The sequence below is a fragment of the Hymenobacter gelipurpurascens genome, from assembly GCF_900187375.1.
Classification (GTDB): Bacteria; Bacteroidota; Bacteroidia; order Cytophagales; family Hymenobacteraceae; genus Hymenobacter; species Hymenobacter gelipurpurascens.
On record NZ_FYEW01000001.1, the window covers coordinates 862077 to 976986 of the forward strand.

Consider the following 114910-nt stretch of genomic DNA (forward strand, 5'->3'; position numbering starts at 1 on the left):
GCCACCACATCGTGCCCTCAGCTCCCATTGTGGTGAAGGACGACCCCACGCTGCTGTTCATCAACTCAGGCATGGCCCCGTTCAAGGACTACTTCCTTGGCAACAAGCCCGCCCCGTTTAAGCGCATTGCCGACACACAGAAGTGCCTGCGCGTATCGGGCAAGCACAACGACCTGGAAGAGGTAGGCTACGATACCTACCACCACACCATGTTCGAGATGCTCGGCAACTGGTCGTTTGGTGATTATTTCAAGAAAGACGCCATTGCCTGGGCCTGGGAGCTGCTCACGGAAGTATATAAGCTGCCGAAAGACCGTCTCTACGTTACCTATTTTGAGGGAGACGCCGGCGACAAACTAGCCGCTGATACCGAGACCCAGGACCTGTGGCGTCAGTACACCACCGACGACCGGATTCTGCCCGGCAACAAGAAGGACAACTTCTGGGAAATGGGCGACACCGGCCCCTGCGGCCCCTGCACCGAAATCCACATCGATCTGCGCGACGAGGCGGAAGTAGCCCAGAAATCGGGCCGCGAGCTAGTCAACGCCGACCATCCGCAGGTGGTGGAAGTATGGAACAACGTGTTCATGGAGTTCCAGCGCCTGGCCGACAAGAGCCTCGTGAAGCTGCCCGCTCAGCACGTAGACACCGGCATGGGCTTCGAGCGCCTGATGATGGCCGTGTCGGGTGTGAAGTCAAACTACGACACCGATGTATTCCAGCCGCTCATTCAGTTCATTGCCAAGGAGGTAGGCCTGGAGTACCACGGCACGGCCCCGGCCACCGTGAACGACCAGCCCGCCACGGAGAACGAGAAGACGGATATTGCCATCCGCGTCATTGCCGACCACATCCGCACCATCAGCTTCACCATTGCCGATGGTCAGCTGCCCAGCAACGTGAAAGCCGGGTACGTGATTCGCCGGATTCTGCGCCGTGCCGTGCGCTACGCATTTTCGTCGCTAGGCCAGAAGCAGCCCTTCCTGTATAAGATTGTGCCGATTCTGGCTGATCAGATGCGTAACATATTCCCCGAGTTGAAGGCCCAGCAGCAGTTTGTGCAGCGCGTGATTGAGGAGGAAGAAATTGCCTTCCTGAAAACCCTGGAAAACGGCCTGCGCCGCCTCGAAACGCTGGAAGAAGGCTTCCGCCAGAATGGCAACCGCATCGATGGCAAAACCGCCTTCGAGCTATCGGATACGTTCGGCTTCCCGCTTGACCTCACCGCCCTTATCGCCCGCGAAAAAGGCCTGACGGTGGACGAGGAAGGCTTCAAGAAAGAGCTGGATGCCCAGAAAAACCGCTCCCGCAATGCCCAGGAGGCCGAGCAGAGCGACTGGACCATTGTGCGCGAGTCGGAAGAGCAGCCCGCGTTCGTGGGCTACGACCAGGAGGAGGCCCCGGCCCGCATCCTGCGCTACCGCCGCACCGATCGCAAAGGCAAAACTGAGTACCAGGTGGTGCTTGATCAGACGCCTTTCTACGCCGAATCGGGCGGACAGATAGGGGACACGGGCTACCTGGAGTCACCGCTGAGCAAAGTGCGCGTGCTGGACACCAAGAAGGAAAACGACCTCATTGTGCACACGGTTCTGGAACTACCGGAAGATGTAAATGGCGAGTTCCTGGCTCGCTACGACCACGCCCGCCGTGCCCAGATTCAGCGCAACCACACCGCTACGCACTTGCTGCAGGCCGCTTTGCGCGAAGTAGTGGGTTCGCACGTAGCTCAGAAAGGCTCGTTGGTGAATGAGAAGCTGCTGCGCTTCGACTTCAGCCACTTCACCAAAGTAACCGACGACCAGCTACGCCAGGTGGAAACCCTGGTGAATGCCCGCATCCGCCAGCAAATCCCGCTGGACGAGCGCCGCAACGTGCCCATTGATGACGCCAAAAACCTGGGCGCTACAGCCTTGTTCGGCGAGAAGTATGGCGAGTTTGTGCGCGTCATTACCTTCGACCGCGACTTCTCCGTGGAGCTGTGCGGCGGCACCCACGTGCGCACCACCGGCGACATTGGCTTCTTCAAAATCACCTCGGAAAGTGCCGTAGGCGCCGGTGTGCGTCGTATCGAGGCCGTAACCGCTGAGGCCGCCGAAGCCTTCGTGAATCAGCAACTGGACCTGCTAGGCCAGGTGCGCGAGGCCCTGGGCAACCCCCAGCATCTCATCCCGAGCATCGAGAAGCAAAACGAGGAAATTGCCAACCTGCGCAAGCAGATTGAGCAGTTCGCCCAACAGAGCATCAATCAGCAGAAAGACCAGCTTGTAGGCCAGGTGAAGCCTCTCAACGGCGTAAACTTCCTCGCCGCTCAGGTGCAAGCTTCCTCAGCTGATGGTCTTAAAACCCTGGCCTTCAACCTGCGCCAGTCGGTTCCGAATTTGGTGGCCGTGCTGGGTGCTGAAATTGATGGCAAGCCCCAACTGGCCGTGATGCTGGATGACGAGCTGGCCAAAAGCGGCAAACTGAACGCCAGCACGCTGGTACGCGAGCTGGCCAAGGAAATCCAGGGCGGTGGCGGCGGTCAGCCGTTCTTCGCTACGGCCGGCGGCAAGAACGTAAGTGGCCTAGCGGCGGCCATTGGTAAAGCTGAGGAGCTGATCAGCAAGGATATGGCCTAGATTTGTATTTTAAGCGGAAGACGGTATTTTTGGCCGTTCATCCGACCAATGTCAACGGGCGTTGTGCGGTAGTGACTCCACTACTGCGCAACGCCCGTTTTTTTGTTCTTTACTATTCACCAATTTTCCGTGAAGTATTCCATTATTGCGCTAGGCCTCTGCTTGGGTGCATATTCTAGTCACGCGCAAGTTCTGCCGGTTAAGACCAGTTTCTATACAGTATTCCCAGATTCTGCAATTGTTGCAGAAGAAGCAGTTTATCAAGTGAAACGGACGGAAATGCCAGGCCAGTCGCAGCTTGATAGCATTTTCTATGTGGCCTCTAAGCGCCTAATGAGAGTGCGGGCAACTACCTGGCAACCCGCTGGCGATACCCTAATTACAACTACTGACTGGCGCGCCAACGGCAAAAGATCGGGCCTAAATATCAGTTCAGGCGTCAAAAAGCACCAAGAGCATCTGGCCTTCGATACCGAAGGAAGGACCAGAAGAAAAACAGTGTCGGAGAGAGGAAAGGAAATAAGTGCCGAGTGCTACTCCGAAACGGGTGCGTCGGTGCCGTGTGCGGAGTATCAATATGTGGAGAAGATGCCCGTTTACCCGGGTGGCCATCAAGCTTTGTTAGCATACATTGGGAGCTCGGTTCGGTACCCAAAAGAAGCGTTGAAAAAAAGGAATTATGGGGTTGTCCATCTAACTTTCGTGGTAGATGAAACTGGCCATGTGAGCTATGCCCGTGTTAAAAAAGGTGTTTCTCCGGAGCTTGACGCTGAAGCTTTGCGTGTGATAAGTGGGCTAGCCCGTTTCGAGCCGGGCCAGCAGAACGGCGAGGCGGTTCCGGTTTTTTTCACGGTGCCCGTCACGTTTGCCATTCGTTAATTTTCTTCACCCATCCCCATATTTAATGCGCATTTCTACTTTCCTGATTACCGCTGGCCTGCTCACTGGCCTAGCCACCACCGCTTCGGCACAAACTTTCACGGACCCCGGCGCCTACAATAACTTTATCGTGAGTGAGCAGCGGGCTATGCTCAAGAAAAACCTGCGCTACATCAGCAAATCGGCGCACTCAGATAATGAGAAGAAGATTGATGCCAAGCGCCAGGACCTGATCAAGCAAACGGAAGCTTCTCTGAACAAAGTGGCCAAAATGCCGGCTTTCCAGGACGACAAAGGCTTCAAGGAGCAGACGACAGAAGCGTTTTACCGGCTGCTGAAAGTGTACTCCGAAGACTACAAGGCCGTGGATATGCTGGCGGCTACCCGCACGGCTACCATCGAGAACATGGAGCAGTACTTCAAGCTGCAGGAAATTGCTGAAGCCAAGATGCAGGTCGTTAATGACTCCGTGGATGCAGCGCAGAAGCGATTTGCCAAGCGCCACAACATGACTATTTCGGAGGATCCGGAGGGCAAACGCTTGGCCAACTACATGCGCCAGGTATCGGAAGTGAATACTTATCAGCACAAGGTATATCTGGCACAATTTCGCATTGAGAAAGCCAATGCCCGACTTACGGATGCGCTAAATGCCCAGGACGCCGCCGCGTTTGAGCAGGCCCGTTTACAGCTGGTGCAGGATGCCCAAACCGCCACCACCGAGTTAAGCGCCATTGCGCCCTTCCGGGGCAAAGATGCCCAGTACCGGGATGCAGCCCGGAATCTGGTGAAGTTCCACGCCGCTTTCTCTGCCAATCAGGCTCCCCAGATGAAGGACCTGATGGAGCGTAAAGACCGCCTCACCAAGGCCGATGCCGATAAATTCAACGGCTTCATCAATACCTATAACTCGCAGAACCAGAAGCTGATTGCGGCCTACAACCAAGCCGGCAATACCTTCCAGGCCACCTACATTCCGGTTTTCAACGATTAGTCTATAATTTGACTTCTAACAACACCTTAGCGCCCCATCTGTGAAAAAGCTTCTCCGCTACTTTATGCCAATTATTGTCGCAGCTACGCTGCTGAGGTTTTTGGCTTATGCTCCCATTGTCTTGGGTGAATTGACCGGGCCTACCTCCATCTTCAACGGACACTTTACGGCCTATAACCTTGGCCATACCTTGGGTGTAGTGATGCGCTGGATGGCCTTTATCGGTCTGGCTAAGCTTATGTGGGGCTATAACCGGCAGTGGGCGCAATCAGCAGGGCCCCGGTTGAGCTAACCTGACCGGAAGGCGGTTGTGGCCTAGTATTATGGGGTTTAACAACTATGCTCAGGCCGCCTGGTCTAGTGTAGGGCAGGAGCGGACCTTTTCATTCCGGCGTACTTGGTGCGCGTGGCTGTGAAAAGGTCCGTTGCTATGCATGGCAGCAGACTTTTTCTCGGGTAGATAGTTTTATCTTGCAGCCCCGGCGGCCAACCCGCCTACATTTCTATGGACGACAGCATCAAATCGAAATACCAGCCCGTAATTGGCCTCGAAGTACACGCTCAGCTGCTCACGCGCAGCAAAATGTACTCCTCTGATGAGAATGAGTACGGCGCGCTTCCTAATAACAACCTGAGCGTTATCACGCTAGGCCACCCCGGCACGCTACCGCGCGTGAACTACTCGGCGGTAGAGTTTGCCATGAAAATGGGCCTGGCCACCAACTGCCAGATTCGGCGCGACAACCTGTTTGCGCGCAAAAACTACTTCTATCCCGACCTTCCCAAGGGCTACCAGATTACCCAGGATAAAACCCCGATCTGCACTGCCGGCCACGTAGATATCCGCCTTTCGGATGGCTCAACGAAGAAAATCGGCATCACCCGCATCCATATGGAAGAGGACGCGGGCAAGTCGATGCACCTGGCGGGCGAAGTGGAAACGCTGGTAGATCTGAACCGCGCCGGCGTGCCCCTTATTGAAATTGTATCGGAGCCCGACATCCGCAACGCGGAAGAGGCCTACGCCTACCTGGCTGAAATCAAGAAGCTGGTGGAGTACCTGGGCATCTGCGACGGCAACATGGAGGAAGGCTCTCTGCGTTGCGACGCCAACATCTCGGTGATGCTGAAGGGCGCCGATAAGTTCGGGGTGAAGGTGGAGGTGAAGAACATGAACTCCTTCCGCAACGTGCAGCGTGCCATTGAGTACGAGATTGAGCGGCAGATTCAGATGGTAGAAGCCGGTGAGGTTATCGACAGCGAAACCCGCGGCTTCGATGCCACCACCGGCACCACCAACGGCCAGCGCTCCAAGGAGACCATGAACGACTACCGGTATTTCCCGGAGCCGGACCTGCCGCCGGTGGTTATTGATGATGAGTGGCTGCACCGCGTGCAGGCCGAGCTGCCAGCCCTGCCACAGCAGCTGTACGCGCGTTTCACCGGCGAGCTAGGCCTATCCGACTACGATGCCACCGTGCTGACGGCCGAGAAGGATGTAGCGCTCTACTTTGATGAGTTGACCCGCCTCACGCCAAACGCCAAGGCCGCCGCCAACTGGGTAACGGGCCCGGTGAAAGCGTTTCTGAATGAGCGCGCCCTCACGCTGGACCAGTTCCCGCTCACGCCCCAGCACCTAGCCGACATTATTGGGCTCATCGACGAGAACAAGGTAGGCCACTCGGTAGCCAGCAAGCAGCTGTTCCCGCATCTTCTGGAAAACCCCACGCAAACTGCCGCCGCCGCGGCCGAAGCGCAGGGCCTGTTGCAGCAGCCCCAGGATGCCGGCGCGCTGGAAGCCATGATTCAGCAAGTGCTGGATGCCAACCCCGCCAAAGTAGCCGAATACCGCGCCGGCAAAAAGTCGCTGACTGGAATGTTTATGGGTGAGCTGATGAAGCTCACCGGTGGCAAAGCTGACCCCAAGATGGCCAATCAGCTGCTGCGGCAAAAATTAGAGGCCTAGGCCACTAGCGTAGGATAGTTTACCTGAAACCACTGGCCCACGGCCGGTGGTTTTGTTGTTGTAGGCCAGTCGGGTTGAGGCAGTTCTGCAACTCCACGTGTTTGTTATCTATTTCTGTTTTACCGCAAACTGGCCTACACCCAGCTCACTTTCTGCCATGGGCTATCTGTTACTTTATCTCTTGCCTTTGCTAGTGGCCGGCTGCCAGCGCCCAACCACTTCCGTAACGGCAGCTCCGGGTGCGCCCGCTGATTCTGTTACCACCGTCAATGCTGGCCTTCGAACGCCGGCAGGAAAGCACTTGCCGCTGAGTAGCCTGCGTGGAAAATATGTAGTGGTAGTGTTCTGGGCTTCCTGGAATGAGGCCAGCCGGCAGGAAAGCCCCAACCTGCGGAAAATATATCAGCAGTTTGGTAGCCGTGGCCTCGAAATCTATGGAGTATCGTTGGATACTGACCGTCGGGAGTGGGTGCGGGCAATACGGGCCGATGCGCTGGTTTGGCCCCAGGTAGCGGCCCTGAACTCCCTGAAAAACACCAGCTTAGAGGCCTACGGCATACCATCAGTGCCCTATACTATGTTGCTGGATCCTGAGGGCCGCATCCTGGCCCGCAATCTGTATGGGCGCGCACTGGGGCAGAAAATCTCGGAATATATTCCCTTGGACTAACCCTGGGCCAGGGCAGGAACCCAAGCGTGTAATGAAGTTGTAGTAAGTGTACACAAAGCAGGCGGTCAGGTACAGAATCTGGTCAGTTTCCGCTGAATACGCGGGAAAATGGCAACTTGCAACCTCAACCTCTGTCTATTGCCAAACGGTACGTCGGCCCGCAGCCGACGCGCACTCCGAAGATGCTAAAAATGAAGAGTTTCCTGTTTATGGGCGCCCTGCTGGGCATGGCTAACGCCTGCAATAAGAACACGACTCCTACCACCAGTGCCGCAGGTGCTACCGCCAGCAGCTACCAGATAAATGGCCAGTTGCAGAACGCACCCGCTGGTACCAAAGTGTACCTGGCCGAACTAGGCGAAACCCAGTTTGTATCGCGCGATACGGCTACGGTAGATGACAAAGGCCAGTTTACGTTTGTGGGCACTGTGCCCGAAGATGGCCTCTACCAGGTGAAAACCACCGACCAAAACCAGGTACTGATTGCCCTGAAGAACGGTGCCCGCGTAGCGCTGACCGGCGACGCGCAGAAGCTCAGCGACACTTACGCGGTGAAAGGCTCGCCTGACTCGGAGCTACTGCAGCAGATCAGCCGCCGGATGCAGCAAACCAAAATCCAGACCTCGCGCCTGGAACAGCGCTACAACCAAGCTGGCCAAAGTGGGCGCGCCGACTCTATGAAGCTGATTGAAAAGCAGTTTTACGCCGTGCAGGCCGCCAATACGGCTCAGCTAAAAGTGGCTGTTCGGCAGAATCCCGGCTCGGTTGTGTCGTCGTTTGTGGTGGCCAGCATGATTGATCCGGATGCGGATTTTGCCTTTGCTGACTCGATGACGACGCAATTCAAGAAAACACAGCCGGAGTCCCGCTACACCAAGTCGTTGGTGGCCCGGCTGGAGCCGCTTCGCGCTACGGCCATCGGTACGGTAGCGCCCGAAATCAACCTTTCTGCCCCGGATGGTAAGCCCGTAACCCTGACCAGCCTACGGGGCAAATACGTCATGATTGATTTCTGGGCCTCGTGGTGCGGCCCATGCCGGCGTGAAAACCCGAACGTGGTGAAGGCCTATAACAAGTACAAAGGCAAGGGCTTCGAGATTTACGGCGTAAGCTTCGACCAGGACCGCGACAAATGGTTGAAAGCCATCAAGTCTGATGGCCTGGCCTGGACGCAGGTATCGGACCTGAAGGGCTGGGAAAGCGCCGCCGGACAGACCTACGGCATCAAGTCCATTCCGGCTTCCATTCTGCTGGACCCCCAGGGCCGCATTATTGGTAAGAACCTGCGTGGTGACGCACTGGAAGAAAAGCTGGCGTCTTTGATGAAGTAGTGGCCTAGGTGGCTACCTAAGTAAAAAGGAAAGAGCGGCCCGTCATCATGACGGGCCGCTCTTTCCTTTTTTAATCGAAACTGAGCTTTACATAAACATGCGCTGCATTGCTTGCCAAAGCTGTTTCTTTCGTCCGGCATCGTATTCCAGCATACTGATTTCTCCGGCCCCCAGGAAGGCTGTGTCGCCGAAGAGTAGCACAGGCTCGTAGGGCTGGGTGGTGTACACGGCAACATCGAGCAGGTTTTTACCAAAAGCCAGAAACTGCTTGGCCGCCAGCGTCTGGCGGAGCGTGCAAAGGGCCACCGGATAAGAGGCGTGCTCTATATTCACCAACACTACATCTTCCACAATCAGCCGAATGGCTTTCAGGATGTTATTCAGAAAGACGTTGCGCGGCAGCTTCCGGAAGTCGTTTTCGGGCAGACGCACCAGAATAATTAGGCCGTTGGGGTTGCTGCCGAGCGTGGAAAAGGGGATATGTGCTACCGGCGACTGGGTTGGGGTGGGCTGCACGCGTCCGGCCGGCGCAGTTGCCGCGGCGGGTAGTTCCGCCAGCGTCAGCACCACAGGTTGCCGCTCGGGCACTGCCGCCGCAGGAGGTGGCGCAGTTGGTTGGAGAGGCATATTTGCCAACGAAGGCAGTTTGGCAGGCGCTACGGGGGGCTGAGGTATTGGCTCCGGTTTGGGCGTCGGCGCACTTGCACTTGCAGGGACTGAAGCTGCAATGGGAGCCGGCTGCACGGGCGGTGCTGGCACAACAGGAGCCGGCACCGCTGCTTGATTTGGTTCTGCGGCTGCCTCTGGCTGCATGGCCGGCGTAGCGCCCGCATTGGCCGGCTCGGGCACTACATAGAGCGAGACTCCATCGTAGAGGTTCTGAAAAAAGGCGAGGTCAGCGGCAGGATTCATAGCGCAGGCACAAAACAGCTAAGCAATACAGGAGGAAATAAGCCACCGTAGTGGCCTAGGCCTCTAGGCCAGATCGAAGAGGGCTTTCAGCTCGGTAGCTTCGTCGGGCTTCAAACGGCCAGCCAGCACCAGGCGCAGCTGCCGGCGGCGAAGAGCACCATCGTAAAGCTCCTGCTCAACGGGCGTCTCCGCTAAGGCATCCGGCACATCAATCGGGCGGCCCGACTGATCGACGGCCACAAAAGTGAAGAAGGCTTCGTTGGATTTCACCTTCGTGCCGCTAGGAATATCCTCGGCCCACACGTTGATGTGCACTTCCATGGAGGAGCTAAAGGCCCGCGTTACCTGCGCTTCCAGCGTCACGACACTGCCCAGCTTGATGCCTTCCCGGAACGATACGTTATCGACAGAGGCCGTGACCACGATGCGGTTGCTGTGGCGCTGCGCCGATACGGCGGCCGCAATATCCATCAGGTGCATCATGCGGCCGCCCATCAGGTTGTTGAGCGTATTGGTATCGTTGGGCAGCACCAGCTCGGTCATGCTCACGAAGGATTCTCTAACGGGCTTTTGTTTGCGCATTGGGCGGCGGAGTAGGGAGTAACAGTTGAAGCCGCAAAGATACAGACGAGTCGCCGTGTGCCGCAGGTTTTCCGCACAATGGCTATTACTGGGTTTTAATCAAGCTTTTGAGCTTTTCTTCAATTGGGCTTACCTCTGAAGCTGCATTCTTGGTATTCTCGGCCCAGAGCAGTTATTCCCTCCAGCCAGCCTGGCCTAGCAGAGGCACAAAACGGAATTCCTCGAATACTTCGCGGGAAAACTCCTCTTCGCTCTCCCGCACCACGCGCATCATGCGTTGGGTGTTTGCGTCGCCGACGGGAATGACCAGGGCGCCGCCAATACGGAGCTGGCGCAGCAAGGGGCGGGGCAGGGAAGGAGAGCCGGCCGTCACCAGAATTTTATCAAAGGGAGCGTGCTGGGGCAGGCCTAGCGAGCCGTCGCCGCAGAACAGGTGCGCTGAACGGTGCATTGCCGCAAGCCGCTTGCGGGTTCGCTCAAATAATACCGGCTGGTACTCAATGCTATATACGTGGGGCGTGAGCTCCAGCAGCACGCAGCATTGGTAGCCAGAGCCCGTCCCGATTTCCAAAACCTTTTCCTGAGGCGTCAGCTTCAGCAGCTCAGTCTGGTAGGCCACGGTGTACGGCTGCGAAATGGTCTGGCCTTCTCCAATCGGGAAGGCTTTATCCTGGTAGGCGTGCGCCTGGAAAGCAGGGTCGAAAAACAGATGGCGCGGCACGGTGCCAATAGCCGTCAGCACCCGCTCGTCGCGGATGCCTTTGCGCCGAAGCTCTTCTACAAGAGTGCGGCGGAGGCCACGGTGCCGATAGGTATCAGAGTGCATGAGCGTACGAAAGGTGGTAGGGGCCTTCTGCGCAAACTAGACCTGTCCGCGAAATGCGGCTAATCCCTACCTTTGCCAGGCTTTGAAACCGGCCCTTGTGGGCTTTCAAAGCCAGAATAAAGCACGAAACTACTGTTTCGCTTCCACAAAACCACCCTTTTTACCGGTCTGGCCGGTCTGCTCGTACCCCCTTGATTCGCACCTACCAAAAACTGAAGCTGATAGCCGCCGACTTTATAGCGGCCTTACTGGCATGGGTTTGTTTTTTTCTGGTGCGGAAGTTTCTGCTGCGCGAAATCACGGAAGGCTACCACTTCACCGAAGGCGCCTTGTTTTTCCTCTCCGGCTCGGCCCTGATGATTGCAACCTTTTGGACGATGCTGTATACGCTGATTGGCGAGTATCGGGACATCTTTCGCAAGTCGCGTTTGGGAGAAATCATCCGGCTGGGGCGAGTATCCTTCCTGGGAGCCGTCGTTATTTTCTTTGCGCTGCTGCTCGATGATGAAGGCGTGCAGAACTACCAGGCCTACTACAAAACGTTTCCGGCCTATTTCCTGATTCACTTTACCATTACGGCGGTTCTGCGCACTTGGGCCGTTTCCAGTATCCAACACCTCGTGCGCGGTGGCGTCATTACCTTCGATACGCTGCTGGTAGGCTCCAACGCCCTGGCCCGCGATACCTATCAGGAACTGCGCCGCACCGGGCGGCACCTGGGATTAAAGATTGTGGGCTTTGTACCCACGAACGACACCGTGGATGCTGAGCTGGCGGCCGAGCTACCGGCCCGCGGCACCTACCGGCGCCTGCCCGCCCTGATTCGGGCTATGCATATCGAACAGGTCATTATTGCCATCGAGCCCGCTGAGCATCGGCTTACGGAGGAAATTCTGGCGCTGTTGGAAGGCTCTCCAGCCCGGATTAGTATTCTGCCCGATTTGTACCAGATGCTGCTGGGCTCCGTGAAGGTAAGCCACGTGTTCGGGACGCCGCTTATTGAAATCAAGCAGGATCTGCTGCCCGTGTGGCAGCTCGTGCTGAAGCGTACCGTAGATGTAGTGGCCTCGGTGCTGTTTCTGCTGCTGGCCTGGCCCGGGTATGCCTTTACGGCCGTAATGGTGAAGCTCTCCTCGCCGGGGCCGGTGTTTTACTCGCAGGAGCGCATTGGGCGGCACGGGCACCCCTTCCGCATCTATAAGTTTCGCTCTATGTATGTAGACGCTGAGAAGCAGGGACCGGCCCTCAGCTCCGACCACGACCCGCGTATTACACCGTGGGGCCGCTTCATGCGCAAGGTCCGGTTGGATGAGCTGCCGCAGTTCTGGAACGTCATCAAGGGCGATATGAGCATAGTGGGCCCGCGGCCGGAGCGGCAGTTCTTCATCGACCAGATTATGCGCGTGGCGCCCCATTACCGCCACTTGCACCGTGTGCGGCCCGGCCTCACGAGCCTAGGCCAGGTAAAGTATGGCTACGCCGAAACGGTTGCGCAAATGGTAGAGCGCCTGAAATTCGACATCCTCTACATTGAAAACATGAGCCTGGCCATGGACTTTCGGGTGCTGCTCTACACGCTCAAAATCATTATTGAAGGACGTGGCAAGTAAGGCAGCCAGGTTCTAGGCCACTCCTCAATCATTTTCTTTCCTGAGTTGTTTAAAGCGGCTAAGCATCTCTTCACGCTCGGCCTCAGCACCTCAAAAAATCAACCGCATGTTTACCGGAATCATAGAAACCCTCGGCACTATTCAGGATGTGCGCCGCGAGGGCACTAATATCCATTTTACAGTGGAATCAGGCTTCGCGCAGGAGCTGAAGATTGACCAGAGCGTAGCCCATGATGGCGTGTGTCTAACAGTAGTAGCCGTGGATGGCCTAGCCAATACGCACGTAGTGACGGCCATTGATGAGACGCTGCAAAAGACCAACCTAAGCCAGTGGGTGCCGGGCCGGCGCGTGAACTTAGAGCGGTGCCTGGCTGCCAACGGCCGCTTCGATGGGCACATTGTGCAGGGCCACGTAGACCTGACGGCCATTTGCGAGTCAGTGGAGGACCAGAACGGCTCCTGGCTGTACCGCTTCCGCCACGAAGCTGGCCCCGGCCGCGTCACGGTGGAGAAGGGCTCCATCTGCATCAATGGCACCAGCCTGACCTGCTTCAATAGTACGGATGATGGTTTTTCGGTGGCCATCATTCCCTATACCTACGAACATACTACCTTCCAGGACCTGCGCCCCGGCGACCGGGTAAACCTGGAGTTTGACATCGTGGGGAAGTACGTAGCGAAGCTCCTCGGTAAATAATAGCAGAAGAATTAAGCCATGTTGCAATGGCAACATGCTGACTGGTAGCTGCGTAGCAGGGGGAGTAACCAATTCTCCCACGCCATGTCGAAACGCGAATTGATAGAGCCTACCGAAGGGGATAAGCGCTACGTGCGCCGCAATGCTGCCGGCCAGTTCACCAAGTCTGATGATTTGCACCTGTCACTGTCTCGTGATGATCGGAAAAACTCCAAGGTAACCAGCAAGCCCGGCCAAGGTGACCGGGGCGACGGCCATACCGGAAGCCGGTCCACAGCAGCCAAGAAATAACGAGTACTCGTTGGACGAGATAAAAAAAGGCCCTGGCATTTGCCAGGGCCTTTTTCGGGTATGAACAGTGAGCCGGGTAGGCCTACCGAAAAGCGTTAGACAATTGGCTCAACTGCTGCAGGTAGCGTAGGCCACCAATGTTCCGCCCCACGCCGATATAGCGCGGCGCAGCCCCAGGCAAGGGTGCTTCCTAGCAAGGCCCCGGCCAATACATCAGACGGGAAATGGGCGGCCAGGTACATGCGGCTGTAGCTTACTATAGCGGCCCAAATGAACAGCAGGACCTTCGCTACACGATATCGGCGCGGCAAGATCAGGCCTAGAAATACGGCCAGGGCAAACGCATTGGCCGCATGAGATGAAATAAACCCAAACTGCCCGCCGCAGCCATGCACTAAGTTAAGCGTCGCGGAGAGGTCGGGGTCGTGGCAGGGGCGGAGGCGGGCAAAGTACGGCTTGAAGAAACGGCTCGATACGCTGTCGGCCAGCGCTACGCTGAGGCCCAACAAAGGCAGCAGCAGGAAAGTGCGGCGCCGGTACAGGTAGCCCAGCGCCACAATGATGACGAAGTACGCCGGAAACCACACAAACCGCTCCGAGAAAAACACCATCCAGGTGTCGAGGGAGCGGGTGTGGAAGGAATTGGCGGCAACGAGTAGGCTGCGGTCGAGAGATTGGAGGTGTTCGATCAAGAGGAAACAGGCGGAGCAACAACCCAGTCGACGCCCTTGCGCAGCCACTGTTGGGTGCTGGCTTCGGGCGAGCCGGGCTCGGGTTGTAGGTTATAGTGCCACTCGCACTGCGGCGGCAGGCTCATCAGAATGCTTTCGGTGCGGCCTCCGGTTTCCAGCCCGAAGCGCGTGCCCCGGTCGATGGCCAGATTGAACTCGGCGTACCGGCCTCGGCGCACCAGTTGCCACTGCTTCTCGCGCTCGGTGTAGGCCTGTTCGGCGTTCAGGCGCATCAGGTGCGTGTAGGTGCGGCCATATACTTCTCCCACGGCGCGCACAAAGGCAAACAGGCTGTCGGCGTCGCCATCTTTACCAACCGTAAGGCGGTCGAAGAAAATGCCGCCCACACCACGGGTTTCTTGGCGGTGAGGAATGTAGAAGTACTCATCGGCCCACTGCTTAAAGCGCGGATAGTAGGCGTCGTCGAACTGGGCGCAGACTTCGGCAATTTGCTCATGAAACCAACGGGCCTGCTCTTCGTCCACATAAATCGGGGTAAGGTCTAGGCCACCTCCGAACCATGCTTCGCCGTTGCCGGCTTCGAAGTAGCGCACGTTCATATGCGAAATGGGGACGCGCGGGCTACGCGGGTGCTGCACCACCGATACGCCGGTAGCGAAATACGTAGGGTTGGGCATGAGCAGCACGCGGGCCGCCTGCTCGCTCATGGTGCCTTCTACGGCGGAGAAATTCACGCCGCCTTTCTCAATAACAGTACCGCCCGTAAGTACGCGGCTGCGGCCCCCGCCGCCACCGTGGTGCTGCCAGGCATCTTCCTGGAACTGGCCTAGGCCATCGGCCGCCTCAATCTGCTGGCAGAGCCAATCCTGAAATTGGCGCATCCAGGCCTCTACGCTGGCGCGGAACGTAGGCGCGGCCGGAGCAGCTGTAGGGAATGTGGTAAGGTTGGGAGCGGACATAGTGAGCATAACAGCAGGAGGTAAGTTTCGGGGCAAACTTCCGCCGGGAAATCCACCTATAACCTGACGAAAATCAGTTCCGACGCTGTTTTTAATCTTGCAAAGGTAAGGGTTTGGTGAGGTTTGGGAGAGAGTGGCCTAGAGTGGGGTAGTTGCTTTTAACCGCTAAACTCAATTATTCGTTTTTACCCAATAGATAAGAAACAGATAGTTGCATGCCACGGTTAGCATAAGACTTGGGACTACTGGGGCCATAAACCAGGGTTCCGGTAAATGAGGTAGGAGCCAGATTGACAAACCCCAAACTGTAAGTCCCCTGGAGAAGAATATGGGAATAGCAGTAGCCTAGGCCTGCTTGCACTCCTGCATCAACCCGACGAGAGTAGATGTAGTTGTCGAGCCCAGTTGCCACGACCGGAGGTTGCTTCTGGCTTGGCCGCACCTCTTTCTCATGGCTTAGAGATACGGCGCCATATACATCTCCATTAGGTTGCGGTTCTAATAATCTGTCATCATATTCCCATTTACCGTTCAGCAATAGGCACATATAGCCTCCGGCAAACACCTGAAATCCCTGGCCGGTGGCGTGTTGCGTGTAGACCACGTTTACCGGCAGGGTAAGGTAGTTGAGCCGGTAGGTTTCCTTGATCTGGTAGGAAGTACCGGTGGGTCGGCCCGCTGGCTGGTAGATTTCCTGCAGCTGAAAGCCTTTTTGCGCGTATAGTGCAGAAATCTGCAGGGCCCAATGCGCACGTTGGGCCTGCATTAGGCCACCCAGCTCAGCACCGAAAACGTAGCCGGGCACAAATTTATGTGTGTCGTAAGAAGTGTATGCCGAGGTGGTAGCCATGCCTCCTATGCGAGGACCAAATTTGAGAGTAGTTTGAGCGTGAGCCAAGCCACATGCTGCCCAGGCAATAGCTAGAGTAAAAGGATAACGCATGCTGCGAAACTACAGAACCTAAACTGATAGGCCACTCAATACTGATTAAACCACCAGCTCCTTCCGCAACAGCAGTAGCTCCAACTCCTGCTTCGGAATACCAAAGCGTGTATCCCGCGGAAACTCCACAGTTTCGCCAGTGCGCCGGAAGCCGTGGCGCTCATACCAGGCCAGTAGTTCGTGGCGGACGGAAATGACGGTAATAAGTAAACCGGAGTGGCCTAGGCCTCTGGCATGGGATTCGGCAGCGGCCATCAGCTGCTTACCGATGCCGTAGGCTTGGTGGGCCGGCGAAACTGAGAGCATGCCCAAGTATAAATCCGGCGCTTGGGCTTTCAGATACGCGCTGCCCAGCAGCTGGCCTTCCGTAGTGCGGGCGAGCAGAAACGTGGCTCCGGAGGCCGTGAGCAGGTCATGGAGGTCGTCGGCATCGGTGCGCTGGCCGTCGAGCAGGTGGGCTTCGGTGGTCCAGCCCTGGCGGGACGAGTCGCCGCGGTAGGCGCTATTGATGAGGGCCACCATTTCCGGAATATCGGCTTCGGTGGCAGCAGTTATAGTGAGCGAAGAAAGCATGGCGCGAAGGTAAGCGGCGCACCGATGCGGCAGAAAAATTATGTGCTTCCGGCTAATCCGCTGCCGTAGCGCATAGGGCCTTGCAGCGCGAGAACAAGTGGCCTAGCGCCTCCTGCTGACGTGGGCAGAACGGTTGGGCTGCTGCAGATGCCGGGCTGATGGCAACTCTTGTTCTTTGTCGCGCCCACATTCCCTGCGGAACCCGTAATTTCGCCCCATCACCCATCCACCCCGCATGTCAACCCAAACCACCCCGACGACGCTGGAAACTGAGTTTACTGCCCCGCTGCCCGCCCGCGCCATGCTGCAACGTGCTTACCGCCTCATGCGCACGGCCGCCGAGCTGGCTCGCTTATACGAAGAAAACAAGGCCGTAACGGCCAAATACGTGCACGCCACGGCCCGCGGCCACGAAGCCATTCAGCTGGCCGCCGCCTTCCACCTGCGCCCCACGGACTACGCCGCGCCTTACTACCGCGACGATGCCATGCTGCTGGGCTTCGGCCTGGAGCCCTATGAGCTGATGCTCCAGCTCATGGCCAAGCGCGACGACCCATTTTCGGGTGGCCGCACGTACTACAGCCATCCGTCGTTGCGGCGGGCTGGCTTCCCCGTCATTCCGCACCAAAGCTCCGCCACCGGCATGCAGGCCATTCCGGCTACCGGTATGGCCCACGGCATCAAGTATCTGGAAGGCCAGGGAATATTGCCATCGGCGGATGAACAGCCGGTGGTGTTGTGCTCTATCGGCGACGGCGCCATGACGGAGGGCGAAGTGGCCGAGGCCCTGCAAATGGCTGTGCTGCATCAGCTGCCTATTATCTATCTGGTGCAGGACAACGACTGGGGTATCTCGGCTACGGGCCGCGAAATGCGCGCCATGGATGCCTACGAGTTTGCCGCCGGCTTTAAAGGCCTGCACCGGCTCCAGTTTGATGGGGCCGATTTTCTGGCCAGCCACGCCGGCATGGAAGAAGCTTTCGACTACGCCCGCCGCACGCGCGGCCCGGTGCTGGTGCATGCCAAATGCCCGCTGCTAGGCCACCATACCAGCGGGGTGCGCCGCGAGTGGTACCGCGGCGACAACCTCGCCGAACATACCCTCAACGACCCGCTGCCGCGCTTTCATCAGCAACTGCTGGAGCTGGGCTACTCCGAAGAGGAACTGGAACAGCTAGGCCAGGAAGCCCGCGCTACCGTGGAGGCCGACTACCAGCGTGCCCTGGCTGCCCCCGCACCCGACCCGGCGACTTTCGCCGACCATGAGTTTGCTCCGCCTGCAGTTACAGCTGAAGCCGGAGAGCGTAGCCCCGCCGGTGCCGACAAGGCCCTGATGGTGGATGCCGCTCTGCACGCCGTAGACGATATTCTGCGAGAGTTTCCGGAGGCTCTGTTCTATGGCCAGGATGTGGGCGGCGAGCTGGGCGGCGTGTTCCGCGAGGCGGCGCTGCTGGCCAAAAAGTACGGCGACGCCCGCGTGTTCAATACCCCCATTCAGGAGGCCTACATTGTGGGCAGCACGGCCGGAATGAGTGCCGTGGGTGCCAAGGCCATCGTGGAGATTCAGTTTGCCGATTACATCTGGCCCGGCCTCAACCAGCTGGTGGAGGAACTGAGCAAATCCTGCTACCTCTCCAACGGCAAGTTTCCGGTGCAAAGCCTGATTCGGGTGCCGGTAGGGGCCTACGGGGGCGGTGGGCCGTATCATTCGGGCTCCATTGAAAGCACGCTGCTGACCATTCGGGGCATTAAGGTGGTATACCCCAGCAATGCCGCCGACATGAAAGGCCTGCTGCGCGCCGCCTTCCTCGACCCCAACCCGGTGGTGCTCCTGGAGCACAAAGGCCTATACTGGAGCAAAGTACCCGGCACCGAAGACGCTAAAACCACCGAACCGGCGGCGGGCTACGTCATTCCGCTCGGTAAAGCGGCTATTGCGCAAGAAGCCGACCCCGAAAAGCTGCGCAACGGCGAAACGTGCGTGGTCATCACCTACGGCATGGGGGTGCACTGGGCCAAAACCGCCAGCAAGCAGTTCCTAGGCCAGGTAGAAGTGCTTGACCTGCGCACCCTCAACCCCCTAGACTACGACTCGGTAGAAGCTGCCGTGCGCCGCCACGGCAAGGCCTTAGTGCTCACCGAAGAGCCGCTGATGAACTCCTTCGCCGAAAGCCTGGCCGGCCGCATTCAGCGCACCTGCTTCCGCCAGCTTGATGCGCCTGTGTTCACACTCGGCGCCGCTAACCTACCCGCTATTGCACTGAATGTGGAGCTGGAAAAGCAAATGCTTCCCAGCGCCGAGAAGGTAGGCGTGGTCCTGGCCGAGCTACTGGCCTACTAGAGGAAAGAGCAATGCATAAAAAAGTCCCCGACATGTTACATGTCGGGGACTTTTTTATGCATTGCTCTTTTTCATTAAAACGGGTACCCGATGCCTAGATTGAAAGCCGTCTGGTTTTCATTTAAGCTGATTTTTCGGATGGCCCACTTGTTACCCGGAGCGGTGGGATCATAGACTTTCGTGGCGACATCGAGGCGCAGAATCAGGAAGGTAAAATCGAATCGGAAACCAATGCCAGAACCCACCGCGAACTGCTTGTAAAACTGATTGAATTGGAACTGCGCTCCTGGCCTAGGATCATTTCGGATGCTCCAAACGTTGCCAAAATCAGTGAAAATAGCTCCTTTGATGAAGCTGTAAACAGGAAAGCGATACTCCACGTTGCCTTCCAGAATCAGCTCGCCCGGCTGTTCCAGGTCATAGTCGCGGATAGGCTGGCCGGTTTTCTCATCCAACCGCCGCGAACCATCACGGTTGAGCTTGTACTGCGTGTAAGAGCCCGTGCCCAGGCGGCGTGGCTTCCAGGCCCGGACACTGGAACTGCCGCCTGCAAACAAGTATTTATCGTACGGAATCAGGGAAGAAGTTGCGTCACTGATGACGTTCCCGCCTTCGCGATTATCCTTTGTTACAATGCGTGTAGTGCTGAGGGCTGTTGCTGCCCCGCCCGAAAGGCGGTACACGAAGTAGGAATCTGAAGTCAGCTTATGATACCGCCGGTAATCGACCGTGAACTTTGCAAAATCATAGATTTTGAGGCGGTTAGCCTTGGGTTCGTCGCGGTAGTTGGTTAATGGTTCTTTCTGAAATAACCCGCGCGTTATTCCCCCAACTTCTGCAAAAAGGCGCAGATATTTGGCGTCACGCGTTTCGTTGAAATCATTGGAGTTATATAGGGATGTGGCGTTGAAGCTCGGGACATAGAGATTATCGAAACTCCGATAGAGCGGAGAGCCCTGGTTGATCAGCAGCCGCTGCAAATAGTTGGAGAAGGCCGTGTCAATCGTAGCCGTCCGGATAATACTGATGTCAATAGGCGTAAGAACGTATTGATGGTAGGGGGTGCGCTGCCAGATGTAGTCGAAAGTGCCCTCCGCGTTTGTGCGTGAATATTCGGGCCGATTTACATAGGTGTAGGTGGCGTTGAAGCGGGTGCGCGGGTTGTATTGGGATAAGAACCGATTGGGGCGCCATGGCACTAAAAACTGAGGTAGCACGAGGTTGACGTTGCCACCCAACTGCGTGGTAAGAACGCTTTTCGGTACACCATCTACCTGGCCTACGGCGCTAAACTGCCCCTCAATACCAGCCCGTACACCAAATTCCAGCACCTCTGCGCCGCCAAACACATTGCGCACTTTGAGCCTTACATTACCAAAAGGCCCCACTTGCTGCGCTACCACCGTTCCCCCAAATTCGACTGTCTCCTGGTATTTCTTGGCTGGTGATGCATTGATGGTAGCATCCAGTAGGCCACTGGTGGAGTCGGTAGGGGCCTCTTCGCCGCGCACCCGCCGGTACGTGACGGTGCTGAAGCGGAACATATCCAGGTTGGAGAGCTGGCGCTGGGTGAGCTGGGTGTTCTGGAGGCTATAGGGCTCACCGGGCCGCACGGCCAGCTTATTATCGAGGGTGCGGGTACTGAACTTGTGCTGGTAGGCCAGGTAGTTTACCCCATTGCGCACCAGCGTATCGCGCTGCTGCCCGAAGCGCACCAGGCCCGCGTCGGTCAGGAAATTTACCCGCCGAACGGTGTAGAGGCGGTGGTGCTCGCCGCGCGTTGGTTTGCTGACGATGGTGCGCAGCCGCACCGTGGTAGGGGCAAAGCTGGTATCGGCCTCCAGGGTGATATACTGTGACCTGAAATCATAGAAACCTTGGTTTTTGAGCAGGTCTTCAATCCGACCGCGCTCATTGCCGATGGTTTCCTCATCATATTGGTCGCCGACGTGCAGCAGGCTTTGGGGCAAGCTCAGCAGCACCCGCCGGGCCACGGCGGTGTCCTGAATATCGTAGTCGAGCTGGCTGTAGTGGAAGGGCTCGTTTTCCTGTACGCGGTACACCACCGTGACGCGGCGCGGCTCCGTGTGGAAAGGACTGCGCAGCGTGAATATCCGGAAGGGCGAAAACAGCTTGGTAGGTACTATATCCGTAGCGGAAACGCCACTACGGAAAAACCCCTTCGACTTGAGAAAGGTCTCCATCTGGCCTACACTGGCCCTGGTAAGAGCCGAGTCGTAGATGACGGGCGCCTCCCCGAGGCGCATAATGGCGTTGCCCTTGTCCAGCGCCAGCTGGTGCCGCCGCACGTGCCGGTCGCGCTTGGTCAGCAGCTTGCCCACTTTAACGGAGTCGGTGCCGGCGGCCTGAATGAGCTGGGTGTAGTGGGTGCGGTCTTCCTCGAGTTTGCGCTGCAGCTTTTCTGGGTTATAGAATTTACGGCCTAGCTGATAGATTGCTAGCTTTGGCAGCGGAAACGTGCTGTTGGGCTTTTGCTGCGTGAGAGCCTGCAGGCGTTCCGGGTCGGCTTTATCAAGGCCTTCCACCTTCACGCGGCTGAGCAGGCGCTGGCCTGGCTGAAGCAGGCGCAGCGGCGAACAGCCCGCTAGGCCACTCAGCAGCAGCAGTCCACCCAAGGCAGACCGCGTTTTCTTTCCCGAAAAAAGCCCCGTAGTGGGGGCCTCGTTAAGCAGTGAATATGGTTTCAAAAGCAGTAGCGAAATACGTGCACGCGCTGCACCTGAAGAAGTATCGACTTCGGCACGACGCTTTCCTGGTGGAAGGCGGCAAAAGCGTACGAGAGTTGCTAAGTTCCGGACTTCTAACGGAACGGTTGATTGTTACGTCTGAATTTGCCGAGAAAATCCGGGAGGAGCTTCCCCAAGGAGTGCCCGTGGATATTGTCTCGGAAGACGAACTTACGAAACTCGGTACGCTAGCCAATAATAATACGGCGCTAGCCATTGCCCGTTTGCCCCAGGAAACGCCCCTGCAACCCGAGCCCGGAAGCTTACTGCTGGCCCTGGACCAGGTGCGCGACCCCGGCAACGTAGGCACCCTCATTCGGCTGGCCGACTGGTACGGCCTGGCCGGCGTCATCTGCTCCGACACCTGCGCTGACCCCTGGGCGCCCAAAACCGTAGCGGCTACCATGGGCTCCTTTACTAGAGTATCCATCTGGCAACGCGAACTGCCTACCTGGCTCCAAAGCCTTCCAGCAGAGCTGCCCATCTACGGCGCGGACTTGCACGGCGACAACGTACACCGCCTCACGCTACGCCCCACCGGCGTACTCATCATGGGTAGCGAATCGCACGGACTCACGCCGGAAGTGGAGGCTTGCCTCACGCAGCGTCTGCACATCCCCGGCCGCGGCCAGGCGGAGAGCCTGAATGTGGCCGTCTCGGCCGCTATTCTGCTGGATAATTTCTACCGCCATGAGTAAAGCAGTGGCCTAGAGATGGTACAGGCTGCCAGTAACACAACCGCCGGAAAAGAAACAGGCCTAGCAATCGTGCTAGGCCTGTTTCTTTTATTCGAACGCGCTGGGAAATTTAGTGTAGCAGCGTGATGCCAAAGCTCAGGGCCTGGGCCTGAGGGCCGCGGTTGTCCTTGAAGACATCGTTGAGGTTATACTTCATGAACAGATCCAGACCCCGGATGCCGATGTTGCCCTGCAGGCCATACTGGAAGTCGGAGAGGTTGTAGCTGCCGCGGTCTTTGTCTTTCCGGGTGCGGCCTTCTTCCTCATATTTCAGCTTGGTGTGAGAACCGAGGCGGTAGCCAGCAAACCCACCAGCGCCGATATGAAACCCATCGTGGTCGTTTTTACCTTTGAATTGCAGCGAGGCCATCAGGGGGATATTTAGAGTCGTCATGGTCAGCTTGCTCTTCTCCAGATTGCGAGCGTCGGCTACTATGGTGGTGACGTCATTATCGTCCACGAACCGGTAGTTTTTGTCGAGCATGAAGTTGTTGAAGGCCAGTTCCGGACCCGTGATGATATGGAAGGGCGACTCTTTGCTGCCTACCCGAATGTTGTAGTGGTAGTTCAGGCTCAGGTAGCGGGAGCCAACGGGGCGCAGGTCGGGGGCGTTTTCACCCACTCCCACTGATTTGTTCACCAGCGTATTCAGGCCCAAATCCACATCGAAGCTGGTGTGTACGGCGCGGTTGGCGCGCTCTTCCTGCTTGGCTTTGCGCTGCGCCTGCTTCACGGAGTCTGGCGTGGAGCTGATGCGCACCGATACGTGGTCGTCGTCCTTGCCATCCGCCTTGTCATATACTGTCACGCCAAACACGCGGCCCATTACCACATCGGTGCGGCTCATGGTTTTGGTGTTGGTTTTGCCGTCTTCGGAGCGCACCGTGATGCGGATTTGCTCGGGCACGTTCTTGCCAGGCTGGTCTTTGGCGGGGTAGAACTCCATCGTCACCTGATCGGACTTGGAGGTTTTGCCGGCGGCTTCGGCCTGCGTGATGTAGCCATCGAGCAGCAGGATCAGCGAGTCGAGCTTGTAGTTGCGCATCTCGCGCAGCTGGGCTTTGTTTTTCACGAACAGCGTCATGGTGGACTGGTTGGGCAGTTTCACGATGATGGTGTCGTCGAGGTGAGTGGCAGGCCTAGCGGAGGCCTGCAGGCGGCCGGGCAAGAGAAGTACCAGGGCCAGCAGAGCGAGGAGAGAGGATATACGTTTCATGACGTAAGGGAGAAAAAAGGCAGCGTTAGAGTTGGATAACTTTGGTAAGCGTGCGGTTGCCTAGGCGGGCCTCCACCGTTACCACTTCCGGCAGGCCGGCATCCGTCAGGCTCACTTTGTCGCCGCGCACCGCGTTGCGGGCCTGCTGCAGCAAGGCTCCCAGTCGTGGGCGGCGGCCATAGTCTGAAGCATCAGAAGTAGCCAACGCGGTAGCAACCGTGGAGGGGCGTACTTCTACTTCAATCGGGCCCATGGGTACTGACTTAGCCGCAGTTGCCAGGGCTAAGGTGTTGGTGGCGGGATCCACTTCTGCGGGCAGAGCTACTGCCACCGCACGCTGCTCCGGAGCAGTTGGGGCGGGCGTGGCAGGCGCTACAGCCTGGCGAGAAGGGGCGGCGGCCAGCATAGCTTTTTGAGGTTGAGCAGGCGTAGAGCGAGGGGCCTGGGAGTGGCCTAGGCCAGTGCGGCGGGTTTCTGCAGCGGGGGCCGGTTGTACACCCTCGGGCCGGGCGGCAGAAGCTTCTGAGATGGCCACCTCAGTGGGCGCCGCTTCATTCTGGGCTTCTGAGGTGGTAGATGGAGAAGGTGAAGCGGGGGTTGCCTGGGTTGCAGCAGATTTTTTTGCGGGGCTTTTCTTCGTTACCGAAGCTACCGCACCGGCTCCTAGGCCACTGGTAGGGCCTTGCTGCACCAGCAGCATCCAGGCGCCACCAAGCAGCGTGAGCAGGGCCACGGCTGCGGCGGCCAGCCACATGACGGGGCGCTTGCGCTTGGGCTGAATCTCGGCCTCTAGCTGGTTCCAGAGGTAAGCGGGCGGTGTGGGCGCGTGGCCCTCCAACCGGTCCCGAAACAGCTTATCAATATCTTCCGGTTGCATATACTTCTTTCGTTGAGGAGGTGGAGGAAGGGCGGGCTTCGGCGGCGGCCACCAAGAGGCGGCGTTGGAGCATGGCCCGGGCCTTACTAAGCTGCGACTTGCTGGTGCCTTCCGAAATACCGAGCAGTTCGCCGATTTCGGGGTGGGTAAAGCCTTCCAGCGCGTACAGGTTGAAAACCGTGCGGTAACCGGCGGGCAATTCGGCCAATACGGCCAGCATGTCATCGGCGTTGAGCTGGCTTTCGGCGGTGGCGGCGGTAGCCGGCACATCGTAGGTCAAATCGTCGATGGCCATGTGCAGCGGCTCTTTGCGGCGCAACAGGCCTAGCGCCTCGTTCACCATAATCCGCCGGATCCAGCCTTCAAACGAGCCTTCGTGGCGGTACTGGTCCAGGGCCCGGAATACTTTGGTGAAGCCCACAATCAGGGCTTCCTCAGCGTCTTCTCGGCGCCGCAGGTAGCGCATGCACACCGACAGCATCAGGCCCGCGAACCGCTCATAGAGCAGCTTCTGGGCGCGGCTGCTGCCTTGACGGCAGGCGGCTATGAGGTCAGCATCAGTCACGGAAGCAGGAGTAAAGTTCGCGTCAGGAGCAAGTCGTTTGGTGGGCTAGATGCAACCTGTTGGGGTGTGGTTGCCTCGGTCCAGGAAAAAAGTATTCGCTATTCAAACATTTCCTGGTGCAATGAAAGAAAGTAGCTGAAAATCTAACAGATAGCTTTCTGAATCAATCAATAAAAAATGGTCAGCCACCAGCTCAACATAGTTGGACTGATGGCTGACCAGTAGGTTGTAACCATCCTGAAAAGCGGAAGCGCGGCGGGCTACAGTGTGGTAGAGATGGTAGCCGTGCGCAAACCGGCGCTGTTGGGAGCCGTGATGCCGGAAATGACCACGTTGTTTTTCACCACGCCGTCTACCTTAATAGTGGCCTCGATAGAGCCAGATAGGGTAGTGCCGGGCCGGGCAACTACCGGATAGAACTGTACCTGAGCCGTAAAGGTGGTGCCGGCGGGTACTGGCCTTTCATCATGGACAAAGGAATCGGAACCCGTCCGGATACTCTTTGAATAGACGGTGGTGAGACTCTGGTTGGTTTGCTTTTGCACCAGCATATGGGCTTCGTAGTCGCTAGAAGCATTTTTAGTCTGAATCGAGACAGATACTTTATGCTTGGGCACTACCTCTCCGGTTTTCTTTTCGCAGCCGGCCAGCGCTAATAACCCCACCAATAGCAGTAGAAGATTTTTCATGAGTACACGGAGTAGTTGTAGATTAATAGGAGGCTGAGTGGTGGGCTGAGCGCCCGCGAGTATGCCTTGATAGAGCTGTAATTATAGCGAAAAGGATATGCATAAAAAAGCCGCCAAAGACTAGAAACAGTGGTGCGTTTCTAACCTCTGGCGGCTGTAATTGGCGGCCGTTCTTAGTACTGGCCTACGCTCAGCATCACCAGGGTGCAGGCTTCTTCCGTTTGAATGCCGCGTTGCTGGGCCAATTCCTCCAGTTCCGGGTTTTCGGTGCCGGGGTTGAAGATGATGCGCTTGGGGTTTAAGTCTAGAATGTAGTCGTACCAGCCCGGTTGGTTTTGCGGGCCTACGTACAGCGTCACGGTATCCACGCCCTCTGATTGCGGGCGGTCGGTATGGATATCCAGGCCGGCCACTTGGCCCTTCCTGATGCCCACGGGCACTACTTCGTGGCCGTTTCTTTTAAGCTGATGGACAGCGCGGTAGGCGTACCGGTTAGGATTGTCGCTGGCGCCGAGAACGAGAGTCTTTTTCATAACTAAGGAAAGTAGCCGTCATCTGTCGTCAATGTTCAGACAACGGGTGGTGTACTCCTTTAACGATTATTTCGAGCTGATGGCTGCCAATACTGCCTCAGCGCACCGTTCCCCATCCATGGCCGCCGAAACAATGCCGCCGGCATAGCCCGCCCCTTCACCGCAGGGAAACAGCCCACGCACCTCGGGGTGCTGCAGCGTATCCCGGTCGCGCGGAATACGGACGGGAGAGGAGGTGCGGCTTTCCACGCCCACAATCTGGGCGGCATTGGTGGCGTAGCCCGGAATCTTCTGCCCGAAATTCTTGAATCCTTGTCGCAGCCGCTCCGCTAGGCCACTGCCAAGCACGTCTTCCATCTGCACCGATACCAGGCCCGGCTGATAGCTGGTTTCCAGCAGCTCCGAGGAGACTTTGCCTTTCAGGAAGTCGCCGAGGCGCTGGGCGGGCGCAAGCTGGGTATTGCCGGCCAGCTGGCAGGCGCGCTGCTCAATTTCCTGCTGCAGCCGCAGGCCCGCCAGGGCGCCGTGCTGGCGCACGTCCATGTCCTCCAGCTCAATGGCCGTCACGATACCGGAGTTGGCGAAACGGGAGTCGCGGCGGCTGGGGCTCATGCCGTTCACTACTACTTCGCCGGGCGCCGTGGCCGAGGGCACAATGAAGCCACCGGGGCACATGCAGAACGAAAACACGCCCCGCTGCTTGTTCTGCCACTGGGTTTGGTGCACCAGCGCATACGACGCCGCGGGCAGCGCCCCGCGTTCCTGGCGGCGGTACTGGGCTTGGTCAATAAGCTGCTGCTGATGCTCAACGCGCACACCCAAGGCAAAGGGTTTGGCCTCAATCAGTACGCCGCGGCGGTGCAGCAGCTCATATATATCGCGGGCGGAGTGGCCAGTGGCCAGAATCACGGCATCGGCCTCTAGGGCTTCACCGCTGGCCGTAACTACGCCACGCAGGTGGTTTTGCTCCAGAATGAGGTCCGTGACGCGGGTTTCAAACCGCACTTCGCCGCCCGCCTCCCGGATGGTTTCGCGCAGGGCCTGCACCACGGAGGGCAACTTGTTGGTGCCGATGTGGGGGTGGGCATCGACGAGAATATCTGGGGTAGCGCCGTGCTGCACCAGAATCCGCAGAATGCGGCCCACGTCGCCGCGCTTGGTGGCGCGGGTGTAGAGCTTGCCGTCGGAGTAGGTGCCGGCGCCGCCTTCGCCAAAGCAGTAATTCGAGTCAGAATCCACTACGTGGTCCTTGTTGAGCGCGGCCAGGTCGCGGCGGCGGGTGCGCACATCTTTGCCGCGCTCCAGCACAATGGGTTTTATGCCCAGCTCAATGGCACGCAGAGCTGCAAACAGGCCCGCCGAACCGGCTCCTACAATGATGACGGAGCGCTTCGACTGGCCTACGCCGGGGTACTTGAACCACGGCCCAAACAGGTCAGTTGGCGGCGCCGTTTCATAAATATCGGCGCGCAGGCGAACCAGGGGCTGCCGGCCGCGCGCATCAATGGAACGCTTGCGCAGGTGCACAAAATCGGCCTGGCCGGGCACCAACCCAGCGGCGTCGAGTAGGGCGCGGTAGCGCGCCATTTCATCGTAGGCCACTTCCGGCGGAAGCAGGACCTCGATTTCTTGAGGAGTAGGCATAAGAAAGGTGAAAGGGAGTTAGCCTTTGAACCAAAGGAAAAAAGCAGCTGCAAAAATACGAAAAAGGTGGCCTAGAGTGTGTGATCGGCCGGGGTTTATGCCGGAAACAAGGCCAGTAATTAGAATGCTCCGGGGCGTCGTCCTGCTGAGTTGGTCGGGGCATCACGCTCGAATCATCGATAAGCGCTACAACATTAGCACGCCAGATGCTTCGGCAAGCTTCGCAGGACGCGCTGATGGTAGTGGTGCCAGACCACTTTGTTCATAATCAGCAAACTGCCCTGCCACTCGCCAGAAGCATTGCCAGATAGGCAACACAGGGGGCGGGCGGCAGGGCAGGAGCCTAACCAAACTGGCCTAGCGGCCGATTCAGTCTTGACTGGTAGTGGTTTTCCGGGGCCAGAACTTCTCCATCGACTGATTGAAATGCTCCAACACTTGGCTGCGTACTTCGCCGGAAGGGTTGCGCAGCAGCCGTCCTAGCAAGTGACGGTACATTTCGGTGGTGACTTCCAGGCCCTTGGCGCTGACCAATCCGTGATGTAGCAGGTCGCAGTTGGCGGCGACAGAGTTGGATATGGAGTCGGTAAGCTCTTCACGAGCTTTGTCGGCCTCTTGAAAGGATTGTTCCAAACGGGCTTTCTGATTAGCAATGGGCTGCTCCATTTTCAACTGAGAGGAGAAATCAGGTGATTAATAGTGGCTCTAACCCGTCTGTAGTCCAGAAAGGTTCAGTTTATCTTAAGATTCCAATATAGTTTTGGATAAGAAAGCTGGCGCCGCGCCATAAGCTCCTGACTACTCAGAAGATACCATCTTCCCAAAAATGAAGCATCAACTCTGGCCCAGGATGGAAACCGGACGTTTCTGATCATCAATGGCCACGAAGGTGAACAGGCCCGAAACGGCCTTGATTCGCTCTTCAGAGTACATCTGCTCCACAAATAGCTCTACGCGGACTTGCAGGCTGGTGTTACCTACGCGGGCCACACGCCCAATCAGTTCCACCAGAGTGCCGCCCGGAATGGGATGCGTAAAATCGACTTTATCGGAGGATACCGTCACCATTTTGAGGCGGCTGAACCGGGTAGCCGTAATAAAGGCTACCTCATCCATCATATGGAGCGTGGTGCCGCCAAACAGCGTATCGTAGTGGTTGGTGGTATTTGGGAAAACGGCTTTGAAAATGCGGGTTTCCGCGCGGCTGATTTTTTCGTCGAGAGCTGACATGAAGTTGGGAAATATATAGGGGGAATACCCTTTGCCGGCGGTTTCCGCGGCTCCCAACGCCTCCTAATCATTGCCGGAATGCCCGCAGCCGTACGCGCTCACCTGCCCGCGCTTGCCCGTAGGCCAGAACAGTGGAGGAGGGCAGAAGCCCGCAGCAGCACCCAACAAGGACCCGATTCGCGCAGGAGCCTCATCATAAAGAGCGGCGGGCAGGTCTCCTGACTTGTAACATGCTTTCCGCCCTTCTCACCCGCGTTGGCAGGCAATGGGCTGTGGCTGGAAAGCACTGACGATTGGTTACTTACAGTAGCGCGTCTGTCCGGGAGTTGCACCCGGTTCCCTTTTCATTCCGGCCGAAGCCATAAACCTGCCGCTCGTCTGACTGGAAAAACAGACAAAGAACTGGCCCAAAGGTAGCAGAACCCGCCAATTGGACGCGGGCCGGATGACCTAGGGCAAGTTTCCGATGGCTTCCGCTATTTTGCGGCCGTTCCTTTTTCTTCCGCTACTGGCCTATGGCTCTTCCTGCTGCTTCTCTTGCGCCGCGAACAATGGCCTCCCGCATCCGCTCCATCTTCAGCGGCTCGGTGGGCAACCTGGTAGAGTGGTACGATTGGTACGTGTACTCGGCATTTGCGCTGTATTTCGCGCCAGCGTTCTTCCCCAAAGGCGACCTGACGGCTCAGCTGCTCAACTCGGCCGCCATCTTTGCGGTGGGCTTTCTGATGCGGCCTCTGGGCGGCTGGCTGATGGGTATTTACGCCGACCGCCACGGCCGCAAAGCCGCGCTGCTGCTCTCGGTGCTGCTGATGTGCGGTGGCTCTCTGCTCATCGCCCTTACGCCCGGTTATAGCCAGATTGGGGTGGCGGCCCCCATACTGCTGGTGCTGGCGCGGCTGCTGCAGGGCCTGAGCGTAGGCGGCGAGTACGGCACCTCGGCCACGTACCTGAGCGAAATGGCCGACCAGCGCAACCGCGGCTTCTTCTCCAGTTTTCAGTACGTCACGCTTATTGCCGGGCAGCTGCTGGCGCTGCTGGTGCAGCTTGGTCTCCAGAAAGTGCTTAGCCCGGGAGAGCTGTATGCCTGGGGCTGGCGCGTACCGTTTGCCCTCGGGGCCGTGGCGGCGCTGGTGGCGCTGTACCTGCGCCGCACCATGGAAGAAACCGACGCTTTCACCCACCAGACCACCACGGCCACTGACCCGGAAGCCGCCGCGCAACCCAGTAAGCTGAAGGTGCTGCTGCGCTACCCGCGCGAGGTCTTGACGGTGGTGGGCCTTACGCTGGGCGGTACGGTGGTATTCTACACGTTTACTACCTATGTGCAGAAGTTTCTGGTGAACACAGCCGGTTTCAGCAAGGCCGATGCCACGTTGGTTTCCTTTGGGGCGCTGGGCGTGGCCATGCTGCTTCAGCCCGTGCTGGGCGCCATTTCCGACCGGGTGGGCCGGCGGCCGGTGCTGCTTTTTTTTGGGGTGGGCTCTACGCTGGGCACCTACCCGCTGCTCACGGCGCTAGGCCACTCCAGCGGGCCTGGCGCGGCCTTCTGGCTGCTGGTGCTGGCCTTGTGTATCGTGAGTGGCTACACCTCCATTAATGCCGTGGTGAAGGCCGAGCTGTTCCCGACGGAAATCAGGGCGCTGGGCGTAGGCCTGCCGTATGCTCTCACGGTGGCCATCTTCGGAGGAACCGCCGAATACGTGGCCTTGCTGGCCAAAGACAACGGCGTGGAAACCTGGTTTTACTGGTACGTAACGGCCTGCGCCGCCATCTCCCTGCTGGTGTACCTGCGCATGGGCGACACCCGCGACACCTCCCGCATGCGCGATGACCAGTAACCGGCAAGTGGCCTAGCGTAGCTCAGCAGGAAACAGAAGCAACTAGTTGACTTCTAGATATGTCCATGAGAAACTGGAAGAGCTTTTTTTGAGGACGTGCTTTTGCCCCGAAAACAAAGTTCGTACGTTGTGCTTACTGTTCTATCTCACTCTCCTTAACCCCATCAACGCCATGCGCACTTTCAAATTCCTGACCCTATTCATTGGGGCCTCCCTGCTAACCGGTGCGGCCTTCGCCCAGGGCACCACTACAACTACCACCAAGACCACTACAACCAAAGCGCCCGAAGACAAATCGAAGCGGCCCAGCCCGCCCGCTACCGTAATGGGCACCGCGCCCGGCGGAGTGGCCTACACCATCGACTACAGCCGGCCCTCCGTCAAAGGCCGCAAAATATTCGGCGGACTAGAGCAGTACGGTAAAGTATGGCGCACCGGCGCCAATGAGGCTACCACCTTCGAGGTGAAGCAGCCCGTGAAAATCAACGGCCAGGCCTTGCCCGCCGGTAAGTACGGGCTGTTTACCATTCCCGGCGAGCAGGAATGGACCATCATCTTCAACAAGACCGCTGATCAGTGGGGCGCCTACGAGTATAAAGCCGACCAGGATGCTCTCCGCGTGAAGGTGAAGCCCACCAAACTGCCTGCTCTGGTAGAGCAGTTCACCATCACCTCTGATAACGCTGGTGTAGTAAAAATGGCCTGGGAAAATACGCAAGCCAGCTTCACGGTAAGCAAGTAATTGGCCTAGAAGCCTTTTTTTATCAGATCGGCCACCGTTCTTACTCAGATGAGTAGGAGCGGTGGCCGATCTGATTTCTGGCAGCACTAGGCCAGGTAGAAAGCGGATTCGGAACTCTACCCTTGCTTGGCCATTTCCTCGCCCAGAACGCTTTCTACCCAGGCTTTGCCCCAGTCTTCCAGCTCCTGGGGGCTCCAGATTTGCGGATAGAAAATACGGCGCTGGAACTTGGGAGGCAGGTACTTGCGCCAGTTAGTGCCGCCGGTAGCGGCAATGGCGTCGGGGTGGCGCTCCAGGTAGCGCACCGCCGATTTGTAGTGCATCAGGGGCCAGTTCACATTCACGTTCACGTCCAGCTGGCGCAGCTGGCGGAGCAGGCGCGGGTGCTGGCGGTCCTCTTCGGGCAGGCGCTGCACCACGGCCCACAGGTTGCGCTCCTGGAAATGGCGGGCGTGCTCGATGAGCTGAGCCGTATATTTTTCCTCAAACTGCACAAGCGTGAGGGCCTTGGCGCCGGTGTCTTCCACGGTGGCGCCGGCTTTCCAATAGATGCAGCCCAGCAGCTCGTCGTGGGCGGCGGCTTCGCCGAGTAGGCGGCGCTGCTCTTCAGGCACGAGGTTGGTGAGGCTGGTGCTGGCCAACTCAATCATGCGGTACTGCACGCTCTGGAACCCCGAGGCGGGCATCAGGCTCATGCGGAACTGCAGAAACTGCTGCTTATCCATACCGTCCACCATCACATCAAACGAGTCGATCAGGTTCTCGAAGTAGCGGTTTACGCGGCCTACGCGCAGCACCACTTCCTGGAGCGTGGGCGTCTGCAAGTCGCCGAGCTGCTCGTACTCGCAGAGGCAGAGCTTGAAGTACAGCTCCGTAATCTGGTGGTACATGATGAAAATGCGCTCATCGGGAATCTTCGTGAGCGGCTGCTGCAGGGAGAGAAGCGTGTCTAGCTTGATGTAGTCCCAGTAATTGACGTAGTCGGCGTAGTACAGGCCTTCCAGGTAGCCGGCCAGATCCTGGCCATCGGCAGCGTATTTGGTTTGGAGTAGGCGCAGCTGTTGCCAGACGGCCGGCGAGAATTCTTCCTCGGGAGAGCTCATGCGTAGGGTGGAGGTAAACGGCGGGAGAAAGGAAAAGAAAGGAGTGGGTGGCCTACAAAGAACGAAAAAGCCCTCGAAACCACCACGCAGGCAACGGCCAGGCTGCCCCAGACATCTTACTGGCTGAATATGTCGGGACATGGATTGCGGGAGTGGCCTAGGCCTGTTGCTTTCCCCAATGAATCCGATACCTTTACCCTGTTTATGGCCGAGAAAAGCAGTATTTTCGATATGATCGGACCCGTGATGATTGGGCCGAGTTCCTCGCACACAGCGGGCGTAGTCCGCATTGCCGGGGCCGCTATCCGCATTTTGGGCTCGATTCCGACCCACGCGACTATCACGTTCTACAACTCTTTCGCCCGCACCTACGAGGGCCACGGCTCCGACCGAGCTATTGTGGCCGGTCTGCTGGGCATGGCCACCGACGACGTGCGTATCCGCGAAGCCTTCGACCACGCTAAGCATGCCGGGCTGCAGTACACGTTCCAGAGCGTGGGCAATGCCTCGACCATGCATCCCAATACCATTAAGCTGCAGCTGCGCGATGAGCGCACCGGCAACTCAGTGGAAGTGATCGGGCAGAGCCGGGGCGGCGGCGTCATTCGCATTGTGGAGGTGGATGGGTTTCCCTCGGACTTCTCCGCCTCGCTGCACACGCTCATCATTGATGCCGACGACGTGCCCGGCTCCATTGCCTTCATCGCCTCCGTTATAGCCCACGACGATTGCAACATTGCTACCATGTTCGTGTCGCGCAAGGGCAAGAACGATGCGGCCCGGCAGTTCATCGAAATAGACTCGGGGCTTCGTGAAATCACGCTGGAATATCTGCGCCAATTGCGCTGGGTTCACCGCGTTACCTACATTCCTACTATCGAGTAAATTACTAGACTAACGGTGTAAAACGGCTTTTTCACGGCTGATTTTCCCCGATTGGTTGATTTTGACAGGGGAGTGGCCTACCGTTCCGATACCTTTAGTGGCCTAGGCCACTTGGCTTTCGCTCCCGGCTAACTTCTTCTTTTCTTTCAGGCAAGTAAGTATCCTCTTATGAAGCGTTTTTACTGGTTGTTGAGTATGTCGGCCGGGCTGCTGGCGGCCCCGGCTGTGGCCCAGACCACGCAGCCCACTCAGCCGCCGGCCGGGTCGTTGGCGGGCACTACACCCAGCGGACCTTTCTCTCTGCAGCAGGCCATTGATTACGCCCTGAAAAATAACCTGGGGGTACGTCAGCAGCAGCTAACTTCGGAGCTTCAGAACGCTACGCTGCGCCAAAGCCGGGCCGCCCTGCTGCCCACGGCCAACCTTTCGGGTACGCAGGCCTGGAACTACGGTACCAGCCTCGACCCACTGACCAACGACTTCGTAAGCCAGACCATCCGCTCAAACAACTTCTCGGCTAATACCCAGGTTACGCTGTTCGCAGGTTTTCAGCTGCGCAACACAGTGAAGCGTAATGCCCTCGACACGGAGGCTAGCAACCTGGATATTGAAAAGTCCCGCAACGATTTGTCTTTGAACGTGGCCTCCGCCTTCCTCCAGCTGGTGCTGGCCGAAGAGCTGGTGCGCACCAACGAGGTACGCGTGAACAGCACCCGGCAGCAGGTAGAGCGTACGCAAAAGCTCCTGAAGGCCGGCGCCATTCCGGAAAGCAACCTGCTCGATATTCAGGCCCAGCAGGCTTCCGATGAGCTGAACGTCATCACGGCCCAGAACCAGCGCGACCTGGCTCGCCTCACGCTTGCCCAGCTGCTGAACTTGCCTACGCCGACAGGCCTACAGATTGAAGTTCCGGCCCTGGCTGACCCCGACGACCAGCCACTGCTGGAAGCCGACCCCGATGGGACGTTCCAGACGGCGCAAAGCCTGCTACCCGAAATAAAAGCGGCCGATTTGCGCGTGCGCTCCGCCCAGCGCAGCCTCGATATTGCCCGCGGTGGATATTATCCGAGGTTGGCGTTTGGCGCCGGTGTGTTCACGGGTTTCTCCTCGTCGCGGTTGGCTCGGGTGTTCAATGGCGACTCGACCGATGCAGTGCAGCTGCCGGTGTTTCAGCCCGGCTTGGGTGGGCAGCCCATTCCGTCGCAGTATTTTCTGTTGCAGCCCAAGCAGGCTGTGGCCGAATTCCTGCCTTCCGGCTTCTCCAGCCAGATCAAAGATAACTTGGGTAAAAACCTGCAATTCTCGCTGCAAATCCCGATTCTGAATGGTCTGCAAACCCGCACCAGCGTGCAGCGGGCCCAGATCAATATCCAGCAGCAGGAATTGCGCGCCGAGCAGGCTCGCCTCACGGTTCGCCAGAACATCCAGCAGGCCTACGCCGACGCCATTGCGGCCCAGCGCCGCTACCTATCGGCGCGCCGCCAGGTAGAAGCCCTGACTACGGCTTACCGCAACGCCGAAATTCGCTTCAACAACGGGCTGCTCAACGGCACTGAGTTCAACATTGCCAAAAACAACCTCACGGCGGCAGAGTCCACCATGATTCAGGCCAAGTACGAGTTTATCTTCCGCCGCAAAGTCCTCGACTTCTACCAGGGCCGCCCCATTGCGCTGTAGGCCAGTGCAGCGGCTGCCTGCCTCCACACGGTTTGTACTGTGCCTGAGGACTATTCTGTATCTGCTTCCCAAGACCCCAAATACCAAGACCCTAAGTTGCTAAGATGAAAAACAACCGCGTACTGTATATTCTGCTGGCTGTAGTAGTGCTGCTACTAGGTGGCTTCTGGGTGGCGAAGAAGAAGGGTTGGGTCGGCAAACCCGCTGGCACCGAGGTGCTGGCCGTGAAAGCCGGCATGAACACGATTGTGGAAACGGTGAGTGCCTCGGGTAAGGTGCAGCCGGAAACGGAAGTGAAAATTTCGCCCGACGTATCCGGCGAAATCATTGAGCTGTACGTGGAAGAAGGCGACTCCGTGAAGAAAGGCCAGCTCCTGTTGCGCATCCGGCCAGATAACTACCAGGCCATGGTAAACATGCAGTCGGCTTCGGTAGGTACGCAGCGCGCCAATGTGGCCCAGACCCAGGCGCGCCTGCAGCAGCTGATTGCCAGCGCCCGCCAAACCGAGCTGACGTACCGGCGCAATGCGTCGCTCTTCAAACAGAAGGTGATTTCGCAGTCGGATTACGAAGCCAGCAAAGCGGCCTATGATGCGTCGCAGGAAGAAATTAACTCGGCCCGCCAAAGCATCCGGGGTGCGCAAAGCAATGTGCGCAGCGCCCAGGCCTCTCTGGACGAAGCCCGCAAGAACCTGGACAAAACGACCATCTACGCGCCAGTAAATGGCACCGTGAGCAAGCTCAATGTAAAAAAGGGCGAGCGGGTAGTGGGTACTTCGCAGATGGCCGGTACGGAGATTATGCGGGTGGCCAACCTCAACAATATGGAGGTGCGGGTGAGCGTAAATGAAAACGACATCATCAACGTGACCCTCGGCGACTCAGCCAACGTGGAAGTGGACAGCTATGCCAGCAAGAACCAGAAGTTCCGGGGCATTGTAACCAGCATCGCCAACACGGCCAAGGACGCCCTTACGGCCGAGGCCGTGACGGAATTTGAAGTGCGCATCCGGCTGCTGCCCGAGTCGTACCAGCAGTTGCTGCGCACGGAAAAAGGCCGCGCCGTAGTACCGTTCCGTCCCGGTATGACGGCGTCGGTGGATATCATCACGGAGCGTAAAGCCAATGTACTGAGCGTCCCGCTGATGGCCGTAACCACGCGCGCCGACAGCACGAATACGGAAGATGCCAATCAGAAAGGCACGCCAGCGGTGCGCGTGAGCCGTGGCGCTGCTGCAACCCCAGAAACGGCTAAGGCTACCAGCAAGCCCGAAGTAGAGCAGGTGGTATTCCTAATTAGAAACGGCAAAGCCGTAATGACGCCCGTGAAAACCGGCATCAGCGACCGAAACAACATGGAGATTCTGAGCGGTATTCAGGCCGGCGACGAACTGGTGAGCGGTCCGTACCGGGTAGTTTCCAAAACCCTGAAGGATGGCGCTACGGTCGTCATCAAGGATCCTAAATCCCTGGATAAGTCGGCGCTGAAAGAAGACGACAAAGAAAGTGAATAGCCATCTGGCCTAGCACATCTGCCTGAGCGCTTGTGGCCTAGGCCACTCAGGGAGGCCGCCGTTGCACTTGGCAACGGCGGCCTCTCATTTTTTTTGGCTAAGATTGACGGACGGTGATTTCGTGAACTGATGAAATAGGGAGTTTTTCGTGCGGTAGGCGCGGATTGCGCTACTGGTGCAGTCTAGGCCAGTCGGATGTTAAACTCCCTAAATTACCACTTCACTAAATCACCATTTCACCACCTCATCCTCATCCAGCTTGGAAAAAATTGCCATGCTCGGCGGTGGCTCCTGGGCCACTGCTCTCACCAAAATTCTATCAGAAAACGGGGCCCGCGTAGCCTGGTGGATGCGCAGTAAAGACGACGTGCAGCACCTGTTGCGCACGCGCCATAATCCGCGCTACTTGTCCTCCGTTGCCCTGGACCTGAACCGTGTGCACCCGACCACGGATTTGGAAGATGCCGTGCGCGACGCCGACTGGCTGGTGCTGGCCGTGCCTGCCGCCTTCGTGCAAAGCACCCTAGATAAGCTGGACCGTGACTCGCTCAAGCATAAGCGGGTTATTTCGGCCATTAAAGGTATGATACCCGGCAAAAACGTGCTCGTGACGGATTACGTGGCCGAGCGTTTCCGGCTGCCGCACACGCGCATTGGGGTAGTAGCCGGCCCGTGCCACGCCGAGGAAGTGGCCCTGGAAAAGCAAAGCTACCTGACCATTGGCTCGCCCGATATGGAGCTGGCTGAGGAGTTCAGCATCCTGCTGCGCAACCGCTTCGTGAAAGCCAACCCGGCTCAGGATCTGGACGGCATTGAGTATTGCGCCGTCATGAAGAACATCATCGCCCTGACCTGCGGTATTGCGCACGGCCTGGGCTACGGCGACAACTTTCAGGCAGTAATGGTGGCAAACGCGGTGCAGGAAATGCGGCGCTTTGTGCACGCGCTCAACCCGCAGCCCCGCGACCTATCCGCCTCTGCCTACCTCGGCGACTTGCTGGTGACGGCCTACTCGCAGTTTTCCCGCAACCGCACCTTCGGCAACATGGTGGGCCGCGGCTATAGCGTAAAATCCGCGCAGATGGAAATGAATATGGTAGCCGAGGGCTACTATGCCGTGAAGAGCATTTACGAGCTGAACAAGAAGCTGCAAGTGTCAATGCCCATCACGTCGGCAGCTTACCACATTCTGTACGAGAAGATTTCGCCGGCTGTAGAAATTGAACTGCTAAAGGAGAAATTCAAGTGATGCCTGCTGACTCCACCGAAGGGCGGTGGCGCCTGGCCTGGTTTTTTGCATTAGGAACTGGCTGGGTATCAGTGCTGATCTTAGTCGTGGACTACTGGATGCTGGGAAAACCGGAGTGGTTGGGCATACTTGATGGCAGTAAGGGCTGGACTGTCTATCCCCCTTTGATGGCGCTTCCGCAGGCTATACCGGGCGTTCAGACGTACAACGCCGTTTTGCTCAGCGCTACCATTGCCGGATTGATATTATTTGTGACTTGGTTTCTGGCTCTGAAGCAGTGGCCTAGAGGGAGTAAAAGGCCCAGTCGGTGGTTTTGGCTTTCCCTGTTACTACTAGCGCCAGTAAGTGTTTCTGTAGGAGGTACATTGTATAGTATCAAATTGAAGCGCGTTATGGAGATGCATATGCTGCAGGAGTTTTCTGAGCGCCCCGAGCAAGAGTCTTCTAACGGTTCGGCTCATATAAATTCTCAGGAAGATGTGCTGGACAAGGAGAAGTAACCTTCATTCCGACTGGCCTAGGCCGAACAAATCAGCGGGTTTCTCGTCTGTTAAGTAATATTTCCACTCACTTAACCGCTACTGCATGAGCACCTGGGGCTACTACAACTTCGATAATGACTTGGCAGCAGATTTGGCGGCTAAGTTCCGGGATACGCACAGCCTAGGCCTGCTTTCGGAGGCGCTGGCCGACATTCCATCGGCTGAAACTATCGGGAACGATGCGGCGCAGGAAGCGCTGGCCGCGGCTGAACTGGTTGCCGCTCTCCTTGGTAAGCCCGGTGAAGACCTTCCGGCTGATTTGCTGCCCATTACCGTGCAGCTCAACCCCGCGGAAAGCACCACCTTGCAGGGCCTGGCCCGTGAAGCCGTGCAAGCAGTTTCTAAACGCTCCGATCTGCAGGCGCACTGGACCAAAGGCGACAACAAAAAAGAGTGGCAGCAGCGCCAGCAGGACCTTCTGCACCGGCTGCAATAAGTCAGTACTCGCGGTATGCATTGGCTCTTACTTGCCTTACTCACAGCTCTTTGCCTGGCTCTGTATAATTTCTTTATTAAGCTGGCTTCCGGGCACATTTCAGCGGCAGCCGGCGCCGTTATTTTGCAGCTGGTAGCCGCTGGCCTAGGCGGTATCTGGCTGGTCTGGCTGAGGCTGAAAGGCCAGCCACTTGATATCAGCAGCAAAGGGGTAGGGTTGGCCATGCTGGCCGGGGCGGGCGTAGGCCTGGCCGAAATCCTCACGTTTGTGGTATTTGGCCGAGGCTTACCCTCTTCAGTAGGCACGCCCGTAATTGTGGGAGGCTCCGTTCTGCTGACGGCTGTGCTAGGCCTAGTGGTGCTGCGCGAAACGCTTTCCTGGTCTCAGGCTGCCGGCTTGCTCAGCATTGTAATAGGCATTGCCCTGCTGGCCCGGGGGCATTGACAAGCGCATACCCCTGCGTATGCTTACGACAGCTTTCAACATGCGTCAGCCGGAGAAATAATTCTCCGGCTGACGCATTTGGTTGTGGAAAGGGGACGGTCGAGGCTAGCGGGCAGTAGCTGCCGACTAGCGAGAGGGTGACACAAAGGTGCCGTCATTCTGTCCCGTAACCAAGGCAAATACCGCGTTATTTGTGACTCATAATGCGCACCCTGCCGCACACCGGATAAATGAAAAACGGGTTATACGCCAGTTGTAGCGCAGTTTCGCTGTGAAATAAGCGTTAACTACTGGTGAAATTGTGACACGGCCTGCTGGTCGGCTTATTCGCTTTTTATGGTTCCTCACACGAAGTCGGAAAGCCACAACTATTACGGGACAGGCCTGACTTCCAAATGGCTTCCCACACCTGAGTGCTCTGTGATTAGAGCGCCTGTAGAGGGAGAAAAATCTGATATTCAGTGTATTCATCTTTCTGAGGCAACACCTTTAGGGTGCCCATCAGCCGCTTGGTAATTAGATCATAGCTCAGGGCCAGGCCAAGGCTGTTATCGTTGGGGGTTTCTCCAGTCGGAAAGCGCTGGAAAAGATTCTTCAGCGCTGCTTCGGAGAAGCCAACACCATTATCCCGAAAGCGGATTTCAACTCCCTGCCGGGTGCGGGTAGTGGTAAGCGAGACCTGTGGCACATAGTCTTCCTCGCCCATCGTCTGCCGTTGCTGCACGGCGTAGAGCGCGGTCGTGAACACGCCCACCAGCGCCCGGCCGACTTCCTGACGGGTGACCTCTACCCAACCAACGGCCGGATCGGGGTAGAGTAGCAAAGCACAGTTGAACATATGATGCTTGGCCCGCAAATCATGGTAGGTGAGACGCAGATATTCTTCGGCCAGCATGTTGAGGTTGGTGGGCTGGCGCGGGCTGTTGCCGTCCTGGGAGTATTCCTGCATCCCCCGCACAATGGACTCGGCCCGTTGGCTGTAGTGCATGATTTTCTCCTGGTTCTGGCCCAGGTTCTGCAGCATCTCATCCATCACCTCCTGGTCATAGGTGGAGATTTTGCCTTTCCCCAGCTCCCCCCGGACTTCCTTACAAAGCTCCACACTGATAGCGGCGAACTTGCGCACATTATTTACCGGATGCTGTATCTCGTAGGCCACTCCGGCCATCAATTCGCCTAAGGAGGCCATCTTTTCGCGGAGCATCAGCTGTCCCTGCGTTATTTTGAGCTCCTTGAGGGTGCGCACTAAACTGTCGCGCTGCACCTTCAGCTCGTCGGCCTGCTGAGTCACGCGCCCGTTCAGCGTCAGCAGCCGTTGGTTGGTGCGCTGCTGTTGCCGGTTGTGCCGCAACATCAGCGTCAGCAGAATCAGCAGTACGCTCACACCCACCAGCAGGCCTACCGTGCGCGCGCTGGCCCGGTACTGTATTTGCTCATCCTCCAATTGGCGCAGGCGTTGCTGTTCCGCAAATCCAATAGCATCCAACTGCTTTATACGATGAGGGTTGTAGAGGCTGTCCTGGGCCATGAGCATAATGCTCATGTATTTCAGGGTGCTATCGGGCTGGTTGCGGCTACGGAAAATATCAGTAAGCAGTGAGCTGGTCCTAACCACCCCGATAATGAACGGCAATGACTGGCCTAGCTGCAAGGCTTTGCGGGCATAATAGGTGCAGGAATCGGGCTCCTGACGGGTCTGATAAAGATCAGCCATGTATTGATAAGCCCGGCAGGCACTCCGTAGGTCGTTTTCCGGCCCAGCTGCCTGGGCGCTCCGCCGGTAGTAGGCCAATGCCGCATCGGGGTGGCCTAGCGCCACCTGAAGCAAGCCTAGTTCGCGCAATACATACGGGGCCGGGTTCCCCCAGCAGCTCTGATGCACGGAAGTCGAGCGGCGGGTAAGCTGCCAGGCCTGATTTAGAAACAGCGACGCCGAATCCAGCTGGCCCTGCCCTTCATAGCTCGCGCCAATATTGGTCAGAACGCTGATTAACTGAGAGGTGTCCTTTACCTGGGCCTGCTCGTACAGCCTGCGGGCCCGGAAGTAGTACCGTAAAGAAGGGACGAAGTCTTCCAATGCATAATACAGCAGCCCTGTTTGGTTGAGCGTCCGGGCTGTTCCCTCAGTATCGTGGCTGGCCTCATTCAATCGAAGCGCCTGCAGATCTATGCGCAACGCCTGCGGAAGATTGCCCCGCTCACTCAGCAGGATGCCAATGCGCGAGAGGCAGCGGCCCTGGCCTTTTGTGTACCCCAGTTGTTGAGCCAGCAATAACCCTTTTCGGGCATACTGCTGCACAGAATCGAAGTGGGAGTAGCGATAAGTGGCACTTAAATCGGCTAGTAGCAGTACCCGAGCTGTGTCGGAGGTAGCGGCAGCCAGTGCTTGTCGTAGGTATTTGGTTTGAGGACTTTGAGCCCAGACAGTACTGCTACTTACCCAAAGCAGGGCCAGTAGAAGCAGGCTCTTAAGTTCGCGTCGGATCATGGATGCGAAGATAGATAACCTCTTCGCCGATATTTACACGCTTTCCACAAATCGTCATAAAAAATATATAAAATATAAAATTAACTGCACGCTGCAGCAAGGGCCAACAGTCTAAGCAGCTTGTAACCTAGTTTGCTAAACGAGTCGGCAGGAAAAGTACATGTGCGCACCCGCAGTACACTTGCAGGGAGAGCGGATGATGAAAAGGCTATGCCAGCCGAGGTGCTGCAGGAAGTGTTTCTCCCGCCAAGAGCAGTACAGCCAACACCGAAAGCATAGGGAGCTGAGAGGAGGTTTGGGTTACAGGCATTGAGGCGCTAGTGCAAGTGATATTTCACAAAGCTCAACCATCAACTGGTTAGTGGAAAGGCTAAAAACAGGTTGATTGTGACTGTAAACAAAAGTATATAATATAGGATAAAGCTAAATTAAAAGTAAAATCCCGCCGTTATACTGGCCTAGGCTACACTTTGCGCGATTAGGTGAGCCACTTTTGTGACATTCTCGACTTCACCCTGTAGTGGATTTTTTAAGAACAGACAGGCCTGGACGCAAAAAAGCCCTTGCAAATCATGGATTTACAAGGGCTTTTGCAGGCTAAGAGCCTCCTGCCGGGATCGAACCAGCGACCTACTGATTACAAGTCAGTTGCTCTACCAGCTGAGCTAAGGAGGCGTTAACTGGGTGCAAAACTAAGTATAGGATCGGTATTCCCAAACACCCGGAGCGAAATAACTTGATTTTTTTCACGTCAATTTTCGGAATAAATTCCTTGTTCACGTCAATCGCTTGATATACTGGTAACTGCATTGCAAGGTCGCCTAGGCATTATTTAGTGAATTTCATAAAGACCAAGGTGCAGACCGCACACAAAACGCAAAAAGGCGAGACAGATGTCTCGCCTTTTTGCGTTTTGTGTGCGGTCTGCACCTAACTGCGGACCACTTTCAGCTGCTTTTTCAGCGCGTCAATCCGAGCCTGGGCTTCGTCTATGCGGCCTTGATACTCCTCCCGCAGCTGGCCAGCGTTCTTGGAGCGTGCGAAAAACTCCAGATTGGTTCGCAGGGTGGAGATGTCGTTTTCCAGCTCGTTAATTTCCCGCCGCAACAGCTGTTCCTTTTTGTAAAGCTGCTGCTGGGCATCGGGCGAGGACTTTAGTCGCTCTATTTGCAGGCTAAACAGTAGATCTGTGCGCTCCGCGTAGGAAAGCCCTGGCACTGTATCCAGGTATTTGCTCATCAGGGTTTGAAACTTCTCTTCGGCTCGTTCATTTCCCCGAGCAGCACCGGTGTCAAAGGCCCGCCAGGCACTCACGTGCTGCTGGAATCCTTCTATACTTCCCGGAGTATCAGGAGTGAGGGCGCCTATTGTTTCACCAAGCTGGTCTAGGTGCTGAACCTGTTCGCGACTTAGTTGTTGGGCGTGGTGCTCACGCTGGCGTACTTCTTCTTTCTTCCGATCAAAAAAGGAGTCGCAGGCGGTGCGGAAGCGGTTCCAAACTTTGTCCGACTGCTTCTCTGGAACACGGCCAATGAGTTTCCATTCCTTCTGAAGCCGGATAATGGTTTCGCGGGCTTCTTCCCAATCGGTGTTTTGGAGGGCTGCTTCGGCCTGCTCACACAACTCAAGCTTGCGCTTCAGGTTGGTGTTTTTCTCTTCGTCGAGTGCCTTGAAGAACTGGTTTTTGCGCTGGAAGAACCCTTTATAGGCTCCCCAGAACTGCTTGTTCATCTGCTCGGCCTTTTCGCGGGGTACTAGGCCAGCGGCGTCCCACTCTTCCTTGAGCTTTTGCAGCTCATCGGTTTTGGAGCGCCACTCGTTTACACGCTCCGTCTGGAATTCACCGAAAGGCTGCAACTGCGCCAGAAGTGCTGTTTTACGCTCTAGGTTGGCATTCTCCTGAGTGGAGCGCGAGGTGAGAAACTCCTTCTTGCGGTCATGGACCTTCTCGGAGGCTTGCAGGAAGCGTTGCCATAGAGTTTCGCGCTGCTCATTGGGCACCGGGCCAATGTGCTTCCATTCTTCGTGGAGCTGGCGCAAGTCCTGCAGCGCTTTGTTGATACTGGATTGCTGCTGCAAGGCTTCTGCCCGCACTACAAGTGCTTCTTTGGCTTCCTGGTTGCGGCGACGGTCCAGTTCCTTCATTTCGAAGAACAGACCGCGGTTGTTGTAGTAGATATCCAGTAGCGCGTGGTAGTTGTTCCAGAGCTCCTGCGTTTCTTTTTGCGGCACCGGACCGGTGGCCTTCCAATCGTTTTGGAGCGCTTTGATACGGGCGGAACTGTCTTTGGTTTCTGCCGATTCTACCAGTTGCCGCAACTGCGACAGCAAGTACTGTTTGTGCGCCAGGTTTTTGGCCCGTTGCTCGTCTTCGGCTTTGGTATCGCGCACGCGGCTGTCGCGAAACTCCTGGAATGCTTTCGTCAGATCCTGATATCCTTCGGGGCCGGTGTAGTTGAAATCGTTGGCCTCGTTGCCAGCATCCACGAACTGCTGCCGGGTGGCTGTGCGGTCGGCCTGAATTTGGGTGTCGTAATGCCGGTAGAAGTCGAATATCTGCTTGCGGTTCTGCCGGGCATCGGGTTTCTGCAGCAGGGCTTGCAGATGAACTGTTTGCGCCGTAAGGTCCAGCGTGTTGAAGTCGGGACCGTGCGTTTCCGCTACATAGTCCTCCTCTTCGGAAGTCGCGGCGGCATCGGAGGAAGTATGCAGCGACGCAACAGAAGGCGCTTCTTCCAGGGCCTCTTCCAGGCTTTCGCCGGGCTCTAGATCTACTACGGGTTTCACATGCGGGTCTTCCTGCTCCATGGCATCGGAAGGAGCAGCGCTTTCAGTGTGAGCTGCTTCGGCCACTTGAGGATGCTGAGGCGCCTCAGCAGAATTTTCAGGCTCTGTGGTGCCATAGTGCGCCAGTGAGCGGGCCTCGCCGGCAGAGTGCGGGGCCTCGTTCACGCTCGAAGGCAGATGGGTGGCAGATTCCAAGGCGGCGGTTTCTTCCGGAGAGCCTTCCTCGGGCTGCAATGGCTCCGCAGTGCCCGCTCCGGCAGGCTGAGATGATGTGGAAGCGGGACCCTGCGCGGGGCGCTCCGTGATATCCTCCGGCGCCACTGGGGTCGGAACAGGGGTATCGGCCGGCACGGGGACTTCCGTTGGTGGATCCGTGGGGGTATTAGCAGGATCCTGTTGCGACTTGATTTCAGCCAAGCGGCGCTCCAGAATGCTCATCGGCGACTCCGATGCATCGTCGGAGGGAGTGGGGGCGGTGGTATCGTTGTCGGGTAGCATAAGGTTCAGAGGAGAAAGGCCCAAATGGGCGGTGGGGGCGCGGTTAATTCAGACGGGGGTCTGTAGGATAATTGGATAGCATGCGGTAGCGGCCTCCTTTTTCGCGCAAAATCGACCGCCAAAAGGCATCGTTATCCAAAGTAAATACTTTCCCGGCAGCATTGGGGTGCACAATCCAAACATTTTCACGCACTTCCTCGGCTAATTGCCCGGCCGTCCAGCCGGAATAGCCTACGTAGAGGCGCACATCATCGGCGGGTTGCGCATCGGTTTGCAGCTCTTGCAGAAGTTCGCGAAAATCGCCGCCCCAATACACTTCCTGGCCTAGCGCTACGGCATTAGGCAGCTCTGCGCGCCGGTGAAGATAATGAAGGGTATCCGGTTGTACGGGGCCTCCCATACCCAGCGGCAGGCGGGCAGCGGGCAGCGCGTCGCCGCCCGGAAACTCGAGCACGTCGCCGAGCTGCAGCGATGCCGGCCGGTTCAGGACCAGTCCAAAAGAGCCTTCTTCCTCGGAGTGGCTGCACAAGAGTACCACCGTCCGCTCAAAGTTAGGGTCACCGAGAAACGGCTGTGAAATCAGCAAACTACCAGGGCGTAGGCGCGGCATGGGAGGAAGTGGTTGGAAGTGAGCAAGGGAGTAACAGAGCAGGATGTACGTGGAAGTACCAACAAAAACGGCCGTGATTTGTCGGCGCCGAGCGGGCCGAAGCCCTGAGAGAAGTACGTTGGGCAGGGGGGCGTGGGTTCCGTTAGCTGCTGCATTGTGCTACCTTTCGAGCATTTACTGGCTTTCGGTGGTTACTAGTTTTCGTAGGCCTTTCTACAAAGGCTGGAGTGGCCTACAAAGCACAGGGGTCGAACGGGCTTTCCCGCTAGTCCCTAATTTAGCATTTGATAGCGGGGTAGCTGGCCTTAGGCTATCTTTTTTCGTGGTTTACTATTCCCTTTCTTCTCCCATGATTGATCCGCACCTTGCCGACCTGCGCAAGACGTATGCCCAGCGTACGCTCACTGAAGCCGATGTGCAACCCGATGCCGTGCGCCAGTTCCGGGCCTGGCTGGATGAGGCCATCAGCGCTCAGGTAGAAGAGCCCACTGCCATGACGCTGGCCACCGTGAATGAAGCCGGGCAGCCCTCCGCCCGTATTGTTCTGCTCAAAGGCTTGCCCGACGACGCGGGCTTTTTGTTTTTCACCAATTACGATTCGCGCAAGGGGCAGGAACTGGCTACTGGGCCACTGGCGGCCCTTACCTTCTTCTGGCCCGCCCTGGAACGGCAGGTGCGCGTGGAGGGCCGGGTAGAGAAAGCACCCGAAACTTTATCGACGGAATATTTCCAGAGCCGGCCGCGCAGCAGCCAGATCGGTGCCTGGGCCTCGCCGCAGAGCCAGCCCATTCAGAGCCGGGAGGAGCTGGAGCAGCGCGAGCGGGAAGTGGAAGCGCGCTTTGCCGGCCAGGAGCCGTTGCCGCGTCCGGAGCATTGGGGAGGCTATATTCTACGGCCTCAGCGGGTGGAATTCTGGCAGGGGCGGCCCAGCCGCCTGCACGACCGGATTGTGTACGAATTCCACGGCGAGGGGTGGAGGCTGACCAGGCTGGCTCCCTAGGCCACTCGGCGGCGGCAGATTCTGGCGGTCGTCCCTTCTTTATTATGACTTTACTTTTCCACAACGCAATTTTTCTGAGTGGCCGAAATTCAACCCGTACGCGGCTGGCGCTATAATTCGGAGCTAAGCCAACAAATTGATGATTATGTGTCGCCGCTCTTTGATGTAGTATCGGCGAAGCAGCGGGAGGCGCTGTACCGTAATCCATTGAACAGCATTCATCTTTCGGTGCCGCGGGGCGAAGATGCTGCTGGTTTGGCGCGGAAGCGGCTGCAGGAATGGCAGCAGCAGGGCGTGCTGCTGCAGGATCAGCTGCCCGGCATCTATGTGTATTACCAGTATTTCCGGCTGCCGGGCAGCTCGCGGGAGTACTGCCGCAAGGGGTTTATGTGCCACATCAGGGCTTACGACTGGGCCGAGAATGTGGTGCTGCGCCACGAAAACACACTGCCCACCGCCGTCAACGACCGGGCCGAGCTGCTGAGCCGCACCGAGTTTCAGACCAGTGCTACCCACGGGCTGTACCGCGACGAGGAGTTCGAACTGGAACGCTACATGGATGAGGCCATGCGCAACCCGCTCTATCAAACGGAGGAGGACTACCAAGGCGCCCGCGACGTGCTGGCCGTGATTCAGGATGCGGCCATTATCCACCGGTTTCAGCGGGTGCTGGCGGCCCGGGAGGTGATTCTGGCTGATGGCCACCACCGCTACGAAGGCTCCCTGGCCTACCGGCAGGCCCGGCGCCTGGCCGCCGGAGAGGCCTACACGGGCCAGGAAGCCTGGAACTTCCACCTCATGTACCTCACCAACGCCGCCGCCGACGACCTGCGCATTCTGCCCACGCACCGCCTGGTACTGGAGCTGCCCGTAGGCCTATCGGGGGAGGAAATGCTCGCGCGGCTGGCGCCCTACTTTACGCTTCTCACTCTAGATGACCCCTATGATTTGCCGGAGCGTATTGCGGGCAAGCAGTGGGCGTTTGGGCTGTATCTGGGGGAAGGACAGGTGTATAAGCTTCGGCTGCGCCCCGAAGTGCATGCCCAGCTCGACTGGCCTACGACGCCCGAAGTGAAAGCGCTGGACCTGACGGTGCTACATTTCTTTGTATTGGAGAAAGTGCTCGGCATTGTGGGGCCCGAGGCCCAGCGCCAATGGACGGGAGTGGCCTACGTGCGCAATTTCCCGGAGTGCCTCACCCGCGTAGACCGCGGCGAGGCCCGCGCCGCTTTCATCACCAACGAAGTGACCATGGAGGAAGTGGAGCGCGTGTGCCATTCCGGCGCCGTGATGCCGCCCAAGTCCACGTTTTTTTTCCCAAAAACCATCGGCGGCTTCCTGTTTACCAGTATCCGCGATGCCGAAACCGACCACCCATTTTATGCCGCTTTCCGTTCCTGATTCCGCTCCTGTTCGTCCGCGCCTGGTATTGGCGTCCAATTCTCCCCGGCGCCGGCAGCTGCTTACGGAGTTGGGAGTGGCCTACGAGGTGCGTTTGCGCGAGGTAGACGAGTCGTTTCCGCCGCATCTGGTGCGGGCCGAAGTAGCTGAGTACCTGGCCGCCCACAAGGCCTCGGCTTATGCCTCAGACCTAGCGCCTGATGAGCTGGTGCTCACCGCTGATACCATTGTGTGCCTAGATGATGACGTGCTGAATAAGCCTGCTGGTGCGGCCGAAGCCGTGCAGATGCTGCAGCGCCTGCAGGGGCGTTTCCATGATGTGTACACGGGTGTGTGCCTGCTGGCTGGCGACGGGCGCAAAGTGGTGTTCTCGGACCAGACGCGGGTGCATTTTCGTGCGCTTACGCTCTCTGAAATTGAGCATTATGTGGCGCACTACAAACCCTTCGATAAGGCCGGGGCTTATGGTGCTCAGGACTGGATTGGGATGGTGGCCGTGACGCACCTGGAAGGCTCCTACTTCAACGTAATGGGCCTACCCGTTCACCGCGTGTGGGAAGAGCTGGAAAAGCTGGGTGCCGTAAGCATCTGATGTTTTGAAGCTGTTGAGGTCGTTCTTCTAACTTCCAAAACAGTTTCAATTTGATAAAAAAAGGGCGTCAGGCAGAATGCGGTTCTGCCTGACGCCCTTTTTACTTCTTCGGAGCTAGATTGGCTACTCCAGCCGCTTCAGCAAGTCCTGTTGGGCGGCTTGCCACTGCGGGAGTTCCTTGGAGTCCTGCCACAAATCCAGCAGCTCGGAGTTGCGGAGAACGGCTTGTACTGCGCGGCGTGCCAGCTCCGTCAACTCGTCTTCGTCGCTGACGTCGAGCTCATCGGCCAGCTCGCGCAGGTCTTCGGGAAAGTCGGGGGCTGGCTGGCCCTGCCAGGCGGCTACAATTTCGGCGGCGGCCAGCGCGTGGGCGGCTACGTCGGCTTCGAGGTAGCCTTCGTCTTCGGCAGCCGTTACCAGAGTTTCGAGCAGTACCAGCTCACTTGGGTCATCGGCAAAATCGGCCAGGAAGTCTGCTGCGTCGTCGTTGTCAAAATTCCGAAAGCCAAAAGCGCCCATAAGAACAAGTCAGGTAAGTGAAGCCGCAAAGATAGAAGAGCCTGCGAAGCGGCCTAGGCCAGCGGTAATTCCGGCAGCGGTTGGTGGGGGCGGGCGTAGCCATAGCGCGCTTGGGCCGTGGCTGTGTGGTAGGTATCCAGGCCCGAAAGGCAGACGCTATCGGCGGCAGGTAAATCCAGAGAGCCATCGGGACGCAGAATTTCCTCCCCCAGGTACAGTTGCTCTACCCGGCCGATCAGGAGAATGGTGCCGTTTACCTCAATGGGCACTTCCTGCACCAGCTCTAGGCCCATCTGCACCCGACTGCCCTGCACATAGGGAGCCGCAAAATTGTCGCGGTATTCCGGCGTCAGGCCGCAGGCATCAAACTCCGATTCCTCGCGCGAAAAGTTGGCGGAGGTAGCATGCGCCTCTCGCATAATGCCGCTGTGCACATGATTGATGGTGTAGCGCCCGGTGGCCTGAATATTCTCGTAGGTATGGCGCGGCACACTGGCCGGGCGCATCACAAAGCCAATCAGGGCCGGGTTAGACCCCAGATGCACCACGGAACTGATGACGGCAACATTGGTGGCGCCGTCGGGGGCGGCCGTCCCCACCAGGTTGGCGGGTTTGTAGCCCGTCACAGAGTTGATCAGATTCAGGCGGAATACTTTTTCCAGGCCAGCAAGGTCAGCGGCGGTAAAGTGAGGCATAAAGGCAAGCAAAAGAAGTCGGAGATAGAAGGCAAGTCCCGACCTTTACCAGATGTTTCGTTTTTTGTTCAGCAAGCGTGCCTGGTTGGAGCCGGTTGTATATCTACTGATAGGCCTAGGTCTGTACCTGAGCGGCTGGCACACCGAGGTATTGGGCCGCCTGCAGCAGGGCTTGCTCAGCACGGGTTTGTGGCAGCCTAAGCTAACTACGCAGGCGGCGCAGCCGGGCGCTCAGTATCCTACTGCCGATTATTCGCTGGTCTTGCTGCCCCTGAACCAGCCTGGGCCGGCGGTGCCGTTTTCTGAGTTGCGGGGCAAGGTGGTGTTTCTGAATATCTGGGCCAGCTGGTGCCCGCCCTGTGTGGCGGAGCTGCCGGATATTGCCCGACTTGCCCGCCGAACCAACCCCGACAGTGTGGCCTTTGTTCTGCTTTCTCTCGACCAAAACCCGGAAAAGGCCCGCCGCTTCCTAGCCCGCCGCGGCATCACGGTGCCGGCCTATTCGCCGGGCTCTCCCTTGCCGGCGGCCTACCAAACCAGTGGTATTCCGGCCACGTTTATCCTCTCGCCCGCCGGACAAATTATCGGGTCGCAGGAAGGGATGGCCGAATACGACTCCCCCGAAATACTAGGCCTCTTGCGCCGCTGGCAGAAGCGGTAACGCTTTAAGCGCGGGTGTGGTACCAAATGGCAAACCCCAGGGCCACAATGGCCACCACTACCATCAAGGTATAGATGGCCCGGTTTTGCCGGGGCTCAATTTCATTCTCTTTCATGACCGATGGTTGAAAACGGCCAGGTAGCAGGCCGTTGCCCCATTCAACGGCCAAGGGCAAAGGGGGTTAGGGGCCGAGGTAGAAAAATAATTCCATAATTTATCGAATAAATAATCTGTTATTTATTCGAAGTTATTTAAACAAAAAAATAAATACACCTGGTGCACCGATAAATATTTACCGGTGCGCCAGGTGTATTTATTTTTTTGTTTAAATGCCAGACCCCGATTAGGGCATCAGCACTTTGTCGATTACGTGAATCACGCCGTTGCTTTGCGTTACGTCGTAGGTTGAAATAGTGGATACACCTCCTTTTTCATCTACCAATACAATGTTCTTCGGGCCGTTCATCATGGCTTTCAGGGTGCCGCCGCTTACCGTCTTCAGCGAAGCGGTGCCTTTGCCAGCCTTGATGGCCGCCATGATTTTATCCGACGTCATGTTGCCGGCTACCACGTGGTAGGTCAGGATTTTGGTAAGGGTGGCCTTGCTCTCCGGCTTCACCAGGGTTTCTACCGTGCCAGCGGGCAGGGCATTGAAAGCCGCATTAGTAGGTGCAAATACCGTGAATGGGCCTTTGCTCTGCAGGGTTTCTACCAGACCGGCTGCTTTTACAGCAGCTACCAGCGTGGTGTGGTCTTTTGAGTTGACCGCGTTTTCTACGATGTTCTTGTTGGGGTACATAGCCTCACCGCCTACTGAAACGGTGCCGGCTACCATCTTGGCTTGAGCCGATACTGAAGTAACTGAAGCAGCGCCCATCAGGGCTACAAAGGCGAAAGAAAGCAGATGCTTTTTCATGTGGGTTTGTGAGTAAGGGGAAAGTAGATTGGTTTATTTGAGGGCATCTACGCCACCTTGCTCACAACCGGATTTCGTTTCCTGTAAATATTTTTAATTAATTATATAAGTTGCGTTGTAAGGACTTGTATAGTAATGCTATTGCTGTGCTTATTATTGCAGATAAAATGTCTGTGCGGTGAATAATGAATTTTAGTTTGCTGGAAAAATAGTCAAGATGCTTTTAGCTATCTGCCAAAAAAAGCGCTTAGCAAAGCAGCATCTTGCTGATATATATCTGGTAGAAAGCGTAGCTGGCCGTTATCCGTCTCGCAGGTGTAGTACCGTAGATAGATGGGCAGGCCTACGGTAAGGTCGAAGCGGTGCTTGTCGCGGGCTTCCACACTGTCATACATTTCCCTGATCACCTTAGCCTTTCCTTCGCGGCGGAGCAGATACTCGGCCAGCTTCAGCGGTTTCTCCACCCGCACACACCCGTGGCTGATGGCCCGCTCGGTGCGCGTGAAGGCGGTTCGGGCCGGGGTATCATGCAGGAACACTTTCTCCTGATTGGGGAAATAGAAGACCACGTTCCCCAGGGCATTGGTAGCGCCGGCCCGTTGCCGGATGGCATACGAGAAGGTTTCTGGCGTGACGCGCGCCCAGTTTACGTGCCAGGGATTGATCAGGCGCCCCCGGCCATCGTAGAGGCGGTAGCGGTTGTCGTATAGGTAGCCCGGGTCTTTTTGGAGCTCGGGCAGAAACTCGCGCACCGCAATGCTATAAGGTACCCGCCACTCCGGGGCCGTCACGAACACGATAATCTTGCTGCTGAGTATGGGCGTCGGTAAATCGGGCTTGCCTACCACTACGCGGTGGGTTTGCAGTACTTTTCCTTTCTTAATTATTTGGAGCCGGTAGGCGGGAATATTTACCACGGCGTATTCCGAGTCGGTGGCGGCTTCCCAGCGCATACGCTCCAAGTTGATAGCCACCCGCTGGAAGCCGGCCACGGTATCCTGCATCAGGCACAAGGAGTCTTCGGCGGAAGCGCGTAAGGCCCGGCTCCAGCTGGTTTGCAGTAAGCGGTAGGCCAGATGCTTGGGCTGTTGTTGCAAAAAGGCAGCAGTCAGGTCAGAATTATTGAGCGCCTGGTGGAGCAAATCGGCCGTTTGGAGGCTTCGCAGACTATCGGGCTGGGCAGGCTCCAGGGTGCCCGGTTGGAGACGGCCCTGCCGCAGGTGGTATAGGTAGCGCACCAGTGCATCGGTCAGGTGTAGCTCACAGGTGGCCAGTTGTTGCCCCCGGGCAGCGGGCCGCTGCATGGAGTCCGGCATGGCCAACAGGCGTTGCCAGGCGTAGGCCTCTCGTACCAGCCCGAACTCAGCCGCTCTGCCCAAAAGCTGCAGGGCTTCTTTGGCCTGCGGGTTCCAGCCGGAGTCCTGGGTCCAGCGGGCCGCATACGCATTGGTGCTGTAGAAGCTTCGGACCGCCGGGCCCATCTGCAGGCCCAGGCGCTCATACGTAGCCGTTGGCCCCAGGGGCCTGGTATCGAGCAGGCGCTCTAGAGAAGAGCGCACGGCCGTCATCGGCGAAGCTGCCGGACGAGTAGGTAGACCTTCGCTTTTGTCCGGGGAGGAAGCCTCCACGGAAAATGCGCAGCCAGCGAGGGTCAGTAGAAAAATGGCAGACCGCACGGTGCTTCTTAACCAGTCCATAGGTACAGGGGTAAGAAGTGACGGGAAATGCTGGGCAGAGGAAACGTGGAACTATAGGCGCTGATGCAACAGGTGAGGAGTGTAGGCCAGGTAGGAGCAAGGGTAGTAGATATAATTTCCGGAATTTCTCCGGGGTATCCTACAAAAAGCCCGAATCCTGTAAGTTTTTACGTGCAAAGCCCCAATTGGGGCTTGTGCTATAAAGCGGGTGGCCTAGGGCTTGAGGCGTGGGTCGAAGGGGTGGGGCTCCAGGGCCACGGTGCGCAGCTGCTGGTGGTCGGGGTGAAGCGGGTTGAGCAGATAGTTCCACTCGTGCGGGGCATGGGCCGAGGGCACCCGCATCAGCCACTCCTTGCCTTCGTCAATCCAGACGCGTGCGAGCTGGGCTAGCTCTAATGGGTACGGCATCTGCTGCCAGTTGGCGGGTAGCTCTTCCAGCGTTACGTGTCGCACGGATGCCGTGTCTGGAACCTCCAGCGTAAGCGCGAAATAGTTGCGGGGTAGGGAGGGAGAGTTGGCCAGCACTTCCAGCTTTGCCAAGGATAAATGCTCGGACGTATATATAATCAGGGTCCCGATTTCGTGCCAGCGCCCTCCGTAGTAGAGGCCGCCCTGGCCCGAGGTATCGGAAATGTACGGGGCCTTACCCAGGCGGTAGAGCAGCATAAAGTGGCCTAGGAGTAGTGCCCGTACTGAATCCGGCCCAGAATGTCGCAGATCTGCTCGCGCCCAATAGCCGATGACAGCAGTTCCTTCGGCCGGATGCCGCCCAGCGCCGGATTAGGCGTAGCCAGCCAGTGCTGAAAATCGTCCTGGTCCTCGAACACCTCCAGGCCTTTGGCCAGTACGCCGGAAAGCTGAATCGTTTTCTCCCCTTCATCCAGCGTGAGGGCCTTGTGGCTTTGCTCCCGGCGCGCCAGCGTGCTTTCTGAAATGCCCAGCACCGCACTGATTTCCTTGTTGGAGAACTGTAGCCGCTGTTGCAGGGCCCGCACCGCCTGCACCGAAATGCCTTTAATAGCCACACCCAGCAAGTCCAGCTCATTGCGCACGAGCTGCGGAATTACGGCCGGCCCGCCCATCAGGTCCACCATGCTGGCCACGGAAGTTTTACGAACGACTGTCATTTGCGTGTTTTTAAACCGTCATTTGATGGCAATATACGCAGGAACGGAAAACATCTGCTAAAAGATTCCATCAGGGTGTTTCAATAGCTGAGCCCGGCTACAGTTGATACCTTTGCCCGCTTCCAGTACCTGGCCTAGGCCACTGCTTTATAATGTATGTCTGACGCATCCCAACTGATTACCCAAACGGCCGACTTTGTTCGGGATAAATTTCTACATGAAGGCTCCGGCCACGACTGGGCCCACATCCGGCGGGTGTGGCACGTAGCCCGAGCGCTGGCCCAGCAAACGCCCCATGCCGATGTGCTCGTGACGGAGCTCGGTGCTTTGCTGCACGATGTAGCCGACTGGAAGTTTCACGACGGAGACGAAGAGGCCGGCCCTCGGGCGGCGCGCACCTGGCTGGAAAGCCAAGGGGCCAATGAAGCCGTGATTCAGCGTGTAGAAGCCATCATTCGCGAAATCAGTTTTAAAGGGCTAGGGGTAGCCACGCCCATGAGCACTGTAGAAGGAGAACTGGTGCAGGACGCCGACCGCCTCGATGCCATTGGCGCCATTGGCGTAGCGCGGGCCTTTGCCTACGGTGGCCACAAAGGGCGCCCCTTGCACGACCCTGAAGTAGCGCCCATCGAGCACGCATCCTTTGAGAGCTATAAGCAAAACACGGCGCCCACCATCAACCACTTCTACGAGAAGCTGCTGCATCTGCGGGAGCGGCTGAATACGCCCGCCGCCCGCCGGGTGGCCGAGGAGCGTCACCAGTTTATGGAGCAGTTTCTGGAACAGTTCCTGCGGGAGTGGGACAGCCAGGATGTGGCCTAGGCCACTTCGAGTATTCCCCAACTCCTGTAGGCCACTTCCCAGACTTCAACCTGAGGCTGTTCAATGGTGGGTCAGCTTCGCAGAACTCAATATCTTAGCCGCATGAATTTTCGCGTACTCACAACTCGTCTGCTGCTACCGGTAGTAGGCCTATTGCTGGTGGCTTCCTGCCGCACGTGCCCCATGGAAGCCTGCCACACCCGCAAGGTGCATTTACACAACGGTACCAAGTACCATGGGCAACCCTGGTTTAAAAAACAGAACCCCGCCATTGGCGAAAAAATCAAGATTCATAACCAGAATCAGAGCAAGCATAATAACGACCGCCGGAAGACCCTGTAAAGGGTGGAAAGATGGCGCTCAATTAGGTAAAACGGGCTTTTTTGCCTATCTTGCTGGCTTAAAGAAGTACACTCTCACGGGCTGAAAATCTCCGTTTTACACGGGGCTCTAGGCCACTTAGTTCTCCCTATGGCGGAAGGCGAAAAGATCATTCCGATAAACATTGAAGATGAGATGCGCGGAGCCTACATCGACTACTCGATGTCGGTCATCATCTCCCGGGCTCTGCCGGATGTGCGCGACGGTCTGAAACCCGTGCACCGGCGCGTGCTGTATGGCATGAGCGAGCTAGGCGTTTCCTACAACAAATCCTATAAAAAGAGCGCCCGTATTGTGGGGGAGGTGCTCGGTAAATATCACCCCCACGGCGACTCCTCCGTGTACGACACGATGGTGCGCATGGCCCAGGACTGGAGCCTACGCTACCCGCTCGTAGACGGCCAAGGTAACTTCGGTAGCATCGACGGCGACTCGCCGGCTGCTATGCGCTACACCGAAGCCCGCCTCAAGCGCCTCGCCGACGAAATGCTCGGCGACCTGGACAAAGACACGGTTGACTTCCAGCCTAACTTCGACGACTCCCTGGAGGAGCCATCTGTTATGCCGGCCAAGTTTCCGAACCTGTTGGTAAACGGCACCACCGGTATTGCCGTGGGTATGGCCACCAACATGGCGCCCCACAACCTAACGGAAGTGGTAAACGGCATCATTGCCTACCTCGGCAACGAGGACATTACCGTGGCGGAGTTGATGGAGCACGTAACAGCTCCCGACTTCCCAACGGGCGGTATCATCTACGGTTACGATGGTGTAAAGCAGGCCTTCGAAACCGGCCGTGGCCGCGTGGTGATGAGGGCGAAAGCCCACTTCGAAACGTTGCCTTCCGGTAAAGAGCAGATCATCGTGACCGAGATTCCCTACATGGTGAACAAGGCCTCCATGATCGAGAAGACGGCTGCCCTCATCAACGAGAAGAAGATTGAAGGCATTGCGGACTTGCGCGACGAGTCGGACCGCGACGGTATGCGCGTGGTCTATGACCTGAAGCGTGATGCCATGCCGACGGTGGTACTCAACAACCTGTATAAGTACACCCAACTGCAATCCTCTTTCGGTGTCAACAATGTGTGCCTGGTGAAAGGCCGCCCGATGACGCTGAACTTGAAGGAGCTGATTGTCTACTTCGTGGAGCACCGCGCCGATGTTATCGTGCGTCGGACCCGCTACGAATTAGCCGAAGCCCAGAAGCGTGCCCACATCCTGGAAGGCCTTCTGATTGCCCTCGACCACCTGGATGAGGTAATTGCTCTGATCCGTGGTTCCCGTGACCCCGAGGTGGCGCGCGGCCAGCTGATCGAGCGATTCTCCCTGAGCGAAGTGCAGGCCCGGGCTATCCTGGACATGCGTCTGCAGCGTCTGACTGGCCTAGAGCGCGACAAAATTGTGGCGGAGTATGATGAGCTGATGAAGCTGATCGACCACCTGAAGGCGGTACTGGCGTCGGATGAGTTGCAGCGGCAGATTATCCGCGACGAGCTACAAGAAATCAAGGACCGCTACGGCGATGAACGTCGGACGTCTATTGAGTACGCCGGTGGCGACTTCTCGATGGAGGATATGATTGCCGATGAGAGCATGGTAATTACCATCTCCAGCGAAGGCTATATCAAGCGCACTGCCCTGGACGAGTACCGGGCCCAAGGCCGCGGTGGTGTGGGGGCCCGGGGGGCTACCTCAAAGCAGGATGACTTCACGGAGCACCTGTTTGTGGCCACTACCCACGAATACCTGCTGTTCTTCACCGAAGCCGGCCGCGTGTTCTGGCTGAAAGTATACGAAGTGCCAGAAGGAGGGAAGGCTACCAAAGGCCGCCCCATTCAGAACCTGATTGAGATTCCTCGCGAGGATAATGTACGCTCCGTGCTCAACGTACGTGGCCTACGCGACCCCGATTACCTGGAGAATACCTTCCTGATGTTCTGCACCGAGCAAGGCACCGTGAAGAAGACTCCGCTGGAGGCTTACTCACGCCCACGCACGGCTGGCATCAACGCCATTACCATCAACGAAGGCGACCGTCTGCTCGATGTGCAGTTGACTACTGGTTCTTCGGAAGTGGTAGTAGCCTTGCGTTCGGGTCGGGCAGTTCGCTTCCCCGAGGAGAAGGTTCGCTCCATGGGCCGCACGGCCGCTGGTGTTCGTGGCATCACGCTCACCGACGAAACCGACCGTGTGGTTGGTATGGTGTGCATTGATAACGACAGCCAGCAGGAACTGCTTGTGGTATCCGAGAATGGTTACGGCAAGCGCAGCCCGCTGGATGAGTACCGCATCACCAACCGCGGCGGTAAAGGGGTTCGGGCCATGAAGATCACCGATAAGACGGGGCAGCTGGTAACCATCAAGGCGGTTACTGACTCCGACGATCTGATGATCATCAACAAGTCTGGTATCACGATTCGCCTCCGGATGGCTGACCTCCGCAGCATTGGCCGCGCCACGCAAGGTGTGCGCCTGCTGAAAATCAGCCAGGGTGATGAAATTTCCTCCGTAGCAAAAGTGGCGGCGGAAGAAGAGAAAGAGGCTGAACTGGTAGAGGAAAACGGTCTGACTCTGGGCGGGGACCCGAACGGAGAAGGCGGTGTGCCTACGCCAGACGCTGACCTAACGTCGCTCACTGATCCTGATTCGCTCAGCGCTAATTAACTTGCAACGGCAGAACTCAACCCTGGGTTCTGCCGTTTGCTTTGCAATTCCTTTCATACATCCCGATAATTCTTCGACAAACTCCCATGAAGAAGACTATTTTAACGCTCGTAGCAGCAGCGGCTCTGCATACTGCATCTGCCCAAAACTCGGCCGTAACCAATGCCGTTCTGTTTCAGCGCCAAGGCACTCTGGACAAAGCCCGCACTGAAATTGACAAAGCAATAACTAACGAGAAGACCTCGAACAAAGCCAAGACCTGGTACACGCGCGGCGAGATCTACGACGCAATGGTATCGAGCCCGATTTATGGTAAAGGGCTCGCCGCTGGTGAAGGCGCGAAAATAGCGTTCGAATCTTATCAGAAGGCTATACAGCTGGACGGTAAAGACGGCGAATTTGGCAAACAAGCCACGCAGAAGCTCGATGGCCTATATGGCTTGGCTCTGAACGCCGGCGTAGAAAACTACAACGGCAAGAAGTACGACGACGCGCTGAAAGCGTACTCGATGGCCCAGCAAATTCGTCCGCAGGATACGACGGCGTATCTGTATGCCGCCTACGCAGCAGCTGCCAAAGAAGACTTCTTAGCTGCCAAGGAGCAGTACACTAAGCTACAGGGCATTGGCTACAAATCGCCCCAGATGTATACGGCGTTGCTGCAGATGGCTCGTCAGGAGAAGAATGAGGCAGAAGCTTCCAAAGTACTGCAGCAGGCTCTTCAGGCATTCCCCAATAACAAAACGTTTATGCTCGAGGATCTGAATACCGATCTGAGCGCAGGACGCAGCAAGGAAGCATTGGCCAAGATTGATAAGGCTATTGCTGCTGATCCAAAGAATGCCAACCTGTATGCTGTAAAAGGATCCCTGCTGGACCAGGCCAAGCAGCCGGCCCAAGCCCTGGAAGCATACAAGAAAGCCGTTGAAATTGAGCCCGAGAACTTCGATGCCAATTTCAACCTGGGCGTATACAACTATAACAAAGCAGCTGATTTGTATACCAAAGCCAGTAAGATGAGCTTGGCAGAATATCAGAAGTCAGGTAAGAAGTTTGAAGCCGATGGCAAGAAGTACTTCCAGGATTCGCTGCCGTATTTTGAGAAGGCTTTAGCTGTTCAGCCCAACGACCGTTCTACCATATCGTCTCTGCAGAAAGCGTATCTACGTGTAGGTCGTACTGCTGATTCAGAGAAGATGGCGGCCAAAATGGATGCCCTCAATAAAAAGTAAACGATATAACCTGCTCTGGTAGCAGGGGAGAAAGAAATAGCCCAGATCTGCATATAGCCAGGTCTGGGCTATATTTTCAAAACATTACTTAACATAATATAAATTATAAGACAAATGGAATTGGGTTAATATAGGTATAGATCTAGCCTTTATAGGTAATGTATCAATGCCGTAATTATCCTTTGGCATCAGTAGTTCACAATACGATTAAAGGACTCGCAGTAATGGATGTTTAAAGAGGTTTGCTGGGCTCTGCATCACCCGTTAATCGCATACTCTGAATCCACTACAGGTAGCCTGCACACGCCGTGTTAGAAATAACTCGTGGCCCGCGGCATCAGTGTGGTTGCGCTCTGGCGCCGAGGGTATCTACGCGCTTACTACGTTGCCCCCGTACAACGCCATTCGGTGCAGCGAGTGTTTTTAGCTGCATCAAGCAGTTTTGGTGCGTGATTAAGTACCTATGGCATGTTGAATATTTTTTTTTTGCCGTTGCCTTAATTTAGTTGGCGGTAGCTGTCTATCATACTAGGCCTAGCCCGCCAGCACGTGTTATAATGATGAGCTTCTGAAGTTGCAACATATAGCAAAGTGCTTCAGAGAATTCATAGGTAGTTTTCATTAGTCACAGCTGTAGCGAGTTGAACGATGTAGCAAGCGTCTGACTGGCCTAGAGCGCGACAAAATTGTGGCGGAGTATGATGAGCTGATGAAGCTGATCGACCATCTGAAGGCGGTACTGGCGTCGGATGAACTGCAGCGGCAGATCATCCGCGACGAGCTCCAGGAAATCAAGGACCGCTACGGCGATAAACGTTGGACGTCGATTGAGTATGCCGGTGGCGACTTCTCGATGATAGTACTTAAACTCTGCTGTAAATAACTAGGGTGAGTTAAAAGCTTGTACTATAATAGAGTCAAGCTCTACTCCTACTGAGCTTATTCACTTAATGAAGCTACTAGTAGAATTTCATAAGAAATAAGGTAAAATGAATTAGGTGCTGTATTAACGCACTAGCCTGTTTGTAAGCCAATAGGTTAATTATTGAACTCTTGACGTCTGTAGAAACAGATCGTTCAAATAAGGGATCCAAATAGGGCCAGAACCGCTCCTCTCCCGCTGACCGTGCCAGCGGCCAGATGTATAAAGAGGGTATTAAAATTATATTGTTAATGGTAAGGTCAGTTAAGATGATAGAGATAATATATTAAGGTAAAAAAAAGTACAAAAAGGTAAGAAAATAGGGCTTTTTTATGCTTTGCACTACTACTTTATACTAAAAAATTTTAATTTACTTCATTATCTTTAGTGCTGAATCCCCCTTTATTACTCTCTCAATTTTCATCAACCATACATATGCCTAAAACCATTGACTATCCACGCACTAGTTATACCAGTGCGTGGGAAGTGGCTGAAGTCGTAGATGATACGGGTGGCAAGTGCGCTATTGAAACGGCAGCACGGAAGCTGAATCGTAAAGTCAGTGGCTCCTTTAAAGCCATCATAGGATCTGCTGTAAAGTTCGGGCTACTTACCAGTAAGCGAGAGTTCCTGACTACAACGAACCTATTCCGACGCATAAAGCATGCGTATGACAAACAGGAAGAGCGCATCTATCATCGGGAAGCATTTCTGCATCCTCCTCTGTTTACCCAGATATGCCGGAAATTCCGTAACCGTGAACTCCCAGTGCACATGCTGGATGTCATGCTGCTTCGGGAATTTGGTGTAGAAGAAATAAATGCTCAGGGAGTTGCCAAAGCATTTATTGATGGAGCACGAATGGTAGCCATCCTCGACGAGCAGAACATCATAGCTGACATAGATCAGTTAGATGCACAACAGGGGCCTAGAAAAGAGCTTAGTAATTCTGAGATGCCCCTTAATCTATTTAAGGGTGTGCCACCAACAAATGCATCTGCAGCTATTACGCCTCCTGAGCAGCGCCTACCACTAGCACAAGCTGACTCAGGTACCAATGGTATATCTACAAGCCAGGACTTTGTGCCTCCTCATCGTACCTCAGATCCAGTGTCCAACCTCTTTGGGCTAGACACTGATGATCTAGAGGATGATAAGGAAGATACTAATGACTTCCAGAGCACAAGACCAACTTCTAATGCAAGGTTTGTACCTCCGGTATTCGCAGCTACACCTACAGCACCTGAAGAAGCTCCAGTAGCTAGCCAACAACCTGTGGCTACCCAACAGCCAGTAAGTACTCCCGTGACTAAGGCATCTGCACCCGAAATGCTGCAGAAGCCATCATCTAGGCCTATTACAGGAGGAGCAACAACACCTAATCTGTCATATAGCATTCATATAAGCGGACCAGGGTTAGACACTCGGCTTGAAATTCAGGATCCTGAGGACTTACTGCTGGCAAGTGCCTTGTTGGATAAGATAAGGCGACAACTAACACGCTAACCTTAAAAGGCCCTAAGAATAGCTATTCTTAGGGCCTTTTAAGGGTTTCACCCCTCCTATTCCAGTCTAAGCAATCTTATGACTTGCCTGACCTGTTTTAACATTATGTTAATCTATCTAATCTTTACTCAACTTGCCGATAATCCAGTATCCTCCATCCTTTTTGGCTTCCAGGTAAAAGCTATCAAGAACAGTTACTCTTACCCCCTGATCCAGCCAGGAAGCTGGAATTCGGGGCGCAATGGGTGATGCTGAAAAGACCACAGCCGGCAACTTCAGGTTTCTGGCGGCGGAGGAAGCGGGCAAATGCCAGATTGGAATAGCGCGCCCAGCTGACCATACCTGTTTCACATGCAGCGTATCCAGGCTATACCAAGGCATCCCCTGCAGCGCCTGGTTATACCGAACGTCACGCATCAGGCGTAGGCCAGGCGTATCTCGCCGACGCTCCCACGTTGGGTAAAAGGGCAATAGCAAAACCAGCAGGCCCGCCATTCCCGTCAGGGAGGCCCCCATCAGAGAAGTAGGCCGAAGAGGCCGTATCCCCTGCTGCAGAACGAATACTGCTAGGCCACCAAAGAGAACCACCGCAGCCACCAGACGCGCCCCCTTCGTTCCTGGGAGTGTAACCACTGCCATGGCAACAGGCACGGCCAGACACACCAGTAGCAGAATGACACCCCAGCTACGCAGGGCCCATTTATCGGAGTTGGTGCTAGAATGGGTAGCACCGGCAAATTCCCAGTAGCGAATCAGCCCGGCTACCAATAAGGCCAGGGGCGGCATGAGGGGCAACATGTAGCGCTCTTTCTTCTCCGGCACTAAGCTCAACAATACCAACCCTCCCAGGGCCCACCCCAGTGCCAGCATATATGGGATATAGCGCTGTACCCGCGGACGAGCATATGGCCAGACCAAGGATAGCAGGGTTACAAGAGCCCAAATGCCAGTAAACACAGCAAAAGGCGCATAAAACCAAAAGGGCTTAACATGACGGTCGCCCCAAGACGATATTTCCGTGCGGGCCACTACCAAAGCAGCGGGCGCTACTTCCTGATAGATGTACCATGGCCAGCTGAGCCCAACCAACAACAATAGGCCTACTGCAAGGACGGTGCCTGCCATATGTGCGCGCAGCTGCTTACGATGCGCTGGATTGCTGGTCAGATAAGCTACAAGGAAAGGCAGAAGCACCGTGTAAAGCGCCACCGGCCCTTTACTCAGCAACGACATCCCTCCCAGTAGCCCGGCCCCGGCAAGCCACCCTAGCGCCGGGCCTGATTTTCGCCAGCCTTTCACCAACAGCCACAACGCTCCTACCATCAGGCTCACGGCGAATATATCCCATTGCCCCTCCCGACCCGTGGTAATCACTAATAAGGAACTGGCAACTACCAGCGCCGCATACCAGGCCGTGCGCCCCGGGTCTTCCGTATCGCCGGGGAGCTCCTGGGTTAGCTCACGCGCCAGTCCCCATAGGAAAAACACGAGTAGCGTTGCGACCAAGGCAGCAGGCAGGCGCAAGAGGCCTAAATCTTCGGTTGGGCCTAATATTTTCTGGAGGCCTGCCACTGCCCAGGTAGGTAGCGGCGGCTTGGCCAATCGAAGGTCTCCGTTCATGGTAGGAATAAGCCAGGAGCCTCCCGCCACCATTTCGCGGGCCGCCACAAAATTACGGGCCTCCATAAGGCTTACCCCGGGAGCTCCACCGTGAATAAAGAAATTGGTGATGCACACGACCACCACCGCTCCTATTCTACCCCACAGTTGAGCACGCTTTGGCTGGGTACCGATTTGTTCCATGTAATCAGTGCTTATAAAAATTGACTATTCCCTTGGCTTCCGGAACGCGAGTCCAGCATCAGGGGCTTGTGGCATGCACACTAGACAAGGTCTCCTGGTGGTTGGTTTGCACGCGGCGCAGGACGGCTTGCAACCGACGGACATTATCTACCTCGTAGGCATCAGGCTGGCAGCTGACAACTCGCCGCAGGGCTTTGGTAGAGCGGCCTCCAAACACCACTACCTGCCGGCCAAGAGCGTGAATCTGGGTAACCCGCGCTGCCGTAACAGCATTTTTTGGCAACACTACCGCCTGTACATCCAGCGAAGAAAGCGCCAGCATACCCTCATCGAACTCGTCCGTAATTTCCAGACCCAGTGGCATAGCCGGCAGCAGGTGGTGCAGGTAGGCCAGGGTACTAGGCCGGTTGGTCAGGATCAAAACCTTCTCCGGGGGTACGTGATAGTGCGTAAGCAAACGCACCAGCCTTCGGGCCAGGGCCTGACTTCGGACAACATCGGCGTTGGAACAGGCATCATCTTCGTGCAGATCCAGATGCAGGTAGGGAAAAGTGGGCCGTTGGGCCAGCAGGCTCAGCAGCGTTTCAAAGGTGCTGATCTTTTCCTGCTGAAACCAATCATAGGGCCAGCCGCCCCGGTAGTGGAGCAGCTGCAGGGCGGCGGCCGTAGTCTGACTTACGCAGCCTTGCCCATCCGACATGGAGTTGAGAGTATGATCGTGATAGAGCACCGGAATACTGTCCTGGCTTAAGCGAATATCGACCTCCACTCCATCAGCATTGCGGCGAAGTGCTTTCTCGATGCTGCGCAAGCTACTGGGCGGCAACGGATTAAACGGCAAAAAAGGCGTAAAGAAACCAGACCCGGCATGGCCTATTACCAAGGGCGGACCTGGAACAAGGGCTGAGGCCGGCATAAGCGGTGGAGGCGCCGGGGCAGCTAGGCCAGCGGCCAGCGGAGCACTACTCACAGCAAGGGACAGCACAGCCCATCGGAGGCTGGCTCCTAAAACAGTAGACATACAGGTAACTGACACTAGCAGGAAAAGTAGGAAAACTGCTCGGTGGGCATGCTATACGCTAAAAACTGCTAGGTGGGCAATTCCGTTACCTTTGCGCGCCGCGGTATGCCGCGGCTTTCACCTTCACTCCTCCCCGCTTCTGCGCATGGCATCCATTCTGGTTACCGGCTGCGCGGGCTTCATTGGCTCGCACCTTGCCGAACGGCTGCTCCACGAGGGGCACCGCGTGGTAGGCCTGGATAATTTTGATCCGTTCTACAACCGTACCCTCAAGCAAACCAACCTGGCTCAGTGCCTGGCCCACCCGCACTTCAGCTTCCACGAAGCCGACCTGCGCCACGGCCTCGATGCGCTAGTAGACGCATTGCCCGCCGACCACATCGATCTGGTGGTGCATCTGGCCGCAAAGGCGGGCGTGGGCCCCTCCGTGCGCCAACCAGTGGCCTACCTGGAAAACAACGTCATTGGGACCACCTATCTGCTGGAGTGGATGCGCCAGCGCGATATTCAGAAGCTGTTTTTTGCCTCTTCCTCTTCCGTGTACGGCAATACCAAAGAGCAGCCCTTCCGCGAAGACCTCAATCTGCAGGCGACGTGCATTTCTCCCTATGCGGCCTCTAAGCTGGCCGGGGAGCAGCTCACCTACACCTACCACCACCTATACGGCCTTGATGTTCTCAATGCCCGGTTTTTCACGGTGTATGGCCCCCGGCAGCGCCCCGACCTGGCCATTCATAAGTTTGTGCGCCTGCTCCGGGCTGGCCAGCCAATTCCGGTCTTTGGCGACGGCAGCACCGCCCGCGACTACACTTTTGTGCTGGATACGGTAGAGGGCATCACCCGCGGAGTACAGTACCTGCTGCACAATACAGGGGTATATGAAACCCTGAACCTGGGTAACAACCGCCCGGTGCCGCTGCTAGAGCTGATTGCAGCTATAGGCGACGCCGTAGGCCACTCTCCTGAGCTGCAGTTTCAGCCGATGCAGGCCGGCGATGTAGACATCACCTTTGCCGATATTCAGAAGGCCCAGCACCTGCTCGGGTACGCCCCCCAAACGTCGCTACAGGATGGCCTAGGCCAGTTTGTGGAATGGCTGGATAAGCAGGAGCCCGAATAGAACCAGTGTATAAACAGGGCAATGGGTGGTTCGGGAGGCTTCACCCCTCGGCTTTCCGCTTTCCCCGGATACCTTTTTTCAGGTGCTGAATCCACTGACCCACCTTAGAACGCGGCCGGGTGCTGGCTCGCACGCTTGACGAGTTGCGGGTTCGGGAACGGGAACGGCGAGCTGTGCTGCCCAGGGCCGATGACACTGTACGAGGCCGCTCGGCAGACCGCGCTTGCACTGCAGATTCGGGCAAATGGGCAGGCCCCGTCTTACGGATGACCTGCAGGCTCAGCCGTCGGTTGAGGGCCCGGCCCACGGGCGCGGCATTGGAGGCCACCAGGGCCTGAGCTCCATATCCCTGGGCCAGCAGCCGGCGGCTGGCTACCCCCAGGTTTATGAGGGCACGCCTGGCCGCCATAGCTCGTTCCCGACTCAGGAGCTGATTGGCACGGGCATCTCCGGAATCATCGGTGTAGCCGCCCAGCTTAACTATTGCCTGAGGAAAAGCTTTCAGAATGCCGGCTAAATTCCGGAGTTGTTCCTGCGATTCCTCGGTGAGCGTAGCGTTGCCGGAAGTGAAGGTAACCCGATCCAGGTTCAGGAGGCTGCCGGCCGAATCCAGGGTATCTACCTGCTGCGCAGGATCGGTCAGGAGGCTATACAGGCGGTATTCCGTGGAGTTGGAGCCTACCCGTTGGCGGCTGCCATCGGGTAGCGTTATAATCAGGGGTTCCCCCGTGGTATAGATATAAGTATCGGAAATGGGGTCATAGTGCCCCGCGGGCAAAACAGCGGCGGGTTTTGGCTTGGTTACCGTTTCCTGGGCAGGCTCGACCGGCGCATGGAGTCGTTGTGGTACCGCGGACCGATTGGCCACCGTAGCCACCCGCATTTCCGGTTTGCTTGTAGGCAAGGAACTAGCCGGATTCCCGGGATTGGGAAGTAAAAAATACCCACCCCCGTAGCCCATCAAATAAACCAGACCTACTGCGGGCAGCGCCAGAAGCCATTTTGAGCGCGGCAAACGGGGCAACCGAAGCATCCTGGCCCTGCCCAACCAACTACTAGCCCTGTCTGGGGTAAACGTGATGCCGCCGCCTACTTTCTCCCAGGTACCAGCTCCGGCCACTGTAAAGCGGTGAAACGTTTCTTTTTCGGGCGAATCAGTGGCAGTAGCCACAGGCGCTGCTGAAGCAACAGGCGGTGGCAGCGGCCCCGCACCAGCAGTAGGCTGGGCTACGCGCACCGTGGGGGCAACTGGTTTCGTGACTGGCTTGGGGGCAGCCTGCTTCTGTAGAGTCGAGGCAGGCTGTGCTACGGGGGCCCGAGGTGTAACAGGGGCCGCAACCTTAGCCAGCGCCTCCTGATGCTGCAACCACTGGCCAAGACCGGCGGCATCAAGGGCTGCGCTGGCCGCCAGCTGGCCTAGGGTTCCTAATACGGTCCCCACAACCACTTCAATTAGCACCGGGAATCCGGCCAGCGGAAGGCCAGTAGCGGTGGCTATCCGTTGGATGGTGAACTCGTAGTTACCGGCCAAAAGCCCCTCCATCAACCTTTGGCCGCGCCCGCCAAACGATTCAGGAGAGCCCAAGTGCTGCAAAGCCGCCGCCTGATACGCCTGTTCTGAGAGCGTCCAGATGGCTTCTTCCCCATTCGGCCGAACAAGCCGGTCCTGCAGAGTAATGATGACTAATTCCGTCAGCTGATCTACCGCATGCTTAACAACTGTTGAGCTTTGCCCAAGCGTCGTGCTGAGTTGGAGAAGAATATCCTCCGTAAAACTCATCTCGACGGCTGCCCCTATAGTTTCCTGCTGCTGCATGGGTCGACATAAAAATATTACGTCACACTAAGCCATTATTTGTATAAAAATCACAAATAGTTGCATATAAACAAACAGACGAGCTACTTTACTTCAGAATTTTCTACCGTTTGTAACAAACACAAGGTGTTGTAAATGAATGAAATCCGTCTCACAACTGGACTAGGCCAGTCTAATCGACACCAAGGCCTGCCTTCAAAACCGACAGCACCCCGGCAGAAGTTGTCTACCGGGCCGCTGTTAACTGGTTTAATTTAGAAAAGCTGAAGGAACTTACGCCACAGGCACTTGGCCCGTGTGCTGGCGGGCCTGCTCGCGGCGCAGCAGCACAATATTGCGGGTGTACACCACCATACCGGGCACGTTGCCCAGAATCAGCACTTCATCGCGGCGCAGAATGGCGTAAATCAACACCAGAAAGGAACCCACCAGGCTCACTACCCAGAAGCCCAGCGGCAGCACCGACTCGCCCTTGCGCTCCGAATACAGCCACTGGTACACAAAGCGCAGCAGGAACACTACCTGGCCTAGGGCGCCCAGCACCAGCCAGCCCCCCGGAATGGGCGTGTGCAGCATGCGCTGGAAGCTAAAGTTGGGCGTGCCCACAAAAAACAGCACCAGTGTAGCCAGCGGAAACGCATACGCCGCGGCCCGAAACCAGGCATTAAGCTTGTTCCACTCACCCAGCAGCTGCAGGTTCCGGATGTAGATACCGTAGCTGATGAGTTGGGCGCCCAGAATAACGGGGTCGTGGCGCAGGATGCCGTAGATGATCATCAGGAAGGATGATATCAGGCTGATCTGCCAGAACAGCGCCGGCACCAGCACCTGCTTGGCCCGCTCGCTTTTGATCCATTGTAGGATGATACGGCTGCTAAACAGGCCCTGCGACAACAGGCCAATAAACCGGGCAACGAGTTCGGTGCTCATACTGCAGGTGGCCTAGCCGTGCGCAGCCGCGCCGCGCTGCTGCTCTCCGATTTCGTAGTTCTTCCAGCGGCTCCGGATCCAGCGGAAACCGAAGGTATCGACCAGGGGCTTCCAGGCCCGGTTCCAGAGGTTGTATTTGGCCGTGCCGGCAAAGCGTGGGAAGTGCTGCACGGGCATTTGGTGCACTTTACCGCCCTGCAGCTGCACCAGCGCCCCCAGGAAGCGGTGCATGCCATGAAACAGCGGAATCCGGCGCGCATACTCGATCTTCATGATCTTCAGCGGGCAGCCCGTATCCTGAATACCGTCGTTGATGAGGGTGCGGCGCACCGTATTGGCAATCTTGGAAGAAAGCTTCTTCACAATAGTATCCTGGCGCTTGGCCCGGATACCGTTCACCATATCGTACTGCGGGAAGAACTCGAAGAACTTCAGGAAGTCCAGCGGCGAGGTCTGAATATCGGAGTCGATGTAGCCCAGCAGCGTGGTGCGGCAGTGGTCGATGCCCGCTTTTATGGCCGTGCTCAGGCCCCGGTTCTGACTCAGGCTGATGAACTCGTAGCGGGAGTCCTGGCGGCAGATGTCGCGCAGAATAGCCAGTGAGCCATCGGTAGAGCCATCATTCACGAACAAAACGGTGGTTGTTACCGGCGTCTGGTCCAGAAATTTGTTCATCTCTACGGCAAACTGCTGCAGGCTTTCTTCTTCATTATACACTGGTACAAGTACCGTGAGACTTTGCGTGGCCAGGTAAGCAGCGGTAGAGGGCATAAAAACGGAGGGGCGTAAATAGAGGCGCAAGGTAGGCAAGGTTTCCTCAGCAAAAAGACGAGCCTAGGCCACCTCGGTAGCATTTGCGCTATCTAACTGCCAATTATCTGAATGGGTTTTTCTTCTCAGATAAAATCACCCGGTTATATGCTGGCCGTTAGGCTCAGTGAGTAGAGAGCAAAACAAGAGAAAAGCCTGGCTTGCTTGCGCAAATCAGGCTTTTTTCGGTCAGTGAACAGGCACCGGAATACAGCAGGTGGCCTACAGCTACTCCCGGCGTACGCCGCCGGAAATAGTGGTGTGCCGCTGCCGCAGTACCTGTACAATATCTTCCAGCGAGAGGCCGGAGGCGGTCAGCAACACCAGCAAATGGTAGAGCAGATCGGCGGCTTCTCCTTTAAGGCCTTCGATGTTGCCGCCCACAGCATCAATTACGGTTTCTACGGCCTCCTCTCCCACTTTCTGGGCTATTTTGGGCATGCCTTTCCGGAACAACGACACCGTATAGGATTTGGGGTCTTCATCCGGGAACTGCTGGCGCCGCTGCACCAGGCGCTCCAGCTCCGCAATAAAGCCGACCGGTGCCATCGGGTAAGCCGATTCCTGTGGTTGCTGGAAGCAGCTGGTAGTGCCCCGGTGGCAGGTGGGGCCGTCGGGCGTGGCCCGAATCAGCAGAGCGTCCTGGTCACAGTCGGGGTGCTGGCTGACCACGGTGAGGTAGTTGCCGCTGGTTTCACCCTTCGTCCAGAGGCGCTTTTTAGAGCGGGAAAAAAACGTCACGCGGCCCGTCTGTTGGGTCACGCGCTGGGCCTCTTCGTTCTGATAGCCCAGCATGAGCACCTGCCCGGTTTGGGCGTCCTGCACGATAACGGGAATCAACCCGTCGGGCATTTTGGCGAAATCAAGTTTCATATAGTTCTGAGTTGAGTTACCTCCCCGCTGAAAGACCGCTAGGCCACCCCACCGGCTGGTTGCGGCAGTTGTTTATAGCCGCACCGGAATCCCGTCCTGGCGCAGATGTTCCTTCAGCTCCCGAATACCGATTTCACCGAAGTGGAAGATGCTGGCCGCCAGTCCGGCATCGGCGTGGGCTTGTAAGAATACGTTGGTGAAGTCCTGCTTGGAGCCTGCCCCACCCGACGCCACCACCGGAATGGTTAGGGCCCGGCTTACGGCGCCCGTAATATCCAGGGCGAAGCCATCCTTAGTGCCATCGTTGCTCATGGAGGTTAGCAGAATCTCGCCGGCGCCGCGGTCGGCAGCTTCGCGGCACCATTCCACGGCATTGCGGCCGGTGTTGTTGGTGCCCGCGCGGGTATACACCTGCCAGCCATCGGCATCGTTGTAGCGCGTATCGGCAGCCACCACAATGCACTGCGAGCCAAAGCGGGCCGCCAGCTCATCTATCAACTCCGGCCGCGCCAGTGCCGCCGAATTGATGCTGACTTTATCGGCTCCGTTCATCAGCAGCGCTTCCACGTCGGAAATCGTCCCGATGCCGCCGCCCACGGTGAACGGTATGTCCAGCTCGCGGGCCACGTCACGCACCAGCGCCACCAGCGTCGCGCGCTTCTGATTGGTAGCCGTGATATCGAGAAACACGAGTTCATCGGCGCCTTCGCGGGCGTAGCGGGAGGCCAGGGCCACCGGGTCGCCGGCGTCGCGCAGTCCTTCAAAACGTACGCCCTTCACCGTGCGGCCGTCCTTCACGTCGAGGCAGGGAATGATTCGTTTGGTTAGCATGCTTGATTCGTTGGTGGTAGGGGGAATTATAGCGCCCACTACCCGGATGATGAGTACCTGGCCTACGCCGATTTTCCAGTTCGTGCTACTGGCCTACAGCCAGGCTTTCAGCTGCTGCAGGGTAATGGTGCCTTCGTAGATAGCCTTGCCGATAATGGCCCCGTGCATTCCTATTTCGGCCAGCGCTTCCACATCCGCCATCGTCGTGACGCCGCCGCTGGCAATCAGGCGAGCCGCGGGTAGCGTCTGGCGCAGCTCCCGGTACGTTTCCAAGGCCGGCCCCTGCAGCTTGCCATCCTTGCTGACATCGGTGCAGATGAAGGTAGTGGCGCCCACCGCGAGGTAGTTCTCCAGAAATTCCTGCAGCGTCCGCTCACTTTGCTCGGCCCAGGCATTTATGGCAATATGGTTGTCGCGAAAATCAGCGCCCACCAGAATCTTATCGGCCCCGAAGGTGTGCAGCCAGCTGTTCACGGTTTCGGGTTCCCGCACCGCAATACTGCCAGCGGTTATCTGCGCGGCTCCCGCCTCGAAGGCCTGGCGCAACGCTTCGTCGCTCTGTAGGCCACCGCCGTAATCTACTACCAGGCCCGTGTGGCGCGCAATGCGCTCTAATACCGGCAGGTTCACGGGACGCTTGGCGCGGGCCCCATCCAGGTCTACCAGGTGCAGGCGCTTCACGCCGTGCTGCTCAAAGCGCTGGGCCACGGCTAGGGGGTCGGAGTCGTAGGTCGTCTGCTGGGCAAAGTCACCTTCCGTGAGGCGCACGCATTGGCCATTAATCAGGTCAATAGCAGGAATTATTTCCATGGGGCAAAGTCAAAAGTGAGAGGCACACGGTATCAGGATGCCGCTTTTATTATAGGTTCAGAAAGTTTTCCAGGATGCGGGTACCAATAGGGCCGCTCTTTTCGGTGTGGAACTGCACGGCATAAAAGTTCTCATACTGCACGGCCGCACTGAACGGTGCCGGGTACTCGCCCTGGGCAATGGTATACCCGCCGACCGGCGCATAGTAGCTATGCACAAAGTACACGTAGTCCTGCTCCTGTAGGCCGGCAAACAACGGAGAGCGAAGGTGGCCTAGCGTGTTCCAGCCCATGTGCGGAACCTTGTACTCGGCCGAGGCCGGAAAACGCACCACATCGAAAGGCAAGATGTCCAGCATTTTTGTGCCCCCACCTTCCTCACTGTGCCGGCCCAGCAGCTGCATCCCCAGGCATATACCAAGGAATGGTTGGGTGAGTGTAGGCAGTAAGGTATCCAGGCCCTGAGCCTGCAGCTCCCGCATTGCCGAAGCGGCTTCTCCTTCACCAGGGAACAACACCTTAGCGGCCCGACGGATTACCTCATGGTCGGCCGTCAGGGTTGCCTGCACGCCGAGGCGCTCCAAAGCGAACAACACCGACTGGACATTCCCGCCTTTATAATCAACTACTGCTATTTCCATTTGAGTAATAACAAGGAGACTTTGTGCTTATTCATTTGTTTAAACAGTTGGGTAAACCCGTGCCCGCTTTGTCTTCCTATCTTTTGCTGTTGAACGCCGTTAACCCGAGCACTGTTCCTCAAAAGGCACTGAGAAGCAATGGTTTTACCCATTTGTTTATACATATGGGTAAATCACAAAATGCCCTTCGTGCTTGGAATTTCCATCTTGCCGGCGTCACGCACCAGCGCCATTTTTATAGACTTGGCCACGGCCTTGAAGATGGCTTCGATCTTATGGTGCTCGTTCTGCCCTTCGGCCTTTATGTTGAGGTTGCAACGAGCAGCATCGGAGAAGCTCTTGAAGAAATGGTAAAACATTTCCGTAGGCATATCCCCGATTTTCTCACGCTTAAATTCCGCCTCCCATACAATCCAGGGACGCCCCGAGAAGTCGATGGCCGCTTGTGCTAGTACATCATCCATGGGGAGCAGGAAGCCGTACCGAGCGAGCCCGCGCTTGTCGCCGAGCGCTTGGGTGAAGGCTTCGCCCAAGGCTATAGCGGTGTCCTCGATGGTATGATGCTCATCAATGTGCAGGTCACCTTCTACCTTAATCGTCATGTCGACGCCCGAGTGCTTGCTGAGCTGGTCGAGCATATGGTCGAAGAAGCCCAGGCCAGTGTGCATCGAGGGGCGGCCGTTGCCATCGAGGTTCAGCTCAATGCTGATTTTGGTTTCGTTCGTGTCGCGTTGTACTACGGCCGTGCGAGCGGGCAGCCGCAGAAACTGGTATATTTTTTCCCAGCTCATAGTCGTGAGGGCGGCGCGCACGTCCTCCTCCCCTTCCGGCCGCATCAGGATAGACTGGCACCCCAGGTTTTGGGCGAGCTCCACATCCGTGAGTCGGTCCCCAATCACGAAGGAATGCTGTAGGTCGTAGCCCGCACCTTCGCCGAGATACTTCTGCAGCATGCCGATGCCGGGCTTGCGCGTCGGCAGGTTTTCATGGGGGAAGCTCCGGTCGATGTGCTCGTTCTCGAACTCCACTCCTTCCGAGCGCAGAATGTCGAGCATCATGGTGTGGGCTGGCCAGAAGGTATCTTCCGGAAAGCTGTCGGTACCTAGGCCGTCCTGGTTGCTCACCAACACCAGTTCGTAATCCAGCTCGCGCGCAATGCGTGCTAGGCCACTGATGGCGCCTGGTACAAACTGAAATTTTTCGCGGCTCAGGGAATCAACTTGAAAATCCGTCGGCGGCTCCACGAGGATGGTTCCGTCGCGGTCTATGAAGAGAACTTTTTTCATGAGGTAGTCTAGCGCGAACTCAGAGGTTCGTTTTGCTTGGTCAAAATAATTGGACGTGACCTAGCGCAGGTCAAGCCGGAAGCATAGGTGGCGCGAACTATCAAGTTCGCGCCACCACTCTACTTAAATTCCTGCAGGGCCTGGAGCAGCTGTTCATTTTCTGAAGGGGTACCAACCGTGAGGCGAAGCGTGCCGGCACACCCCGGCTGGGTAGTCCGGTTGCGCACGATGATACCGCGAGCCACCAGGAACTCATAGACGGCCGTAGCATCGGGGCGGAACCGGGCCAGCAGAAAGTTGGCGTCCGAAGGAAACACTTTCTCAATGATGGCCAGCTCAGGCAGGCGCTCCGCCAGCCAGTTGCGGCCGATGAGGAGTTGCTCGCGCATCTGCTCGAAGCGAGCGGCATCGTGCAGCGCGGCCAGGGCGTGCTGTTGCGTTGCCTCCGATACATTATAAGGAGGCTTGATTTTGTTGAGGAACCCAACCACGTCTGGCGAGGCAAACGCCATACCCAGGCGTAGGCCAGCCAGACCCCACGCTTTAGAAAACGTCTGGAGCACGACTAGGTTGGGGAATTCTGCCAGGCGGGTAGTCCAACTGGGAAAGGCCGCGAAATCGGCGTAGGCCTCATCCACTACCACCAAACCCCGGAAGCCACGCAAAATCTTTTCTATAGCTTCGGCGTGCAGCAGGTTGCCGGTGGGGTTATTGGGCGAGCACAAGAACACGATTTTGGCGTCGGAGGCCACTATCTGCGCAATGGTTTCGGACGCAATCTGAAAATCCGGCGTGAGTGGCAGGCGCTCCAGACGAACATCGTTCAGGTTGGCCGCCACCTCATACATTCCATAGGTAGGCGGCAACACCAGAATGCTGTCCTGGCCCGGAATGCACACTAGCCGCACCAACAGGTCGATGGCCTCATCGGAACCGTTGCCGAGGAAAATCTGGTTTTCGGCCACGCCTTTCAGCTTAGCCAGCTCCGCTTTCACGGCGCGCTGCAGCGGGTCGGGGTAGCGGTTGAACAGCTCGGGACCCGCGCTCCCGAGGCTGTTCTCGTTGGCGTCGAGCATGACATGCGCCTCTCCCTGAAATTCGTCGCGAGCCGAAGAGTAGGGTTTCATTGCCCGGATATTGGGGCGAACGAGGCTGAGTAAATCAAACATGAATCACGGATTTAGACGAATTTATCGGATTGCGCGGAGGCCATCAGTGCCAGATCAGGACGGAGCTTCACGCCGAGCGCTAAGGGCAAAGAGAATATAGGCCTAGACCCGTAATGGATGGAATTCCTAAATTCTTCGTGGCGCTCGGATAGTTAAGCAGACCTGAACCGGCCTGTTTTCTTTTCTGGCGCTTGAGTTAATCTCCGGTTATGGCTTCCAGGCGTAGGGTTACGGCCCGGGCGTGGGCGCTGAGTCCTTCGGCTTCAGCCATAGTTTCTACCACAGGGCCTACGTTCAGCAGACCTTCCGTTGTGATGCGCTGGAAGGTGATTTTCTTCAGGAAGGAATCCAGCGAAACGCCGCTGTAGTTGCGGGCATAACCGTTGGTCGGCAGCGTGTGGTTGGTGCCCGAAGCGTAGTCGCCGACAGCCTCAGGGGTATAGTGGCCTAGAAACACCGAGCCCGCGCTGGTGACGCCTTCTCCCAACTGCTCCGGGTTGCGGACGGCCAGAATCAGGTGTTCCGGGGCATACTGATTGGAGAAATACAGCATCTCTTCGGGCGTGCGCAGCAAAATTGCCCGGCTCTCCTCCAGCGCCTGAGACGCCACCGCGGCGCGCGGCAACGTAGTCAGCTGACGGGCAATTTCGGCTTTGGTTTGCTCGATGACCGACATGGAGTCAGAAAGCAAGATTACCTGCGAGTCTGGCCCGTGCTCCGCCTGGCTGAGCAAGTCGGCGGCCACGAAAGCTGGCACCGCCGAGTCATCGGCAATGATGAGAACTTCCGAAGGACCCGCTGGCATATCAATAGCCACGCCGTAGCGGGTGGCCAGCTGCTTGGCGGCCGTCACGAACCGATTTCCGGGGCCAAATATTTTATCAACCGCCGGCACCGAATCGGTACCACCCGTGAGGGCAGCAATGGCCTGTGCACCGCCCGCCTTAATAATGGTACTGATACCGAGCAGCTGCGCCGTAAAGAGAATCACGGCATTCACGGAGCCATCCTTCTGGGGAGGCGTGGTTAGCACCACTTCGGGGCAGCCGGCCAAACGGGCGGGCACGCCCAGCATCAATAGTGTGCTGAACAACGGCGCCGTTCCGCCCGGAATATAGAGGCCTACGCGCTGAACCGGCACGGCCCGGCGCCAGCAAAGTACGCCCGGCATGGTCTCTACGCGCTCCTCGTGGGGCCGCTGTGCTTCGTGGAAACGCAGAATATTGGCGTGGGCCTGCCGGATAGCCGTTTGCAGCTCAGCCGGCACTTGGGCAGCAGCGGCCGCAATTTCCTCGGGCGTTACGCGCAGATCCTGCAATTGCACTCCATCGAACTGCTGAGCGTAGTCGCGCAGGGCTACGTCGCCACGTTGGCGCACGTCCTGGAAGATGCCCAGCACGCGCTGCTCCACTTCCTGCGCCTGCTGCGCCGCGGCCCGCTGTTGTAGCGCGGCCCACTGCGACTGATCCGGATATTGAAAGATTTGCATGAATGAGAAGTTAGAAGTCAGTAGATAGAAGTGAGGAGACAGGGGCTAAAAACGAGGTGCTAAGAATGCTAACCGCGCGCTTCTGTCTTCTACAGTTCGCTTCTTCAAGAAATCATTTTCTCGATGGGCAGCACCAGAATTCCTTCGGCGCCTACCGCCTTCAACTGGCCCGTGATGTGCCAGAAGTCGTCTTCATTCACCACCGACTGCACGGACACCCAACCTTCTTCTGCCAGCGGCGTCACCGTCGGCGACTTGATGCCGGGCAGCAAGGCTTTAACGGCATCGAGGGCCGCCGTGGGCGCGTTCAGCAAAATGTACTTGTTGCGCCGGGCGCGGCGCACGGCCTGCATCCGGAACTGCAGCTGCTCCAAAATCTCCCGCTTTTCGGCCGTGAGGTTCTGGTGCGCGATGAGGACTGCCTCGGAGCGGAATACGGTTTCTACTTCCCGTAGGCCATTGCCGAGCAACGTTGAACCACTGCTTACAATGTCGCAGATGGCTTCGGCCAGCCCGATGCTGGGCGCAATTTCCACGGAACCACTGATGGTGTGTAGGTTAGCCTTCACACCGCGCTCCGCCAGGTAATCACCGAGAATCTTGGGGTACGAGGTGGCAATGTTCATGCCCTGCAGATCCTGCACTGAGTCGTAGCCGGCGGCGCGGGGCACCGCCAGGCTCAGACGGCACTTGCTAAAGCCCAGTGGCTCCAATTCCAGCGCGGGCAGCCCGGCCTCTACCAACACGTTTTGGCCTACGATGCCCAGATCGGCCACGCCATCCTGCACGTAGCCCGGAATATCGTCGTCGCGCAGGTACAGGATTTCGAGGGGAAAGTTGGTGGCTTCGGTTTTGAGCTTATAGGAGCTGGTCTGGAAGCTGATGCCGCATTCACGAATCAGGTTGAGGGAGTCTTCGCTCAGACGGCCCGATTTCTGGATGGCAAGACGAATCATAGGGAACAGGGGAAGGTGAACGGAACCAGGCATATGGCGCTGGCTAGGCCAGTGCAGGCCGGTGGGTTCGAAGGAAATTTCAGAAGAGATAAAGCCAGTGCGACCCAAACGTTGCATAGCGGCCATAAACGACCGAGGCCACCACTTTCGGGGACCGGGGAGCTACTTGCGGCTCGCCCAACGGGGTCAATATGATGCGTATATTCCTCTAGAAAGAGGAATGATGCCCGTGCAGATGATGATGCGCCGCGCGCAACCCGGCCGGAGCGCCCGAAGGGAGGGCGGCCATGTGGCGGAGAAGGCAAATGGAAAGGGCGGCGAAAGGCATGTAGGGCTGAATAGCGAGGCAAATGTACGCGCCGGTAGGTAGGATGAAAACTTTTCAAGCAAAAATTTACATCAAAGGCCCACCTTTGCGTTATCAATAACTTCCTAACCTGAATTCTGGCACCATTGTTTCGGGCAATTTTCTGAAACCAGTTTGGAGCCGGAGTTCCGTCCGCCCACCACTTATTGCCCCAGATATGTGCACAGCCCGTTTTTTAGCTCGATTGGGCTTCAGTATAAGCCTTACCATGGTAGCTACAACAGGAGCTTGGGCGCAGGCAACAACAGAAGTAGCCCCCACTGCCAGTGCGGCGGCAAGCGTAACGCCGGCCCAGCCCGGCCCGCAGCCAGTGTTGCTGCCCTTACCCCAGGCCAGTCCGCATGCTCTTACTTCCCAAACCATTGGTCTTACGGAAGTAACAGTTGATTATCATGCCCCAAGCGTGCGTAACCGTAATGTGTGGGGTGGCCTAGTGCCCTACGACCAGGTGTGGCGCGCCGGCGCCAATGAAAATACTATTCTCAGCTTCTCGACGCCCGTGCTGCTGCGTGGGCAAACCGTGCCGGCGGGTAAGTACTCCTTTTATGTGGTGCCCCATCTAGATAAAGACTGGGAGCTGGTATTGAACCGCGTCATCAACCACTGGGGCAGCGAGGGCTACGATGCCAACGCCGATGTACTCCGCATTCCGGTGATGCCCGAAACGGCTCCTTACCACGAAACACTGGTGTATTGGTTTTCGGATGTGCAGCCTACGGGTGCCCATCTGAACCTGACCTGGGAAAAGCGCACCCTGATTCTGCCTATCGAAACGGAAGTCCACAAACAGGTTATCAGCGGAATAGAGCAAGTGCTGCTGCAGAAACCCAACGATTGGCAGCTACTGGCCCAGGCCGCCGACTATCTGGTGCAGAACAACCTGCAGCCCGAGCGTGCACTTACGTATATCAATGAGTCGCTGAAGCTGCAGGATGTGGCCACCAACAACTGGATTAAGGCGCGCCTCCTGGCTCAGCAACAGGATTTCGGGACGGCCATTGTATACGCCCGCAAGGCCATCAAGCTCGTGGATAAGGAAGAGGCCCTGAAGCCTCAGCTGGCTACCATGCGCATTGCCCTCACCGAATGGCAATCTAAAGCGTACTAGGCCACTTCCTAGGCCTGTGCACATCTAAGCAAGAGTCGTTTTCTTCGGAGAGCGACTCTTTTCTTTTACGCTATCTTCCGGCGGCTAGGCCAGTCCGTTGCATGTAGCCCAGCCCGTATTCATGGAAACCTTTCTTTCAATTTGCCACGCCATTCAGCCCCTATCGGATGCGTTGCGGCAGGCTCTGCGTGAGGGAGTGCAACAGGAAGATGTTGCAGTGCGCCAACATCTGCTGCAAGCGGGCCAGGTGGCCAGTCGGCTGTACTTTCTGGAGGCCGGCGTCGTGCGGGGCTATTACCTCAAGGAGGGTAAGGAAGTAACGTCCTGGTTTATGAAGGAAGGCGACTTTGTGATTTCCATCCTGAGCTTTTTCTCGCGGCAGCCTTCGCATGAATACGTGCAGGCGCTTACTCCGTGCAAGCTATGGTCGCTAGGCCACTCGCAGCTGCAGGAGTTGTATGTGCGGTTTCCGGAGTTCAACTTTATCGGCCGCACGCTCACCGAAAAGTATTACGTGCAAAGTGAGCAGCGGGCCCTGCATCTGCGCATGCACACGGCAGCCGAGCGCTATGCTTATCTCCAGGCAGAGTTCCCCGATATCTTTCAGCGGGTGTCTCTCAAGCTCATTGCCTCGCACCTGGGCTTGACGCCGGAAACGCTCAGTCGGCTAAGGGCCCGCCGTTCTTGATATTTATCAAGAGAGTTGACCACCGCCGCCAGCACCTTTGAGACATGGTTTTACCTAACCCACTTGCCATGTTCTTCGCCTCAACTGGCCTACTGCTCTGCGGCAGCAACTCCCTCCTGCTTTCCTGGAGCCCACCACCCCTCCTGACGATTATTTTTCTGGCGTTTGCCTTTTGTTTCTTGCTGGAACGCGTGGTGCCGGGCTGGAAGCTGCCTTATGTGAAAACCTGGCCCTTGCGCGTACTCACCATCAATCTGGCCCAGCTGCTGATTGTGTTGCTGGCGGGCATCAGCTGGGAGAAATGGTTTTCTGCTTACTCGCTCTTTCACCTCTCCCAGCAGGTAGGGCCCGTAGTTGGTGGCCTGGTGGCCTACGTGGTGGCTACGTTTGTTTTTTACTGGTGGCACCGCTGGCGCCATACCCAGGACTTTTTGTGGCAGCACTTCCACCAGATTCATCACAGCCCCCAGCGCATCGAGGTCATTACCTCCTTCTATAAGCACCCGCTGGAAATGACGGTCAACTCCCTGCTCGGTGGCCTACTGGTGTACACGTTGCTGGGGCTAAGCCCGGCTGCCGGGGCCATATATACGCTCTGCACGGCGCTGGGTGAGTTTTTCTATCATACCAATGTGCAGACGCCTCAATGGGTGGACTATATTTTTCAGCGCCCCGAAATGCACCGCATTCATCATGAGTACCAAAAGCACAGCCACAACTACGGCGACCTGGTAGTATGGGACTGGCTGTTCGGGACCTACCACAACCCCCGCGAATTCCAGGCTACCTGTGGCTTCGATGCTAAGCTAGGGTCGATGCTGCTCTTCAAAGATGTGCATAAGGAATCCGGACAGGCCTAGAACCGCACAATGGCCCGCAGATTGACGACGCGCTGCGATAGGAAGTTGGGCACGGCATACGTGCGGCCGTTCAGATCCTGGAGGTAGCTGTAGCCGGCCACGTTGTCAGCCCCCAGAATATTGAGAATTTCCAGACTCAGCCAGAGGCTTTCCAAATTGATGGCCTTACCACTCGTCGGCTCAGCCGTAGTGCGCAGCGCCACCACTTTGGAAAAGCCCATATCAACCCGCTTGTAGCTGCGCGTGAGCCGGCTGGTGCCCCGCAGATCAGGCACACCGGGCGGGCTGAACGGTAGCCCAGTCCCAAACACTAGGTTCACGTAGCCTTTCACCGAGGGGTTGGTGGGCAGGTTGTCCTGGAAGAAGATGCCCAGGTTTACGCGCTGGTCTGAGGGACGACGGATGTAGCCCTTCGGCTCGCGGGCCAAAAGGCCACCCTGGTTGTCGTAGGTTGAGATAGAGTCGCCGGCCACGTTTTCGCGGGTGGTGAGCACGCCCAGGCTAAACCACGATTCCACGCCTTTTACAAACTCGCCGCTCACTCTGGAATCGATGCCGGCGGCGTAGGCGCGGGCGTTATTCTTGGCGAAGTAGCGCAAACGCACGTTGTCGATATCGTAGGGCACTACATCCGTCAAGTACTTGTAATAGGCCTCTCCAGTGAACCGGAACGGTCGGCCCCATTGCTTGAACCGCACTTCATTGCCCACAATAAAGTGCAACGACCGTTGCGCCCGCAACTCCGGATTGATGTAGCCCACCTGATCCTGCGGGGCCCCAATCTGAGTGCGCAATTCCCGGTAAAAGGGTGGCTGCACATACACGCCCGCCGCTGCCTTCCACGACACGTTGGGCCGGCGGGGGCTGATAAAGGAGTATTGCACCCGAGGGCTTACGGTCGTTTGCCGGTTTACCGTCCAGTAATTCACCCGGGCACCATAGGTAAGTGTGCGCAACGAATCAAACACATACGTGTGCTGCACATACCCCTGATACCGGGTGCTTATTAGGTTTAACTCGGAGCGCAGGCGAGTGCGCCGAGCATCGGGCACAAAGCCAGCTGAGTCGGCGAAGCTATACTCGTTTAGCACATCGTCGATGTTCTCCCGACCCGCTTTCAGGCCCCAGCGCACCGTATTGGCCTGGCCCGGTGTCCAGGTGCCCCGGGTTTCCAGCGTAGCTATGCGGGCCGTAAGGTTGTTGCGGGAGTGGTCGAAACGGGTAGCGAGGCTGCGCTCAAAGTTCTTTTTTTTGTAGTCCGGCGAGTTGGGGTCCGTATTAATTTCCGCCAGCGAATAGTTCGCTTCTACATCCCGGTATTCAAACTCGCGTGAATACAGCATTCCCGCCAGCAGTTCCATCTGCAGATTATCCCGAAAGTTGTGGCGCAGATTCAGCCCGCCCTGATAGGTATCGTACTGCATCCGCTCCCGGCCCTGATACAGGATAGTAAGCCGGGTGTACTGGTTTACATCGGTGCTGAACGTGCTTTCGCCGCTCTCGGGGCTGAAGCGGAAATCGTTGTGGCCAAATGTAGTCAGCAGGCCTAGCAAGGTCTTATTGGGGTTTTCCTTCGGGCCCAGGGCGGCTTTTATGTAGCTCTGCCCATCATAGAACGTAGGGTTGTAGCCACCACGCTGCTGCTCCAAAGAGCGCAGCACGTACGTGGCGTTCTTGTAGCGAATACCGGCCAGGTAGCTGACGCGCTTGTTGGGTGAGGTGGCTTCAACATGCACTGAGCCGCCCACTAGGCTCGCGGATACCGAGGCGCCGAACTTGGTGGGCTGCTTATAATCAATACTCAGGACCGAGGAAAGCTTGTCGCCGTACTTGGGTTGCCAGCCTCCGGAGGAAAACTCAATCTGGTTTACCAGATCGGGGTTGATGAAGCTGAGACCTTCCTGCGCGGCCGCCGTAACCAGAAATGGCCGGTAAATCTCGAAGCCATTCACGTACACGAGGTTTTCCTCGTAGTTGCCGCCGCGCACGGAATAGGTGCTGGTCAGCTCATTGGTACTCGTTACGCCGGGCAGTGTTTTAAGGATGGCATTGAAGTCGCCGAAAGGTGAAGGAATTTCCTTGGCTGCCCGCGGATCGAGGTGGATAATGCTGACCTGCTCGCGGGTATCGCCGGCATCGGAGCGGCCGCGTACCGTCACGTTGCCCAGGGCACTAGTTTCTTCGGTAAGTGTGAGGCTTAATTCGCGCTGCTCGCTCAGATTAATAGGCACGCGCAGGGTGCGGTAGCCCAGGCGTCGCACCACCAGCACCGGCGACTTTCCACTCAGCGGGCGCACCACATTCAGTCCGAAACGCCCCAGATCATCGGTGGTAGTACCGCCCGGCTGACCCTCCACTCCCACGCTCACCTGCTCCAGCGGCTGGCCGGCGGCATTGCGCAACGTACCCGTCACGAGCACGCGGCCTACTTGCTGGGCAACGGCAACCGGCGCCGTGAGCACCAGCAAGAGCCCCACAGCGGGCAAGGGCTGCTGAAGAAAAAGCAGGCACAAGGTCTGGCGGGCGAGGAAACGTGGGAGCATGCGCTTAGTCGAGGTCGGCAGTTCCGGTCAGGGCGGAAAGTTGCTGGCGCATGTCGGCGAGAGTGGCCACGGGGTCGGGTGAGTGAAACACGAAGGAACCCGCCACCAGCACGTCGGCTCCGGCTTCTACCAGCGCCGCCGCGTTATCGAGTGTTACGCCACCGTCAATCTCAATCAGCGCCTGTGAGCCGCTATCTACCAACAGTTCTTTCAGGGCTGCCACTTTGCGCAGGGTATTCGGGATGAAGCTCTGCCCACCAAACCCGGGGTTCACTGACATGATGCACACCAGATCCAGGTCCTGGGCAATGTCTTCCAGCACCCAAACGGGCGTATGGGGGTTCAGGGCCACTCCTGCGCGGCAGCCCAGCTGTTTGATCTGCTGAATGACCCGGTGCAGGTGGGTGCAGGCCTCGTAATGAACCGTGAGGTTACTGGCTCCCGCGTCGCGGAAGGCTGCCAGGTAGTGCTGCGGCTCCTCAATCATCAAATGCACATCGATGGGCTGCTTCGCGTGGCGATGCACGGCTTGCAAAACGGGAATACCGAAGGAGATATTCGGCACAAAACGTCCGTCCATTACATCGAAGTGAAGCCAATCGGCGGCACTGCCGGCCATGCGCTCCGTTTCGAATTGCAGATTACCAAAATCAGCCGCCAGAAGCGAGGGAGCAAGCAACGGGGCCATACGACGAGTAGGGTTCATACCACGAAGGTAGCAGTTTAAGAGGAAGCGGTGCGGGTGGGTTTGCAGGATTTCAAGCTCCCACAAAGCACCAAAAAGCCAGCCATTCGGCGCTAGGCCAGTAGGCAGCTCCTCAACGAGCCGACTGAGGTTTCATTGCCCTCCTCGACTTCATGTTGGAACTTGCCACTGGCCTAGCACCCAATGGCTGGCATACTAGAGCGAGCCGCTGGCGCAGACTGGCCTAGCGAGGCGGCTTATTTATCGGTTTTTTCCCAGGCGCGCCAATCGAGCTTGCCATCTTCGGTTTTGCGTAGGAACACCGTCTGGTCATCATCCTGGCGCTTGCCGAACGTAACATCGGCCCGGCAGTCAACGCACTTAACCGAGGTGTACTTGAATTTATCCTGCGCCACGCGGGCAGTCAGATCGAGGTTATCGGAGCCACAGATACCGCATTTAAGGACATCAGGAAAGCTCAGACGGTCGTATTCCGCCACTACTTCGTGGAAATTGGGGCCTTGTACAGTAAAGTGAAACTGCCGGCGCCCAATGCGCTTGGAGACCATCATTTGTAACATACTCAGGGAGAGGTAAAAAGTAGAAAAAATGCTGTAGGGCTGTTCTATGCAACATTCTTCGCACAGAAATAATTGCTCAATAACTAATTAAATGTGCAATTATCCAATATAAATAGCAAATTTCATTACTTAGTTGATTTTCAATAGCTAACGCGTTATTACACCATTCAACAATTGTCAGGCATAGCTTGTAAAATGGCCTAGGCCTATAGCTTCACGAACCGAACAGAGCGTTGCTCTTTGCCCGCATTTACCGTGCAGATATAGACACCTTTGGCCAGATGCCCGGGCAGCAGCCGGATATCCTTGGAGCCGGAAGCAGGCACCTGCTGCTCGGCCATCAGCCGCCCCCGCGAATCAAAGATGCGCACCCGTAGCGGCTTGTTGCGTAATCCTTCGGCAAGCTGCAAATACAACTCGTTGTCTTTGGCCGGATTGGGGTAAATCACGAGTTCCTGCTTCGGCGCAGCAGGAACTGCGGCTAAAGGCGAACCGGGGTTTACCAGATTCTGGGCCCGCACAAAGTGCGGAATTCCGTACCCTACTTCGTCGTTGGGCATGGTCGCGCGGGTACCGGAGCGCTGCAAAAAACTGATAACCTGCTGAGCCGTGAAAGTAGGATTGGCCTGCCAGAAGCCCGCCGCCATACCAGCCAGCACGGGGCAAGAAAAGGACGTGCCGTTGCCTCGAGTAGCCGCGCCCGAAGGCGACAAAACCGCGGTTTGCTGCCCCATAGCCGCTAAGTTGGGCTTGATGCGGCCATCAGCAGTTGGCCCCAGGGAGCTAAAGCTGGCCCGGTTCAGCAAGGAGTCAACGGCTCCTACCGTCATAATCGAGTCGGCATCGGCGGGAGTGGTAATGTAGCGCCAGGAGCTGTTACCCTCGTTGCCGGCACTGCTTACCACCAGCATGCCAACGCGGGCGGCTATTGTGGCTGCGCGCGTTGAGATGGTAGTGCGGCCATTCAGATCATTATAGGTGTAATCGATGGAAGGATAATCAAAGGTGTTGTAGCCCAGCGAGGAGCTGATGATGTCCACCCCGGCGGAATCGGCGTATTCGGCGGCAACAAGCCAGTTCACTTCCTCAGCCGGGTGCTCCGATTTTATATCCTCCGTAATGAGCAGATGGTACGTGGCTTTGGGCGCCGTTCCGATGTAGTAGCCTGATTGGCTCACTCCCATCGTAGACAGGCAGTTGGTACCGTGGCTGCTGTACTGGTATACCGCTTTGTTTTTATCAACGAAGTTGAATACGCTGCCCAGGCGCTGCTCCTGAGCGAGGGAGGTAAAGACCGGAGCGGAGTTGGCTCCCTGAAATCCGGCATCGAATACCGCAATCTGCATCCCCTCGCCCCGAAAACCAGCATCGTGCATCTCTACGGCCCCAATCATATTGGCCTGGGTGAACGCCGGACCGTATTCGGCCCGGGTACCCCGGTTTTGTTCGGCGGGTTCCTGGTCTACGCCGTCGCGCTTGCGGGAGCCGGGCAGGCCGCGGTTTACCGTTTTCACTTGTTGCACGCACGGCAAGGCCTGGAGTTGCGCAAGGGTTGCCGAATCGCAGGACACGACGGCCGCATTAAACCAGCGAGACGTGTACCACAGCTGCGCGCCAGCCACCGTCTTTACCTGCTGCACATAGCTCGGGTTCACGGGCAAATCGCGGGGTGTTACGGCAATATTCTGCCGCTTCCGCCGCTGCAGCGCCCGCTCCGAAAGGTAGGCCTGTGGCTTGCTGATACTATAAGGAGAAGCGGCTTTGTCGCGGAAGTACACCAAGTGTTTCCGTACAGTACCGGCGGGAGGTACGGAGGTAGCGGGCGGTCCGGGAGCTGCTGCAGAGGTCAGCAGCGTACCCGTCCAGTAAGCTGCACAAAGCAGTAGATGGGAAAGGCGCATTCAAAACATGGAATAGCTTGCTGGAAGATACGAAGGAAACCTGCTTCTGACCAGTGTTCCCACAGCTTTTCCTGTCCGGTAGAAGCTAGAGAATTCTCTATATAGTATAACTACATCCTTAAAAGCCAAAGCCCGAAACAAGCCGTTCTATCACAAGAACAGCCTGTTTCGGGCTTTAGGGAAAACAGGATAGCTCTAGAAGCAGCCTGTAGCTACTAGCTAGGCCACCGCAAAATCACTTACCGGACTCTACCAGCACTTCCCAGCGCGACTGTCCGCGGTAAACGTACGAGGGAGTTGGCACGCAGGTAGGGCTGTTGTCGCAGTAGGTAAAGCGCCGACGCACGCGGTATACCAGCCCTAGGCCCTTAGCAAACGTTTCGTGGCGCACCGTCGCGTAGAACAGATTTATATCGTCGGCAGTGGTCGTGACGGTGTTTTCGAAGGAAAGCTGGCGGGTGCCATTCTGCACCATCAGCGACTGGCCTACGCGCTCATACCGACGCGTTTCGGCGTCGACAGAATCTACGGTATTGAACGCGTTCATGCTCCAAACACGCCCCTCCTTCACGGGAAATACCAGATCTACGGTCTGGCGGTTGTTGCGCTGCACCAGCACCCGCCGCGGCGTGGCCGAAACCAACAGCACGCTATCTACTTTCCAGGCCGAGGCCGGCGTGGCCCGGCGCGACCGAATTACCTGGTAAGCCGGCTGCCCCGTAACATCGGTCACGGCGTCGGACTCTACCTGCTCCCGAAACTGGAACCGCGACACCGTAGGCTTGCCATCTGTGTAGGTGGTATCAGCCACGTCATAAATGCGGTAGGAGCCGACCTCCAGGGGGTAATAGTCCTGGCTCAGATCAGGTACGGCTTCGGTTTCATTCTTGCAACCCGCCAGGCCTAGGCCTGCCAGCAGCAACAGCTTAACACCTTGAGCTGCACGGCGCTTTGCCAGCAGGCGCATAAGAGAATAAGGGTTCTTCATAGAGGAGCTATCGAAGCAGAAAAATAGCAGAATTACAGTTGACAAACAGCATGCGGTACCGTGTGCTGCCAAAACGGCCCGGCGGCTGCTTTCGTTCGAAAGGCCGCCGGGCCGTTGTTTAGCGAGGCGTTAACGTGGCGTAGGCCACCTTATTGGGCTGTGGCTACAAATTCGGAGGGCTCCGGAATTTCGCCAATTGTGTGGCGCTCAATCCAGCCGCCACCCAGCACATCTTCGCCATCGTAGAAAACAGCCGCCTGACCAGGCGTCACGGCGTGCACGGGCTCCTCGAAGTAGACGTAGATTTTATCTCCCTTCTGCTCCAGAAACGCGGTAGCGCCATCGTGGTTATACCGGATTTTGGTGTTGCTGCGCACCAAGCCGCGGCCTTCCAGAGAGGCATATTTGCCCATGTTCAGCTTGCCCACTACGGTGCGGCTGCTGGCCAGATCTTCGAAGTTGCCGAGTACAACGCGATTCGTTTCGGGGTCAATGGCCGTTACATACACCGGGAAGCCTAGGGCCACACCCAAGCCTTTACGCTGGCCAATGGTGTAGAACGGGTACCCTTCGTGCTTGCCTACTACGGTGCCATCGCGCAGCACAAACTCGCCGCCCGCTACGCGTTCCTCCAGGCCCGGCACGCGGCGGCGCAGGAACCCACGGTAGTCGTTATCAGGAATAAAGCAGATTTCGTAGCTCTCGGGCTTGTTTACGAGCTCGGTAAAGCCTCGCTCCCGGGCAAAGTCATAGATAGCCGACTTACGCAACTGGCCTAGCGGGAACAGGGTGCGCGCCAGGCTCTCCTGGGTCACGCCCCAGAGGGCGTAGCTTTGGTCCTTGTTGTCGTCGAGGCCTTTGCTGATGACGTAGCGGCCATCTTCCTGCCGAATTTGGGCGTAGTGGCCCGTAGCAATAAACTCACACCCCAGCTGATCGGCGCGGCGCAGCAGCGCGTCCCATTTAATGTGGGTATTGCAGAGCACGCACGGGTTAGGCGTGCGGCCGGCCAGGTATTCCTCCGTGAAGTTGCTGATCACGAAGTCGCCGAACTCATCCCGAATATCAATGATGTAGTGCGGGAAGCCCAGCTCCACGGCAATCTGGCGGGCATCGTTGATGCTGTCGAGAGAGCAGCAGCCGGTTTCCTTCTTGCTGCCGCCCGCCGAGGCGTAATCCCAGGTTTTCATGGTCATCCCGACCACTTCGTAGCCCTGTTCGTGGAGCATCACGGCTGCCACAGAGCTGTCGATGCCGCCGCTCATAGCAACCAGCACCCGTCCTTTCGTAGTATTCATAAGAAAATGAAAAGCGCCCGGAGCGTGAAAGGTTCCGGCCGTTGCTGCAAAGGTAACGGGTATTGGCCAGTGCGCTTCGGTGACAGCACGGCCGGCTGGCATTATTTGAGAGAAAACAGGATACGAACTGGGAATGTGGCGGGATTTTCCCCGAATATTGCAGGTTCAAATGCCGATGACTGGCCTAGCGGCTACATCACAAACTTCCCACCTCTCGATTTTCGACTTTTCATGGCCCTTATCGTTCCCGTTATGGTGCGTGGCATCAATAACTTGTCCGACGCCCGCTATTGCGCCGGCATGGGCGCCGACTGTCTTACGTTTCGCCTAGACCCTTCCTGGCCCGACCACCTCACCCCCGAAGCGGTACAAGAACTTAGCGGCTGGGTATCAGGCGTGCAGCTTATTGGTGAGTTTGACACTCTGCCCGTAGCCGATATCAATGCGTTGGCGCGCACCTGTGGCCTACACGCGGTGCTGCTCCACCGTCGGCGCCCCGCCCAGGAACTGGAGGCGCTGGAAGTGCCCGCTTACAAGCTCACCAACTGGGTGCCCGATATGCTTCCCGAGGATGTGGAGCTGCGCTTCCGGGAGCAGCTGCCGTATTATGCCGGCTTTGTGCTAGCCACGCCGCCCGTGCAGTTACCCAATACCACCGAACTGACCCGCCTGACTGAACAGGCCCGCATTTACTCGTTGTGGCTAGGAGCCGGCTACGCTCCTACCGACATACGCAGATTTGTTGAAACGGTGCGGCCCGCTGGTATTGTGCTGGAAGGCGGCCACGAAATCAAACCCGGCCTGCGCGACTTTGAGGAAATGGAAGCCGTGTTTGAAGCCCTGGAAGACGAATAATTGCCGCTAGGCCATCACGGCCGTTACGGAATACAGCGGCTGCGCTAAGTCAGGGCTGCCCTCTACGTGCAGGTGCTCGGCGGCCTCGTGCGCTGGCAGGCTCTTCATAAATAAGCGCCAGGCCGCGTTGCCCGCTAGCTCAACGGAGGTTTCTACCGGCCCCGTGTACGCCTGGCCTAGCTCCCAGGCCTCAGCAACTCGACGCAGATACCACGTGTCGCCGGCTGGCCCATTTACGTGAAAACGCAGAGTGGTGCCAGCCGGCGCCTCTGTGTGCCGGTAATGATGCGGAAGCGCCCGCACGCACGTCGCCAGAAAAGGATGATACAACTCCCGGGTAAGCAAGGGCGCCTCCTGCCCCACTGCCAAGCGGAGTTGCTGCTGGTGGTGCCACTTTTCTGTGTACTCGCGGTCCACATGGAACCAGTTGAGCGACTGTTCTTCTCCGGCCCAGGCAACGGAAAAAACGGCAGGTGCCTGCGGCTCCAGCGAGGCCATATAGTTGCAATACGCTACGCCACTCACTTCCAGCAGCCACGTAATTACGGCGGGGCTGAGCCGCTGGCCTACCGCAACCCAATCCGCATTCAGCGCATTGAGGTACTGAACCACATCAGGATACGCCGGGCTGGCCGGGCCTGAGTCAGCAAAATGCCCATCGCGCAGCATCGACAAGGTGCGCAGATTTCCATCGAGCAGGTGCAGGGCCACATCGCGCACGCTCCATCTTGGCGCTACCGTTGGCAGCTCCCACTCCGGCTCCCGCAGGGAGCTTATTACCTGCTGCAAGTGCTGATCCAGCACCGGAAGCAAATGCGCCGTATGAAGTTGCGGAAGCGGTTGCATATGCTGTTAGTCAGGCCTAGGCCAGGTTAGCTGAGCTGAAACTGCAGATATTTGATGGGCACACCCTGCGCGCGGTACTTGCTCTCAAAGTTGGTCACGATGTCCTCGGCGTGCGGCAGCAGTTCCGGCGTAGCATACAAATCCTTGGTGTAGGCCAGTATGGTCGTGCCGGGTCGCTCACGCACGGTTTCCAGCGAATAGTCGAACAGGTCCTCGTTATCGGTTTTGAGATGCACAAGTCCGCCGGGGCGCAGCAACTCTTGGTACAGATTCAGGAAGCGCGGCGAGGTCAGGCGACGCTTGATGTCCCGGTCGCGGGGACGCGGATCGGGGAAGGTAATCCAGATTTCGTGCAGCTCGCCCGGGGCAAAGTGCGTGAGCAGGTCGTGGGCGCGGGTACGTACGAAGCCCACGTTGGAGAGGCCTAGCGCTTCGGCCCGGCGGCTGCCACGCCAGATACGGTCGCCTTTGATATCAAGTCCCAGAAAATTGCGCTCCGGATAGCGCTCGGCTAGCCCAACGGTATATTCGCCTTTGCCGCAGCCCACTTCCAGCGTAATGGGGTGCTGATTCTGGAAAAACTGCTCGTGCCAACGGCCACTTAGCTGCTGGTAGTTGTCTTTGCCGGGCTCTACAATATCGGCTCGCTCAGCGTTGTCGGCAAAGCGCTTTAGTTTAATACGACTCACGAAAGGTGAAATAGTGAGGTGGAGAAATGGTGATGTTCCGGTGGTCTAGTATGGCGGATCAGAGCTTACAGCTCCTCAATCTCGGCCACTACAAAGGTACTGCCCCCAATGAACACCACATCATCGGCGGCAGCAGCAGCCCGTGCTGCGGCCACGGCGGCGACTACAGGCCCGTACACCTGGCCTAGCAGGCCTAGCCCTGCAGCCCGCTCGGCCAGCTCCGTAGCCGGCAACGCCCGCGGAATGCTCGCCTGGCAGAAGTAATAGGTTGCTTCACGCGGCAAGAGTCCCAGCATCTTCGTCACGTCTTTGTCATTGACAACGCCCAGCACAAAGTGCAGCCGGTTGTACGGCAGGCGCGCCAACTGCTCCGTCACAAAGCGCAGGCCAGCCTCGTTGTGGCCGGTATCGCAGACAACCAGCGGCCGGCGCCCCAGAATCGTCCATCGCCCTCGAAACCCGGTGAGGCGGCGCACCTCGCGTAGGCCAGTGCGTACGGCCGCTTCCGGAATAACAAAGCCTTGCTGGCGCAACTCCTCTAACACCGCCAGCACACCGGGCAGGTTTAGCCGTTGATAGTCGCCGGCCAGGGCCAGTTCCAGGTTATCGAGGTACAGTTCTCCGTTATGTGTTACGCGGAGGTGCTGCACATCCTCATCAGGGGCAGCGGGCCGTGTAAGCGCCACTTGGTACGCCTGATCGGCAAATAGCAACGTGGCTCCTTCAGTCGCCGCTTTTTCCACGAATACTGGCTGCACTTCCAGCTGGGTTTGGCTGATAATGGCGGGCACACCAGACTTGATAATACCGGCCTTCTCCCCGGCTATTTTGGGCAGCGTATCGCCGAGCAGGTTCTGGTGGTCGAGGCTGATGTTGGTTATCAGGGAAACGAGTGGCTGAATAATGTTCGTGGAATCGAGCCTTCCGCCTAGGCCTACCTCCACAATGGCGATATCCACTTGCTGCTCCGCGAAGTACGAAAAGCAGAGGGCCACACACATTTCAAAGAAGGAAGGCTGCACCTTTTCAAACTGCGGCCACCAGCGCGCCACCCATTCCACCAGATACTCGGGCGCCAGATCCTGGCCGTTTACCTTAATGCGTTCCGTGAATTCGCGCAGGTGCGGTGAGGTGTATAGGCCTACCTTGTAGCCAGCCGCCTGCAGTACCGCCGCCAGCAAATTGGAGCTGCTGCCCTTGCCGTTGGTGCCCGCCACATGTACGCTCCTAAACCGGCGCTCGGGGTGTCCGGTGAGTTCGGCTACCGCTTCCGTATTGCCCAGCCCCGGCTTATACCCCGCCTCGCCCACGCGCTGAAACATAGGGAGCTGGTTGTACAGAAAGTCGAGGGTTTCGCGGTAAGTCATGGGCGGATGAGTTAAAAATTGCCGGGGGCCGTTGCCTATTAGCTGTTGCCAGATACCCATTCACCATGTATCCTTGATCAGGACTGACAACTGGCAACAGGCAACTGAAACAGGCCTACAAAGCAAAGCCGCCGGCCGGAGAATTCCGACCGGCGGCCCTGAAAATGCTTGAATACGTTAGGCTATTGGACTGTGAAGCGGAAGGTGTAGAAGCCGGTAGCGCCGCCCTCGGCGGAGCTGGTACGACGAAATTCTACTTTCTCCAATGCGTCGCGGCAGGCGCGGTCCTGGGCTGGCGACACGTTGCCGGAAACTTTAGCAACGGACTCCACTTCGCCTTCCGCATTAATTTTGATCCGGTAGCGTACAAAGCCCGAGTTGTTATCCAACGCCGATACGTTGGGCTTGCTTACCACGGCCCAGCCCGACATTTCTAGGCCACCGCTGCCGGGGCTGCTCCCTTTGCCACCACTGCCAGGCTCACCGGAGTAAGCCGTGCCACCGTATGTGCCGCGGGGGTCGCCTTTATCGCCTACGGTGCCGGGGTTGTCGCCATTGTTGTTGCCGGTGGGTGCATTGCTGGTACCATTTACGCCATTACCGCCGCCATCTGCGCGGTTGGCTTTGGGCGTGAACACGGCCCGCTGATCTACTTTCGGGCGCGGCGGCTCTGGCTTCACCTCTTCTTTTACCGGAGCCGGCTTAGGCGTGGGCGGTACCGTTACGGGGCTTTCTTCGGCCTCGCTGGTCACTACGCGCTCCTGGCTGGGCGGCGTGGGCTCGGGCTGCGCTACTGGCCTAGGCGGCGTAGGATCAGGCTGCGCGGCGGGCGGGCGGCTGTCTTCGCGGTTCTTCGATTCGTTGGCAGGCGCCTGGCTCTGGATGTCGCCGGAGCCCACTTCATCTACGCCGTAGTTTAGTTCTACACCGTCGCCACCCAACGTTTCGAGAGGCGGATCGGGGCCTTTGAAAACAGTAAAGATGAACAGCGCCGCCAGCGCCGCATGAATCAGCACGGTACCTAGCAGGGCTTCGCGCCGATGTTCCTCACGATATTCAGTTGCCATGGATGAAGTAAGTTGCGTAGGCCACCTGGCGCAAAACCAGGTAGCCGGGTGGGCTGTCAAACAATACGCCCCGCTCCGAAAAACGGCAGACGGGGCGTGTTGTACTCTTCTAACGGCAAAGCCGCACATGCTGGTTCAGAGAGCGAAGTGGCCTACACAGTTCTAGGCCACTCTAAAGCCTCTACTTACCCGATGATTGCTGTGCCTGCGTGGCCATGACCATCTTGATTTTCAGACGATTTCCTATTTCCAGGATATCCACCAGCTTCTGCACGTTCAGGGAAGCATCGACGCGCAGCACGGCCGTGGGGCTTTCGAGGCCCTGCACGCGCTGGGCCAGCTCGGTTTCCAGCTGCGCGGGAGCAATGGGCGTACGGTCAATAAAATACTGCCCGCTGGCATCTACCGATACCGTGATGGGCTGCTTCATGGCCTGCTTGCCCGAGCGGGCATTGGGCAGCATGAGCTTGATGACGTTCGGGTTCACCATCGTCGAGACAATCAGGAAGAACAGCATCAGGAAGAACATGATGTCGTTCATCGAGCTGGTCTCGACGTGGGAAGAAAGCTTACGGCGCCGGCTGAGGTCCATGCGGTCGGTGAAGTTGTGAAAGGTGAAGTTGTGATGGGCTAAACGTGAAAGAAGTATCGAGTCAATTCACAAGTTCACCTTTCACAACTTCGCCACTAGTTGTCCTGCAGAATGTCCATGAACTCGATGGCCGAGTTCTCCATGCGAAAGACCATGCGCTCCACCATGATGCTGAGCCAGTGGTAGCCTACGTGGGCCACGATGCCCACAATCAGACCAGCCGCCGAGGTCACCATTTTGGTGTACAGACCACCCGAAATCTGGGCAATACCAAAGTCGCCGGTGGAGCTGATGGCGTAGAAGATCTTGATAACACCGATGATGGTACCCACGAAACCGAGCATGGGCGCGATACCGGCCACAATGCCTAGTACGTTGATGTTTTTCTCGAGGCGGGCAATTTCAATTTTGCCAACGTTCTCGACACTCGTTTCAATTTCCTTGAGCGGCAAACCAATACGACGGATACCTTTCTCGATCATGCGCGCCAGCGGTGTGGAATTCTGAGCGCAGAGCATTTTAGCGCCTTGCAGGTCTCCCTTCACCATTAGGCCCCGGATGCCGGGCATAAACGACTCGGAAACTGCGCCCGCCTTGCGGATGGTGATGTAGCGCTCCAGAATAATATACACCGAAACGAAGAGCAGCAGAAACAGCGGAACCATGATCCAGCCGCCGGCAAAGATCAGGTCGATGAGGGAAAGTCCGGAGGCAGCGTTGGCGGCCGCGTTGGCAGCAGTGGCGGCAGAGTCAGCGGCGGCGGGAGAAGCCGCGGGAGCTGCTGCGGCCCCAGCGGGCACTTGCAGCAGCAAGGTGAGAAGCGTCATGCTAGTAGTTAAGTACCCAAAGTGTATTTCCTAAACGGCGGCGCTGTGCCTGCGCCTCCCGATCGGCCGACGTGCGGTCAGCGTAATCGGCTACGGAGAGCTTATACTGGCGGCTACCGGCCTGGGGCAAAATAACCCGGGCGGGGTGGCCTAGCCGTACGAGGGCCTGACGACCTTTTTCGGCATTGGCCAGACTGGTATAGCTGCCAGCAATGATGTAGTAACGGCCCGTACGGCTTTTAATTGTCGCGGATTCAGCACCAGAAGTTGCATTGGTAGCCGCTGCTTTTTCCCAGCCGGGCACCTTTGTCTTCGCTTTTGCGGCAGATTTAGCCGGTGCTTTCTGCGCACCGGAGGCAACTACAGAAGCCACTACTGGCTTACGAGCAACGGGCTTTGCAACAACTGGTTTCTTGGCAACTGCTACGGTAGGCTTTGCAACAGCAGGCGTAACAGCTGGAGCAGGAGTTTCCAGCATTTCGCGTACCGGATCGGGTGTTGCCGCTGTCATTTCAGAGGCCAAGGCCGCTTGCTGACGTGCCATTACCGGCTGCTGCACTGGTTGCTCATTCTGCGCTACACTTGGCATCGAAATTCGCCAGTTTTCAGGCAGATAGCCCAGCATATCGACGGCCATATAGTTAGCTGACAGCACGAGGCCCGCAATTACAACCATGGCCACCTTGCGGGCGGCGCGGGTTGCCCGCGAAGTACGCGCCGCCGACAGCAGTGGAGCTGGGGCGGGCCGCTCCCGAGCCATCATGGCATCCGTCGCCCGGATAGGTCTAGACACTAGTTCGGGCAGGCCAAAGCTGGCATTTAGCAGATTTTGCGAACCCGTGTACTCAAACTCTAGGCCTCGGCCAGCGGCACGGCGGAATAAGCCAATGCCCCGCAGCTCGGCACGTTGGCCGGTTTCGAGTTCTTCCTGCATCCGCAGCACGGCTTCGCGCACCAGCTGGCGGGCTTGGGCAGTGCTTACGTCCAGGGCCCGGCTCAGGGCATCTACCAGCAGCCCGTCGTTGCGGGTCAGGGACTGGTTGAATGCTACGCGTTTGGCGGGCGGCACCAGGGTATGGCGCACTGGATGAATCCGGGCCGGCTCGTACTCAGCAATCAGCCCCCCGAAATCAGGGATGATGACGCAGTCATGGTCGCGGAGCAGGGTGCGGATATGGTCGGAAAGCTGCATGCGGAAGACGTGCTAGTTTTTTAATGGTAAGCTACTGCAGTCGGCTGATTTACCCAGACAATCAAATGCAAAAGCGGCGAGCGGCCCTAGGCCACACGCCGTATGCATTGGCATACCCTGGGCTTGAGTGGTTATGCAACGAAGCCGAAGCTCCAGCACCACCCCTCAAAGTATCAGCAGATTAGAATTGATAAGTTGCGCCAGCCAGCACGTTGATTCCCTTCACCGGATAGTTTAGGAAACGCTCATACTTGCGGCCCAACAGGTTGTTGCCTAGAGCAAATATGGACAGATTTTCCATAATGCGGTAATCTGCGCGCAGGTTCAGGTCAATAACCGTGTCGGTTGGGCGGACAATTTGAGTATAGGTCGCGGGCGAAGGGCCAGGCGGTACGGAAGGAATTTCCTGACGCTTATAGCTGGCGCCGTAGCTGGAGCTATATGTGTAAAGCTCGGCCCCAAGCAGGAGCTTATCATACATGTTATACGTCCCGAAAAGCGTCGATTGGAAAGCCGGACGATGAAAGGCCTTGGCGAGGGTCTTCACGTTGTAACCGTTATAGTCCGCTTTGAAGCCAATGCGTGTTTTCTCGGCAGCGTTATAGATGATTTCGCCGTGGATATTCAGCAGCTGGGTAGCCTTCTGATCATAGACCAGATCAAACTTGGTGGAGTCGCGCCGGGAGTTGTTGTAGAAGTACAGGTTCCGGTCGTTGCTCAGTGTGGCTTTCGCATTCAGCTGCAGTGCCCGCGCCGGCGTTGACTGGAAGCCAAAGTACAACGTGGGTCCACGGTGCGTGTCGGCTACCCGCTGGTTCGGGGCCAGCCAGGGGTTTTCGGTGGTCAGGTCGTACATCGTCACGCGCTGCAGCGCGCCACCCAAGCCAGCAAATACCAGGAACTTGTCTTCCGTGACGGTATAGCCCACCCGCACGGCCGGGTAGAAATTAGCCTGCTTGGCCGAGCCGATGGTGTCGCCGGTGTAGGCCAGGGTGGCTCCTACGGACACGGCCAGCCGGTCCAGAGTCAGCTCGTAGGCCGGTGTCACCTGCACCAGGGGCCGCTTATAGCTCAGGGAGTCTTTGAAGGAAATGAACGACACGTCGCCATCTACCTTCACCCGGCTCGTCTCGCCTAGCTTGTAGGCAGAGCGCAGCGTGGCGTACACGTTGTTTTCGCGGGCGTTGAAGTTGTCTTTCCAGTAGTTGTAGCCTACTCCGAAATCGTACTGAAAAGCTGCATCAGCGGCGCGGTTGCGGGCATACAGCTTTACGGCGGCGCGGGTAAACGTTTGCTTGAGACTGTCGGTGGGCGGCGGCAGGTTGCGCTCCTGGTCGTAGCCATAGAAGTTGTACCGCTCCCGGCCTACGCTGGCCGTAGCACCCAGCACCAGCGGCCCGCCGTAGGTTTCGCCGTTCAGGCCCAGACTGGTCTGGCTCTGGCCCGAGTTCTTCTTGTCTACAGGGCCATTGGCCGACGAAAGATGGCTGAAATCGAGGCCGTAGCTGGCCCGGTCGTCGCGGTTGTTGTGCAGGTAGGCCTTACCGTAAAGCGTGCCGTAGTTGCCTATGCCGGCCTTCAGGTAGTTGCCCGTAAGCGGGGCCAGATCTTCCTGCCGGATGGTGAGCACGCGCACGGAAGGGTTAAGCTTATCAGCGGGCAACCGGAAATCCGGATAGGTGTAGGCCACCTTTTTATCGCCTTTGGTGGGGGCCTCAATTTTCACCTTCTGAAAGTTGCGGGTGGCCTCGGGCAGCTCGTTTACCCGCTCCTTCACAATCTCAATTTCGGCATCCTCAATCTTGCCTCCCGTCTTCTGGGCCCAGGCGGTTGCCGGGGCGGCGACGGTAAGCAGGGCCGCGGCGGCCAACACTTTCGACGGTTGAAACGTCATAGATTCGGGGGTTCAGGCAGTTGCAAGTCAGACTTTATATCTATCCTTGCAATTAGCTTATTATCAAGTATGTATTTACTTCCAAACAGGCCTAGGCCTCTCCTAATCTTCCTGGCCTACAGGGCCATCGGTGGGGTTAGCCGTTGAGTCAGCCGGAGCGGCATTGGCAGGCTGCAGCGAGCTGCGGACCGGCGTTTTGCTGGCGGCTTTGCCCGTAGCAGGCTTCGTAGTCGGCGTTGTTTTGGGAGCTGGTTTGGCTGGAGCAGTCTTGCCTGGCTGGGCCTTGGTACCGGCCGGTGCCGGCGCGGCGGGAGTCGCCGGATCAGCGGGCAGCTCCGCCAGGCGCTGCTTGGCGCCATCCACGATTTCCTTCACTGGGAATTTGTTGTCGATGATGGAGTTCAAAGTCGCCCGAGCCTGGAAGATTTCGTTCTGGGCTTTGTAGACATCCGAAATCAGCAGGAAAGCGCGGCCCAGCCACACATCATAGTTGGCAAAATCAGCGTTGCTCTTGTAGGCCGCGTCCAGTGCCTCGGGGTATTTCTTCTGCTGATACAGCACGTCGGCCAGCAGGTACTGGGCTTCGGCCCCGCTTTCATCTTTGGCCGTATTGGCGGCCGTAGTGAGCTCCGTAATGGCCTGGTCGAGGTTGCCGGCTTTGTAGCTGGCTTTGCCCAAGTACAGCAGCGCGAGGTTTGGCGCGTTCAGTACGGCGCCGCCCTGGCTTTGCAGTTCCTGCGCCACGCGGCGGGTAGTTTCCAGGTCGCCGGCTTCGTAGGCACTTTTCATCTGGCCGATGCCGGCGTTTGCGACTTCGCGCTTGTTCTGCGACACCTCGCGGAGACGCGTGTAGTACTTGGCGGCTTCCGGATAGTTCTTGTTCTCAAACTCCAGCTCGGCAATCCGGCCTACGGCGCGGTTCACAAACTCGCTCTTGCCCTCTTCTACCACCGCTTTCAGGCGGGGCAGCGCGTCGGCTTTGCGGCCGGTGCGCAAGTAAGAGTCGGCCAGGAAGAATCGGCCATCGGCAGCCAGCACGTTGCTGGGGTACTGTTTAAGGTAGCTCTCCAGACGCGGAATGGCCTGCTCATACTTCTCGGCCAGATACAATGACTTTGCCGCCTCAAACTCTACACTTTCCGTGGCCTTGTTATCGGGGTTTTGCTGCTTGAACTGGGCCAAGGACTGATCAAACTCCTCCGTGCGGCCTAGGGCCGACAGACTTTCCTGCAGGCTGTAAATGGCGCTGCTAGCCGCTTTGGTACGAGGGAATTGATTGAGCACCTGCCGGAAATCAGACACAGCCTTTTCGTGCTGCTCCAGGTTCTGGTAGGCCACTCCCCGCTTCTGCAGCGCCGTCGGAATCAGCGGCGAGTTAGGCCGGTTCTGGATCAGACGCGTGAACCCATCCACCGCCGACTGGAACGAGCCGGCCTCGTAATCGAGTTGGGCTTGCTGATACACGGCATCATCGGCGTAGCGGGAGGTCGGGGCCGTTTTGAGCAGCGTACTCAGGGTGCGGGCTGCTTCCTCACGCTTGCCCATGAGGCCTAGCGTCTGGCCCTTACGGTAGTAGGCGTAGTCCTTATCAGCGGCGTTGGCCTGAATCACCTTGTCGTACTGATCCACGGCCTGCTGGTAGCTCTTGGAAACGTAGTAGGTGTCGCCGAGGCGCAGGGTCACGTCGTAGTAGTTCGGGTCGGTGGGCTTGGCGGAGGCATCCTGCAGCCACGCTTGGAACTGCTGGCGGGCGCGGTCGTACTGTTTGGTATTGTAATAGGCGTAGCCGAGGCCGTAGCGGGCTTTTTGGTCGAAGTCGGTTTCGGTGGCCGAGCCGGTGCGGGCCGTGCGGGCGGCGGCGGTGTAGGCTGTAATGGCAGGCTGATACTGCTGGCCTACGCTGTAGATTTCGCCTTTCAGCACCTGCGCCGCGGCCCGTAAGGCCTCATCCTGCGGGTACTTCAGGCTCTTATCCAACACGGGTAGCGCGTCCTGGTAGCGGTTGTCGTTGTAGAGCGTGGCGGCTTGCAGGTAGGCCACTCGCTGGTAGGTAGCGTTGAGCTTGGAGCTGCGGTCTTCGAGGTTATCGAGGTAGTTGAGGGCCTGCGCGTAGTCGGAGGAGTTCAGGAAACTCTCGCTGAGAATATCGTCGGCGGCCGCCTGATTTTTGGAGCGCGGAAAACGCTTCGGGAAGTCGCGCAGGGCGGCAATAACTTCCTGAGTGTTACCCAGCTCGTAACTCACCTGCGCATACTTCAGCGTAGCGTTTTCGCTAATGTTCTTATCGAAAGTCAGCTTGCGGGCCGCGTCAAACGAGTTCAGGGCCAGCTGCTTCTGGTTGGTTTGCAGGTAGCTCAAGCCGAGGTGGTAAGCCGCGTTCTGGCCTAGCGAGTCGCGACGCGCGGCTACATTCTTCAGGCTGCCAATCGCGCCTTTAAAATCACCCTGCTTGAAATTGGCGTAGCCGATTTTGTACTGCACTTCGGGCTCTATCTTCTTCCGCCCGGCGGCATACTGATCAAAATAGGTAGCCGCCTGCTTGAAGTCCTGCTTCTGGTAGTAGGCATCGCCCACCAGCAGCTGGATCTCGTCGGCGCTCTGGGGCGGGGGCGTCTGCTGCAGGGCCTGCGAGGCGTAGGTAATCAGACCATCGTAGTCGCCCTCCTTGTAGTAAATCTGCGACATGATGGCCGGCACCACGGGGCGGTAGGCATCGTTCTGCTCGGCCACGGCCAGGTCTTTGCGGGCCCCGGCATAGTCGCCGGCCCGGTAGGCCAGGTAGCCGGCGTAGTAGCTGCTGGCGTAGCGGTACTGGTGGCTGCCGGCCTTGTTACGGTCGAACTGCAGCTTGGCCTTGTCGTACTCCTTCTGCGAGAAGTAGCTGTAGCCCAGCTTAAACTCGGCTTCGGCGCGTTGGTCGTCTGAAAGGTTGTCGGGGCCTACCTTCTGCAGGTAGTCGATGGACTTAGCATAGTCCTTCTTATCAAAGTAGAATTTGCCGAGCTGAAAATACGCTTCGGCCGCTTTGGGGTGAGCCGGGTTGGCTTTGGCAAACGCCAGAATGCGGTCCTCAGAATCAGGATGGAATAAATAAAGGCCCGCAACGGCATAGTAGTACTCGGCATCAACGGTGCGGCCGGGGGCCAGCTCGCCGGCGCGGCGCTGAGTGACGTCGAGGTAGCGTTGGAAAGCCTGCTGGGCGGCGCCGTACTTGCCGCGGTCGAAGAGTTCGAGGCCTTCCTGGAAGTGGCGTTCATCAGCGGTGAACACCTGCGTTTGCTGGGCCGAGGCAGCCAAGGGTGCTGCTGCACTAAGGGAGGCGGCCAGCGCCAGGCGAGGGAATAGTTTCATCAGAGAGTATTACGCAGAGAAAGGCCGAAGCCGCCAAGGGCTCCGGGTGCAGCCAAAAGTAACGAAAAGTTCGGCCGAGGTTGCCTGAAACTGGCTTTTTGCGGGTTTTAACGTGCTGCTAGGCCAGTTTGGTGTCAATGCTATCTATTGAATTACGATAAATCAAGCAAGCAATACCCTCCATGCAGCTTTCACTACCCAGACGACGTTACAAATACTTATTATAATATAATTTAATTTATATATTGTTATACTAACTGGCAGCCATTTGAAGTAGAGTGCTTCTCAGTGTCTGTAGAAATACATATTCGTTTTTTTCCACTCCTACTCCCGGCCTATAATGAAGACGTTTACCATTTCCTCAAGCACGTTACTCCTATGGTCTCTGGCTACACTCTTCAGTTGCGACAGTCCGAGCGGCAAACAAAGTGTTACGATGCAAAGCTCTCAACAGGATAGTAGTACCGTTGCAACTATAGATGATTGTCCGAATTCTGATGACTTTGATGCTGATGCCGGTGCACTGTTTGAAAGCATTCAAAAAGCCAAAGGCCTAACTAAAAATCATAGAAATGGCAGGCCACATTTAGCAGGCAATTGCAATAGAGGTCGAGCCTATTACTTTAAAAAAGAAATTGTTCAGACTATCATGGAGCAGGATAGTGCTGTCGGCATCAGGATTTATAACACCCGTGATGGAGGAGATAAAGATGGGGTTATCATTGTGGCAGTCAATAGAAAGGGCAAAGATCTGCTTGGCTCAATTCCTAATAAAGGTGCTTCTATTGCAAAGTTTGCTTCTTATAGAATGGGGGAAACTGACATGAAATGCCCACACAACTGTGACTTAGATAGCCCCCTCAATAAAGATTAATTACAGGATCGCCAGACAACCTTTGCACCTATGAGTAGCTCTTAGTGTAGTCTCTCATCAGCTACATTATGCGTGTTTTTCTCTGGCTTTGCCTGTGTCTTATCCTTCCTTCGTATTCCCTCGCTCAACAACTCTCCCTCACCGGCCGCATCCTCGACGAGCATACTAAGGCGGCTGTTCCCTTCGCTTCCATTGGTATTCGCAGCACCGCGCTGGGTACGGTGGCTGATGCGCTAGGCCACTTCCGCTTCTCCATTCCCGCTAAAAACTCGTCTGACTCTCTGCTGATTTCCTGCGTGGGCTACCAGATGCGCGCCGTGCCGGTGTCAGCATTCCTAGGCCACTCCCCAGATATCAGGCTAGTGCCAGTTGGCGTGCAGCTGGCCGCCGTGACGGTGCGGCCCGGCAAGGTGAAAACCAAAATGTTCGGGCGTACCGGCAGCTCAACGCTCATGGGTGCCAACCTCTACACCGAGCCCAATCTGGTGGATGATGGCCTAGCGAAAGAACAAGGCACCATTCTGTCGATTGATCCGGAATGCTTGCTTCAGGATTTCAACTTTCACGTGGCCTTCAATCGGTTCAAGTCGGTCCGGTTTAGGCTGAATATCTATAGCGTGAAAGGTGGCCTACCCGACCATTCCTTGCTGACGCAGGACATTCAGGTGGAAGTGACGCAGCCGCGCGGTTGGGTAAAAGTAGATTTGCGCCCCTATCATATCTATCTCGAAGGTCATAAGGAAATAGCCGTAACACTGCAATGGCTGCAAAGTGAGGCCATTGAAGGCCAGCAGAAAGCCTTTGGGGTTTCTGCCGTACCGATGCCAGGCCATCAAGTGCTTTCCCGCAATAAAAGCCAGGACCAATGGCGCGTACTGCCATCATCCAATCTTAGCTTCTACCTCACAGCCGATTCTTATCGAAGCACAGGCCACTCAGAGCCCAAGTCCGCCACTAGTGCCGAGTCGCTGCTACCCGATAGTCTGCGCTACCTGCGGTATCTAGCAGCCCAGGTCCCCACCCTTTCTAACCCGCAGCGCTACGGCAATAACCCGGCCGTTGGCCACTATGTGGCGGTAAAGGGCGCCCGGCTCTACTATGAGCGCTACGGCCACGGCGAGCCGCTGCTGCTGCTCCACGGCAACGGCCAGTCTATTGCGGCCTTTCAGGAGCAGATCGGAGAGCTGGCGAAGCATTTTGATGTCATTGCCGTGGATACTCGCGCCCAGGGCAAAAGCCAGGACCAAACCACTACCGATTTCACCTACGACCTGTTTGCCGAGGATATGCGCCAGCTACTGGACTCGTTGCACCTGCGCCACGTGCACGTGCTAGGTTGGAGCGACGGCGGCAACACAGCCTTAAAGCTGGCCCTAAAATACCCCGCTTACGTGAACCGCCTGGCCATCATGGGCGCCAACCTTTTCCCTACACCGCAGGCCATCGAGCCCGATTTTCTGGCCCTGCTGCGCAAACAGCTACAGCATGAATCCGTGGCCAACCCGCCTGACACTAACCGCTTGCGCCTGCTGCGCTTGTTGCTGCAGGAACCTCAGATGAGCTTTCAGGAGCTTCGGAATCTGGCAGCACCTACCTTGGTAATGGCAGGCCAGCACGACCTGGTTCTGGAACCACATACCCGCGCTTTAGCGAAAGCGCTGCCCAACGGTCAGCTAGCTATTTTTTCGGGCGCCACGCATTACGCCCCCCAGGAAGTGCCCACCGACTTCAATAAAGCAGTGCTGCAGTTCCTGCGCAAGCCCTAGGCCACCTGCTGCCCGCGGCAGAACCCAACTGGCCTACAACTGTACCAGCGTCACTTCGTCGCGGGTGAAATCAATGCGGCTCTTTTCTACAGGGCCACGGCACACCACCACGCGCGGCGGTGTTAGTTTACCTTTGCGGCCGGCTTCAATTTCGGCCTCCCCAATGACCTCTACCGTGGTCAAGGCTTCCCCATTTATCCGCAGTTCCCACTTGCCCGGCTTCACAGTGCCCGTAAAGTGGCCTACGAGGAAGGTTTCTTTCGGCGACATCGGGATGATATCGAGAAGTTGGATAGCGGGTGCTGCAGTCATGAAATCAAGAGAAAAGAAATAACAGAAGGGCCGTAGTAGGGCGATAAATCAGGAAGGGTTATCCCTACCGGTTGGTTTACTCTTCAGCCTTTATCCGGGCGTCAAAGCTGAATGCCTCGCGCCCCACTATCTGAATACGCTTGAAATCGGGGTGGCGGCTGTGCAGGATGTAGTTGCTTTCCTGCGGCACAATGGACGAAGGCACCCGCAGCACCGCCGAACTGCGCTGGGTGTACCAGGCGGCTCCCAAGGGCTGGCACACGGCGTAGCGGCTGGCCTTTTCCCAGTTCGGGGGCAACCGGCCTAGGGCAATTTCTTCCACCAACAGGTCATCCGGCACGTCAATCACCAACACCCGAAATTGGTCGTTGAGGCCTTCTCCACTCCTATGCACTACATTTTCTAGGCAGGCGAGGGCGCGGGAAGAAGCCGCGTATATCACGAACTGATTCTGATAATTCCAGCGCCCCCGGTAGCCTGAGGCAAATAGGTCGTCGGCGTACTTTGCCAGGCAGATACGGTATACCAGCATAGGCCTACGACAGGTCGCCGTAGGCAATACGGGTCAGCTCTTCGGTCACCAAGTCTATGCCGCCGCTGGTTTCCAGCAGGCGGAGTGGCACTTCCTGGTCGAGGCCGTGGGCGGGCTTATCCAGCCAGCGCAGAAACGCCGGCGCTTCGCCGAATACCTCCAGGCCCAGGTTGTAGAGGCTGATGATTTTCAGTGTCTTCTCGCTGCTGGCGGCACTGAGGGTTTTCTTCTCCTGCGAGTACGTCCGAAGGGTTTTTGTGGAAAGCTCGTAAATGGCTTCCAGCTCATTGGCCTGCAGATGAAAGGCTTCTGCCACTTCAAACGCCGCCGCAGCGGGCACCCCTTTGCGGGCTTCCATTACCAAGGCAAATGCATCCTGCCCAGCCTGTCCCCACGCCGCCCACTTCTTACGGAGTGCGGCAGGCATACTAGCGGTAGTTTTCGGGTGTTGAGCAGTGGCAGCCATAGGTGTGGTAGTTTGACAAATCGAACTTAAGGAAATTTTTCCTGATAACGAGGAAATTTTTCCTTTGGTTCTACTTCTCCTTGACTGTCACCTCAGCCTAACCTCTACCTCTTCTGCTTAACGGGAATCCAGATTTCCTCTTCCGAGGAGGGGTCGTTGTTCTTGTATTTGGGGCCCAGAATTTCAAAATACAATCGGTCATCTAGTACATATTCGGACGCTGGCAGCCAGCTGGCGAATATGTACTAGATGACCGATTGTATCCGTATTGAGCCCTCGATAGAAGAAAACAGCGTATTGGCCCGCCGGAATAATCATCGGTTCCATCCCAGCAGGTAGCGAGCCAAATTCAGCCACTTCTATGCCGGCCCACTTTTCAAATTCAGTAGATGGGTTAAAACCAGTGAAAAAGCCCAACGGATAGTACTGCATAGAATACAGGTCCGGACTTACTATCTGCTGAATTTCGTGGCGCTGGGGCATAAAGCTCTTCCACAGCTGCCCCGTGCGGTCATCAGCAAAAGACATTCGTACTCTTTTGCCGACTATCCTTTTCGCTTCTATTACCTCTATTCTGGGTTGCTGCATAACGACGGGGCACAGTAAACTACAGGCCCACCACCGCATGCAATGGCACGGGGTGCAGAATCAGCCACACCAATTCCCGCAGAATCTCGCCGTCGGTCATGGAGCCGCTGTCGATGCCTTTGCTTTGGGCGTCGGCGCGGCGGATGAGGTGCACGATGTCGCGGGTGCGCGGGAAGTCAAATACTTTTAGGCCGGTCTGGTAGTCGCGGCGGGCATAGGTGCTTACTAGGCCTATGCGCTTCCAGTCGGCCTCGGTGGGGTTGGGCATCTGGTGCAGCGCCAGTAGCCGCGAGAAGTAATTGAACAGCAGCGTCAGGTTCGGGATGAGCGGGTTGTTCTTGGGGTTGGCCTCGAAGTACAGCAGAATGCGGTTGGCCTTGAGCACATCGCGCCGAATAAGGGCGCTCTGCAGCTCGAAGATGTTGTACTCCTTACTGATGCCCACCATGCGCTGCACCAGGTCCTCGTCAATAGCGTGGCCGGGCAGCAGGTTAATCAGCATCTTGTCTACCTCATTGGTCAGACGGCCCAGCTCCGCCCCGATGTACTCGGCCAGCATGTTGGTGGCCTGGGGCGTAATCTGCTGGCCTTTTGAGCGTACGTAGTTGCTGAGCCAGGGCACCACCTGGTTATCATAAAGCTTTTTGCTGGTGAGCAGCACCGTACCGGCCGGCGCGGGGTTGCTCTTGTCGCCGGTGAGCAGCTTACCAAGCTTCTTGCGGGCATCAAGGGTCTTGTGCTTGTAGCAGAACACCAGCACCGTGCTTTGCAGCGGATTTTTTAGGTAGGCCTCCAGAAACGGCCACGACTTTTCCGCCTCCAGATCGGCTACGGCCTGCGCTTCTTTTACAATAACCACCGAGCGTTCCGCCATCATCGGGAAGCGCTTGGCCTGGCCCAAGATGCCGGCTACATCGGTATCCTTGCCGTAGAGAACCACTTGGTTGAAGCCCTTCTCGTGCTCCTGCAACACGTTTTTCTCCAGCAGTTCGGCTACCAGATCAATATAGTAGGGCTCCTCCCCTTGCAAAAAGTACACGGGCGCAAACTGCCGCTGCTGGAGTTGCTTCAGTATCTCGTCGGCGGTGAGGGTCACGGAGGGGAAGTTGTGAAAGGTGACTGGTGAAAGGTGCAGTGATGACAACGGCCGTTTCGCCAATGCCTGCAACTCTTCTACAAATGTACCACAGCCCTTTCTACCTTTGCACCACTATTCTGTGAGTTGCCGGGAGCTCAACCAGTACTTTCGGCCTCACAACTCCACAACTTCACAACTTCACTCTTGGACCTAATAGAAGAACTTCGCTGGCGCGGGATGTTTCACGACATGATGCCCGGCACCGATGAGCATTTGCGCCAAAACGCCCCTATCACCGGCTACATCGGCTTCGACCCGACGGCGCCGTCGTTGCATATCGGCAACCTGGCTACCATTATGCTGCTGGTGCACCTGCAGCGCGCCGGCCACCGCCCATTGGCCCTGGTAGGCGGCGCCACTGGCATGATCGGTGACCCCTCGGGTAAGTCGGCGGAGCGGAACCTGCTGGATGAAGAGGCGCTGCGCCGCAACCAAGCCGGTATTCAGGCCCAGCTGGAGAAGTTCCTAGACTTCTCGGAGGGGCCAACCGGCGCCAAAGTGGTTAACAACTACGACTGGTTCAAGGAGTTCGGCTTCCTGCAGTTCCTGCGCGAAGTGGGCAAGCACCTCACCGTGAACTACATGATGGCCAAGGATTCGGTGAAGCGCCGCATCAGTGGCAACGATGAAACCGGCGCCGAGGGTATCAGCTACACCGAGTTCAGCTACCAGCTCCTGCAGGGCTACGACTTCTTCCACCTCTACAAAGAGCTAGGCACCACCCTGCAAATGGGCGCCAGCGACCAGTGGGGCAACATCACGACCGGTACCGAGCTGATCCGGCGTATGAGCGGTGGCGAAGGCAAGGCGTATGCCCTCACCGGCCAGCTCATCACGAAGGCTGATGGCACCAAGTACGGCAAGAGCGAAACCGGCACCGTGTGGCTCGACCCCACCATGACCTCGCCCTACCAGTTCTACCAGTTCTTCCTGAACGCCGCCGATGCCGACGTGCCACGCCTGATCCGCGTATTTACGCTGCTAGGCCAGTCAGAGATTGAAGCGCTGGAAGCCGAGCACGCCCAAGCACCCCACCTGCGCATCCTGCAGAAAGCCCTGGCCAAAGACGTAACCATCCGGGTGCACTCGGAGCAGGCCTACGAAGCCGCGCTGGAAGCCTCACAGGTACTGTTTGGCGGCGGTGCCCTCAGCAGCCTCGACGAGGCCACATTGCTGGACGTTTTCGCGGGTGTGCCGCACGTAGAGGTGCCGCGCGAGCAACTGAGTGGCCTAGGCGTCATCAGCCTCATCAGCGACGTGACGGGCGGCGCCATCTTCCCTTCCAAGGGCGAAGCGCGCAAAAACATTCAGAACGGCGGCGTAAGTCTCAACCGCGAAAAGGCCACTCTGGAGCAGGAAGCCACTTCGGTGCCGCTGCTGCTGGATAAGTACATAGTGGCTCAGAAAGGCAAGAAGAACTTTTACCTCATCAAGATCGTGTAGGCCAGTAGCCACCGTCTTAAAAGAAAGAGGCCCTGTCGATAACCGACAGGGCCTCTTTTGTAGACAGGAGCCACGCAGAGCGTGGCGTCTGATTACTTCTTTTTAGCTGGAGCAGCTTTCTTAGCAGCAGCTGGAGCAGCTTTCTTAGCAGCAGGAGCTGCTTTAGCGTCGCCAGCACCAGCGGTGTTTTTGGCGTTCTGCACTTCCGTGCGAATAGTCTGGGCCATGTTCTTCAGTTCCTGCATGCCTTTGCGCACGCGGGTACCAGCAGCCGAGTTGTTCTTGTCGTAGAACTTTTCGAAGTCGGCTTCGAGCGACATTACGAGGTCCTTCAGTTGGCTAAAATTGCTCATTTGGGAGGGGTTGTATGGTGTGGAAAAATGTGTTTAACCGGCCCTAATATACAGGGATTTCAAATACAAGCAACAGCGCAAGTTTTTTTCTAAACCGCCCCTACGGCCTTGGATAAGGCTTTTTTGCTTTTATCCTCCAACGCACAATGCCCCCAACTCGTTACCCCGACTTCGAAAAGTACCAAAAGTAAAAGCCAGACGCTGTTCAGCATCTGGCTTTTGCACTTAGCTAAGTAGGAAAGTGGCCTACTGCAGAACTGGTGATTCTGATTTTGAATAAAGTCCTTTATCTAGCTTGTCTGCCACTACCTCAAAGGCCTTAATGGTCATATCCACGTCATCCAGCGAGTGCACAGCCGTAGGAATCAGACGGAGCATGATTACCCCCTTGGGCACTACCGGATACACCACGATAGAGCAGAAAATACCGTGATTCTCACGTAGATCGAAGGTTATCTGGGTTGCGTCCGTCAATTGGCCCTTCAGCAACACGGGCGTTACGGGAGAAGTTGTGGTGCCAATATTGAGACCTTTTTCGCGTAGGCCACTTTGCAGGGCCCGTACTACGGTCCAGAGGTTTTCTTTCAGCTCTGGCTGGGTACGGAGCAGCTCCAAACGCTTTAAAGCGCCTACCACAAGCGTCATGGGCAAGCTTTTCGCGAAAATCTGGCTACGCATGTTGTAGCGCAAATATTCAATTACGTTCTCGGGCCCGGCCACGAACGCACCGATGCTGGCCATACTCTTCGCAAACGTCGAAAAATATAGATCAATGCCGTCCTGAATACCTTGTTCTTCGCCTGTTCCGGCGCCTGTAGCGCCCATTGTGCCGAAGCCATGGGCATCATCAACGAACAAACGGAACTCATATTTATCCTTCAGCGCTACCACGCCCCGCAGGTCGCCCTGGTTGCCCGACATGCCAAATACGCCTTCCGTAATCACGAGAATACCGCCGCCGGTTTCGTCGGTGATGCGCTTGGCGCGCTCCAGCTGCTTCTCTAGGCTGGCCATGTCGTTGTGCACGTACACGAAGCGCTTGCCCGCGTGCAGGCGCACGCCATCAATGATGCAGGCATGGGACTCGGCGTCGTACACAATCACGTCGTGGCGGCCTACCATGGCATCGATAATCGATACTACACCCTGGTAGCCGAAGTTGAGCAGCATACAGTCGGGCTTCTGCACGAACTCAGCCAGCTCATTCTCCAGCTGCTCGTGCAGGTTGGAGTTGCCGGACATCATACGGGCGCCCATGGGCAGAGCCATTCCAAACTCGGCAGCACCTTCGGCATCAGCCTTGCGCACTTCGGGGTGGTTGGCCAGGCCCAGGTAGTTGTTCAGGCTCCAGGTGAGTACCTCTTTGCCGCGAAAAATCATGCGCGGCTTAATCTCGCCTTCTAGCTTAGGAAATGCGAAATAGCCGTGGGCGTAATGCGAATGGCTGCCCAGGGGGCCGCGGTTCGCGGCAATCTTTTCGAAAAGATCCACGAGGGAACAGATTAAAAGTGAAAGAAAGCGGGTGGTTATATAGTGGGGTTAACTCCCGCGCTATGTACAAAGTTATGGCAATCCGCAAAGGTAGCCGCTGGCAGGCAGGCATCCAACCTTCTACGAATTGGATGCGCCCGTTTTTCAGTGCGCCCGGAATGGCGTTTCTTTGATGATGCAAAGGTACTTCTTCCGCGCCAGTCGCAGGCAGATGCCCCTTTGCCACCTCCCACCCTCTGCCCCCAACTATGAAGAAAATCTCCAAGCTCCTGGTTGCCAACCGTGGCGAAATTGCGTTGCGCGTACTGCGCTCGGCCAAGGAAATGGGCATCAAAACCGTGGCCATCTTCAGCGAAGCCGACCGCAACGCCCTACACGTGCGCTACGCCGATGAAGCCGTATGCGTAGGCCCACCCGCCAGCAAAGACAGCTATTTGCGCGGCGACAAGATACTGGAAGTGTGCCGCCAGCTCGGTGTCGATGCCATTCATCCAGGCTATGGCTTCCTGAGCGAAAACGCCGAGTTTGCCCGCCAGGTCACGGAGGCCGGTATTATTTTCGTAGGCCCCTCGCCGGAGGCCATGAACATTATGGGCGATAAGCTCTCGGCTAAGCAGGCCGTGAAAGCCTACAACATTCCGCTGGTACCCGGCACCGACGAGGCTATCAGCGACGTGGAGGAGGCCAAGCGCATTGCCGCCACGGTGGGCTTCCCCATCCTGATTAAGGCTTCAGCTGGCGGCGGCGGCAAAGGTATGCGCATCGTAAATTCGGCTGAGGATTTTGAGGAGCAGATGCAGCTGGCCATCAATGAGGCCACCTCAGCCTTCGGCGACGGCTCGGTGTTCATCGAGAAATTCGTGACCGGCCCGCGCCACATTGAGATTCAGGTGCTGGGCGATGAGCACGGCAATATTGTGTATCTGTTTGAGCGGGAATGCAGCATCCAGCGCCGCCACCAGAAGGTAATTGAGGAAGCACCCTCAGCCGTACTTACGCCCGAGCTGCGCGCCGAAATGGGCCGCTGCGCCGTAGACGTGGCCCGCGCCTGCGACTACACCGGCGCCGGCACAGTGGAGTTTCTGCTGGATGAGAACCGGAACTTCTACTTCCTGGAGATGAACACCCGCCTGCAGGTAGAGCACCCCGTTACGGAGCAGATTACTGGCCTAGATCTGGTGAAAGAGCAGATTAAGGTAGCCCAGGGCCAGCCCCTCTCCTTCCAGCAAGACGACCTGAAAATCAGCGGCCACGCCCTGGAGCTGCGCGTGTACGCCGAAGACCCGCAGAACAACTTTCTGCCCGACATCGGAACCCTCACCACCTACGTGCGCCCCCAGGGCCCCGGCGTGCGCGTCGACGACGGCTTCGAGCAAGGCATGGAGATTCCCATCTACTACGACCCCATGATTGCCAAGCTCGTGACCTTCGGCGCCGACCGTAAGGAGGCCATTGAGCGGATGCTGCGCGCCATCGACGAGTACCAGATTACCGGTATAGAAACCACGCTGGCCTTCGGCCGCTACGTGCTACAGCACCCTGCCTTCGTGAGCGGCAACTTCGACACCAACTTCATCCGCGACCATTTCCCGGCCGATGCGCTGAAGCCCGCCGCCCCCGACGAGGACACCGCTAAGCTCGCCGCCGTGCTCACGGCCATGCTCCTGACGGATAAGAAACCTGGTGCTGTTACTGCTTCAACTGATACCCCGGCTGCAACCGATTCGGCATGGCGCCGGAACCGGTTGGGTGTGCGCTAGTACTATCTCACGAGAAAATAAAAGCCTTCACAAAGCTCGGTTGATTAGCACCGAGCTTTGTGAAGGCTTTTATTTTTCACTGGCTCACTTTTCGAAGAAGTTTACAATACTCTACATCCTCTCTATATCAACTCCGTAATCTCCCGCACACCCAACGGCCGCTCACGGGTGAAGCCTTCACCAAATTCAACTCCTATCAGGTGGCCGAACTCGCGGGCGCGGGCTTCCATGAAGTTGCTGAAAACGGGCGTGGATAGGTAGGTATTCGGTTCCGTGCTTTCGGGGTCGTGGAACTGGGTGCGGTAGGCCTGTATGCTTTCCCACTTCGTAGGCCAGTGCGCCGTGATGTCCACCACAAAGTCAGCCGGAATCTGGCGGTCCTGGATGTAGTGAAACACCAGGCGAGGGCGCCAGGGCTGTTGGGGCTGCCCATCTTGGCCGAGCGTTTCAATCATGCGTAGGCCACTCAAGAAGCACGACTCCGACGCCAGCTGAGCACCGCGCCCGTGGTCGGGGTGCCGGTCGTGGATGGCGTTGCAGAGCACAATATCGGGTTGGTAGCGGCGCAGGGCGGCAATAACGGGCAGCTGGTGCTCCCGGTCGTTGCGGAAGAAGCCATCGGGCAGGCCTAGGTTTTCGCGCACTGATAGACCTAGAATACGGCTGGCTGTTTCCGCTTCGTGGGCGCGGGTGGTAGGTGTACCACGCGAGCCTAACTCACCCCGCGTAAAATCCACAATCCCGATTTTCTTGCCCGCTGCTGCTGCTGCCAGCAGCGTGCCTGAGCAGGACATTTCTACATCATCGGGGTGGGCGCCAAAGGCCAGAATATCAAGCTTCATACAGGAAATATGCGGATCAAAGAAAACAAGCAAAGTCCGGAGCCAGCTTTTACCCAACTCTAGGCCACTTGGTTGCTTACTTTCTCAGAGTAAGCAAGGCGCAAAAGTACAGGTTAGCCAGCAGAGTGGCCTAGAACAGAAAAAGCCCTTGCCAGTAATTCAGCAAGGGCTTTTTCTGTTCTAGGCCAGTACTTGAGCCGGCTACTTAATGCGAAGTGTGCGGCCCACCCGTAGCACGGCCGTGCCCCCATTGAGGCGCCGAATCTGGGCCTGCGATACGCCGTATTTGTCGGCAATTTCTGACAGCGTATCACCGCTCCGGATCTTGTGCGAAACAATCCGGCGGGCCTGCGTAGGCTTGCCACTGCTGCTGCGGCTGGAGCTGCCGCCGCTAGCTGCGCCCGGCACGCTGCCTCCCTTATAGCGCAACGATTTGCTGTAGTACGCAAATAAAGCCGAGGTAATCTGGAAGTTATCCTTGATGAGGCGGTAGTCCGGGAAGTCATACATCCGCTCCGGGTCAATGGGGTTGCCCTCGTAGCGTACTTCAAAATGCAGGTGTGAGCCGGTGCTACGGCCCGTGCTGCCGCCCCAACCGATCAGCTGCCCGGCTTTCACAAAAGTACCCGGCGTAACCAGCGACTTTTGCAAGTGCCCATAAAGTGTCTCGATGCCGTTGTAATGGCGTACCAGAATGTAGTTGCCATAGCCGGAGCCATCCCATTTTACAATGCGCACCACCCCGTCAAACGCGGCCTTCACAGAGTCTCCGGTTTCCAAATCCAGGTCTACACCATAGTGCCAACGGTAGCCCCGAAAGCCGAAATCCGACGTCATGGGGGTTTTTACCAAGGGCATTTTGGCGTAACGCTGGTTGGCCGGGTCGGTCAGCTTCAGGTTCAGAGTATCCTTGATCCGGCGGCCATCTACCCGGTACGGGTTGATATTGTGCGTATCCCAGATGGCATAGTAGCCGGCCACCTGAATCCAGGAAGAGTCTATTTTAACTTCTTCCTTTACCTCAACAATGTGCTGCCCCCCTTCATTCAAGGAAGAAGTATCCTCACTAACGATGGAGAGCTTTTTAGCTGGATTAAAGAAGATCGACTTCGCCGCATCCGAGCCCTCATCCGGCAACTCCTCCGTCTCAATAAGGATGGTGGTATCGGGCCGCACGTAGCGGATGGTGGGCGATTTTATGCGAAAGAAATCGTTTCGCTTGCCAGGAGAGCCAGACTTTGCCTTCGGCTCGGGTACTTTACGCCGCTGGGCAAGCAGCTGGCCGGGCAAGCCAATAAACAGCCCGATCAGTAGCAGCGGCAGCAGCCAGAATTTCACAAATTGGAGCAAGAGCAAGTAAATGAGATGGTGAAATAGTGAAGTAGCAAGAAGTGAAATGGTGAACTAACGCGGTACTAGCACATTTAGCGCAACCGCAACGGCTAGTTCACCATTTCACTATCTCACTATTTCATCTAATGGTCTCCGAGAGCTGCCAGATAGCGCTCCGCGTCCAGCGCAGCCATGCAGCCAGAGCCAGCCGCCGTAACCGCCTGACGGTACGTGTAGTCCTGCACATCGCCGCAGGCAAACACACCATCAACATTCGTTTTGGCTGTACCAGGCAACGTCTTCAGATAACCCTGCTCATCATGGTGCAGATAGGGCTGGAAAATCTTGGAGTTCGGCTCGTGACCAATGGCTACGAAGAACCCCTCAACGGCTAAGTCGCGCGTTTCGTGTGTCAGTACATTTTTTACGCGCACCGCTTCTACTGCGTGCTCGCCTAGAATCTCGTCGGTCACAGTATTCCAGAGCACCTCAATCTTGGGATTATCGAGTACGCGCTTCTGCATGATTTTAGAAGCCCGCATCTCTCCTTTGCGAACAATCATGTACACTTTGTTGCAGAGGTTGGCCAGATACGTAGCTTCCTCCGCGGCCGTGTCTCCAGCCCCTACAATCACGACATCTTTGCCGCGGTAAAAGAATCCGTCGCAGACGGCACAGGCC

General features: G+C 57.0%; 103 protein-coding genes, 1 tRNA gene, 1 pseudogene and 1 riboswitch (2 of these 106 only partly in view). Of the genes and pseudogenes, 40 read left to right on the forward strand and 65 right to left on the reverse strand.

The features are described from left to right. From alaS to CFT68_RS03610, 7 genes are all read left to right on the forward strand, one after another. A protein-coding gene (gene alaS / locus CFT68_RS03580; RefSeq protein ID WP_088842047.1) for an alanine--tRNA ligase crosses the window boundary here: on the forward strand, nt 1-2624 show its 3' portion. Its footprint begins 61 nt before the window's first position; only the last 2624 of its 2685 coding nucleotides appear in the window; the start codon falls outside the window, past its left edge; the stop codon is at nt 2622-2624. A 129-nt stretch (nt 2625-2753) separates the two neighbouring features. Continuing rightward, on the forward strand, nt 2754-3503 hold the full coding sequence (locus tag CFT68_RS03585) for an energy transducer TonB (protein ID WP_141106427.1): 750 nt from the start codon (nt 2754-2756) through the stop codon (nt 3501-3503). Nucleotides 3504-3528: 25 nt separating this feature from the next. After that, nucleotides 3529-4497, forward strand: coding sequence for an LIC11966 family surface protein (locus tag CFT68_RS03590; protein ID WP_088842049.1), 969 nt, complete (start codon nt 3529-3531; stop codon nt 4495-4497). A gap of 40 nt (nt 4498-4537) precedes the next feature. Then, nucleotides 4538-4789 (forward strand): hypothetical protein, encoded by a 252-nt coding sequence (locus CFT68_RS03595; RefSeq protein WP_141106428.1) that lies wholly within the window; start codon nt 4538-4540, stop codon nt 4787-4789. Between the two features lie 213 nt (nt 4790-5002). Continuing rightward, nucleotides 5003-6463, forward strand: coding sequence for an Asp-tRNA(Asn)/Glu-tRNA(Gln) amidotransferase subunit GatB (gene gatB, locus CFT68_RS03600; protein ID WP_088842051.1), 1461 nt, complete (start codon nt 5003-5005; stop codon nt 6461-6463). Nucleotides 6464-6620: 157 nt separating this feature from the next. Next, a complete protein-coding gene (locus CFT68_RS03605) occupies nt 6621-7133 on the forward strand; it encodes a TlpA family protein disulfide reductase (RefSeq protein WP_088842052.1) in 513 nt (170 codons plus the stop codon). 191 nt (nt 7134-7324) lie between these two features. Then, nucleotides 7325-8464 (forward strand): TlpA disulfide reductase family protein, encoded by a 1140-nt coding sequence (locus CFT68_RS03610; RefSeq protein ID WP_170934686.1) that lies wholly within the window; start codon nt 7325-7327, stop codon nt 8462-8464. A gap of 87 nt (nt 8465-8551) precedes the next feature. Here CFT68_RS03610 and CFT68_RS03615 read toward each other — a convergent pair whose 3' ends face one another. From CFT68_RS03615 to CFT68_RS03625, 3 genes are all read right to left on the reverse strand, one after another. Then, complete coding sequence (locus tag CFT68_RS03615) at nt 8552-9376, reverse strand: hypothetical protein (RefSeq protein WP_088842054.1); 825 nt, start codon at nt 9374-9376, stop codon at nt 8552-8554. Nucleotides 9377-9439: 63 nt separating this feature from the next. Further along, nucleotides 9440-9958 carry an acyl-CoA thioesterase gene (locus tag CFT68_RS03620; protein WP_088842055.1) on the reverse strand — a complete coding sequence of 173 codons (519 nt, stop codon included), beginning with the start codon at nt 9956-9958 and terminating at the stop codon, nt 9440-9442. Between the two features lie 172 nt (nt 9959-10130). Beyond that, on the reverse strand, nt 10131-10784 hold the full coding sequence (locus tag CFT68_RS03625; protein WP_088842056.1) for a protein-L-isoaspartate(D-aspartate) O-methyltransferase: 654 nt from the start codon (nt 10782-10784) through the stop codon (nt 10131-10133). Nucleotides 10785-10975: 191 nt separating this feature from the next. On the opposite strand from CFT68_RS03625, the gene CFT68_RS03630 reads away from it, so the two are divergent. The 3 genes from CFT68_RS03630 to CFT68_RS03640 all read left to right on the forward strand — a co-directional run bounded on the left by CFT68_RS03630 (nt 10976) and on the right by CFT68_RS03640 (nt 13382). After that, nucleotides 10976-12394, forward strand: coding sequence for a sugar transferase (locus CFT68_RS03630; protein ID WP_245815267.1), 1419 nt, complete (start codon nt 10976-10978; stop codon nt 12392-12394). Nucleotides 12395-12500: 106 nt separating this feature from the next. After that, nucleotides 12501-13091, forward strand: coding sequence for a riboflavin synthase (locus CFT68_RS03635; protein WP_088842057.1), 591 nt, complete (start codon nt 12501-12503; stop codon nt 13089-13091). Nucleotides 13092-13175: 84 nt separating this feature from the next. Then, nucleotides 13176-13382, forward strand: coding sequence for a hypothetical protein (locus CFT68_RS03640; protein ID WP_088842058.1), 207 nt, complete (start codon nt 13176-13178; stop codon nt 13380-13382). Between the two features lie 95 nt (nt 13383-13477). On the opposite strand, the gene CFT68_RS03645 is transcribed toward CFT68_RS03640, so the two are convergent. The 4 genes from CFT68_RS03645 to CFT68_RS03660 form a co-directional block, all read right to left on the reverse strand. After that, nucleotides 13478-14074, reverse strand: coding sequence for a phosphatase PAP2 family protein (locus CFT68_RS03645; RefSeq protein ID WP_088842059.1), 597 nt, complete (start codon nt 14072-14074; stop codon nt 13478-13480). Next, complete coding sequence (gene hemF, locus CFT68_RS03650) at nt 14071-15033, reverse strand: oxygen-dependent coproporphyrinogen oxidase (RefSeq protein ID WP_088843657.1); 963 nt, start codon at nt 15031-15033, stop codon at nt 14071-14073. Before hemF ends, CFT68_RS03645 begins: the two co-directional genes overlap by 4 nt. 175 nt (nt 15034-15208) lie before the next feature. Next, nucleotides 15209-15976, reverse strand: coding sequence for an outer membrane beta-barrel protein (locus tag CFT68_RS03655; protein WP_088842060.1), 768 nt, complete (start codon nt 15974-15976; stop codon nt 15209-15211). Between the two features lie 45 nt (nt 15977-16021). Continuing rightward, nucleotides 16022-16549: a GNAT family N-acetyltransferase gene (locus tag CFT68_RS03660; RefSeq protein ID WP_088842061.1), complete on the reverse strand. Its 528-nt coding sequence runs from the start codon at nt 16547-16549 to the stop codon at nt 16022-16024. Nucleotides 16550-16784: 235 nt separating this feature from the next. On the opposite strand from CFT68_RS03660, the gene CFT68_RS03665 reads away from it, so the two are divergent. After that, complete coding sequence (locus CFT68_RS03665; protein ID WP_088842062.1) at nt 16785-18890, forward strand: alpha-ketoacid dehydrogenase subunit alpha/beta; 2106 nt, start codon at nt 16785-16787, stop codon at nt 18888-18890. Nucleotides 18891-18964: 74 nt separating this feature from the next. On the opposite strand, the gene tamL is transcribed toward CFT68_RS03665, so the two are convergent. Next, nucleotides 18965-21598: a translocation and assembly module lipoprotein TamL gene (gene tamL / locus CFT68_RS03670; protein WP_170934688.1), complete on the reverse strand. Its 2634-nt coding sequence runs from the start codon at nt 21596-21598 to the stop codon at nt 18965-18967. On the opposite strand from tamL, the gene CFT68_RS03675 reads away from it, so the two are divergent. Then, nucleotides 21589-22335: a TrmH family RNA methyltransferase gene (locus CFT68_RS03675; protein WP_088843658.1), complete on the forward strand. Its 747-nt coding sequence runs from the start codon at nt 21589-21591 to the stop codon at nt 22333-22335. The genes tamL and CFT68_RS03675 overlap by 10 nt on opposite strands. A gap of 109 nt (nt 22336-22444) precedes the next feature. Here CFT68_RS03675 and CFT68_RS03680 read toward each other — a convergent pair whose 3' ends face one another. The 8 genes from CFT68_RS03680 to CFT68_RS03715 all read right to left on the reverse strand — a co-directional run bounded on the left by CFT68_RS03680 (nt 22445) and on the right by CFT68_RS03715 (nt 29128). Continuing rightward, nucleotides 22445-23590 (reverse strand): porin family protein, encoded by a 1146-nt coding sequence (locus tag CFT68_RS03680; protein WP_088842064.1) that lies wholly within the window; start codon nt 23588-23590, stop codon nt 22445-22447. 25 nt (nt 23591-23615) lie between these two features. Continuing rightward, nucleotides 23616-24467 carry a hypothetical protein gene (locus CFT68_RS03685; protein WP_088842065.1) on the reverse strand — a complete coding sequence of 284 codons (852 nt, stop codon included), beginning with the start codon at nt 24465-24467 and terminating at the stop codon, nt 23616-23618. Continuing rightward, nucleotides 24448-25032: an RNA polymerase sigma factor gene (locus CFT68_RS03690; protein WP_088842066.1), complete on the reverse strand. Its 585-nt coding sequence runs from the start codon at nt 25030-25032 to the stop codon at nt 24448-24450. The genes CFT68_RS03685 and CFT68_RS03690 overlap by 20 nt, the downstream gene beginning before the upstream one ends. A gap of 260 nt (nt 25033-25292) precedes the next feature. Then, a complete protein-coding gene (locus tag CFT68_RS03695; RefSeq protein WP_088842067.1) occupies nt 25293-25721 on the reverse strand; it encodes a hypothetical protein in 429 nt (142 codons plus the stop codon). 173 nt (nt 25722-25894) lie between these two features. Beyond that, nucleotides 25895-26254 carry a CoA-binding protein gene (locus CFT68_RS03700; RefSeq protein WP_088842068.1) on the reverse strand — a complete coding sequence of 120 codons (360 nt, stop codon included), beginning with the start codon at nt 26252-26254 and terminating at the stop codon, nt 25895-25897. 66 nt (nt 26255-26320) lie between these two features. Then, on the reverse strand, nt 26321-27898 hold the full coding sequence (locus CFT68_RS03705; RefSeq protein ID WP_088842069.1) for an NAD(P)/FAD-dependent oxidoreductase: 1578 nt from the start codon (nt 27896-27898) through the stop codon (nt 26321-26323). A gap of 369 nt (nt 27899-28267) precedes the next feature. After that, complete coding sequence (locus CFT68_RS03710) at nt 28268-28564, reverse strand: hypothetical protein (RefSeq protein ID WP_088842070.1); 297 nt, start codon at nt 28562-28564, stop codon at nt 28268-28270. A gap of 168 nt (nt 28565-28732) precedes the next feature. Further along, the gene (locus CFT68_RS03715; RefSeq protein ID WP_088842071.1) at nt 28733-29128 is read right to left on the reverse strand and encodes an acyl-CoA thioesterase; all 396 of its coding nucleotides are present in this window, start codon (nt 29126-29128) and stop codon (nt 28733-28735) included. 191 nt (nt 29129-29319) lie between these two features. Continuing rightward, a riboswitch (cobalamin riboswitch) is annotated at nt 29320-29514 on the reverse strand. Nucleotides 29515-29643: 129 nt separating this feature from the next. Here CFT68_RS03715 and CFT68_RS03720 point away from each other — a divergent pair. Together CFT68_RS03720 and CFT68_RS03725 are read left to right on the forward strand one after the other, a co-directional pair. Beyond that, nucleotides 29644-30966, forward strand: coding sequence for an MFS transporter (locus CFT68_RS03720; protein WP_088842072.1), 1323 nt, complete (start codon nt 29644-29646; stop codon nt 30964-30966). A gap of 172 nt (nt 30967-31138) precedes the next feature. Next, nucleotides 31139-31708: a DUF2911 domain-containing protein gene (locus CFT68_RS03725; protein ID WP_088842073.1), complete on the forward strand. Its 570-nt coding sequence runs from the start codon at nt 31139-31141 to the stop codon at nt 31706-31708. Between the two features lie 116 nt (nt 31709-31824). On the opposite strand, the gene CFT68_RS03730 is transcribed toward CFT68_RS03725, so the two are convergent. Beyond that, nucleotides 31825-32811 (reverse strand): tryptophan 2,3-dioxygenase family protein, encoded by a 987-nt coding sequence (locus tag CFT68_RS03730; RefSeq protein ID WP_088842074.1) that lies wholly within the window; start codon nt 32809-32811, stop codon nt 31825-31827. A 204-nt stretch (nt 32812-33015) separates the two neighbouring features. On the opposite strand from CFT68_RS03730, the gene sdaAB reads away from it, so the two are divergent. The 7 genes from sdaAB (at nt 33016) to CFT68_RS03765 (ending at nt 39558) form a co-directional block, all read left to right on the forward strand. Then, nucleotides 33016-33696: an L-serine ammonia-lyase, iron-sulfur-dependent subunit beta gene (gene sdaAB / locus CFT68_RS03735; protein WP_088842075.1), complete on the forward strand. Its 681-nt coding sequence runs from the start codon at nt 33016-33018 to the stop codon at nt 33694-33696. Nucleotides 33697-33864: 168 nt separating this feature from the next. Beyond that, nucleotides 33865-35373 (forward strand): TolC family protein, encoded by a 1509-nt coding sequence (locus tag CFT68_RS03740; RefSeq protein ID WP_088842076.1) that lies wholly within the window; start codon nt 33865-33867, stop codon nt 35371-35373. Nucleotides 35374-35477: 104 nt separating this feature from the next. Further along, entirely contained in the window at nt 35478-36887 is a 1410-nt protein-coding gene (locus CFT68_RS03745) for an efflux RND transporter periplasmic adaptor subunit (protein WP_088842077.1), read from the forward strand. Between the two features lie 259 nt (nt 36888-37146). Further along, nucleotides 37147-38136, forward strand: a complete 990-nt coding sequence (locus CFT68_RS03750; RefSeq protein WP_088842078.1) for an NAD(P)H-dependent glycerol-3-phosphate dehydrogenase — start codon at nt 37147-37149, stop codon at nt 38134-38136. Continuing rightward, complete coding sequence (locus tag CFT68_RS03755; protein ID WP_088842079.1) at nt 38136-38636, forward strand: hypothetical protein; 501 nt, start codon at nt 38136-38138, stop codon at nt 38634-38636. Before CFT68_RS03750 ends, CFT68_RS03755 begins: the two co-directional genes overlap by 1 nt. An 85-nt stretch (nt 38637-38721) precedes the next feature. Continuing rightward, on the forward strand, nt 38722-39114 hold the full coding sequence (locus CFT68_RS03760; RefSeq protein WP_088842080.1) for a DUF4259 domain-containing protein: 393 nt from the start codon (nt 38722-38724) through the stop codon (nt 39112-39114). 15 nt (nt 39115-39129) lie between these two features. Then, nucleotides 39130-39558, forward strand: a complete 429-nt coding sequence (locus CFT68_RS03765) for an EamA family transporter (protein ID WP_088842081.1) — start codon at nt 39130-39132, stop codon at nt 39556-39558. A 424-nt stretch (nt 39559-39982) separates the two neighbouring features. Here the strand turns inward: CFT68_RS03765 and CFT68_RS03770 are convergent, their stop codons facing one another. The 4 genes from CFT68_RS03770 to CFT68_RS03785 all read right to left on the reverse strand — a co-directional run bounded on the left by CFT68_RS03770 (nt 39983) and on the right by CFT68_RS03785 (nt 45941). Beyond that, the gene (locus tag CFT68_RS03770; RefSeq protein ID WP_088842082.1) at nt 39983-42046 is read right to left on the reverse strand and encodes a tetratricopeptide repeat-containing sensor histidine kinase; all 2064 of its coding nucleotides are present in this window, start codon (nt 42044-42046) and stop codon (nt 39983-39985) included. Nucleotides 42047-42648: 602 nt separating this feature from the next. Next, nucleotides 42649-42721 (reverse strand) — tRNA-Thr (locus tag CFT68_RS03775). 255 nt (nt 42722-42976) lie between these two features. After that, nucleotides 42977-45331 carry a DUF349 domain-containing protein gene (locus CFT68_RS03780; protein ID WP_088842083.1) on the reverse strand — a complete coding sequence of 785 codons (2355 nt, stop codon included), beginning with the start codon at nt 45329-45331 and terminating at the stop codon, nt 42977-42979. Between the two features lie 43 nt (nt 45332-45374). Continuing rightward, nucleotides 45375-45941 carry a YqgE/AlgH family protein gene (locus CFT68_RS03785; RefSeq protein WP_088842084.1) on the reverse strand — a complete coding sequence of 189 codons (567 nt, stop codon included), beginning with the start codon at nt 45939-45941 and terminating at the stop codon, nt 45375-45377. Between the two features lie 349 nt (nt 45942-46290). Here CFT68_RS03785 and pdxH point away from each other — a divergent pair, with 349 nt between their 5' ends. From pdxH to CFT68_RS03800, 3 genes are all read left to right on the forward strand, one after another. After that, nucleotides 46291-46941 carry a pyridoxamine 5'-phosphate oxidase gene (gene pdxH / locus CFT68_RS03790; protein WP_088842085.1) on the forward strand — a complete coding sequence of 217 codons (651 nt, stop codon included), beginning with the start codon at nt 46291-46293 and terminating at the stop codon, nt 46939-46941. 78 nt (nt 46942-47019) lie between these two features. Then, nucleotides 47020-48342: a DUF1015 domain-containing protein gene (locus CFT68_RS03795; protein ID WP_088842086.1), complete on the forward strand. Its 1323-nt coding sequence runs from the start codon at nt 47020-47022 to the stop codon at nt 48340-48342. After that, nucleotides 48323-48934, forward strand: coding sequence for a Maf family nucleotide pyrophosphatase (locus tag CFT68_RS03800; protein WP_088842087.1), 612 nt, complete (start codon nt 48323-48325; stop codon nt 48932-48934). The genes CFT68_RS03795 and CFT68_RS03800 overlap by 20 nt, the downstream gene beginning before the upstream one ends. A 123-nt stretch (nt 48935-49057) precedes the next feature. Here CFT68_RS03800 and CFT68_RS03805 read toward each other — a convergent pair whose 3' ends face one another. Both CFT68_RS03805 and CFT68_RS03810 read right to left on the reverse strand, forming a co-directional pair. Next, complete coding sequence (locus CFT68_RS03805; RefSeq protein ID WP_088842088.1) at nt 49058-49453, reverse strand: DUF4259 domain-containing protein; 396 nt, start codon at nt 49451-49453, stop codon at nt 49058-49060. Between the two features lie 53 nt (nt 49454-49506). Beyond that, complete coding sequence (locus tag CFT68_RS03810) at nt 49507-50148, reverse strand: flavin reductase family protein (RefSeq protein WP_088842089.1); 642 nt, start codon at nt 50146-50148, stop codon at nt 49507-49509. Between the two features lie 52 nt (nt 50149-50200). Between CFT68_RS03810 and CFT68_RS03815 the strand changes: the two genes are divergently transcribed. Then, on the forward strand, nt 50201-50809 hold the full coding sequence (locus CFT68_RS03815; protein WP_245815268.1) for a TlpA family protein disulfide reductase: 609 nt from the start codon (nt 50201-50203) through the stop codon (nt 50807-50809). A gap of 343 nt (nt 50810-51152) precedes the next feature. On the opposite strand, the gene CFT68_RS03820 is transcribed toward CFT68_RS03815, so the two are convergent. From CFT68_RS03820 to parS (CFT68_RS03835), 4 genes are all read right to left on the reverse strand, one after another. Next, complete coding sequence (locus CFT68_RS03820) at nt 51153-51725, reverse strand: fasciclin domain-containing protein (protein ID WP_088842090.1); 573 nt, start codon at nt 51723-51725, stop codon at nt 51153-51155. A gap of 227 nt (nt 51726-51952) precedes the next feature. Next, the gene (locus tag CFT68_RS03825; protein WP_088842091.1) at nt 51953-53422 is read right to left on the reverse strand and encodes a L,D-transpeptidase scaffold domain-containing protein; all 1470 of its coding nucleotides are present in this window, start codon (nt 53420-53422) and stop codon (nt 51953-51955) included. A 213-nt stretch (nt 53423-53635) separates the two neighbouring features. Beyond that, complete coding sequence (locus tag CFT68_RS03830) at nt 53636-54088, reverse strand: RES family NAD+ phosphorylase (RefSeq protein ID WP_088842092.1); 453 nt, start codon at nt 54086-54088, stop codon at nt 53636-53638. A gap of 8 nt (nt 54089-54096) precedes the next feature. Further along, on the reverse strand, nt 54097-54549 hold the full coding sequence (parS, locus tag CFT68_RS03835; RefSeq protein ID WP_088842093.1) for a type II RES/Xre toxin-antitoxin system antitoxin: 453 nt from the start codon (nt 54547-54549) through the stop codon (nt 54097-54099). 156 nt (nt 54550-54705) lie between these two features. Here parS (CFT68_RS03835) and CFT68_RS03840 point away from each other — a divergent pair, with 156 nt between their 5' ends. The 6 genes from CFT68_RS03840 (at nt 54706) to CFT68_RS03865 (ending at nt 62079) form a co-directional block, all read left to right on the forward strand. Next, nucleotides 54706-55371, forward strand: a complete 666-nt coding sequence (locus CFT68_RS03840) for an HD domain-containing protein (protein ID WP_088842094.1) — start codon at nt 54706-54708, stop codon at nt 55369-55371. Between the two features lie 102 nt (nt 55372-55473). Next, on the forward strand, nt 55474-55713 hold the full coding sequence (locus CFT68_RS03845; RefSeq protein WP_088842095.1) for a hypothetical protein: 240 nt from the start codon (nt 55474-55476) through the stop codon (nt 55711-55713). A 129-nt stretch (nt 55714-55842) separates the two neighbouring features. Then, entirely contained in the window at nt 55843-58419 is a 2577-nt protein-coding gene (gyrA, locus tag CFT68_RS03850) for a DNA gyrase subunit A (protein ID WP_088842096.1), read from the forward strand. Between the two features lie 86 nt (nt 58420-58505). Further along, nucleotides 58506-59651 carry a tetratricopeptide repeat protein gene (locus tag CFT68_RS03855; RefSeq protein WP_088842097.1) on the forward strand — a complete coding sequence of 382 codons (1146 nt, stop codon included), beginning with the start codon at nt 58506-58508 and terminating at the stop codon, nt 59649-59651. A gap of 709 nt (nt 59652-60360) precedes the next feature. Further along, nucleotides 60361-60534: a hypothetical protein gene (locus CFT68_RS21765; protein ID WP_170934689.1), complete on the forward strand. Its 174-nt coding sequence runs from the start codon at nt 60361-60363 to the stop codon at nt 60532-60534. 474 nt (nt 60535-61008) lie between these two features. Beyond that, the gene (locus CFT68_RS03865; protein ID WP_088842099.1) at nt 61009-62079 is read left to right on the forward strand and encodes a hypothetical protein; all 1071 of its coding nucleotides are present in this window, start codon (nt 61009-61011) and stop codon (nt 62077-62079) included. A gap of 117 nt (nt 62080-62196) precedes the next feature. Here the strand turns inward: CFT68_RS03865 and CFT68_RS03870 are convergent, their stop codons facing one another. Further along, nucleotides 62197-63882: an ArnT family glycosyltransferase gene (locus tag CFT68_RS03870; protein ID WP_088842100.1), complete on the reverse strand. Its 1686-nt coding sequence runs from the start codon at nt 63880-63882 to the stop codon at nt 62197-62199. 58 nt (nt 63883-63940) lie between these two features. Further along, the gene (locus CFT68_RS03875) at nt 63941-64903 is read right to left on the reverse strand and encodes a glycerophosphodiester phosphodiesterase (protein WP_088842101.1); all 963 of its coding nucleotides are present in this window, start codon (nt 64901-64903) and stop codon (nt 63941-63943) included. Between the two features lie 145 nt (nt 64904-65048). Here CFT68_RS03875 and CFT68_RS03880 point away from each other — a divergent pair, with 145 nt between their 5' ends. After that, nucleotides 65049-66023: a GDP-mannose 4,6-dehydratase gene (locus CFT68_RS03880; RefSeq protein ID WP_088842102.1), complete on the forward strand. Its 975-nt coding sequence runs from the start codon at nt 65049-65051 to the stop codon at nt 66021-66023. A gap of 40 nt (nt 66024-66063) precedes the next feature. Here the strand turns inward: CFT68_RS03880 and CFT68_RS03885 are convergent, their stop codons facing one another. From CFT68_RS03885 to hisG, 11 genes are all read right to left on the reverse strand, one after another. Next, nucleotides 66064-67839 carry an OmpA family protein gene (locus tag CFT68_RS03885; protein ID WP_088842103.1) on the reverse strand — a complete coding sequence of 592 codons (1776 nt, stop codon included), beginning with the start codon at nt 67837-67839 and terminating at the stop codon, nt 66064-66066. Nucleotides 67840-68112: 273 nt separating this feature from the next. Then, a complete protein-coding gene (locus CFT68_RS03890) occupies nt 68113-68769 on the reverse strand; it encodes a lipid-A-disaccharide synthase N-terminal domain-containing protein (protein WP_088842104.1) in 657 nt (218 codons plus the stop codon). Nucleotides 68770-68781: 12 nt separating this feature from the next. Further along, nucleotides 68782-69540 carry a glycosyltransferase gene (locus CFT68_RS03895; RefSeq protein WP_088842105.1) on the reverse strand — a complete coding sequence of 253 codons (759 nt, stop codon included), beginning with the start codon at nt 69538-69540 and terminating at the stop codon, nt 68782-68784. A gap of 267 nt (nt 69541-69807) precedes the next feature. Beyond that, complete coding sequence (gene hisIE, locus CFT68_RS03900; protein ID WP_088842106.1) at nt 69808-70452, reverse strand: bifunctional phosphoribosyl-AMP cyclohydrolase/phosphoribosyl-ATP diphosphatase HisIE; 645 nt, start codon at nt 70450-70452, stop codon at nt 69808-69810. A gap of 72 nt (nt 70453-70524) precedes the next feature. Continuing rightward, nucleotides 70525-71283: an imidazole glycerol phosphate synthase subunit HisF gene (gene hisF, locus CFT68_RS03905; protein ID WP_088842107.1), complete on the reverse strand. Its 759-nt coding sequence runs from the start codon at nt 71281-71283 to the stop codon at nt 70525-70527. 93 nt (nt 71284-71376) lie between these two features. Beyond that, the gene (gene hisA / locus CFT68_RS03910; RefSeq protein WP_088842108.1) at nt 71377-72093 is read right to left on the reverse strand and encodes a 1-(5-phosphoribosyl)-5-[(5-phosphoribosylamino)methylideneamino]imidazole-4-carboxamide isomerase; all 717 of its coding nucleotides are present in this window, start codon (nt 72091-72093) and stop codon (nt 71377-71379) included. 49 nt (nt 72094-72142) lie between these two features. Beyond that, the gene (hisH, locus tag CFT68_RS03915; protein ID WP_088842109.1) at nt 72143-72733 is read right to left on the reverse strand and encodes an imidazole glycerol phosphate synthase subunit HisH; all 591 of its coding nucleotides are present in this window, start codon (nt 72731-72733) and stop codon (nt 72143-72145) included. 173 nt (nt 72734-72906) lie between these two features. Beyond that, complete coding sequence (gene hisB / locus CFT68_RS03920) at nt 72907-74019, reverse strand: bifunctional histidinol-phosphatase/imidazoleglycerol-phosphate dehydratase HisB (RefSeq protein ID WP_088842110.1); 1113 nt, start codon at nt 74017-74019, stop codon at nt 72907-72909. A gap of 119 nt (nt 74020-74138) precedes the next feature. Next, a complete protein-coding gene (gene hisC, locus CFT68_RS03925; protein ID WP_088842111.1) occupies nt 74139-75188 on the reverse strand; it encodes a histidinol-phosphate transaminase in 1050 nt (349 codons plus the stop codon). A 196-nt stretch (nt 75189-75384) separates the two neighbouring features. Beyond that, nucleotides 75385-76677: a histidinol dehydrogenase gene (gene hisD / locus CFT68_RS03930; protein WP_088842112.1), complete on the reverse strand. Its 1293-nt coding sequence runs from the start codon at nt 76675-76677 to the stop codon at nt 75385-75387. A 104-nt stretch (nt 76678-76781) separates the two neighbouring features. After that, nucleotides 76782-77633 (reverse strand): ATP phosphoribosyltransferase, encoded by an 852-nt coding sequence (gene hisG, locus CFT68_RS03935; protein ID WP_394340105.1) that lies wholly within the window; start codon nt 77631-77633, stop codon nt 76782-76784. A gap of 575 nt (nt 77634-78208) precedes the next feature. Between hisG and CFT68_RS03940 the strand changes: the two genes are divergently transcribed. The 3 genes from CFT68_RS03940 (at nt 78209) to CFT68_RS03950 (ending at nt 80656) form a co-directional block, all read left to right on the forward strand. Continuing rightward, entirely contained in the window at nt 78209-79108 is a 900-nt protein-coding gene (locus CFT68_RS03940) for a DUF2911 domain-containing protein (protein WP_170934690.1), read from the forward strand. A gap of 121 nt (nt 79109-79229) precedes the next feature. Next, nucleotides 79230-79796 (forward strand): Crp/Fnr family transcriptional regulator, encoded by a 567-nt coding sequence (locus tag CFT68_RS03945; RefSeq protein ID WP_088843661.1) that lies wholly within the window; start codon nt 79230-79232, stop codon nt 79794-79796. Nucleotides 79797-79864: 68 nt separating this feature from the next. Next, nucleotides 79865-80656 (forward strand): sterol desaturase family protein, encoded by a 792-nt coding sequence (locus tag CFT68_RS03950; protein WP_088842114.1) that lies wholly within the window; start codon nt 79865-79867, stop codon nt 80654-80656. On the opposite strand, the gene CFT68_RS03955 is transcribed toward CFT68_RS03950, so the two are convergent. From CFT68_RS03955 to mnmA, 6 genes are all read right to left on the reverse strand, one after another. Beyond that, nucleotides 80653-83199, reverse strand: coding sequence for a TonB-dependent receptor (locus CFT68_RS03955; RefSeq protein WP_088842115.1), 2547 nt, complete (start codon nt 83197-83199; stop codon nt 80653-80655). The genes CFT68_RS03950 and CFT68_RS03955 overlap by 4 nt on opposite strands. 4 nt (nt 83200-83203) lie before the next feature. Continuing rightward, entirely contained in the window at nt 83204-83887 is a 684-nt protein-coding gene (gene rpe, locus CFT68_RS03960; RefSeq protein ID WP_088842116.1) for a ribulose-phosphate 3-epimerase, read from the reverse strand. Between the two features lie 254 nt (nt 83888-84141). Next, nucleotides 84142-84465 (reverse strand): hypothetical protein, encoded by a 324-nt coding sequence (locus CFT68_RS03965; RefSeq protein ID WP_141106429.1) that lies wholly within the window; start codon nt 84463-84465, stop codon nt 84142-84144. A gap of 206 nt (nt 84466-84671) precedes the next feature. Further along, nucleotides 84672-86366, reverse strand: a complete 1695-nt coding sequence (locus CFT68_RS03970; protein WP_088842118.1) for a S8 family serine peptidase — start codon at nt 86364-86366, stop codon at nt 84672-84674. A gap of 235 nt (nt 86367-86601) precedes the next feature. Beyond that, complete coding sequence (locus CFT68_RS03975) at nt 86602-87354, reverse strand: hypothetical protein (protein WP_088842119.1); 753 nt, start codon at nt 87352-87354, stop codon at nt 86602-86604. Between the two features lie 149 nt (nt 87355-87503). Next, the gene (gene mnmA, locus CFT68_RS03980) at nt 87504-88652 is read right to left on the reverse strand and encodes a tRNA 2-thiouridine(34) synthase MnmA (RefSeq protein ID WP_141106430.1); all 1149 of its coding nucleotides are present in this window, start codon (nt 88650-88652) and stop codon (nt 87504-87506) included. Between the two features lie 231 nt (nt 88653-88883). Between mnmA and trpF the strand changes: the two genes are divergently transcribed. Further along, a complete protein-coding gene (trpF, locus tag CFT68_RS03985; protein ID WP_170934691.1) occupies nt 88884-89507 on the forward strand; it encodes a phosphoribosylanthranilate isomerase in 624 nt (207 codons plus the stop codon). Between the two features lie 6 nt (nt 89508-89513). On the opposite strand, the gene CFT68_RS03990 is transcribed toward trpF, so the two are convergent. From CFT68_RS03990 to CFT68_RS04030, 9 genes are all read right to left on the reverse strand, one after another. Next, on the reverse strand, nt 89514-90353 hold the full coding sequence (locus CFT68_RS03990; protein ID WP_088842121.1) for a maleylpyruvate isomerase N-terminal domain-containing protein: 840 nt from the start codon (nt 90351-90353) through the stop codon (nt 89514-89516). A gap of 26 nt (nt 90354-90379) precedes the next feature. Next, nucleotides 90380-91042, reverse strand: a complete 663-nt coding sequence (gene trmB / locus CFT68_RS03995; RefSeq protein WP_088842122.1) for a tRNA (guanosine(46)-N7)-methyltransferase TrmB — start codon at nt 91040-91042, stop codon at nt 90380-90382. Nucleotides 91043-91107: 65 nt separating this feature from the next. Next, on the reverse strand, nt 91108-92409 hold the full coding sequence (locus tag CFT68_RS04000) for a bifunctional folylpolyglutamate synthase/dihydrofolate synthase (RefSeq protein ID WP_088842123.1): 1302 nt from the start codon (nt 92407-92409) through the stop codon (nt 91108-91110). 182 nt (nt 92410-92591) lie between these two features. Continuing rightward, the gene (locus CFT68_RS04005) at nt 92592-93476 is read right to left on the reverse strand and encodes an energy transducer TonB (RefSeq protein WP_088842124.1); all 885 of its coding nucleotides are present in this window, start codon (nt 93474-93476) and stop codon (nt 92592-92594) included. Nucleotides 93477-93657: 181 nt separating this feature from the next. After that, a complete protein-coding gene (locus CFT68_RS04010) occupies nt 93658-94068 on the reverse strand; it encodes an ExbD/TolR family protein (protein ID WP_088842125.1) in 411 nt (136 codons plus the stop codon). A 95-nt stretch (nt 94069-94163) separates the two neighbouring features. Continuing rightward, a complete protein-coding gene (locus CFT68_RS04015; protein WP_088842126.1) occupies nt 94164-94895 on the reverse strand; it encodes a MotA/TolQ/ExbB proton channel family protein in 732 nt (243 codons plus the stop codon). Between the two features lies 1 nt (nt 94896). Next, complete coding sequence (locus CFT68_RS04020; RefSeq protein WP_088842127.1) at nt 94897-96087, reverse strand: HU domain-containing protein; 1191 nt, start codon at nt 96085-96087, stop codon at nt 94897-94899. A gap of 181 nt (nt 96088-96268) precedes the next feature. Then, the gene (locus CFT68_RS04025) at nt 96269-97981 is read right to left on the reverse strand and encodes a TonB-dependent receptor (RefSeq protein ID WP_088842128.1); all 1713 of its coding nucleotides are present in this window, start codon (nt 97979-97981) and stop codon (nt 96269-96271) included. 102 nt (nt 97982-98083) lie between these two features. Beyond that, on the reverse strand, nt 98084-101332 hold the full coding sequence (locus CFT68_RS04030) for a tetratricopeptide repeat protein (protein ID WP_088842129.1): 3249 nt from the start codon (nt 101330-101332) through the stop codon (nt 98084-98086). Nucleotides 101333-101768: 436 nt separating this feature from the next. Between CFT68_RS04030 and CFT68_RS04035 the strand changes: the two genes are divergently transcribed. Further along, nucleotides 101769-102206: a hypothetical protein gene (locus CFT68_RS04035; protein ID WP_141106432.1), complete on the forward strand. Its 438-nt coding sequence runs from the start codon at nt 101769-101771 to the stop codon at nt 102204-102206. A 68-nt stretch (nt 102207-102274) separates the two neighbouring features. Then, nucleotides 102275-103972 (forward strand): alpha/beta fold hydrolase, encoded by a 1698-nt coding sequence (locus CFT68_RS04040; RefSeq protein WP_088842131.1) that lies wholly within the window; start codon nt 102275-102277, stop codon nt 103970-103972. A gap of 33 nt (nt 103973-104005) precedes the next feature. Here the strand turns inward: CFT68_RS04040 and CFT68_RS04045 are convergent, their stop codons facing one another. The 5 genes from CFT68_RS04045 to holA all read right to left on the reverse strand — a co-directional run bounded on the left by CFT68_RS04045 (nt 104006) and on the right by holA (nt 106966). Continuing rightward, on the reverse strand, nt 104006-104284 hold the full coding sequence (locus CFT68_RS04045; RefSeq protein WP_141106433.1) for a hypothetical protein: 279 nt from the start codon (nt 104282-104284) through the stop codon (nt 104006-104008). 76 nt (nt 104285-104360) lie between these two features. Next, nucleotides 104361-104816, reverse strand: a complete 456-nt coding sequence (locus CFT68_RS04050) for an RES family NAD+ phosphorylase (protein ID WP_088842133.1) — start codon at nt 104814-104816, stop codon at nt 104361-104363. Nucleotides 104817-104820: 4 nt separating this feature from the next. Then, the gene (parS, locus tag CFT68_RS04055) at nt 104821-105243 is read right to left on the reverse strand and encodes a type II RES/Xre toxin-antitoxin system antitoxin (protein ID WP_088842134.1); all 423 of its coding nucleotides are present in this window, start codon (nt 105241-105243) and stop codon (nt 104821-104823) included. Between the two features lie 237 nt (nt 105244-105480). After that, a complete protein-coding gene (locus tag CFT68_RS04060; protein ID WP_245815269.1) occupies nt 105481-105870 on the reverse strand; it encodes a GyrI-like domain-containing protein in 390 nt (129 codons plus the stop codon). A gap of 19 nt (nt 105871-105889) precedes the next feature. Then, the gene (holA, locus tag CFT68_RS04065) at nt 105890-106966 is read right to left on the reverse strand and encodes a DNA polymerase III subunit delta (RefSeq protein ID WP_088842135.1); all 1077 of its coding nucleotides are present in this window, start codon (nt 106964-106966) and stop codon (nt 105890-105892) included. Nucleotides 106967-107152: 186 nt separating this feature from the next. On the opposite strand from holA, the gene tyrS reads away from it, so the two are divergent. After that, entirely contained in the window at nt 107153-108451 is a 1299-nt protein-coding gene (gene tyrS / locus CFT68_RS04070) for a tyrosine--tRNA ligase (protein WP_088842136.1), read from the forward strand. 182 nt (nt 108452-108633) lie between these two features. On the opposite strand, the pseudogene CFT68_RS04075 reads toward tyrS, so the two are convergent. Together CFT68_RS04075 and CFT68_RS04080 are read right to left on the reverse strand one after the other, a co-directional pair. Then, nucleotides 108634-108804: pseudogene (locus CFT68_RS04075) on the reverse strand (histone H1); the annotation flags it as partial. 246 nt (nt 108805-109050) lie between these two features. Beyond that, on the reverse strand, nt 109051-110295 hold the full coding sequence (locus tag CFT68_RS04080; RefSeq protein WP_088842138.1) for an aminotransferase class I/II-fold pyridoxal phosphate-dependent enzyme: 1245 nt from the start codon (nt 110293-110295) through the stop codon (nt 109051-109053). Between the two features lie 248 nt (nt 110296-110543). Between CFT68_RS04080 and accC the strand changes: the two genes are divergently transcribed. After that, complete coding sequence (gene accC, locus CFT68_RS04085) at nt 110544-112055, forward strand: acetyl-CoA carboxylase biotin carboxylase subunit (RefSeq protein ID WP_088842139.1); 1512 nt, start codon at nt 110544-110546, stop codon at nt 112053-112055. A gap of 122 nt (nt 112056-112177) precedes the next feature. Here accC and bshB1 read toward each other — a convergent pair whose 3' ends face one another. The 3 genes from bshB1 to trxB form a co-directional block, all read right to left on the reverse strand. Beyond that, nucleotides 112178-112897 carry a bacillithiol biosynthesis deacetylase BshB1 gene (gene bshB1, locus CFT68_RS04090; RefSeq protein ID WP_088842140.1) on the reverse strand — a complete coding sequence of 240 codons (720 nt, stop codon included), beginning with the start codon at nt 112895-112897 and terminating at the stop codon, nt 112178-112180. A 201-nt stretch (nt 112898-113098) separates the two neighbouring features. Continuing rightward, nucleotides 113099-114253, reverse strand: coding sequence for a peptidoglycan DD-metalloendopeptidase family protein (locus CFT68_RS04095; protein ID WP_245815270.1), 1155 nt, complete (start codon nt 114251-114253; stop codon nt 113099-113101). A 119-nt stretch (nt 114254-114372) separates the two neighbouring features. After that, nucleotides 114373-114910, reverse strand: partial view of a thioredoxin-disulfide reductase gene (gene trxB, locus CFT68_RS04100; RefSeq protein ID WP_088842141.1) — the 3' portion only. It continues 410 nt past the right edge of the window; only the last 538 of its 948 coding nucleotides appear in the window; its start codon lies off the right edge, out of view — the gene reads right to left on this strand; the stop codon is at nt 114373-114375.

Bases quoted from the DNA above. Each gene is read 5' to 3' on its own strand.
- CFT68_RS03590 (WP_088842049.1), top strand. From the start codon at position 3,529: ATGCGCATTTCTACTTTCCTGATTACCGCTGGCCTGCTCACTGGCCTA.
- gatB (WP_088842051.1), top strand. From the start codon at position 5,003: ATGGACGACAGCATCAAATCGAAATACCAGCCCGTAATTGGCCTCGAA.
- CFT68_RS03605 (WP_088842052.1), top strand. From the start codon at position 6,621: ATGGGCTATCTGTTACTTTATCTCTTGCCTTTGCTAGTGGCCGGCTGC.
- CFT68_RS03610 (WP_170934686.1), top strand. From the start codon at position 7,325: ATGAAGAGTTTCCTGTTTATGGGCGCCCTGCTGGGCATGGCTAACGCC.
- CFT68_RS03615 (WP_088842054.1), bottom strand. From the start codon at position 9,376: ATGAATCCTGCCGCTGACCTCGCCTTTTTTCAGAACCTCTACGATGGA.
- CFT68_RS03620 (WP_088842055.1), bottom strand. From the start codon at position 9,958: ATGCGCAAACAAAAGCCCGTTAGAGAATCCTTCGTGAGCATGACCGAG.
- CFT68_RS03625 (WP_088842056.1), bottom strand. From the start codon at position 10,784: ATGCACTCTGATACCTATCGGCACCGTGGCCTCCGCCGCACTCTTGTA.
- CFT68_RS03635 (WP_088842057.1), top strand. From the start codon at position 12,501: ATGTTTACCGGAATCATAGAAACCCTCGGCACTATTCAGGATGTGCGC.
- CFT68_RS03640 (WP_088842058.1), top strand. From the start codon at position 13,176: ATGTCGAAACGCGAATTGATAGAGCCTACCGAAGGGGATAAGCGCTAC.
- hemF (WP_088843657.1), bottom strand. From the start codon at position 15,033: ATGTCCGCTCCCAACCTTACCACATTCCCTACAGCTGCTCCGGCCGCG.
- CFT68_RS03655 (WP_088842060.1), bottom strand. From the start codon at position 15,976: ATGCGTTATCCTTTTACTCTAGCTATTGCCTGGGCAGCATGTGGCTTG.
- CFT68_RS03660 (WP_088842061.1), bottom strand. From the start codon at position 16,549: ATGCTTTCTTCGCTCACTATAACTGCTGCCACCGAAGCCGATATTCCG.
- CFT68_RS03665 (WP_088842062.1), top strand. From the start codon at position 16,785: ATGTCAACCCAAACCACCCCGACGACGCTGGAAACTGAGTTTACTGCC.
- CFT68_RS03675 (WP_088843658.1), top strand. From the start codon at position 21,589: ATGGTTTCAAAAGCAGTAGCGAAATACGTGCACGCGCTGCACCTGAAG.
- CFT68_RS03680 (WP_088842064.1), bottom strand. From the start codon at position 23,590: ATGAAACGTATATCCTCTCTCCTCGCTCTGCTGGCCCTGGTACTTCTC.
- CFT68_RS03685 (WP_088842065.1), bottom strand. From the start codon at position 24,467: ATGCAACCGGAAGATATTGATAAGCTGTTTCGGGACCGGTTGGAGGGC.
- CFT68_RS03695 (WP_088842067.1), bottom strand. From the start codon at position 25,721: ATGAAAAATCTTCTACTGCTATTGGTGGGGTTATTAGCGCTGGCCGGC.
- CFT68_RS03700 (WP_088842068.1), bottom strand. From the start codon at position 26,254: ATGAAAAAGACTCTCGTTCTCGGCGCCAGCGACAATCCTAACCGGTAC.
- CFT68_RS03705 (WP_088842069.1), bottom strand. From the start codon at position 27,898: ATGCCTACTCCTCAAGAAATCGAGGTCCTGCTTCCGCCGGAAGTGGCC.
- CFT68_RS03710 (WP_088842070.1), bottom strand. From the start codon at position 28,564: ATGGAGCAGCCCATTGCTAATCAGAAAGCCCGTTTGGAACAATCCTTT.
- CFT68_RS03715 (WP_088842071.1), bottom strand. From the start codon at position 29,128: ATGTCAGCTCTCGACGAAAAAATCAGCCGCGCGGAAACCCGCATTTTC.
- CFT68_RS03720 (WP_088842072.1), top strand. From the start codon at position 29,644: ATGGCTCTTCCTGCTGCTTCTCTTGCGCCGCGAACAATGGCCTCCCGC.
- CFT68_RS03725 (WP_088842073.1), top strand. From the start codon at position 31,139: ATGCGCACTTTCAAATTCCTGACCCTATTCATTGGGGCCTCCCTGCTA.
- CFT68_RS03730 (WP_088842074.1), bottom strand. From the start codon at position 32,811: ATGAGCTCTCCCGAGGAAGAATTCTCGCCGGCCGTCTGGCAACAGCTG.
- sdaAB (WP_088842075.1), top strand. From the start codon at position 33,016: ATGGCCGAGAAAAGCAGTATTTTCGATATGATCGGACCCGTGATGATT.
- CFT68_RS03740 (WP_088842076.1), top strand. From the start codon at position 33,865: ATGAAGCGTTTTTACTGGTTGTTGAGTATGTCGGCCGGGCTGCTGGCG.
- CFT68_RS03745 (WP_088842077.1), top strand. From the start codon at position 35,478: ATGAAAAACAACCGCGTACTGTATATTCTGCTGGCTGTAGTAGTGCTG.
- CFT68_RS03755 (WP_088842079.1), top strand. From the start codon at position 38,136: ATGCCTGCTGACTCCACCGAAGGGCGGTGGCGCCTGGCCTGGTTTTTT.
- CFT68_RS03760 (WP_088842080.1), top strand. From the start codon at position 38,722: ATGAGCACCTGGGGCTACTACAACTTCGATAATGACTTGGCAGCAGAT.
- CFT68_RS03765 (WP_088842081.1), top strand. From the start codon at position 39,130: ATGCATTGGCTCTTACTTGCCTTACTCACAGCTCTTTGCCTGGCTCTG.
- CFT68_RS03770 (WP_088842082.1), bottom strand. From the start codon at position 42,046: ATGATCCGACGCGAACTTAAGAGCCTGCTTCTACTGGCCCTGCTTTGG.
- CFT68_RS03780 (WP_088842083.1), bottom strand. From the start codon at position 45,331: ATGCTACCCGACAACGATACCACCGCCCCCACTCCCTCCGACGATGCA.
- CFT68_RS03785 (WP_088842084.1), bottom strand. From the start codon at position 45,941: ATGCCGCGCCTACGCCCTGGTAGTTTGCTGATTTCACAGCCGTTTCTC.
- pdxH (WP_088842085.1), top strand. From the start codon at position 46,291: ATGATTGATCCGCACCTTGCCGACCTGCGCAAGACGTATGCCCAGCGT.
- CFT68_RS03800 (WP_088842087.1), top strand. From the start codon at position 48,323: ATGCCGCTTTCCGTTCCTGATTCCGCTCCTGTTCGTCCGCGCCTGGTA.
- CFT68_RS03805 (WP_088842088.1), bottom strand. From the start codon at position 49,453: ATGGGCGCTTTTGGCTTTCGGAATTTTGACAACGACGACGCAGCAGAC.
- CFT68_RS03810 (WP_088842089.1), bottom strand. From the start codon at position 50,148: ATGCCTCACTTTACCGCCGCTGACCTTGCTGGCCTGGAAAAAGTATTC.
- CFT68_RS03815 (WP_245815268.1), top strand. From the start codon at position 50,201: ATGTTTCGTTTTTTGTTCAGCAAGCGTGCCTGGTTGGAGCCGGTTGTA.
- CFT68_RS03820 (WP_088842090.1), bottom strand. From the start codon at position 51,725: ATGAAAAAGCATCTGCTTTCTTTCGCCTTTGTAGCCCTGATGGGCGCT.
- CFT68_RS03825 (WP_088842091.1), bottom strand. From the start codon at position 53,422: ATGGACTGGTTAAGAAGCACCGTGCGGTCTGCCATTTTTCTACTGACC.
- CFT68_RS03830 (WP_088842092.1), bottom strand. From the start codon at position 54,088: ATGCTGCTCTACCGCCTGGGTAAGGCCCCGTACATTTCCGATACCTCG.
- parS (WP_088842093.1), bottom strand. From the start codon at position 54,549: ATGACAGTCGTTCGTAAAACTTCCGTGGCCAGCATGGTGGACCTGATG.
- CFT68_RS03840 (WP_088842094.1), top strand. From the start codon at position 54,706: ATGTCTGACGCATCCCAACTGATTACCCAAACGGCCGACTTTGTTCGG.
- CFT68_RS03845 (WP_088842095.1), top strand. From the start codon at position 55,474: ATGAATTTTCGCGTACTCACAACTCGTCTGCTGCTACCGGTAGTAGGC.
- gyrA (WP_088842096.1), top strand. From the start codon at position 55,843: ATGGCGGAAGGCGAAAAGATCATTCCGATAAACATTGAAGATGAGATG.
- CFT68_RS03855 (WP_088842097.1), top strand. From the start codon at position 58,506: ATGAAGAAGACTATTTTAACGCTCGTAGCAGCAGCGGCTCTGCATACT.
- CFT68_RS21765 (WP_170934689.1), top strand. From the start codon at position 60,361: ATGAAGCTGATCGACCATCTGAAGGCGGTACTGGCGTCGGATGAACTG.
- CFT68_RS03865 (WP_088842099.1), top strand. From the start codon at position 61,009: ATGCCTAAAACCATTGACTATCCACGCACTAGTTATACCAGTGCGTGG.
- CFT68_RS03870 (WP_088842100.1), bottom strand. From the start codon at position 63,882: ATGGAACAAATCGGTACCCAGCCAAAGCGTGCTCAACTGTGGGGTAGA.
- CFT68_RS03875 (WP_088842101.1), bottom strand. From the start codon at position 64,903: ATGTCTACTGTTTTAGGAGCCAGCCTCCGATGGGCTGTGCTGTCCCTT.
- CFT68_RS03880 (WP_088842102.1), top strand. From the start codon at position 65,049: ATGGCATCCATTCTGGTTACCGGCTGCGCGGGCTTCATTGGCTCGCAC.
- CFT68_RS03885 (WP_088842103.1), bottom strand. From the start codon at position 67,839: ATGCAGCAGCAGGAAACTATAGGGGCAGCCGTCGAGATGAGTTTTACG.
- CFT68_RS03890 (WP_088842104.1), bottom strand. From the start codon at position 68,769: ATGAGCACCGAACTCGTTGCCCGGTTTATTGGCCTGTTGTCGCAGGGC.
- CFT68_RS03895 (WP_088842105.1), bottom strand. From the start codon at position 69,540: ATGCCCTCTACCGCTGCTTACCTGGCCACGCAAAGTCTCACGGTACTT.
- hisIE (WP_088842106.1), bottom strand. From the start codon at position 70,452: ATGAAACTTGATTTCGCCAAAATGCCCGACGGGTTGATTCCCGTTATC.
- hisF (WP_088842107.1), bottom strand. From the start codon at position 71,283: ATGCTAACCAAACGAATCATTCCCTGCCTCGACGTGAAGGACGGCCGC.
- hisA (WP_088842108.1), bottom strand. From the start codon at position 72,093: ATGGAAATAATTCCTGCTATTGACCTGATTAATGGCCAATGCGTGCGC.
- hisH (WP_088842109.1), bottom strand. From the start codon at position 72,733: ATGGAAATAGCAGTAGTTGATTATAAAGGCGGGAATGTCCAGTCGGTG.
- hisB (WP_088842110.1), bottom strand. From the start codon at position 74,019: ATGAAAAAAGTTCTCTTCATAGACCGCGACGGAACCATCCTCGTGGAG.
- hisC (WP_088842111.1), bottom strand. From the start codon at position 75,188: ATGTTTGATTTACTCAGCCTCGTTCGCCCCAATATCCGGGCAATGAAA.
- hisD (WP_088842112.1), bottom strand. From the start codon at position 76,677: ATGCAAATCTTTCAATATCCGGATCAGTCGCAGTGGGCCGCGCTACAA.
- hisG (WP_394340105.1), bottom strand. From the start codon at position 77,633: ATGATTCGTCTTGCCATCCAGAAATCGGGCCGTCTGAGCGAAGACTCC.
- CFT68_RS03940 (WP_170934690.1), top strand. From the start codon at position 78,209: ATGGTAGCTACAACAGGAGCTTGGGCGCAGGCAACAACAGAAGTAGCC.
- CFT68_RS03945 (WP_088843661.1), top strand. From the start codon at position 79,230: ATGGAAACCTTTCTTTCAATTTGCCACGCCATTCAGCCCCTATCGGAT.
- CFT68_RS03950 (WP_088842114.1), top strand. From the start codon at position 79,865: ATGTTCTTCGCCTCAACTGGCCTACTGCTCTGCGGCAGCAACTCCCTC.
- CFT68_RS03955 (WP_088842115.1), bottom strand. From the start codon at position 83,199: ATGCTCCCACGTTTCCTCGCCCGCCAGACCTTGTGCCTGCTTTTTCTT.
- rpe (WP_088842116.1), bottom strand. From the start codon at position 83,887: ATGGCCCCGTTGCTTGCTCCCTCGCTTCTGGCGGCTGATTTTGGTAAT.
- CFT68_RS03965 (WP_141106429.1), bottom strand. From the start codon at position 84,465: ATGTTACAAATGATGGTCTCCAAGCGCATTGGGCGCCGGCAGTTTCAC.
- CFT68_RS03970 (WP_088842118.1), bottom strand. From the start codon at position 86,366: ATGCGCCTTTCCCATCTACTGCTTTGTGCAGCTTACTGGACGGGTACG.
- CFT68_RS03975 (WP_088842119.1), bottom strand. From the start codon at position 87,354: ATGAAGAACCCTTATTCTCTTATGCGCCTGCTGGCAAAGCGCCGTGCA.
- mnmA (WP_141106430.1), bottom strand. From the start codon at position 88,652: ATGAATACTACGAAAGGACGGGTGCTGGTTGCTATGAGCGGCGGCATC.
- trpF (WP_170934691.1), top strand. From the start codon at position 88,884: ATGGCCCTTATCGTTCCCGTTATGGTGCGTGGCATCAATAACTTGTCC.
- CFT68_RS03990 (WP_088842121.1), bottom strand. From the start codon at position 90,353: ATGCAACCGCTTCCGCAACTTCATACGGCGCATTTGCTTCCGGTGCTG.
- CFT68_RS04000 (WP_088842123.1), bottom strand. From the start codon at position 92,409: ATGACTTACCGCGAAACCCTCGACTTTCTGTACAACCAGCTCCCTATG.
- CFT68_RS04005 (WP_088842124.1), bottom strand. From the start codon at position 93,476: ATGGCAACTGAATATCGTGAGGAACATCGGCGCGAAGCCCTGCTAGGT.
- CFT68_RS04010 (WP_088842125.1), bottom strand. From the start codon at position 94,068: ATGGACCTCAGCCGGCGCCGTAAGCTTTCTTCCCACGTCGAGACCAGC.
- CFT68_RS04015 (WP_088842126.1), bottom strand. From the start codon at position 94,895: ATGACGCTTCTCACCTTGCTGCTGCAAGTGCCCGCTGGGGCCGCAGCA.
- CFT68_RS04020 (WP_088842127.1), bottom strand. From the start codon at position 96,087: ATGCAGCTTTCCGACCATATCCGCACCCTGCTCCGCGACCATGACTGC.
- CFT68_RS04025 (WP_088842128.1), bottom strand. From the start codon at position 97,981: ATGACGTTTCAACCGTCGAAAGTGTTGGCCGCCGCGGCCCTGCTTACC.
- CFT68_RS04030 (WP_088842129.1), bottom strand. From the start codon at position 101,332: ATGAAACTATTCCCTCGCCTGGCGCTGGCCGCCTCCCTTAGTGCAGCA.
- CFT68_RS04035 (WP_141106432.1), top strand. From the start codon at position 101,769: ATGCAAAGCTCTCAACAGGATAGTAGTACCGTTGCAACTATAGATGAT.
- CFT68_RS04040 (WP_088842131.1), top strand. From the start codon at position 102,275: ATGCGTGTTTTTCTCTGGCTTTGCCTGTGTCTTATCCTTCCTTCGTAT.
- CFT68_RS04045 (WP_141106433.1), bottom strand. From the start codon at position 104,284: ATGACTGCAGCACCCGCTATCCAACTTCTCGATATCATCCCGATGTCG.
- CFT68_RS04050 (WP_088842133.1), bottom strand. From the start codon at position 104,816: ATGCTGGTATACCGTATCTGCCTGGCAAAGTACGCCGACGACCTATTT.
- parS (WP_088842134.1), bottom strand. From the start codon at position 105,243: ATGCCTGCCGCACTCCGTAAGAAGTGGGCGGCGTGGGGACAGGCTGGG.
- CFT68_RS04060 (WP_245815269.1), bottom strand. From the start codon at position 105,870: ATGCAGCAACCCAGAATAGAGGTAATAGAAGCGAAAAGGATAGTCGGC.
- accC (WP_088842139.1), top strand. From the start codon at position 110,544: ATGAAGAAAATCTCCAAGCTCCTGGTTGCCAACCGTGGCGAAATTGCG.
- bshB1 (WP_088842140.1), bottom strand. From the start codon at position 112,897: ATGAAGCTTGATATTCTGGCCTTTGGCGCCCACCCCGATGATGTAGAA.